The 113014-nt window shown below is 58.4% G+C and carries 90 protein-coding genes (1 of these 90 only partly in view); 78 read left to right on the top strand and 12 right to left on the bottom strand.

Going from position 1 to position 113014, the window contains the following annotated elements:
• Positions 1 to 644: 644 nt before the first annotated feature.
• Together ACFFT4_RS10895 and ACFFT4_RS10890 are read left to right on the top strand one after the other, a co-directional pair.
• The gene (locus ACFFT4_RS10895) at positions 645 to 2441 is read left to right on the top strand and encodes a sensor histidine kinase (protein ID WP_378047535.1); all 1797 of its coding nucleotides are present in this window, start codon (positions 645 to 647) and stop codon (positions 2439 to 2441) included.
• A gap of 2 nt (positions 2442 to 2443) precedes the next feature.
• On the top strand, positions 2444 to 4051 hold the full coding sequence (locus ACFFT4_RS10890) for a response regulator transcription factor (protein WP_378047533.1): 1608 nt from the start codon (positions 2444 to 2446) through the stop codon (positions 4049 to 4051).
• Here the strand turns inward: ACFFT4_RS10890 and ACFFT4_RS10885 are convergent.
• A complete protein-coding gene (locus ACFFT4_RS10885) occupies positions 4033 to 5538 on the bottom strand; it encodes a sulfatase family protein (protein ID WP_378047531.1) in 1506 nt (501 codons plus the stop codon). The genes ACFFT4_RS10890 and ACFFT4_RS10885 overlap by 19 nt on opposite strands.
• 366 nt (positions 5539 to 5904) lie before the next feature.
• Between ACFFT4_RS10885 and ACFFT4_RS10880 the strand changes: the two genes are divergently transcribed.
• Positions 5905 to 8016 (top strand): alpha-galactosidase, encoded by a 2112-nt coding sequence (locus ACFFT4_RS10880; RefSeq protein ID WP_378047529.1) that lies wholly within the window; start codon positions 5905 to 5907, stop codon positions 8014 to 8016.
• Between the two features lie 24 nt (positions 8017 to 8040).
• Here ACFFT4_RS10880 and ACFFT4_RS10875 read toward each other — a convergent pair whose 3' ends face one another.
• A complete protein-coding gene (locus ACFFT4_RS10875) occupies positions 8041 to 8919 on the bottom strand; it encodes an AraC family transcriptional regulator (RefSeq protein ID WP_378047528.1) in 879 nt (292 codons plus the stop codon).
• A gap of 195 nt (positions 8920 to 9114) precedes the next feature.
• Here ACFFT4_RS10875 and ACFFT4_RS10870 point away from each other — a divergent pair, with 195 nt between their 5' ends.
• From ACFFT4_RS10870 to ACFFT4_RS10815, 12 genes are all read left to right on the top strand, one after another.
• Positions 9115 to 9936 (top strand): oxidoreductase, encoded by an 822-nt coding sequence (locus ACFFT4_RS10870; RefSeq protein WP_378047526.1) that lies wholly within the window; start codon positions 9115 to 9117, stop codon positions 9934 to 9936.
• Positions 9937 to 10031: 95 nt separating this feature from the next.
• Entirely contained in the window at positions 10032 to 10697 is a 666-nt protein-coding gene (locus tag ACFFT4_RS10865) for a TetR/AcrR family transcriptional regulator (RefSeq protein ID WP_378047525.1), read from the top strand.
• Positions 10698 to 10822: 125 nt separating this feature from the next.
• Positions 10823 to 12616 (top strand): sensor histidine kinase, encoded by a 1794-nt coding sequence (locus ACFFT4_RS10860; protein ID WP_378047523.1) that lies wholly within the window; start codon positions 10823 to 10825, stop codon positions 12614 to 12616.
• Positions 12613 to 14127, top strand: coding sequence for a response regulator (locus tag ACFFT4_RS10855; protein ID WP_378047521.1), 1515 nt, complete (start codon positions 12613 to 12615; stop codon positions 14125 to 14127). The genes ACFFT4_RS10860 and ACFFT4_RS10855 overlap by 4 nt, the downstream gene beginning before the upstream one ends.
• A 120-nt stretch (positions 14128 to 14247) precedes the next feature.
• A complete protein-coding gene (locus ACFFT4_RS10850; protein ID WP_378047519.1) occupies positions 14248 to 15603 on the top strand; it encodes an ABC transporter substrate-binding protein in 1356 nt (451 codons plus the stop codon).
• Between the two features lie 101 nt (positions 15604 to 15704).
• Positions 15705 to 16580, top strand: a complete 876-nt coding sequence (locus tag ACFFT4_RS10845; protein ID WP_378047517.1) for a carbohydrate ABC transporter permease — start codon at positions 15705 to 15707, stop codon at positions 16578 to 16580.
• Positions 16577 to 17401: a carbohydrate ABC transporter permease gene (locus ACFFT4_RS10840; protein ID WP_378047516.1), complete on the top strand. Its 825-nt coding sequence runs from the start codon at positions 16577 to 16579 to the stop codon at positions 17399 to 17401. The genes ACFFT4_RS10845 and ACFFT4_RS10840 overlap by 4 nt, the downstream gene beginning before the upstream one ends.
• Before the next feature lie 44 nt (positions 17402 to 17445).
• A complete protein-coding gene (locus ACFFT4_RS10835) occupies positions 17446 to 18762 on the top strand; it encodes an alpha-L-fucosidase (protein ID WP_378047515.1) in 1317 nt (438 codons plus the stop codon).
• 372 nt (positions 18763 to 19134) lie between these two features.
• Positions 19135 to 19806, top strand: coding sequence for an Lrp/AsnC family transcriptional regulator (locus ACFFT4_RS10830; protein WP_378047513.1), 672 nt, complete (start codon positions 19135 to 19137; stop codon positions 19804 to 19806).
• A 132-nt stretch (positions 19807 to 19938) separates the two neighbouring features.
• Positions 19939 to 20721, top strand: coding sequence for a patatin-like phospholipase family protein (locus tag ACFFT4_RS10825; RefSeq protein WP_378047511.1), 783 nt, complete (start codon positions 19939 to 19941; stop codon positions 20719 to 20721).
• A 117-nt stretch (positions 20722 to 20838) separates the two neighbouring features.
• Positions 20839 to 23112, top strand: a complete 2274-nt coding sequence (locus ACFFT4_RS10820) for an efflux RND transporter permease subunit (protein ID WP_378047510.1) — start codon at positions 20839 to 20841, stop codon at positions 23110 to 23112.
• Positions 23113 to 23358: 246 nt separating this feature from the next.
• Complete coding sequence (locus ACFFT4_RS10815; protein ID WP_378047508.1) at positions 23359 to 24153, top strand: hypothetical protein; 795 nt, start codon at positions 23359 to 23361, stop codon at positions 24151 to 24153.
• A 101-nt stretch (positions 24154 to 24254) separates the two neighbouring features.
• On the opposite strand, the gene ACFFT4_RS10810 is transcribed toward ACFFT4_RS10815, so the two are convergent.
• Both ACFFT4_RS10810 and ACFFT4_RS10805 read right to left on the bottom strand, forming a co-directional pair.
• The gene (locus ACFFT4_RS10810) at positions 24255 to 25649 is read right to left on the bottom strand and encodes an MATE family efflux transporter (RefSeq protein WP_378047506.1); all 1395 of its coding nucleotides are present in this window, start codon (positions 25647 to 25649) and stop codon (positions 24255 to 24257) included.
• Between the two features lie 100 nt (positions 25650 to 25749).
• On the bottom strand, positions 25750 to 26616 hold the full coding sequence (locus tag ACFFT4_RS10805) for a helix-turn-helix transcriptional regulator (RefSeq protein WP_378047504.1): 867 nt from the start codon (positions 26614 to 26616) through the stop codon (positions 25750 to 25752).
• Between the two features lie 159 nt (positions 26617 to 26775).
• On the opposite strand from ACFFT4_RS10805, the gene ACFFT4_RS10800 reads away from it, so the two are divergent.
• Complete coding sequence (locus tag ACFFT4_RS10800) at positions 26776 to 28737, top strand: AraC family transcriptional regulator (RefSeq protein ID WP_378047503.1); 1962 nt, start codon at positions 26776 to 26778, stop codon at positions 28735 to 28737.
• 50 nt (positions 28738 to 28787) lie between these two features.
• Here the strand turns inward: ACFFT4_RS10800 and larC are convergent, their stop codons facing one another.
• From larC to larE, 3 genes are read right to left on the bottom strand one after another with little or no spacing between them, the layout of a single operon-like run.
• A complete protein-coding gene (larC, locus tag ACFFT4_RS10795; RefSeq protein WP_378047501.1) occupies positions 28788 to 29567 on the bottom strand; it encodes a nickel pincer cofactor biosynthesis protein LarC in 780 nt (259 codons plus the stop codon).
• A 3-nt stretch (positions 29568 to 29570) separates the two neighbouring features.
• Positions 29571 to 30269, bottom strand: a complete 699-nt coding sequence (larB, locus tag ACFFT4_RS10790; RefSeq protein WP_378047499.1) for a nickel pincer cofactor biosynthesis protein LarB — start codon at positions 30267 to 30269, stop codon at positions 29571 to 29573.
• Positions 30266 to 31036: an ATP-dependent sacrificial sulfur transferase LarE gene (gene larE / locus ACFFT4_RS10785; RefSeq protein WP_378047547.1), complete on the bottom strand. Its 771-nt coding sequence runs from the start codon at positions 31034 to 31036 to the stop codon at positions 30266 to 30268. Before larE ends, larB begins: the two co-directional genes overlap by 4 nt.
• Before the next feature lie 238 nt (positions 31037 to 31274).
• Here larE and larC2 point away from each other — a divergent pair, with 238 nt between their 5' ends.
• From larC2 to xylF, 30 genes are all read left to right on the top strand, one after another.
• Positions 31275 to 31748 (top strand): nickel pincer cofactor biosynthesis protein LarC2, encoded by a 474-nt coding sequence (larC2, locus tag ACFFT4_RS10780; RefSeq protein ID WP_378047497.1) that lies wholly within the window; start codon positions 31275 to 31277, stop codon positions 31746 to 31748.
• A gap of 40 nt (positions 31749 to 31788) precedes the next feature.
• Entirely contained in the window at positions 31789 to 32799 is a 1011-nt protein-coding gene (locus ACFFT4_RS10775; RefSeq protein WP_378047495.1) for a HoxN/HupN/NixA family nickel/cobalt transporter, read from the top strand.
• Between the two features lie 44 nt (positions 32800 to 32843).
• Positions 32844 to 33851, top strand: coding sequence for an ROK family protein (locus ACFFT4_RS10770; protein WP_378047493.1), 1008 nt, complete (start codon positions 32844 to 32846; stop codon positions 33849 to 33851).
• Positions 33852 to 33956: 105 nt separating this feature from the next.
• The gene (locus tag ACFFT4_RS10765) at positions 33957 to 37082 is read left to right on the top strand and encodes an alpha-mannosidase (RefSeq protein WP_378047546.1); all 3126 of its coding nucleotides are present in this window, start codon (positions 33957 to 33959) and stop codon (positions 37080 to 37082) included.
• An 11-nt stretch (positions 37083 to 37093) separates the two neighbouring features.
• Positions 37094 to 37876 carry an HAD family hydrolase gene (locus ACFFT4_RS10760; RefSeq protein ID WP_378047491.1) on the top strand — a complete coding sequence of 261 codons (783 nt, stop codon included), beginning with the start codon at positions 37094 to 37096 and terminating at the stop codon, positions 37874 to 37876.
• Positions 37877 to 37911: 35 nt separating this feature from the next.
• Positions 37912 to 38883 (top strand): DUF4432 family protein, encoded by a 972-nt coding sequence (locus ACFFT4_RS10755; protein ID WP_378047490.1) that lies wholly within the window; start codon positions 37912 to 37914, stop codon positions 38881 to 38883.
• Positions 38880 to 40844 carry a GSU2086 family protein gene (locus ACFFT4_RS10750; protein ID WP_378047488.1) on the top strand — a complete coding sequence of 655 codons (1965 nt, stop codon included), beginning with the start codon at positions 38880 to 38882 and terminating at the stop codon, positions 40842 to 40844. The genes ACFFT4_RS10755 and ACFFT4_RS10750 overlap by 4 nt, the downstream gene beginning before the upstream one ends.
• Complete coding sequence (locus ACFFT4_RS10745; RefSeq protein ID WP_378047486.1) at positions 40841 to 41479, top strand: D-sedoheptulose-7-phosphate isomerase; 639 nt, start codon at positions 40841 to 40843, stop codon at positions 41477 to 41479. Before ACFFT4_RS10750 ends, ACFFT4_RS10745 begins: the two co-directional genes overlap by 4 nt.
• A gap of 142 nt (positions 41480 to 41621) precedes the next feature.
• Complete coding sequence (locus tag ACFFT4_RS10740) at positions 41622 to 42593, top strand: bifunctional heptose 7-phosphate kinase/heptose 1-phosphate adenyltransferase (RefSeq protein ID WP_378047484.1); 972 nt, start codon at positions 41622 to 41624, stop codon at positions 42591 to 42593.
• A 15-nt stretch (positions 42594 to 42608) separates the two neighbouring features.
• Positions 42609 to 43484 carry a dihydrodipicolinate synthase family protein gene (locus tag ACFFT4_RS10735; protein ID WP_378047482.1) on the top strand — a complete coding sequence of 292 codons (876 nt, stop codon included), beginning with the start codon at positions 42609 to 42611 and terminating at the stop codon, positions 43482 to 43484.
• Positions 43485 to 43758: 274 nt separating this feature from the next.
• Positions 43759 to 45120: a family 4 glycosyl hydrolase gene (locus ACFFT4_RS10730; RefSeq protein ID WP_378047480.1), complete on the top strand. Its 1362-nt coding sequence runs from the start codon at positions 43759 to 43761 to the stop codon at positions 45118 to 45120.
• The gene (locus ACFFT4_RS10725; RefSeq protein ID WP_378047479.1) at positions 45039 to 45881 is read left to right on the top strand and encodes a glucosamine-6-phosphate deaminase; all 843 of its coding nucleotides are present in this window, start codon (positions 45039 to 45041) and stop codon (positions 45879 to 45881) included. The genes ACFFT4_RS10730 and ACFFT4_RS10725 overlap by 82 nt, the downstream gene beginning before the upstream one ends.
• Positions 45882 to 45919: 38 nt before the next feature.
• Positions 45920 to 46879, top strand: coding sequence for an ABC transporter permease (locus ACFFT4_RS10720; protein ID WP_378047477.1), 960 nt, complete (start codon positions 45920 to 45922; stop codon positions 46877 to 46879).
• Between the two features lie 4 nt (positions 46880 to 46883).
• Positions 46884 to 47762, top strand: coding sequence for a carbohydrate ABC transporter permease (locus ACFFT4_RS10715; protein WP_378047475.1), 879 nt, complete (start codon positions 46884 to 46886; stop codon positions 47760 to 47762).
• A complete protein-coding gene (locus ACFFT4_RS10710; protein ID WP_378047473.1) occupies positions 47759 to 49390 on the top strand; it encodes an extracellular solute-binding protein in 1632 nt (543 codons plus the stop codon). The genes ACFFT4_RS10715 and ACFFT4_RS10710 overlap by 4 nt, the downstream gene beginning before the upstream one ends.
• Before the next feature lie 136 nt (positions 49391 to 49526).
• Entirely contained in the window at positions 49527 to 50654 is a 1128-nt protein-coding gene (locus ACFFT4_RS10705) for a GNAT family N-acetyltransferase (protein ID WP_378047471.1), read from the top strand.
• Positions 50647 to 51381 carry a histidine phosphatase family protein gene (locus tag ACFFT4_RS10700; RefSeq protein WP_378047470.1) on the top strand — a complete coding sequence of 245 codons (735 nt, stop codon included), beginning with the start codon at positions 50647 to 50649 and terminating at the stop codon, positions 51379 to 51381. The genes ACFFT4_RS10705 and ACFFT4_RS10700 overlap by 8 nt, the downstream gene beginning before the upstream one ends.
• A gap of 15 nt (positions 51382 to 51396) precedes the next feature.
• Complete coding sequence (locus ACFFT4_RS10695; RefSeq protein ID WP_378047468.1) at positions 51397 to 52413, top strand: Gfo/Idh/MocA family protein; 1017 nt, start codon at positions 51397 to 51399, stop codon at positions 52411 to 52413.
• Between the two features lie 21 nt (positions 52414 to 52434).
• Positions 52435 to 53187, top strand: a complete 753-nt coding sequence (locus ACFFT4_RS10690) for a sugar phosphate isomerase/epimerase family protein (protein ID WP_378047467.1) — start codon at positions 52435 to 52437, stop codon at positions 53185 to 53187.
• 97 nt (positions 53188 to 53284) lie between these two features.
• The gene (locus ACFFT4_RS10685; protein WP_378047544.1) at positions 53285 to 54367 is read left to right on the top strand and encodes a Gfo/Idh/MocA family protein; all 1083 of its coding nucleotides are present in this window, start codon (positions 53285 to 53287) and stop codon (positions 54365 to 54367) included.
• Positions 54364 to 55383 (top strand): Gfo/Idh/MocA family protein, encoded by a 1020-nt coding sequence (locus tag ACFFT4_RS10680; RefSeq protein WP_378047465.1) that lies wholly within the window; start codon positions 54364 to 54366, stop codon positions 55381 to 55383. The genes ACFFT4_RS10685 and ACFFT4_RS10680 overlap by 4 nt, the downstream gene beginning before the upstream one ends.
• A 241-nt stretch (positions 55384 to 55624) precedes the next feature.
• Positions 55625 to 56776: an ROK family protein gene (locus tag ACFFT4_RS10675; RefSeq protein WP_378047464.1), complete on the top strand. Its 1152-nt coding sequence runs from the start codon at positions 55625 to 55627 to the stop codon at positions 56774 to 56776.
• 149 nt (positions 56777 to 56925) lie between these two features.
• Positions 56926 to 60087, top strand: a complete 3162-nt coding sequence (locus tag ACFFT4_RS10670) for a hybrid sensor histidine kinase/response regulator (protein WP_378047463.1) — start codon at positions 56926 to 56928, stop codon at positions 60085 to 60087.
• Between the two features lie 180 nt (positions 60088 to 60267).
• The gene (locus ACFFT4_RS10665; protein WP_378047461.1) at positions 60268 to 62016 is read left to right on the top strand and encodes an ABC transporter ATP-binding protein; all 1749 of its coding nucleotides are present in this window, start codon (positions 60268 to 60270) and stop codon (positions 62014 to 62016) included.
• The gene (locus tag ACFFT4_RS10660) at positions 62006 to 63778 is read left to right on the top strand and encodes an ABC transporter ATP-binding protein (protein WP_378047459.1); all 1773 of its coding nucleotides are present in this window, start codon (positions 62006 to 62008) and stop codon (positions 63776 to 63778) included. The genes ACFFT4_RS10665 and ACFFT4_RS10660 overlap by 11 nt, the downstream gene beginning before the upstream one ends.
• Positions 63779 to 64269: 491 nt before the next feature.
• The gene (locus tag ACFFT4_RS10655; protein WP_378047458.1) at positions 64270 to 64659 is read left to right on the top strand and encodes an iron chaperone; all 390 of its coding nucleotides are present in this window, start codon (positions 64270 to 64272) and stop codon (positions 64657 to 64659) included.
• 251 nt (positions 64660 to 64910) lie between these two features.
• Positions 64911 to 65888 (top strand): sugar ABC transporter substrate-binding protein, encoded by a 978-nt coding sequence (locus ACFFT4_RS10650; protein WP_378047456.1) that lies wholly within the window; start codon positions 64911 to 64913, stop codon positions 65886 to 65888.
• On the top strand, positions 65885 to 67354 hold the full coding sequence (locus tag ACFFT4_RS10645) for a sensor histidine kinase (protein WP_378047454.1): 1470 nt from the start codon (positions 65885 to 65887) through the stop codon (positions 67352 to 67354). The genes ACFFT4_RS10650 and ACFFT4_RS10645 overlap by 4 nt, the downstream gene beginning before the upstream one ends.
• Positions 67329 to 68870, top strand: coding sequence for a response regulator (locus ACFFT4_RS10640; RefSeq protein ID WP_378047453.1), 1542 nt, complete (start codon positions 67329 to 67331; stop codon positions 68868 to 68870). Before ACFFT4_RS10645 ends, ACFFT4_RS10640 begins: the two co-directional genes overlap by 26 nt.
• 209 nt (positions 68871 to 69079) lie before the next feature.
• Positions 69080 to 70177: a D-xylose ABC transporter substrate-binding protein gene (gene xylF, locus ACFFT4_RS10635; RefSeq protein WP_378047543.1), complete on the top strand. Its 1098-nt coding sequence runs from the start codon at positions 69080 to 69082 to the stop codon at positions 70175 to 70177.
• 591 nt (positions 70178 to 70768) lie between these two features.
• On the opposite strand, the gene ACFFT4_RS10630 is transcribed toward xylF, so the two are convergent.
• On the bottom strand, positions 70769 to 70927 hold the full coding sequence (locus ACFFT4_RS10630) for a hypothetical protein (RefSeq protein ID WP_378047451.1): 159 nt from the start codon (positions 70925 to 70927) through the stop codon (positions 70769 to 70771).
• Between the two features lie 189 nt (positions 70928 to 71116).
• On the opposite strand from ACFFT4_RS10630, the gene ACFFT4_RS10625 reads away from it, so the two are divergent.
• The 6 genes from ACFFT4_RS10625 to ACFFT4_RS10600 all read left to right on the top strand — a co-directional run bounded on the left by ACFFT4_RS10625 (position 71117) and on the right by ACFFT4_RS10600 (position 78990).
• On the top strand, positions 71117 to 72226 hold the full coding sequence (locus tag ACFFT4_RS10625; RefSeq protein ID WP_378047449.1) for a sugar ABC transporter substrate-binding protein: 1110 nt from the start codon (positions 71117 to 71119) through the stop codon (positions 72224 to 72226).
• Between the two features lie 88 nt (positions 72227 to 72314).
• Complete coding sequence (locus tag ACFFT4_RS10620; protein WP_378047447.1) at positions 72315 to 73835, top strand: ATP-binding cassette domain-containing protein; 1521 nt, start codon at positions 72315 to 72317, stop codon at positions 73833 to 73835.
• An 18-nt stretch (positions 73836 to 73853) separates the two neighbouring features.
• The gene (locus tag ACFFT4_RS10615) at positions 73854 to 75029 is read left to right on the top strand and encodes a sugar ABC transporter permease (RefSeq protein WP_378047445.1); all 1176 of its coding nucleotides are present in this window, start codon (positions 73854 to 73856) and stop codon (positions 75027 to 75029) included.
• A gap of 348 nt (positions 75030 to 75377) precedes the next feature.
• A complete protein-coding gene (locus ACFFT4_RS10610) occupies positions 75378 to 76988 on the top strand; it encodes a helix-turn-helix domain-containing protein (protein WP_378047444.1) in 1611 nt (536 codons plus the stop codon).
• A 160-nt stretch (positions 76989 to 77148) separates the two neighbouring features.
• Positions 77149 to 78180: an ABC transporter substrate-binding protein gene (locus ACFFT4_RS10605; RefSeq protein WP_378047443.1), complete on the top strand. Its 1032-nt coding sequence runs from the start codon at positions 77149 to 77151 to the stop codon at positions 78178 to 78180.
• Entirely contained in the window at positions 78181 to 78990 is an 810-nt protein-coding gene (locus ACFFT4_RS10600; RefSeq protein ID WP_378047442.1) for a hypothetical protein, read from the top strand. It begins immediately after the preceding gene.
• 70 nt (positions 78991 to 79060) lie between these two features.
• Here the strand turns inward: ACFFT4_RS10600 and ACFFT4_RS10595 are convergent, their stop codons facing one another.
• On the bottom strand, positions 79061 to 79651 hold the full coding sequence (locus ACFFT4_RS10595) for a thioredoxin family protein (RefSeq protein WP_378047441.1): 591 nt from the start codon (positions 79649 to 79651) through the stop codon (positions 79061 to 79063).
• Between the two features lie 248 nt (positions 79652 to 79899).
• Here ACFFT4_RS10595 and ACFFT4_RS10590 point away from each other — a divergent pair, with 248 nt between their 5' ends.
• Positions 79900 to 82353 carry a glycoside hydrolase family 27 protein gene (locus ACFFT4_RS10590; RefSeq protein WP_378047439.1) on the top strand — a complete coding sequence of 818 codons (2454 nt, stop codon included), beginning with the start codon at positions 79900 to 79902 and terminating at the stop codon, positions 82351 to 82353.
• Positions 82354 to 82469: 116 nt separating this feature from the next.
• On the opposite strand, the gene ACFFT4_RS10585 is transcribed toward ACFFT4_RS10590, so the two are convergent.
• Entirely contained in the window at positions 82470 to 82898 is a 429-nt protein-coding gene (locus ACFFT4_RS10585) for a MerR family transcriptional regulator (RefSeq protein WP_378047438.1), read from the bottom strand.
• A gap of 120 nt (positions 82899 to 83018) precedes the next feature.
• Here ACFFT4_RS10585 and ACFFT4_RS10580 point away from each other — a divergent pair, with 120 nt between their 5' ends.
• The 14 genes from ACFFT4_RS10580 (at position 83019) to ACFFT4_RS10515 (ending at position 98689) form a co-directional block, all read left to right on the top strand.
• Complete coding sequence (locus ACFFT4_RS10580; protein WP_378047436.1) at positions 83019 to 83870, top strand: aldo/keto reductase; 852 nt, start codon at positions 83019 to 83021, stop codon at positions 83868 to 83870.
• Between the two features lie 35 nt (positions 83871 to 83905).
• On the top strand, positions 83906 to 84823 hold the full coding sequence (locus ACFFT4_RS10575; protein ID WP_378047434.1) for an aldo/keto reductase: 918 nt from the start codon (positions 83906 to 83908) through the stop codon (positions 84821 to 84823).
• Between the two features lie 91 nt (positions 84824 to 84914).
• Complete coding sequence (locus ACFFT4_RS10570) at positions 84915 to 85910, top strand: aldo/keto reductase (protein ID WP_378047432.1); 996 nt, start codon at positions 84915 to 84917, stop codon at positions 85908 to 85910.
• A 206-nt stretch (positions 85911 to 86116) separates the two neighbouring features.
• Positions 86117 to 87043: an ABC transporter permease gene (locus ACFFT4_RS10565; RefSeq protein WP_378047431.1), complete on the top strand. Its 927-nt coding sequence runs from the start codon at positions 86117 to 86119 to the stop codon at positions 87041 to 87043.
• Between the two features lie 21 nt (positions 87044 to 87064).
• Positions 87065 to 87943 (top strand): carbohydrate ABC transporter permease, encoded by an 879-nt coding sequence (locus ACFFT4_RS10560; protein WP_378047429.1) that lies wholly within the window; start codon positions 87065 to 87067, stop codon positions 87941 to 87943.
• Between the two features lie 80 nt (positions 87944 to 88023).
• The gene (locus ACFFT4_RS10555; RefSeq protein WP_378047427.1) at positions 88024 to 89760 is read left to right on the top strand and encodes a type 2 periplasmic-binding domain-containing protein; all 1737 of its coding nucleotides are present in this window, start codon (positions 88024 to 88026) and stop codon (positions 89758 to 89760) included.
• A 320-nt stretch (positions 89761 to 90080) separates the two neighbouring features.
• Complete coding sequence (locus ACFFT4_RS10550; RefSeq protein WP_378047425.1) at positions 90081 to 91694, top strand: response regulator transcription factor; 1614 nt, start codon at positions 90081 to 90083, stop codon at positions 91692 to 91694.
• Positions 91681 to 93528, top strand: coding sequence for a cache domain-containing sensor histidine kinase (locus ACFFT4_RS10545; RefSeq protein ID WP_378047424.1), 1848 nt, complete (start codon positions 91681 to 91683; stop codon positions 93526 to 93528). The genes ACFFT4_RS10550 and ACFFT4_RS10545 overlap by 14 nt, the downstream gene beginning before the upstream one ends.
• A gap of 57 nt (positions 93529 to 93585) precedes the next feature.
• Positions 93586 to 93957: a GntR family transcriptional regulator gene (locus ACFFT4_RS10540; protein ID WP_378047422.1), complete on the top strand. Its 372-nt coding sequence runs from the start codon at positions 93586 to 93588 to the stop codon at positions 93955 to 93957.
• A 57-nt stretch (positions 93958 to 94014) separates the two neighbouring features.
• Positions 94015 to 94788: a hypothetical protein gene (locus ACFFT4_RS10535; protein ID WP_378047420.1), complete on the top strand. Its 774-nt coding sequence runs from the start codon at positions 94015 to 94017 to the stop codon at positions 94786 to 94788.
• 27 nt (positions 94789 to 94815) lie between these two features.
• On the top strand, positions 94816 to 96123 hold the full coding sequence (locus ACFFT4_RS10530) for a hypothetical protein (protein WP_378047419.1): 1308 nt from the start codon (positions 94816 to 94818) through the stop codon (positions 96121 to 96123).
• Positions 96124 to 96154: 31 nt separating this feature from the next.
• Positions 96155 to 96859, top strand: a complete 705-nt coding sequence (locus ACFFT4_RS10525; protein ID WP_378047417.1) for an ABC transporter ATP-binding protein — start codon at positions 96155 to 96157, stop codon at positions 96857 to 96859.
• Between the two features lie 79 nt (positions 96860 to 96938).
• Positions 96939 to 98045: a glycosyltransferase family 2 protein gene (locus tag ACFFT4_RS10520; RefSeq protein ID WP_378047415.1), complete on the top strand. Its 1107-nt coding sequence runs from the start codon at positions 96939 to 96941 to the stop codon at positions 98043 to 98045.
• Positions 98042 to 98689, top strand: coding sequence for a glycerol-3-phosphate acyltransferase (locus ACFFT4_RS10515; RefSeq protein ID WP_378047413.1), 648 nt, complete (start codon positions 98042 to 98044; stop codon positions 98687 to 98689). The genes ACFFT4_RS10520 and ACFFT4_RS10515 overlap by 4 nt, the downstream gene beginning before the upstream one ends.
• A 70-nt stretch (positions 98690 to 98759) precedes the next feature.
• On the opposite strand, the gene ACFFT4_RS10510 is transcribed toward ACFFT4_RS10515, so the two are convergent.
• Positions 98760 to 99623 carry a helix-turn-helix transcriptional regulator gene (locus ACFFT4_RS10510; protein WP_378047411.1) on the bottom strand — a complete coding sequence of 288 codons (864 nt, stop codon included), beginning with the start codon at positions 99621 to 99623 and terminating at the stop codon, positions 98760 to 98762.
• Between the two features lie 173 nt (positions 99624 to 99796).
• Between ACFFT4_RS10510 and ACFFT4_RS10505 the strand changes: the two genes are divergently transcribed.
• The 3 genes from ACFFT4_RS10505 (at position 99797) to ACFFT4_RS10495 (ending at position 102830) form a co-directional block, all read left to right on the top strand.
• A complete protein-coding gene (locus ACFFT4_RS10505; protein ID WP_378047409.1) occupies positions 99797 to 101686 on the top strand; it encodes a beta-L-arabinofuranosidase domain-containing protein in 1890 nt (629 codons plus the stop codon).
• Between the two features lie 290 nt (positions 101687 to 101976).
• Positions 101977 to 102183 carry a hypothetical protein gene (locus tag ACFFT4_RS10500; RefSeq protein ID WP_378047407.1) on the top strand — a complete coding sequence of 69 codons (207 nt, stop codon included), beginning with the start codon at positions 101977 to 101979 and terminating at the stop codon, positions 102181 to 102183.
• Positions 102138 to 102830 (top strand): phosphotransferase, encoded by a 693-nt coding sequence (locus tag ACFFT4_RS10495; protein ID WP_378047405.1) that lies wholly within the window; start codon positions 102138 to 102140, stop codon positions 102828 to 102830. The genes ACFFT4_RS10500 and ACFFT4_RS10495 overlap by 46 nt, the downstream gene beginning before the upstream one ends.
• A 91-nt stretch (positions 102831 to 102921) precedes the next feature.
• Here the strand turns inward: ACFFT4_RS10495 and ACFFT4_RS10490 are convergent, their stop codons facing one another.
• Positions 102922 to 104454 carry an MDR family MFS transporter gene (locus ACFFT4_RS10490; protein ID WP_378047403.1) on the bottom strand — a complete coding sequence of 511 codons (1533 nt, stop codon included), beginning with the start codon at positions 104452 to 104454 and terminating at the stop codon, positions 102922 to 102924.
• 245 nt (positions 104455 to 104699) lie between these two features.
• Here ACFFT4_RS10490 and ACFFT4_RS10485 point away from each other — a divergent pair, with 245 nt between their 5' ends.
• The 8 genes from ACFFT4_RS10485 to ACFFT4_RS10450 form a co-directional block, all read left to right on the top strand.
• Entirely contained in the window at positions 104700 to 106310 is a 1611-nt protein-coding gene (locus ACFFT4_RS10485) for an ABC transporter substrate-binding protein (RefSeq protein WP_378047402.1), read from the top strand.
• A 297-nt stretch (positions 106311 to 106607) separates the two neighbouring features.
• Positions 106608 to 107558, top strand: coding sequence for an ABC transporter permease (locus ACFFT4_RS10480; protein ID WP_378047400.1), 951 nt, complete (start codon positions 106608 to 106610; stop codon positions 107556 to 107558).
• A 15-nt stretch (positions 107559 to 107573) separates the two neighbouring features.
• On the top strand, positions 107574 to 108467 hold the full coding sequence (locus tag ACFFT4_RS10475) for an ABC transporter permease (RefSeq protein WP_378047398.1): 894 nt from the start codon (positions 107574 to 107576) through the stop codon (positions 108465 to 108467).
• A 25-nt stretch (positions 108468 to 108492) separates the two neighbouring features.
• Positions 108493 to 109521: an ABC transporter ATP-binding protein gene (locus tag ACFFT4_RS10470; RefSeq protein ID WP_378047396.1), complete on the top strand. Its 1029-nt coding sequence runs from the start codon at positions 108493 to 108495 to the stop codon at positions 109519 to 109521.
• Positions 109499 to 110485 carry an ABC transporter ATP-binding protein gene (locus tag ACFFT4_RS10465; RefSeq protein ID WP_378047395.1) on the top strand — a complete coding sequence of 329 codons (987 nt, stop codon included), beginning with the start codon at positions 109499 to 109501 and terminating at the stop codon, positions 110483 to 110485. Before ACFFT4_RS10470 ends, ACFFT4_RS10465 begins: the two co-directional genes overlap by 23 nt.
• A 26-nt stretch (positions 110486 to 110511) precedes the next feature.
• Positions 110512 to 110898: an OsmC family protein gene (locus ACFFT4_RS10460; RefSeq protein WP_378047393.1), complete on the top strand. Its 387-nt coding sequence runs from the start codon at positions 110512 to 110514 to the stop codon at positions 110896 to 110898.
• 312 nt (positions 110899 to 111210) lie between these two features.
• Entirely contained in the window at positions 111211 to 112926 is a 1716-nt protein-coding gene (locus ACFFT4_RS10455) for an ABC transporter ATP-binding protein (RefSeq protein WP_378047392.1), read from the top strand.
• 67 nt (positions 112927 to 112993) lie between these two features.
• Positions 112994 to 113014, top strand: the start of a protein-coding gene (locus ACFFT4_RS10450; RefSeq protein ID WP_378047390.1) for an RsmF rRNA methyltransferase first C-terminal domain-containing protein. 1350 nt of this gene lie beyond the right edge of the window; the window shows 21 of its 1371 coding nt (coding positions 1-21); the start codon lies at positions 112994 to 112996; the stop codon falls past the right edge of the window.

Below are 113014 nucleotides of genomic sequence, written 5' to 3'. Positions count from 1 at the left end.
CGGAGCGCCAATCGAGGGTCGATGCACGATTTTTTAGAACAACGCCCTCCGTCGGAGCGCCAATCGAGGGTCGATGCACGATTTTTTAGAACAACGCCCTCCGTTTGAGCGCCAATCGAGGGTCGATGCACGATTTTTTAGAACAACGCCCTCCGTCGGAGCGCCATTCGAGGTTCGATGCACGATTTTTTAGAACAACGCCCTCCGTCGGAGCGCCAATCGAGGGTAGATGCACGACTTTTTAGAACAACGCCCTCCGTCGGAGCGCCAATCGAGAGCCGATGCACGATTTTTTAGAACAACGCCCTCCGTTTGAGCGCCAATCGACTCACGTTAATCGATTTCTAAGAACAATCTCTCCCGGAAGTCTCATCATAGGGCGTGCGCTCGTGTGCGCGAACGGGTCAGTTTTGGAAAGGTTGTGGGCCATGATTAGTCTGGAGACTGCCTCATACGCTCGTGAAATCACCGATTAATGGGTTGTTGACCTATTCCCATTTCAGAGGCGCATGGCTGCAGTGGGACGAACATACCTCTTGCACCTTGTTCATCGATTATCTTTCAGCGCAAACTTGATTTGCTTGGGGACAGCCCCCTGCCGCCTCTATCGTCGATGATCTTCAGCAGGAAAGGAGCGAGCGGCCTTGCGCGTATCTCTCTCTAGATGGATGATCCGCTTTACCCGCGGCTTAAGCCTGCGCGGCAAAATACTGACCTTGTACGTATTCATCCTCTTGCTGCCGACACTGCTGCTGGGAAGCGGCGTCGTTTATTTGGTCGTGCGGGGTTTTCACCAAAATTATTTGTCCACCGTGGACGAGACGGTTCGTCAGACCGCCCAGGTTGTCGATTTCAGCAAAAGAAGCTACGATCTGCTGGCCGTCCGAACGGCCACCGACGGAGAGCTGGTCGCGCGTCTGGCCCGCCAGTACGACGACATGTCCGAGGTGGTGGATACGGTGAACTACGTAGACCGCACCTTCCTGATCACGAGCAAATATTTGCCCGGCATCGTCGATTTTCGCATCTACCATACGAACGAAACGCTCGTTCAGGACGGCCAATTGTTGTGGAGACCGGAGTCCAGAACGATCGCGGGGCAGGAGGAAAGCGCCTGGTACCGGAACGCCGTCGCGTCGGACGCGCCTCTCAGATGGAGCAGCGTGCCGGGCAACGCCAAGCGAACCGTCATCACGCACAAAATTATCGACCGCTCGGGCGTCCCGCTGGGGCTTGTTTATATTTTATTGAATTACGACGCCGTATTCGGAGAGCTGCTCGACCATCCGTTCAACGATCGCGGGAGCCTGTTTATCGTCGATCACGACCGGCGCATTCTGGCCGCGACCGATCGCTCGCATATCGGCAAGCCGCTTGTCCTAAGCGAATGGTCCGGGCTTCCCGCCGAGGAAATCTCGGCTCCGGACCAGCAACTGGATCTGACGAACAGCAAGGAGCTGCTCATCGTCAAGCCGCTGTCGTCCGGGTGGAACGTCGTATCCTCCACGGCCATGAAGCAGCTTAGCGTTCAGAACCGCACCATACTGCTGCTGATCGTCGGCATCACGATCTTTTTCCTGCTGCTGTCCGTTTCTCTCATGATGGCCGTCGTGCAGAACATCGTCCGCCGCATTCGCAAGCTGGGCAGCCGGATGGTCGATGTGTCCCGCGGCGAGTTCGAAGCGGCGATCCGTTACAACGAGAGCGACGAGCTTGGCGAGCTGGAAAATAGGTTTAATCTGATGTCCGAGCGGCTGGGCAAGCTTGTGGAGGACATTACCCGGGCGGGCTTGCAGGAGAAGGAGCAGGCGTTCCGGGCGCTGCAGGCGCAGATTAATCCGCATTTCATCTACAATTCGTTGGGCCTGCTTCGCTGGAGAGCGCTGGACGCCCAGGACGGGGAGCAGATTCAAATTATCGACGCCTTGAGCACCTTCTACCGATTGACCCTTAACAATCAGATCAGCGTCATCCGCATTCGCGACGAGGTGGAGCATGCGAAGGCGTACCTGGACATCTGCCAGTTCCGGTATCCGGGCAAGGTCGGAATCGATTGGGAGATCGACGAGTCGGCGCTCGACTTGTACACGATCAAGACGGTGCTGCAGCCGATCGTGGAGAACTGCTACCAGCATGGGGCGATCGTCCGCCGGCCGGAAGCGCTCATTCAAATTTCCGTCGCCAGGCGGCAAAACCGCGTCATCCTGTCGGTATACGACAACGGGCAGGGCATTCCCGAGAACACGCTGCGGCAGCTTGCGACAGGGGGCCGGCACGGCAAAGGCAACGGCTTCGGCACCGCCAACATCAAGGAACGGCTGGCTCTTTATTTCGGCGAGGACGCCGAGTACGCGATAGAGAGCGAGCTTGGACAATGGACACGGGTCACGATCGATATGCCGGCCTGCACGGTCGAGCCGACGATCAGGAAGGGGCGATAAAGATGCTGAAGGCGCTTATAGTGGACGACGAAATTTCGCATGTGCAGGGGCTGATCCGCTTTATCGATTGGCAGGAGCTCGGCTTCGGAGCTCCGGCTGCGGCTGAATCGGGGGAGGAGGCGCTGAAGCTGCTGCAGAGCGCGAGCTTCGACGTGCTCATCTCCGACGTCTCGATGCCGGGGATGACCGGGATCGAGCTGGCGGCCGAGGCCAAGCGGCTGCATCCGCATATTCAGATTTTGATGATCAGCGGCTACAACGAATTCGAATTCGTTCAGGACGCGATTCATGTCGGCGCCCAGGCATATGTCCTCAAGCCGCTCAAGACGGAGGAGGTCGCCGCGCGGCTGCGGACGTTCCGAGACGCGCTGCGCATGCGGATGGAAGTGATGGAGCAAACCCGCGAGCTGGAGAAAAAAGTGTCGGAGAGCGTCCGGCTCGTCAAGGAGCGGTTCGTCAACGATCTGGTGGCCGACGCCATTCCCGTAGCCGAGCTTCTGGACTCCTGGCGGGAGCTGCTGCCCGTTCCCGCGCTCGAGCGAGGCTACCGGGTCATCGTGGTCGGCCTGGACCGTTATCTCGCGTCCGGGCTGGACGCCAAGCAGCGGATGCGGCTTGCCGGCGGCTTCAAGAAGACGGTGGAGATCGGCTTCTCCCACGATGAAGGGATATGGCTCGCGCAGACGTCGCCCGACGAGTTCGTGGCGCTGCATTTGAGCCCGTCTCCCGCCGCGCTTGCACTGGCCGAGAAGCAGTTTGCGTTTATTCAGACGATGATGGGCGAGCAGTACGAGGCCACGGTTACGATCGGCTGCAGCGACGAGGGGAAAGCGTGGGAGGAAGCTTCGCTGCTGTACAAGGAAATCCGCTTCGGCATGGCCAAGGCGAGACTGGTGGCGGACGGCCAGATCGTACGCCGCGAAGAGGCGGAGCGGGGCGATTTCGAGGCGTACAGAATGAGGGAGGAATTCGTGCCGGGCCTGCTTCGGCATATGGAGGCGGGGGATTCGGAGCAGGCCGCGCAGGCGATGGACCGCATCAAGGACGCGCTGCTCGCGGCCGAGGCCGCGTCGTTCTCGTATGCGCAGGCGTTCGGCATGAGCGTCCTCAGCGAGCTGATCCGCTCTTCGAAGATGAGGGGCGGGGCGGGCGCCGACGACTCCATCGTTATGTGGCGGCAGATGCTCGATTGCGGCAGCGCGGCGCAGATGGCCGAGCTGCTGGCCGAATTCGTGCGCACGCATATGGCGATCGAGCGCAAGGCGCATCTGAACCAGCAGCACCATCTGATCCGCAACGTGTCCCAATTTATCGAGGAGCGCCTACGGGAGAACTGGACGGTCAAGCAGCTGGCGGAGCAATTCAATTTGAACGCCAGCTACCTGAGCGTGCTGTTCAAGAAGGAGACCGGCCGGACGATATCCGAATTCGTGCAGCTTACGCGGATCAAGCGGGCCAAAGAGCTGCTGCAGGACCCGAACGTCAAAGTGTACGAGGTGGCCGACGAAGTCGGCATCCAGACGACCGCCTATTTTACTTACTTGTTTAAGAAGCTGGTCGGCAGCACGCCGCAGGAATACCGGGATTACGGCTATTCGGCCGATGATTGACGAAGGCGAGGGCGCAAGCCCAGACGTTCGTACTGCTCGGCGGGCGCGTCGCTTGCTTCCATCAGCTCGATCAGATGCCGCTCCATGAGAAGCTCCGCGGCCTCGTCTTCCAGCGGCCTTAGCTGCTGCGGATCGGCATCAATATCGTACAGCAGCGTGCCCATCCTGTGAGCGGGAACGAAGCTGTCGGCTTTGACTTTTAACGTGCGGACGCCTTTCGTGAAGGCGAACGGCTCGGCCAGCGTCAGCCCCTGCAGCTCCTCCACGGAGAACAGCGAAGCCATATGGGTCGGCATCAACGTATAGTTGTACAGCGGCGAATTATCGGGCTTCGCCGGCGCGCGCATATAGACGTAGCGGCCGTCGGTGCAGTTGACGTGCGCCCCGTGGATGCCGAACAGCACGGCTTCGCGGCTGCGGCGGCTTGCGGCCTCGGCTTGCCGCGCCCGCGTCAGCGGGATGCCGTTCATATCCGGGGCGGCCGGCGCGCCGAACGCCTCCAGCAAAGTCGGAGCGAAATCGATCATCTGCGTCAGCTGCCCGCAGCGCTCGCCCCGCGCTCCGGTGCGGGGATCCCAGACGAACAGCGGAGCGCGCGCGATCTCGTTATAGAACGGCATCATGCTTTTGCCCCACCAGTCATGCTCCCCGAGCAGCAGTCCGTGGTCGGTCGTTACGATCAGCATCGTATCCTCCCACAGCCCATACTCGTCCATGGCGTCCAGCACCTTGCCGAGCGAGGCGTCGCACATGCTGAGCAGCGCGGCGTATTCGTAACGGCAGTGCTCCGCTTCTTCCCTCGTCTGCCTGACGCGCTCGTAGTTCGGCCAGTCGAACGGCTTGCCGTCATAGTCGTGCGGATACAAGTCTCTATAGGCCTGCGGCGCGAAGAAGGGCTCGTGCGGATCGAACGACTCGATCTGCAGCAGCCAGTTGTCCTCCCGGCGATTGGAGCGGATGAATTCCAGCCCCCGTTCGAAGGTCCGGGATTGAGGGTGGCTCTCTTCCGTCTTCATATACTGCCGATTGATCCAATCCTGGCGGAACAGCCAGCCGCGGTAGCCTTCGTAGCGGACGGCATGCTCCGGAATTTGCGGATCGGCGACCTCTCCCTTCCACGGATCGCCTTCCTGTCCCCGAACGTTGTCCCAGGTCGTATACTGCCCGTGGTATGTGGCTCCTCCGGCTTCCCAATAATGATAATGATCGCTGACCAGATGCGAGTAGACGCCTTGCTTGCGCAGAAGCGCCGGCAGGGAATCGTCGAACGGCTCGAGAGGACCCCAGCTTCGGTGCAAAAAGTTGTAGCGGCCGGTGAGCAGATCCCGTCTCGCGGGCATGCAGGGCATGCTGCCCACCCAATGGTTGTCGAACGTGACGCTTCTGTCGGCCAGCCGGCTAAAATTGGGCGCGTGGACGTCCCGGCCTCCGTAAGGCGGCAGCATATGGCGGTTCAACGAGTCGAACATGACGATAATCGCTTTCATGACGGCACCTTCCTTGCGGCGTTATCGAGGCGCGGGACGAAGCTTGGCTGTTATCCTCTGCATAGAGGAGCGGGGACGATGTTTGTCGCCATATCCGCTTCATCAAGGAGCGGGACCGACTGTTTGTCTCCGCAGCCTCTTCGCCGACGTGCGGAATTCAAGCTTCGTCCCCGACTATCCGCCTCGTATTCTCTTCATTATAGCCTGGCAAGCCCGGGGAGCCGACCGGACGGCGATTGGTTTTTTTGCGTTTTGATTGCCTTCGGGCGCGGAATCATCATATCGTCCATGATTATCATGAGATCGTCAATGGCCTCGGACGGCGATATTCCGTACGATAAGCGCATGAGAAAACGAGGTGAGCATATGAGCATACAATTTCATTCGGATCAACGGTTGTTCTCGATCGCCACGGCGGGCAGCTCTTACGTGTTCGGCCTGAACGACAAAGGCACGCTCCAGCATCTGTACTGGGGAGACCCGGTCGCGGCGGCCGATTGCGCTCCGCTGCTCGGTTCCGGTTCCCACAGCTCGTTCGACGCCGCGCTGGACCGCGAGGTCGAGGAATACGCCGGCTGGGGCGGGCTGTCGTATATGGAGCCTTCGCTGAAAGTACGGTGGCACGACGGCGTGCGCGACTTGCGCCTGATCTACGACGGCTGCCGCATCGATGAGGCGGACGGCAAAGAAACGCTGACGATCGTGCTGAAGGACGAGTCGTATCCGCTGGAAGCGCGTCTGACTTACTCCGTCCGGCCCGGCCTCGACCTGATCGAGCGCGCGGTCGTTCTCGTCAATACAGGCGACCGCGACATCGTGCTGGAGAGCGCGCAGTCGGCCGCCTGGTCGCTGCCGGAGCTTCCCGCTTACCGGCTGACGCATGTGACGGGCAAATGGTCCGGAGAGTTTCAGCTGCGGAACACGATCCTCTCGGAAGGCAAGAAGGTGCTCGAATCGCGGCGCGGCTTCACCGACGGCCACGCCAATCCGTGGTTCGCGATCGACGACGGCCGCGCGACCGAGGCGGCAGGCCGAGTCTGGTTCGGCGCGCTCGGCTGGAGCGGCAACTGGAAGATCGCCGCGGAGAAGACGGCGTTTAACCGCGTGCGGGTGACGGGCGGCATCAACGACTTCGACAGCGAGTGGACGCTGGCCGCCGGCGAGAGCTTCGAGACGCCGACGTTTGTCGGCGGATATTCCTCCGCGGGCTTCGGCTCGATGAGCCGTCAGCTGCACCGGTATCAGTACGATTATGTATCGCCTGCCGGGGAATGGCGCAAGGTGCTGTACAATTCGTGGGAGGCGACCTACTTCGACGTCAACGTCAAGGACCAGACGGCTTTGGCCGAGCGCGCGGCGAAGCTTGGCGTGGAGCTGTTCGTCATCGACGACGGCTGGTTCGGCCAGCGCAATCACGACCGCGCGGGTCTGGGCGACTGGCACGTCAATCCGGACAAGTTCCCGAGCGGACTCGGCGAGCTGATCGGCAAGGTGCGCGAGCTGGGCATGGATTTCGGCATCTGGGTCGAGCCGGAGGCCGTCAACCCGGACAGCGACTTGTACCGCAGCCACCCGGACTGGGTGTACCACTTCCCGACGCGTTCGCGGACCGAGCTGCGCAACCAACTGGTGCTCAACATTTCCAAGCCCGAGGTCAAGCGTTACATCGTCGATTTTATGTCCAAGCTGCTCGGCGAGAATGACATTTCCTTCGTAAAATGGGATATGAACCGGACGATTACCGAGCCGGGCATGCAGGACCATCCGCTGAACCGGCAGAAGGAGCTGTGGATTCGCCACGTGCGCAGCCTGTACGAAATCTGGGCGGAGCTGCGCGCGAAGTTCCCGAACGTCGCGTTCGAGACGTGCGCGGGCGGCGGCTCGCGTATCGACCTCGGCATGCTGCGCTACGCCGACCAGGCGTGGCCGAGCGACAACACCGACGCCTTCGATCGGCTCAGCATTCAGGAGGGCTTCTCCTACGTCTATGCGCCGAAGCTGATGACCTGCTGGGTGACCGAGGCGGTAAGCGGGATGAACAAGCGGGTGACGTCGCTGCCGTACCGGTTCCACAGCGCGATGACGGGCACGCTCGGCATCGGCGCGAACCTGAACGAATGGAGCGAGGAGCAGCTTGCGGAAGCGGCCGGTCTGGTGGCGCAGTACAAGGAGGTTCGCCCGCTCGTGCAGGGCGGCCGGCAGTACCGTCTGGACGCGCTGAAGCATAAGGGCGTGGAGGCTGTGCAGTACGTCGGCGGAGACGGCGAGGACAGCGTGCTGTTCGCCTTCCTGCATTCGCAGAAGCTCGGCGACCGGCTGCCGCGCCTGTGCTTGCAAGGGCTGAAGCCCGACGCCGACTACGAGATCGAAGGCGTCGACGGCGTGCGTAGCGGCCGGGCGCTGATGCGAATCGGCATGGAGCTGCCGCTGCGCGGCGACTTCGACAGCCTGATGTATCCTATCCGGGAGCGGCGGTAACGTCCGTTCCGGCAGAAGGGGAAGTCAATCCTGATGCGCGCTTCGGTACGCGGAAGGGGACTTCCCCATTATTTTTTTAAATAGCCGGGAGAAATAGTAAGGGTCCTGGAAGCCGGCCCGCAGGCTGACCGCCTTCACGCTCTGATCGGTGAGGGCGAGGTACTGGCTGGCCGACTGGATTTTCAACCGCAAATAATAGTCGATCGGCGAATAGCCGGTTCTTTTTTTGAACAATTGGGTGAAATGGGGGATCGACAGCGCCGCCTGCGCCGCAAGCTCGGCCAGCGAGACGTTGTCCTCCAGACGCTCCGTCATATACCGCAGCGCCTGCTCGATGTTGGGCTGCCTGCGCGGATTCGGCGTCTCCTGCCTTCCGGCGTAAGCCAGACGGATAATGGCGGCCAGATGGCCGGCAAGCTGCGAGGCGTAAATGACGTGCTCCAGCGAGTGGCCCTGGCGCAGAAACTCGTAGCATTCGTCGAACAAGCCGATAAACGCGGCCGAGCGCTCCACCGGAATCGGGAAGGGCTCGGCGCTGCGCTCCGGGCCGAAGAAGGAGGAGGCGTGCTCCCCTTTCATATGAAACCAGTAGATCGTCCAGGGAGACTCCTCCGAGGAGCCGTACTCGTGAGGGGCGCCGGCGGGAATGACCGTAAGCTCTCCCTTGCGAACCTCGTGCCGCCGCTCGCCGTCCAGCCCGACCCATCCGGAGCCTTCCGTGCAATACATGATCACGTAGGCCTCGATGCCCTCCGTCCGTCTCCAGTAATGGTTGCGCGCTTTCGGGAAGCAGCCGATGTCCGTAATATGCAGCGGCCGGACGAGCGGATGGGCGGCGTATTCGTCCATCATATGAACGGGAAGCGCAAGCAGTCTCTCCTGATCCCCGGATCGTCTATCCATCGTTTCGTCCTTCCTCCCATCCCTTTTTCGGACCTGATTGCCGATCGTTCTTATCCTCATATCGTCCATCATTGCATGCGGATTGTCAATGGCGAGCATTGCCGGAATTTTGCTTCTTTACAACTGACTCCGAATCAATTATTATTGACTCAAGGTCATTGACTATAAATCAATTATTAATGGGGAGGAAGAAAAATGAATCAGAAGGTTATTTTAATTACGGGAGCGTCTTCCGGCATCGGCAAGGAAACGGCCAGGAAGCTGTTGGCCGAAGGGCATACGGTCTATGCGGCGGCAAGACGGGTCGAGCAGATGCGGGATTTGCAGGAGGCGGGCGCGATTGTCGTGCCGCTGGACATGGCCAAGGAAGAGACGATTCGGGCGTGCGTCGATCGGGTGATCGGGGAACGGGGACGGATCGACGCGCTGTTCAACAACGCCGGCTTCGGCCTCTACGGCAGCGTGGAGGAAGTGAGCATCGACGACGCGCGCTACCAGTTCGAGGTTAATCTGTTCGGCCTGGCCCGCCTGACGCAGTTGGTCGTGCCTCATATGCGGGCGCGGCGCAGCGGAATCATCATCAATACGTCCTCTGTCGGGGGAAAAATCTACACGCCGCTCGGCGCCTGGTATCATGCGACCAAGCATGCGCTGGAGGGATGGTCCGACTGTCTGCGGATCGAGCTGAAGCCGTTCGGGATCGATGTCGTGGTCGTCGAGCCGGGCATTATCGTAACCTCGTTCGGCAGCGTGATGAGCGCTCCGCTATTGAAGCAGTCGGGCAGCGGTCCGTATAAGGAGCTGGCGCGATCGGTCGCGCAGACGACCGAGAACGCCTATCGCGCGGGAGGCGGCTCGTCCCCCGCCGTGGTGGCGAACGCCGTATCCCGGGCCATTGCCGCCAGAAAGCCCAAAATCAGATATGCCGTAGGCAAAATGGCCAAGCCGCTGATTTGGCTCAGAAAATGCGTCGGCGACCGGACCTTCGATCGCCTGGTCATGAGTCAGGTCAAATAGCGTCCGTGAATCGGGGGATTCGCCTTGACAAGCCGTCCGGCGCGACTTAGGATTGACCTTAAGTCAATTAGCGAAGGCGACGGCGAGGTGCACGGATGAAAAGAGCGATGACCGAGACCGCCAAAGCGGAGAAAGCGAAGCAGATTTTGCAGATCGCGACCGAGATGTATCGAGGCAGCACCTTCGAGGCGCTTAAAATGAGCAGCGTGGCGAAGGCGGCGAACGTGTCGAACGGCACGCTGTTTTTTTACTATAAGACCAAAGAAATTTTGTTTATGGAAATGCTGTTTCTGGAATACGAGAAGCGTTTCGACCATTTGCTCGACCTGCTGCGCCCATGCGGAAAAATGACATACGAGCAGTTTAAGGCTTTTTTTCTGGGCGAGATGGACGGGCTTCTCGACGCGGATTCGCTGCTCATCCGCCTCAGCGTCATCAAGAGCACCGTGCTGGAGAAAAATATCGATCAGGAGACGGCCGTCAAAGGAAGCCTGTACCTGCACGATTCGTTCCGGCGGATCGCCGAGGCGATGATGGAGAAGGCCGATTTTCTCAGCGCCGAAGCTTTCTACGAGCTGATGCTGGCACAGAACGCCATTATTGTCGGTTACGTCAATATGGCGGTGCTCCCGCAGGCCATCGAAGAGGCGATCGACGAACACGGACTGCACGGCTTCCGTCTCGATTTTCGCCACAGCGCCCTGACCGCCATGGCATATTATTTGGACGGCTGGTTCGCCAAGCGTGGCTCTTCGACGTGAGGACGATTGCGGTTATATGTGGCTCGGCTTCTGCCCGTATTCGGCAGAAGCCTTTTTTGTCGTATCTCCGTTTTGACGCGAGAGCCGCTTTTGTGTAACATTTCAGAACGGAAGAGGTGCGGCGGATGAGAAACCTTAGTTTTCAGAAAAAGCTGTTTATTCAATACTCCCTGGTGGTCGTGCTGATCATCGTCCTGTCCGTGGCGGCGTTCCACAGGTATATCGTCCGGACAACCGAGGAGGAGGCGATGAAAAACCTCAAGCAGCTGACCGTGCAGACGAGGGGACAGGTGGATACGTTCCTGCAGGCGATGGATCACACGGCGCTCCAGGTCATGAGCACGCCGCGCATCGTCGAGGTGATGGCCCAGGCCCGCCGGAACGACGATCCCGGCAATTACTTCAGCGAGAATTCCCGCGTGGCGTTCGAGATGGGACGGGATTTGACGGCGATTCTGGGTCCCAAGGTGTCGGCCTCGAGAGTCAGCGTATACAATCTCCAGGGGGATTATGTCAGCATGGGCACTTTGGGCGAAACGCCGCAGCGCGTCGAGGGTTTTCTTCGCGGAGGCGACATCGTCGCCCTGTACGAGCGGGTTGCCGCGAGGAAGGGCAAGGAGCTGATTCTGCCTCCCCATGCGGATTTCTGGTCGGACGAGACCGACCGGCAGGTGATCTCGGTTTTCCGGATGATCAAGGACATCGGGACGGGAGAAGCCTACGGGATCGTGGAGGTGCAGCAAACTTACGACCTGCTGGAGGCGCTGCTGGATTACCCGAATTTGTCCAACGTTCACGCCTATCTGTTTTCGGAGACCGGACAGCCTTTCGTATCGACGGCGAGCGGAAAGGAAAAATTAAACGAAGCGGGCAAGTATTATCGGCCGTCCGAGACGGGAGAGCTGCAAAGCCATATGGTAGGCGGACACGGCCGCCAGGAGGTTGCGATTGTGGCCCGATCCGCTTATTCCGGCTACACGCTCGCCCTCGTTCAGGCGAGAGACGATCTGTTCATCACCAAAAACGCGACCGTCAAAATTTTGTTTTTCAGCTCGCTAAGCCTGGTGCTGCTGACCGTTCTGATCCTTTATCTGCTGTCCCGTTCCTTGACCAAGCCGCTTAAGCAGCTGCGGGTTTCGCTGAACCGGGTTAGCCTGAACCGGCTGTCGATCGAGCTGGATCAGTCGAAGCAGGTCAACGAGTTTATGCTGCTCAACCGCGCGTTCGAAGCGATGTTCCGCAGGCTGAACGAATCCGTGTCGCATGAAATCAAAGCGCATCTGCTGGCGATGCAGTCGCAGATGAATCCGCATTTTCTCTACAACATGCTCGCGGTGATCAGCGCGTCGGCCGTCGAGTCGGGCAACGACGCGATCGCGGCGATGTGCCACAAGCTGTCCAGAATGCTGCGCTACGTGTCGACCTGGGACGAGCAGGAGGTGACGCTGGAGGACGAGCTTGCCCATACCCGCAATTATTTGGAGCTGATGAAGGATCGCTACGAGAAGAAATTCGAATACGAGCTGCGGACGAACGGGGCGGAGCTGTCCGGCGTGAAGGTTCCGAAGCTGATCGTGCAGCCGATCGTGGAAAATTGTTTTCAGCATGCGTTCGCGCGGGCGGAAGCGCCCTGGCATATCGGAATCGAGGTTGCGGCGAACGACGAAGGCTGGTCGATCTCCGTCTCGGATCGGGGGACGGGATTCGAGGAGGGCGCGCTGGCCGAGCTGGAGAAGAAAATCGCCGACGCTCTTCTCAAGTCCGATGCTCTGGACATGAGCGGATGGCGCATCGGCGGACTCGGCTTGGCGAATACGATCGTCCGCTTAAAGCTGCGCTACCGGGGCGGCTTCCATTACCGGATTGAGAAGAACGAGCCTTCGGGAACCCGCGTGACGATAGGAGGGACCAATCAATGACCTTAAACATTCTGATCGTGGAAGACGAGCCGCCGATCGCCAGAAGCTTAAAAGCGCTGATCGAGCAGCTGCCGGGCATGCGCGTCGCGGCTTGCGCCGAGCATGGCGCCGAAGCGCTGGACCGGCTGGAGCGGGAAGAGATCGACGTCGTGTTCACCGATGTCAGCATGCCCGTGATGGGAGGCATCGAGCTGATGTCCGCCATTTACGAGCGCTATCCCGATATCGTGACCGTTGTCGTCAGCGGCTATCAGGATTTCGAATACGTCAGAAGCGCGCTGCAGTACCACGCCTTCGATTACATGCTGAAGCCCGTGTTTAAGCCGGACCTCCACCGTTTGCTGGAGAAGATCGCCGAACTGAGCGCAAGGAGGAAGAGCGAGGCCCAGACGCGGCAGCTTGCGGCGCTGCTGAACCGGACGACTCCCGGAGACGAGCTTGTCCGCGACGCCTTGCCGGACCTGCCTTGGTACGCCCTGGCCGTCGTCTGCGCCGGGACGATGCCCCAATCTTACTCCGACGGCGCGATTCCCGGAAAGAGCTACTGGGAGCAGGTCGATTGGGGCGAGCTGTCGTCCTCCGTCGGCGGCAATTGCCGTTTCTGGATGATGGACGGCAGAACGGCGGCGGAAAAAATCGTGATCGCGGCGTTCGCGGAGCCGCGGGATATTGCGGAATTCGAGCGGATTTACGCCAAGCTGCCCGAAAATCTCTTCGTCACGATGCTGGTCGGCCCGGAGACGAGGAAGCGGGAGGAGTTGGCCGATTTTCACGATGCGCTCCGGCAGCTGCTCTACCGCACCGTGTCCGTCGGGCAGTCCCGGATGATTTTCGTCGAACGTTCGAAGCTGGAGGCGCGGGCATCGCGCGAACGCGGACTGGAGCTCGAGTCGGCCGAGGCGGAAGCGCTGGCGCTTCACCTGCGCCGGGACGAGACGGAAGCGGCAGCCGGCGCGATAGCCGGTCTGTTCGAGCGATGCGCCGAGAGAGAGGTGTCCCAGGCGGAGCTGGAATCCGTCCTGCAGCAGCTGCTTCATCGCATCGTCAAGTTCTCCTCGGGGCAGGAGGTTCACTCGACTCTTCCGGAGATCGAGCTCGGAGAGGCGATTGCCAAGGCCGTTTCCTACCCGTCGCTGACGAAGGACGTCCTTCGCGTATACGCGGCGGCGGCCGTTCGCGACCAGGCGCAGGATACGCCGCCGATCGTGCTGGACGTCGAGCGGTTTCTTCGCGAGCATTACGCCGAATCGATTACCGGCGAGGAGCTGTCCAGACGCTTCGGCTTCGTTCCGTCTTACATAACGAAGCTTTTTCGCGCTCACAGGGGCGTGTCTCCTTTGCAGTATTTGACCCGCGTCCGGCTCGACAAGGCCAAGGAGATTATTCGCGGCGAACCCCGGCTGATGCTGAAGGAAATCGCCCAAATGGTAGGCTACAGCGATCCGCTGTACTTCAGCCGGGTGTTCCGCAAGGAAGTCGGAGTGTGGCCCAGCGAATACAAGCAGGGCTGAAAGCGTTTGCCTTTGTCCATCTGTCGTTTCGTTTCCTCCATTTATGTCGGGCGGCGTTCCAACTATACTGAGGTCAAGCGGTGGAGGCCTGCATTGCAAACATAAAAAGGGGAGTAGAATATGGCTAGTCGTAAAAAAGGCTTCAGATGGATGATATCGGTTGCAGCGGTTTCCGCGCTGCTGGTTGTCAGCGCTTGCGGAAGCGGCGGGGGGAATAACGCGGCCTCCGGCAGCGGCGGCGGCGCGCAGCCCGGCGAGACGGCGGCAGCGGCGGACAAGAAGCCGTTTACGATCACGTATCTGACTACGCAATCCCGGATGAAAACCGGCATGAAGGATTTGGCGGACGCGATCAAGAAGGACGAGAACATTACCGTCAATTTCGAGGTCGTTCCCGACAATCAGTTTCAGACGCTGCTGCTGACGAAGATCGCTTCGGGCGAAGTGCCGGACGTCATCGACATTAACGCTCCCGAGAGCTACCCGGTGTACAACGCGGCGGAAAATTTCGAGGACTTGAGCGGCGAGCCTTGGGTGGCCAGACTGAATAACGCGGACATGTACAAATATACGGACGGGAAGTATTACGCGTTCCCTACCTCCGCGCCGGGGCTGGTTGCCGGAGCCTATTACAACAAGCAGGTGTTCGAATCTCTCGGGGTTTCCCTTCCTTCGACCTACGAGGAATTCCTGGCTCTGCTGGACACGATCAAGGAAGCGGGCATTACGCCGATCTATATGAGCAACAAGGACACGTGGACGACGCAAATCCCGATGCTGATTCTTTTCGGCGCGGCGTTGGGAGACAAGGCGAACCAAACCTACCAGGATCTCATCGAGAACAAAACCAAGTTTGCCGACATTCCCGAATTCAAGCAAGCGCTCGGCGATTTTCAAAATTACGTGAACAGCGGCTACGTCAACAAGGATCACGTCACCGCCACGTACGACATGTCGCAGCAGGCGCTTGTCGAGGGCAAGGCGGGCATGGTCATCAGCGGCAATTTCCTGATTACGGATATCAACAACAAGTGGCCGGAAGCCGAAATCGGATTTTTCCCGGTACCGTACAATGATACCGACAAGGTCATCTCGGCCAGCATCTTCACCGGAATCGCCGTCATGAAGAACGGCAGCCAGGTCGAGAACACGAAGAAATGGCTGGATCTGTGGACGCAGCCGAAATACCAGGATATGTTCTTCAAGCTGTACCCGGGTCTGCCGGCGGCAAGCGACATCGACGGCGGGCAGCTGATTCCTGCCGTGCAGGAAGCTTACGATCAATATTTGAAGACCGGCAAGGTGATCTATCAATTGAACGACTCGTTCGCCTCCGCCGGAGGATTCCTCGACAGCAAGCTGTGGCCGATCTACGTGGAGGTCGCGATGGGCAAATCCGTCGATACGGCGATCCAGGACATCGACAAGGAATTCCAGCAGTTCGGCAAGCTGAAGAAGCTTCCGGGATTCGAATAAGCAATCCGGGGGTTGTCCCATAAGTATTTCTGCGATCCTTTATACTTCCTAACTTATGGGACAGCCCCTCCGCTTGAGCTGGACAGAAGGGAGCCGGAATTATGCGCAACAAAACATCAAGCCTGTACAGCTACACGCTGACTTACCCGGCGCTGCTGCTGTACACTCTCTTTTTTGTCGTTCCGGTCGCGGCCGGCATCGTCATGGCGTTTACGGATTGGCAGTCGACCCGAATACTGGAGCCGGCCTTTAACGGGCTGGACAACTTCCGCGCCCTTTTTAACGACGAACGATTTATGAAATCCTTGACGAATACGCTGTGGTTCGCTTCCATCACGATGATTTTGAAGGTCGTCTTCGGCCTGCCGCTGGCGGTCGCGCTGGACAAGCCGCTCAAGACGAGAGGTTATCTGCGAACGATCTTTTTCTTTCCCGGCATTCTGAGCGCGGTCGTCATCGGAATTATGTTTACGTCGCTGTTCCAGATGGATGGGGTCGTCGACCGCTTCCTGAACTTTTTCGGCATTCCGACGGGGGTCAACTGGCTGGGGCAGGGCAATACGGCGATGGCCGTCGTCATGCTGACCGACGTATGGCAGTGGACCGGATTGACGATGATTATTTTCCTGGCCGGCCTGCAGGGCATTCCGGGCGATTACTACGAGGCTTCGACGATCGACGGCGCTTCCGCTTATCGTCAATTCCGGCACATTACGCTGCCGCTGCTGGCGCCTTCCTTTACGATCATCTTCACGTTAAGCCTGATCGGCGGCCTTAAAGTGTTCGCGAACGTCTACGTGCTGACGAACGGAGGTCCCGGTTTCTCCACGCAGGTGCTCGCCACATACATTTACCAGGCCTTCGGCTCGGGGCTGCTCGGCCTGTCCAGCGCGATGGGGCTGGTGCTTACCGTGCTGGTCACCGTTCTGACCCTGCTGCTTAACGGTTATCTTCGCCGAAAGGAGCTGGAGCTATGAGCGTCATTGCCAAGCGTTACAAATCGTGGCTTCTCGAAGCGGCGCTGCTGCTGTTCAGCCTGGCCGTTATCGTTCCGCTGCTGATCATGTTTTTCGGTTCGTTCAAATCGTCGGCCGAGGCGTCGCGCTTCAACATCGAGCCGCCGTCGGAATGGCATTGGGACAACTACAGCTTCGTGTTCGAGACCGGCGGACTGCTGCGCTCGTTCTGGAACAGCAGCGTCATTACGGCGTTCTCCCTGCTGCTGACGGTCATCGTCGCCAGCGCCGCCGCGTTCGTCATCTCGCGCCGGAAGTCCAAGGCAACGGAAAGCATGTATATTTATTTCCTGATCGGGATGATCGCGCCGATGCAGATCATCACCACCTACGCCGTGCTGAAAATACTCGGATTGACCGGCAGCTTCACGGGCGTCATTCTGATTAACGCCGCGATCAACATTCCGCTGAGCATCGTCATGTTCGCCGGTTTCGTGAAGGGCATTCCGCGCGAGATCGACGAGGCTGCGGCGATCGACGGCTGCGGCTCGTACCGGTTGTTCGGAATTATCATTATGCCGCTGCTGAAGCCGGTGATCGCGTCCAATATCATCTTCCTGTCCCTGGGCATCTGGAACGATATTATGCTGCCGATCTATTTCCTGAGCGGAGACAAGTGGACGCTGCCGCTGTCGGTATATCAATTTTTCGGGCAATATTTCAGCAGTTGGAACTACGTGTTCGCGGACATCGTGCTTTCCGCCATTCCGGTCGTCATTTTATTTTTGACCGCGCAGCGGTACATCGTGGCCGGAATGGTGTCGGGAGCGCTGAAAGGATAAGCCGTCCCGTTGACGGGATGTTAACTCAAGGAGGTACGGGCAGGATGTCGCAATCCCTGATCGAGCAAAGAACGGAAAGAACGAAATGGTTTCTGAACGACCGCTTCGGCATGTTCATCCACTGGGGGCTGTACGCGATTCCGGCGCGCGGCGAGTGGATCAGGAACGACGAGCAGATCAGCGTGGAGGATTATCAGGTTTATTACGACGAATTCAATCCCGACAACTACGATCCGCGAGCCTGGGCGAAAGCGGCCAAGGCGGCGGGCATGAAATACGCGGTGCTGACCGCCAAGCATCACGACGGCTTCTGTCTGTTCGACAGCCAGCTGACCGATTACAAAGCGACCAACACGAAGGCGGGGCGCGACCTCGTGCGCGAGTTTCTGGAGGCGTTCCGCGCGGAAGGGCTGAAGGTCGGCCTGTACTATTCCATCATCGACTGGCATCACCCGAGCTATCCCGCGTACGGCGACCAGTACCATCCGATGCGGTTCAACGAAGCGTACAAGCGCGATCCGAACCTGTTCGGCGAATATTTGGACTACATGCACGGGCAGGTGCGCGAGCTGCTGACGAACTACGGCAAACTGGACATCATGTGGTTCGACTTCTCCTACGGCGACATGATCGGGGAAAAATGGCGCTCGCACGAGCTGATGGAGACGATCCGTTCCCTGCAGCCGCACATTGTGATCGACAACCGTTTGGAGGCGAGCGGGGAAGGCGGCGGCAGCATTTTTACGAAAAATCCGAGCTTCTATGCGGGCGACTTTGCGTCTCCGGAGCAGATTATCCCGCCCAAGGGAGTGACGGACGAGGACGGCGCGTCGATTCCGTGGGAGGCGTGCATTACGCTGAACAACAACTGGGGGTACGGCGCGGCGGATTTCCGGTATAAGACGGCGAAAACGATTATCCGCAAGCTGGTCGAATGCGTCAGCAAAAACGGCAACCTGCTGCTGAACATCGGCCCGGACGCACGCGGCGAAATTCCCGCGGAATCGCTGCGGATTCTCGAAGAGGTCGGTCAGTGGATGCGCCGCAACGGGGACAGCATTTACGGCTGCGGCCAAGCGATCTGGCCCAAGCCGGAATGGGGCCGCTACACGCAGAAGGGCAACAAGCTGTACGCCCATCTGTTCGAGGAGAGCGTCGGCCCGATCGGCCTGCCGGGACTGGCCGGGAAGGTGGCCAAAGCCAGACTGCTCGCCGACGGTTCGGAAGTGTTCGTATCCCGTCCTTGGAACACGGTGCTGTACCCGGAGGACGCGTTCATCAACTTCGCCCGTCCGGAAGTATTGACCTATCCGCTGCCGGACGAGCGGAATACGGTCGTCGAGCTGACGCTGATTGACTGATCCCACTCCCGACAGCGGCAGAAAAGCGTTGAGAGGCTGTTCCGTAAATTAAGGACACTTGGATATCGAGAAAGAAAAGGGGTATGTATCTCCCGGAGAGCGAAGCGCCTGCCTCATACGGTCCTGAAATCACCCTGTCACGGGTTTAACCTTTCAGATTTCAGGACCGTATCAGCAGCGTAGGGAGATACATACCCCGTTCGTGTTCATCGAGGATTCCAAGGTTCCTTTTACGGAACAGTCTCTTGCTTTTCTCCGCTGTCGGGTGATATTATGGATACACAAAAAGCCCAAAAACGAAAGCCAAGGCGCAGTGAACAACTGCCGCGGTCGATGCGCGCCTTGCAGGTGAAGAAGGTGAACGGCGTGGCGATGTCCAAACGGAGATTTCAGTTTCTCGACCAGTTGGTGGAGATGTATCAGAAAACCCGGCTGCCCATTCATTACGAAGCGCTGGCCAAGGCTGTCGGCGTCAGCAAGTGGACGGCGTACGACATGCTCAAGGAGATCGAGAGGTCCGGCTATGTGACGCGCAGCTACGAGACGAACCCGAACGAGACCGGCAGATCGCAGGTCGTGTTCGCTCCGACGGCCAAGGCGGCTGAGCTGTTTCGGCAGCAGCGGCTGAGCGCGCTTCCGGCCGAACGCTGGGACGAAACCGTGCGGGAAATCCGCCGTTTGCTGGACAGCATGGGCCAGATGAGCATCCAGGAGCTGCTGGGCCAAATGCTCGAAGAAATTCCCGGCAAACGTTCGAACCTGGAATTTTGCGGCTACATCGTCGGCATGCTGCTGGCGTATCTGAAGCAGCTCGGGGGCAAGACGGAGTCGGTCATTCGCGCGCTCATTCGCAAAACCTCGGGACATCATGCCGGCCTGCTGATGTTTGTAGGCACGGTGCTGGGGACGGCAATCCAGACCGTCAACGAGGAGCTGGGCAGCGAAATCGCCGAGCTGGTCGGCGAGTACGTGGAATTGCTGGACGGATTGACCGGCGGAGAGCAGACGCTGCTGTCGGAGCTGGTTAGAGAGACGCTGGCGTAAGTCCCGTTTCTTGTTCGCGATACAGATTCATGATCTGTGTCGTCTGCGTAATGCTTTTCGCAGAGGATGGAGAAGGCGTTTTTCGGCGAGTTTTTGGGTCTTTTGTGGGAAGTCGGAACGGAGGAGAACGGGATGCGAAAAATCGGCTTGGTGCTCGGCGGAGGAGCAGTGCGCGGGCTTGCCCATCTCGGGGTGCTCAAGGGGCTGGAGAAGCACGGAATTCCTGTAGCCGGCATTATCGGGACGAGTATGGGCGGAGCGATCGGCGGTCTGTACGCAGCCGGCATTTCCGCCGGCGATATCGAACGCATGCTGCTTCGTACGCCCAAGTATCGCTTTATCGATCTCGGTCTTAGACAGCGGGGCCTGCTGGCGGGCAACGGCATTCCGCAGGCGGTAAACCGTCTGCTGGAGCAGCACGACAAGGCGAATTTGCCGATCGAGCGGTTTCCGATTCGGTTCAAGGCGATCGCCGTCGATCTGATGGAAGGCAAGCAGGTTATTCTGGATCGGGGCGATCTGGGGACGGCGCTGCGGGCAACGACGGCTTTTCCCGGCGTATTCGCGCCGCTTATGATCGATGGCCGCATGCTGGTGGACGGAGGAGTGCTGAACAACTTGCCGGTGCAGGAAATGCGCAATGAACCCGTGGACTTCGTCATTGCGGTCGATGTTGCCCGCGAGCACGAGAAGCGGCCGCCGCGCAGCATGATCGAGGTCGTGTACCGCTCGTACAGTCTGATGACGGCGGAAAGAAAACACAGCAGCCTGCATCTGGCCGATTTGGTCATCCGTTCCGAGGTGGGGCAGTATGCGGCGTTCGACTTCACCAAAGCGGCGGAATGCATCGAGGCGGGAGAAGCGGCGGTCGAGCAGTCGATCGAACGCATCCGGGCGCGCCTGCTCGAAGAGTAACGGAGAAGGCGGCGGAGGGGGTGAGGCTGACGGGCAGGAGTGCAATTTGTTTTTTAATTAGTTTTTGGGTCTTTTGTGTATTTTGCCGATAAAATTATAAATTGGAGTGGTAGACCGATGTTGAAGCAAAGCGCAATAAAATTCGCAGCTTGGATTGCCCGTTTCGCCCCCTGGATTATCGTCGCGGCGTTAATCGCGACTTGTGCGGCAGGCTATGGATTAAGCCGGATGGAAATTCGCACGAGCGTCGATATGCTGCTGTCGGACGACGACCCGGTCGCCGTCCACAATGCGAGGTTTCAAGAGAAATTCGGCGGCGAAAGCCTTATTTTATTGATCAAGGGGCGGCAGGACCAATTGTTCGATTCCCAGTCGTTGCGGGTGCTGAACGATTTGCAGCATAAGCTGAGCGAATCGGACAAAGTATACTCGGTAACCAGCCCGCTGTCTCTGGCCGAAATATTCGCCGGGCAGGCGAGCCGGCTATCCGGGACCGCGCAGCAGCTGCCCGAAGCGCTCGGGGAACCGAGCGCGGTCAACGACAAGTTTGTCCGGCACGCGCTGTTGGACGGACAAGGTCGTCCTCAGCCGCCCGTCGCCCCGCTGCTTCCCGATAACGGCAATGACATGTTGTTCCAGATTCAACTGAACAGCGGACTGACGATGCAGGAGATGGCCGCTGCGACGGACGCTATCGAGCGGATAATCGCGGACCATGCAATTGCGGGCACGGAGACGTTATTTTCCGGCATCCCGGCCATTTCGAAAACACTGGAGGACTACATCTCCGAAGATATTGCGACGATGCTGCTTGCGGTGATCGTACTGATGATCGTCGTGCTGGCGCTCGTCTTCCCGGTGCGTTCGCGCTTGATTTCGCTCCCGGTCGTTCTGGTCGGCATGATCTGGACCTTCGGGTTAATGGGTTACATGGGCATGCCGCTGAGCATTGCCACCATGGCGCTGCTGCCGATTCTGATCGGATTGGGAACGGACTTTGCGCTGCAGTTCCATAACCGTTACGAGGAGGAAGCGGCCAGGACGCAAAACAGGATCACGGCGGTGACGAATACGCTCGGCCGAATGGCTCCAGCAGTCGGCATAGCGGTTGCGATCATGGCGATCGGATTTCTGACGCTGCTGCTATCCGATATGCCGATGATCAAGGATTTCGGACTGATGCTGGCGATTGGCGTGGCCATTATGTATGCGCTGGGCATCGCGCTGCTGCTTCCGGCGCTGGCCTTCCGGGACCGCAACGGCATACGCTCGCGGCAAAGCGCTTCCGGCGGAGCCGCGGAACGCGGATTGGGCGCGCTGGCCCGGGCGATCGTCCGCCGGCCGCTGTGGTTTCTCCTTCCGCCGATTGCCGTTGCGGCCATCGGCTTCGGATTGGATCACAAGTTAAACGTGGAAAGCAATATCGAGAAGCTGATGCCGCAAAACGCTCCGGCGCTGCTGGCGATGAATGAGATCAGGGAGGTGCTGGGCAGCACGTTGACGCTGGATTGGATGGTGGAGAGCGACGATGTCCGTCGTCCGGAAGTGCTGCAGTGGATGGAACACTTCCAGCAAAACGCCGTTGCCGCTCATCCCGGCGGCATCGAAGAAGCGTCCGGCATCGCGAACGTCATGGCCTCCGTACAAGACGGCATTCTGGGGGCGGACCGCGACACGATCGCCGCCGTATACGAGCAAATTCCCGACGCGATGACATCGCCGTTCGTCTCCGCAGACCATACGATGGCCCGCATTACGTTTACTTTGGCGAATATGGACACCCGGCAGCAGGAGAAGCTGCTGGCCGAGATGGAACGCGGGGTGGACGCTCCTGAAGGCGTCGAGGTTCATCCTGTCGGCATTCAAGTGCTGCAAATCAAAAGCTTGAACGGCTTGACAGACAGCAGGCACGCATCGCTGCTGAGCGGTTTGCTCGCTATTCTGATCGGGTTGTTCGTCGCTTACCGCAATTTGAAGCGGGCGTTCTTCCCGCTGCTGCCGATCGTATTGGTCAACGGTTGGTCGGTCGGGGTGCTGTACGCGCTGGGCATCGACATCAATCCGCTGACGGCGGTACTGGGCGCGCTCGTGCTCGGTATCGGAACCGAGTTTACGATTTTGTTGATGGAGCGTTATTTGGAGGAAAAAGCGAACGGACTGGATACGGAGCAGGCCGTGACGACGGCAATGACAAAAGTCGGCCGCGCGATTACGGCTTCCGGTCTTACGGTCGTGGGCGGCTTCAGCGCCCTGATCTTTACGAATTTCGAAGTCGTGCGCGTATTCGGCATCTCCACCGTCCTGGATACGCTGCTGTGCCTGATCAGCACGCTTACGGTGCTGCCCGCGATTATCGTTATGCTGGACAGGGACGTGCGCCGCGCCGGCTAGACGAGCTTAGGGGGGACAACTTGCCGCTCGCAAAGCCGCCGGCCGATGAAGGCGGCAAGTGCCCTCGGAGGGAGCCCGTACCGGTCGTCTCCCTCGATGTGCTGCACGAGCCGGACGTAGGGGGACGAGCTCCCGGAAGCCTATTTCTCGCGTTATCGGTCACCGGTCTGTCGAAAAGAGGGGAATTCTGGAAGTTGGCGAATATGTTCGAAATAGCGACTTTCAGGAAAAGAGGAGAGAATTGTCATGTGGGCGGAATTGGCTTCGTTTCTTCAAGCAAATGCAACCGAAACCCTTGTTATTTCGATCATCGGTACTTTATTGGTCTGGATGTACAAGCAGTTCAAAGGAATGATCGACCGGGAACAACAGGACAAACTGAAGACGATCCAGTCGAAGCAGGCATGGTTTACGAAGCTTGAACTGAGCCTGGCGAGCGTTCTCCATCTGCGCGACGAGGAGAGCAAGCGGCGTTTGTTGACGCTGCTGGGGGAGTGCGGTCCGTATTTGACCCGGATGCAGCGCACCGTGGTTCGGGATTACTGCAAGAGCTTTGATCCCGGGGTGCTCTACACTTTGCAGGAATTAACCATTCACGAAGTGGACCAGTTGGAACGGCAGCTGGAAAAGCTCGGCGAGGGGAAAGAGGCCGGAGAATGGCTCTATTATATTCAGAGGCTGTATGCCCCGGTGTGGCCGATTATCCTGTTTGCTTGCGTGGCATTTTACATAGTATTTGTTTTTGCTCTCATAGGGCAGGGGCCCACTTTGTGGATAAAGGTCAATGTTTTGTTGTCAGGGATCACTTTTTTTATTTCCGTCGTCCTCGTTCTCAACGCAATAACTTCCCTGGTGAAGGGAGAAATGGGCAAGCAAGGGGCCAAACGTTGGGCTGCCTTCGTCGTGATGATGTGTTCTCCGTCGCTTATCTTTGTAATTGGGCGCTGGGAAATGTCCTTGATCTCCATCGCTCTGCAAGCCGCGGCGATTGTATTTCTCTCGTTCAACAAGCGTCCTCCGGAAATTATTCGATTGGCGTAACGTTAGACGACAAACGTAAAGCCGCACTGGACCGCCGGCGAAGGAGCGCCAGAGTCCGGTGCGGCTTAAGAATACCGTCAATCTGCAGATGGAAGCCGGGCTTAAACCAGCTTATGCCGATACCACTTGTCGCCTTTGAACCTTAAGCCGAAGATCAGGCCGCGCACGCCCCATTCAGCGACCATGGCGACCCAGATGCCCATGAGCCCCATTTTGAAGGTAATGCCCAGAATGTATCCGAGAATGATTCGGAACAGCCACATGGTGGTCAGCGCCGCGAGCGACGTGAATTTCGAATCTCCCGCGGCGCGCAGAGCGGCAGGCAGCACGAAGCTCATCGCCCAGAGCAGCGGCTGCGTGAGGGTGATCAGCAGCACCAGATGGAAGATCGTCGGCACGATCTCGTCCGGCGCGGCGTACAGCTTCATCAGCAGCGGGAACAGGGGCAGGATAATGCCGGTGAGCAGCAGGAAGAGCAGCACGGAGAAGCCCAGGAACGACTTGATGAATTTCCTGGCGTCCTGCGTGTCTCTGCTGCCGATGCATTGGCCGACGACCGTCACGATCGCCACGCTGAGCGTGCTGCCGCCGATCTGAAGGAGCATGGAGATTGAGCCCGCGATGGCGTTGGCGGTCAGCGCCAGCGTGCCGAGCTGGACGATGAACGTCTGCGTCAGCAGCTTCCCGCCGTTGAAGAACATCTGCTCGGCGGCGAACGGAAGCCCGATGAACAGTATTTTTTTCAAATTGCTCGTATCCAGCTTGAACAGCCGCTGCATTGCGAAATGCAGAGTGTGGTTATACTTGAGCAGGTAGACGAACGAAGCGGCCGCGCCGATGACCCGGGCCGCGATCAGGGAGATCGAGAGGCCGACGACGCCCATGTCGAAGCCTTTGATCAGCAGGAAGTTCAGAAGAAAATAAGCGAGGTTCATGATCACCGAAATGACCAGACTCGCTTTCGTCTCCCCGACTCCTCTCAATACGCCCCCGACGGCCTGCTGCACGGCCAGAAACGGGAAGGAAATACAGCTGCCGATCAAGAAAATCGCGGCTTTGTCGAGCACGTCCTTCTCCGCGCCGCCGAACAACATACCCAGCGTCTGCGCATGAAAAATAATGATCAGAAGACTGATCAGCAGGGCGATGGCGACGACCGCCGAGATCGCCTGGGCGGCGGCCCGGCACACCATGATACGGTTTCCGCTGCCCTTGTACTGCGCGACGATAACCGTTCCGCCGGTCGCGATCGCGATAAAGATGCTGATCATAAACATGTTGAGCGTATCCACCGTGCTGACGGCGCTGATCGCGGCGACGCCCGATGAGCTGATCATCGCCGTATTCAAGATGGCCATCAGAACGATAAACGAAGTATCGACGAAGATCGGCAGCGTAATGCCGAACACCTGCTTGTAATCCATCGAGTTGCCGGTAAAATATTTATTCAGCCATAAATCCGCTCGCCGTCTCAGGCCCGAGATTAAGGGCGTCAATTTGACATCACTGCTTTTCTTGTTATGACTTATGAGGAATACCTGTATTCTACTCCATTGTTCGGATTCTGTAAAAAGCCGCAGGAAAGAGACCCGACCGCTAATCGCTTCGATACACCGACCGGTACTGCCGCGGAGACATGCCGGTCATTTTTTTGAAAACCTTGCCGAAATGGGAAAAGTTGTCGAAGCCCGTCCGCTCCGAAACCGCGGTCACGCCCAGATTCGTGTCCCGCAGCAGCAATCGGGCCTCCTTGATCCGGGTCAGATTAACGTACTCGGTAAATTTGAAGCCCGTCTCCTCCTTGAACATCCGGCTTAAATGGCTGCTGCTGATATAGAAGCGCTTCGACAGGCCGTCCAGGTCCAGAGGCTCCGCATAGCTGGAGTTGATATGGCGGACGATCTCCGTTATTTTCCGCTGTACGGGAGTAGGCTCGCAGGGCGGCGGCGAATCTTGCTTGCGCGCATGCCGCGCGGCGAACAGCAGCAGCTCCGCCGCCATATGGCGGATATGCATGCCGTAGCCGGGCGGAGTGTCCGCCAGCTCGCCGAGCAGGGAGTGCAGAAGCGTCTCGACGTGGGCTTTTTCCTGGAGATTCAGGCTGCGCACGGCGTACTCCAGATTAAAGGGCGTCTGCAGCAGGCGGGCTTCTTCGGCGTCCAGCGCTTCGAAAAATGTCTGTTCGTAATAAATAACGATTCGCTCATGGTTGGGAACCCCGACGTCCGACGTTTTATGGACCTCGTTCGCTCCAATCGGCACGAGATCGCCCGGGCGCACCGTATACGAGCGATCCCTAATGAAGTAATTGCGTTCCCCCGAGAACAGGTAATAAATTTCGCAGGCGCTGTGGTAGTGATTGCCGTCCATGGAATAATGTCCGATTCTGCGGTCGAACTCGACCCGGATCGGCGTCCCCGGAGGTTCGTATTTGAGCGAAGGGGGAAGCTGCGAAAGATTCATCGGTCCTGATCACCTCTGGTCTCATTATAGCAAAATTTGCGGGGAAGCATCGCGAGGGAAGGCGTCGCTGCGCTAAAACCGCTCCCGAACCGACGGAGAGGGAAGCGATCAAGGGTTCGCCTTGTCACCTGCGGGCGGGAGCGTTAATCTGATCTTATTATGAACATACACGAACAAATCCAACTCTGGAATCAGGTGCTCGTTCGGGTGCTTGACGTGCGGCTGAAGCGCATCGGGCGAGGGGACGAGCTTAACGGCTATGCGCTGCCGTCCAGCGCGTTCCTGCTTGCGGCGCACGGGCAAGGGGAGCTGCGGATGGACGACGAGGTATGGCTGTCCGAGCGTTACCGGCTGCTGCACGCGGGCAAGGGGCGGCGGATAACGGTCAGAGCCGACGGCCCCCTCGACGTCTATTTGATTTTATACAAAACGGCTTTGCCCGCCTCCGCGCTGCGGGAATTTCATATGATGCTGCAAACGTCCGATCCGTTCGAGCAGAGCTGGGCGATCGTACCGGCGGAGCCGCTGGAGCTGCTGGAGCTGATCGACTCGATGCTCGGCGCATGGGCTCGGGGAGACGACGGGCTGAGGCGTCTGCAGGTCCGGGGAGATTTTATCCGCTTCGTTCATGCCGTCCTGAGCCAGCGGGAGCGGGCCGACGGCGCCGACTCTCCTTCCCTGGCCGAGCAGGTGGTTCGCCATTTGGCCCGGCACTATCGGCGAACGATTTCGCTCGACCGGCTCGCGCGGCAGTTGAACTACAGTCCCCAGTACGTGTCGCGAAAATTCAAGGAACAGACGGGACGCAGTCCGATGGATTATGTGATCGGACTGCGCATGGACCGGGCGCGCGAGCTGCTGCAGACGTCCGAAGCGTCTCTGCAGGAGATCTCCGCCCATGTCGGCTATGCCGACCTGATGTACTTTAATCGCCTGTTCAAGAAGACCGTCGGCCTGACTCCGGGGCAGTATCGCAAGCAATTTGCGCGGACGATCGTTTCGAAAAATACAATGAATTGGACAAATCCGTCCGTTGTTCTGCCGCTTCCTGCAAGGTATGATGTGAATGGTAATGATATTCATTCTCAATACTTACAGGATGGGGCGTATCGCATGACGAATCACACCAGGAAATTATCTGCCGTTGTACTGCTTGGTTTGACGATGATTTTATCCGCTTGCGGAGCGGGCGCGAACGGAACGGCCGGCTCCGAGGCAGCGGGCGGGGAGAAGCCGGCCGGAAGCGCGGCGAATGCGGCGAGCCCGGAGGCCTCGGCTTCGGGGAGCGCCGAGACGGAGCCGGCGACTCGAACCGTATCGACCGCGTTCGGCGAGGTGGAGGTGCCGAGGCATCCGCAGCGCGTGGCGGCGATCTCCTATCTGGGCACGGTGCTGGCGCTGGGGACGCAGCCGGTCGCCGGGGAGACGTTCCTGATGTCCAGCCCTTATCTGAAGGGGATGCTGGACGACATAGAGGATGTGGGAGATTCGCTGGAGAAGCTGCTCGCCACGGAGCCCGATCTTATTATCACGCACAACCCGAACCAGGAAGCGATCGATCAGTACAAGCGGATCGCTCCGACGGTATCCGTTCCGTACAACGCCTTCGCATCCATTCAGGAGGAGATGCGCTACTTCGGAGAGATTCTGGATCGGCAGCAGGAAGCCGAGCAGTGGATCGAGGAGTTCGAGAAACGGATCAAGGAGCTGCGCGATCAGGTTCAGACCGCGCTAAAGCCGGGACAAACGGTATCGATCATGCAGGAATACGACGGAACGGTGTTCCTGTTCGGGTCGAAATCCGGGCGCGGCGGCCGGATCATGTACGAGATGTTCGAGACGAAGCCGCCGGCGGCGATTCCCGCTCACATGCTGGAGGAATCCTACTACGAATTCTCGCTGGAGAATCTGTCCGAATATATGGGGGACTACCTGGTCCTGACGACGGAAAGGTCGCTGGAGCAGCTCCAGGCCGACCCGATCTGGGGCAAGCTGCCGCCGATTCGCGACAATCGCGTCCTCCTGTGGACGGAGAACGAATCCTGGTACCGCGACCCGATCGCCGTATACGGACAAATCGAGAAGCTGGCGAACTGGCTCGTCGAGACGGCCGGGAAGTAATTTTACCGACAGGCTGCATAGAGGCGAACGCCGTTCTCGCGCTATGAAACTTATTGATGATGATGGTGATGGTGATGTTGGCGGTCGTGCGGAAGAGCTTCCGTCATGCGACCGATGACAACGCGCAGGACATTGGGGCGTTCGGGCAGATCGCGGGTTCCGGCTCCGTAACCGACCGCCTCCATGTTCATGGCGGGAAGCGCGACGTCGAAGCTTTTCGCCAGACCGCTGACGATGCCGGCGCCTGTAGGCGTCGTCAACTCCTTGCCGATGGGCACGTAGGCCGTTGGCAAGCCCTTCATCATTTCCAGTGTCGCGGGGGCCGGAACGGGATAGACGCCATGCGCGCAGACGACCGTTCCGTAACCGAGCGGCACGGGGGAGCAGACGATCTCGTCGACTTCAAGCGATTCGAGGGCGAGCGCGACGCCGACGGTATCGACGATCGAATCGACGGCGCCGACCTCATGGAAGTGAACGCGTTCCAGAGGGATGCCGTGAATTTTCGCTTCCGCTTGTCCGATCTTCTCGAAAATGGCCAGACTTCGCTGCGCGGCCCGTTCGGGCAATCCGGCATCCTGGATCATTCGCACGATATCGCTGTAATGACGGTGGTGGGGATGCGCATGCTCTGCATCGGGGACGACATCGACCTTAAGCGCCGTTATGCCTTTTTTGTTGACGTTCTTCCATTCTATCGCATACGGTTCGACCGGCAGTTTGGCAAGCTCATGCTCGATATAAGCTCTGTCCGCTCCGGCGTCGGCCAAGGCGGCCAGCGTCATATCCCCGCTGATGCCGCAGATGCAGTCCAAGTAAACGATTTTCATCCGTTATCTCTCCGATCGAATCGATTTGTGTATGTTGGACGCCGCATAGGCGGCACCGAATCCGTTGTCGATATTAACGACGGTTACGCCCGGAGCGCAGGAGTTTAACATCGCGCCCAAGGCGATCAGGCCGTTCAGCCCGGTTCCGTAACCGACGCTGGTCGGAACGGCGATCAGCGGCTTGGCGATCAACCCTCCCAGCACGCTGGGCAAAGCACCCTCCATTCCGGCAATGGCGATGACGACGTCCGCGCCCCGAATGACGTCCAATCGGGCGAACAGCCGATGGATTCCGGCGACGCCCACGTCGTGAATGCGTTCGACACGGCTGCCCATCATCTCGAGAGTCAGCGCGGCTTCTTGCGCGATCCGCATATCGGACGTGCCTGCGCACACGACGGCGACGTAGCCTTCCCTGACGACGGGCGGCAGCGCTTGACCGAAGCCGGTCAGCGCTTGGGCGTCCGGATGATAGCTCAATTCCGGCGCTTGCGCGACGACGGCCGCCGCCTTGTCGGCATCGACTCGGGTGACGAGCAGCTTATCCGAACGCTCCTTCATCCGCTGCGCGATGAGGACGAGCTGTTCCGCCGATTTTCCTTCCCCGTAGATGACCTCCGGAAATCCGATTCGTTGCTCCCGCGCCGTATCCAATACGGCAAAGCCGGTATCGAGCTGCCCATCGTGCGGTGCGGCGGTCATTGGAGCGCACCTTCTCGCGAGAGAGCCTCGTTCATGCTGCCGGTACGGTAGCCCTTCAAGTCAAGCGTTACGTAACGAAAGCCCAACTGCTGCAATTTCTCGCTGATCGCTTCGTGGTGCATGACCGCTTTGCCCATATCCTGCGGAAGCAGTTCAAGGCGCGCGATCTCCTCGTGATGCCGGACCCGAACCTGATAGAATCCGAGATCGAGCAGAAATTGCTCCGCCTGGTCGAGCTGGTCGATCTTCCGGCGCTCGATCGGCGTACCATAGGGAATGCGCGAAGACAGGCAGGCGAACGACGGCTTATTCCAGGTCGTCAAGCCGAGCGCTTTGGACAACGTCCGGATGTCGTCCTTGGTCATCCCGGCTTCGAGAAGCGGACTGCGCACGCCCTCTTCGGTCTTGGCGGCAAGTCCCGGACGATAATCGCCCAGATCGTCCACGTTCGTGCCGTCCAGAACGTAAGGGAGCTTTTGCTCTTGCGCGATTCTTTTCAGATGGGCGTAGAGGCCTTTTTTGCAATGGTAGCAACGATCGGGATTGTTGGCGACGAAGCTCTGATTGTCGAGCTCGGAAATTTCCGTCAGCAGATGCTCGACGCCGATCTCGGCCGCGAGCTTGACGGCCGCGTCGAACTCGCGCGTAGGGAACGTTTCCGAAGCGGCGGTCACGGCCGTGGCGCCGCTTCCCAACTCTTGCTTGGCACGCTTGAGCAGGAAGGTGCTGTCCACGCCGCCGGAAAAAGCGACGAGGACTCCCCCCATCGAGCGGAGCAATTCTCCCAGCAGTCTGTCTTTGGCATCAAGGGATAGAAGGGCGGGATCGTTCAAGATGAAACCTCCTTTGGATGACCGTCGATCGCCGTTATTCCGGATTTAGTCAATCATTAAGAAAATGTTTGACCTCGATTCCCCGGCGACCTATAATGTGATTGAATTATAAATGAGATTGCGGGATAAGTAAATATCTTAATCATTAAGAAACTGAAAGGGGCTGGGCGGAATGAGCTTTTCGGAGCATAAGCGCGAGCATAAGGAAAGCGATATGGTGCTGCTGCAGACGAATATCGACGACATGAATCCGGAGTTCTGTCCCTATGTCGGAGAGAGGCTGCTGGAGGCAGGCGCGCACGACGTGTTCTGGATTCCCATTTTAATGAAAAAAGGGCGTCCCGGCTTTCTGCTGAACGTATTGACCAACACGAAACGGCTGACGGAAATCGAGAGAATCGTCTTCGAAGAAACGACGACGCTGGGCGTACGCTACATTCGGACGGAATGCAAACGGCTGGAGCGGCATTGGGAGGAGGTGACGACGCCATGGGGACCGATTCGGGTTAAGGTAGGCGTGCATGACGGCAAAGTGGTGCAGTTCGCGCCGGAGTTCGCGGATTGCGAGGCGGCGGCGAAAGCCCACAGGGTCCCGATCAAAGAGGTGTACGAATTGGCGAGGGTCGGGTATATGTCCATCTCGTAAGCAAGCGCAAAACTTATTGCCGGAAGAGGAGTGGTAGCGGATGAATAAAGAGAATCGGATTCAAGGCTGGGGAAGATACGGCATCCCCGTCGCTTTGCTGCACGTTCTGGGTATCGGATTAATGCTCGTCATAGCGCGCGATCATCCCGCGATCTGGGGAGTCGGCTTGCTCGCTTATACGCTGGGGCTCAGGCATGCCTTCGACGCGGATCACATCGCCGCTATCGACAATACGGTAAGAAAGCTCGTCCAACAAAACCGCAATCCGCTCGGCGTCGGACTTTACTTCTCGCTCGGACATTCCACCGTTGTTTTTCTCATGGCGGTCGCAACGGCGTTCTCGGTGAAATGGGCGCAAAGCAGGCTGCCGCAATTCGAGGAAATCGGCGGCGTCATCGGCGCGTCCGTCTCGGGGGTGTTTCTGCTCACGGTAGGCGTCATTAATTTTGTTATTCTCGTGAATCTGGTCAAAGCTTATCGGCAATTCCGAACCGGAGCGACCGATCAGAGCGAGCTGGACAAGCTGCTGGAATCGAGAGGACTGTTATCGCGCCTTACGCGCCCGCTCTTCAGATTTGTCGGCAGGAGCTGGCACATTTACCCGCTCGGTTTTCTGTTCGGATTGGGCTTCGATACAGCCAGCGAAATTACGCTTCTGGCGATCTCGGCCGGCGCGGCCCAGAATTCGGTTCCGCTTGTCGGAATTCTCTCGTTTCCTCTTTTGTTCGCCGCCGGGATGACCTTGATGGATACGGCGAACGGCATCCTGATGACGAAGGCGTACAGCTGGTCTTCGGCGATGCCGATGCGGAAGATGATCTACAATCTGTCCGTAACCGCGATTGCGGTCATTGCCGCCGTACTGATCGGCGCAGTGACGCTGGCGCAGCTCGTCGCCGAGAAGCAAAGCTGGGGCAGCCGGTTCGGGTCCTGGGTGCGGAGCCTGGATTTCGGCGCGACCGGGTACGGGCTGGTCGTTCTCTTCCTTGCCGCATGGCTGGTCTCTTATCTGGTGTGGCGGAGGAAAAGAGCGGACGCCGCGGTGACGTAAAGCGAACGCTGCGGCCGAATGGCGGCAGGCAAGGAGGGAGACGAATGAAACTGCTCGCGGGAGTGGATATTGGAGGCACGAAATGCGCGGTAAGCTTGGGGAACGCGGTCGACGGAGGCGTGGAATTGCGGGCAAAACGGAAGTTTCCGACGCCCTCTGCGCCGGAGGAAACGATACGCTGCCTGAGCGGCGCGCTTGATGAACTGCTGGCGGAGCAGTCCTCTGCGGCTTCGTTGGCGGGCATCGGCATCAGCTGCGGCGGCCCGCTCGACAGCCGGAGGGGAGTTGTGCTGTCCCCGCCCAATCTGCCGGGCTGGCAGGAAGTCGATGTCGTAACGCCCTTCCGCAAGCGCTACGGCGTTCCCGCCGCGCTGCAGAACGATGCCAACGCCTGCGCGCTTGCCGAATGGCAATGGGGGGCAGGGCAAGGCCTGGACAATATGATTTTCCTGACCTTCGGGACCGGAATGGGAGCAGGTCTGATTTTCGACGGAAGGCTGTACTCGGGCGCCAACGACATGGCCGGCGAAATCGGTCACGTGCGAGTGGCAGAGCAAGGGCCGGGCGGCTACGGCAAGACGGGTTCGTTCGAGGGGTTCTGCAGCGGGGGCGGAATGGCCCATCTTGCGCAATTGGAAGCGTTAAAGCGACTGCAAAGAGGAGAGCGGCCGCCGCTTTGTTCAAGCTTGGACCGATTGGCCTCGCTTGACGCCCGCACGGTGGGCGAAGCCGCCCGACACGGCGACGAGCTGGCGCTGGCCGTTATGCGGCAGACGGGAGAGATGCTGGGCGCGGGACTGGCCCTGCTCGTCGACCTGCTCAACCCGCAGCTTATCGTAATCGGCAGCATCTACGGCAGGCAGCAGACGCTGCTCGAACCTTACGCGCTGGCCAAGCTGAAGGCGGAGGCGCATCCGCGCTCCTGGGCCGCGTGCCGAATCGTTCCCGCTTTCTTCGGCGAGCAGATCGGGGATTACGCCAGTCTATCGGTAGCGCAATATACTTCGGCGGGGAAGCCGCTGACGGCTTCCTTCGCATGTCCGATTCGATAAAATAACGTTTACATTGCCGGAACGCTTTGCTATAATCAATTTATCTTAATCATTAAGTTATATCGAGAGCCGACGGGAGGAATACACTTGAGCAGCTTAAATCCGATGATGCTGACAGTGAAGAAGCTGGAACGGCGGATTGCGGAATTGGACGATTACAGGTATAAACATCGCTTGCCGATCCCCCGGTTCGATTTCTGGATCGATCGGGAAGCCGTCGTGGGCGACATGCCGCCGGAGAGCGTCGAATGGGACTCCATCGCCCTGGGAGACCGTTGGAAGGGCCGGGATGTCACCGCGTGGATGAGGGCGGAGGTCGCTATCCCCGAGGAATGGCGCGGCTTGAAGGTGCTCGGCCTGTTCGACTTCGGGAAGACGGGCAGCGGGCACAATTCCGGGTTCGAGTCGCTGCTTTTTCTCGACAAGAAGCCGTATCAGGGGGTAGGCAGCAACCATAAGGAAGTATTCCTGCCGGAGGAGCGGGTCGGACAGAGGCTGGAGCTGCTGTTCAAAGTATGGTCGGGCCTGAACGGCAATACCGGCATCCGCAGCGATCTGGAGCACGAGATCAAGCACGCTTCGCTGGCGGTGCTCGACGCCGATGCGGACGATTTGTATTACACGGCGCTGGCGGTCTGGCATACGCTCCAGGTCGTGGACGGCAACGGATACGAATACGGCCGGCTGCTGCAGGCGCTCGATCGGGCGTTCCTGCTCGTCGACTGGCGCCGCCCGGGCAGCGAGGATTTCTACGCCAGCGTAGGCGAGGCCAACCGCAGGCTGCACGAAGACCTGGCCGATATTCCGAAGACGAACGAAGTCACCGTCAGGTGCATCGGACACACGCATATCGACGTCGCCTGGCTCTGGAGACTGAAGCATACGAGGGAGAAGTCGGCGCGTTCCTTTTCTAGCGTTCTTCGTTTCATGGAACAATTTCCGGAATATATCTTTTTGCAGACGCAGCCGCAGCTCTACGATTATTTGGAGCAAGACTATCCGGACATCTATCGGCAGATCGAAGAGCGCGTCCGGGAGGGCCGCTGGGAAGCCGGCGGGGCGATGTGGCTGGAATCGGATTGCAACATTCCTTCGGGAGAGTCGTTGGTTCGGCAGCTCGTCTACGGTCAGCGCTATTACGAGCGGAAATTCGGCGCCCGCTGCGAATATTTGTGGCTTCCCGACGTATTCGGCTACAGCTGGGCCCTGCCGCAAATTCTCAAGAAAGCCGGCTTGCGCTACTTCATGACCACGAAGATCAGTTGGAACGTCTACAACCGTTTTCCTCACGATACGTTCCGCTGGTCGGGAATCGACGGCACGGAGATTCTGACGCATTACATTACGACGCCGGACCCGTTCCGCAGCCCGGACAGCGTATTGAAGTTCTATACGTACAACGGGCATGTGCTGCCGCAGACGGCCGCGGGAATCTGGAGGGATTACCGCGACAAGGAAATCAACGACGAGCTGCTGCTCTCGTACGGCTACGGAGACGGCGGAGGCGGTCCGACGCGGACGATGCTGGAGATGAGAAGACGTCTGGAGCATATGCCGGGGCTGCCCAAGGTCGTTACCGGGAGAGCGGACGAATTTTTCAACCGCTTGGAGGAGAAGGTCGAAGCCACCGATCGTTACGTGCATCGTTGGGATGGCGAGCTGTATCTGGAGCTGCACCGGGGGACCTATACCTCTCAGGCTTACAACAAAAAAATGAATCGCTATATGGAAAATCTGCTGCGCAATGCGGAAATGGCGTCGACGTTCTACGGGACGATAGCGGGATTTGCCCATTATCCGCAAGCCTCGTTGTACGACAGCTGGAAAATCGTGCTGCGCAATCAATTCCACGATATTCTGCCGGGCTCGTCGATCGCCGAGGTGTACGAGGATTGCCGCGTCGAGTACGCGGAAGCGGAGCGGCTTGCCGCGGGACCGTTGGCGGACGGTCTGGAGGGCTTGGCCCGTTCGGTGGATACGGAGGGGCAAGAGGGCTATCTGTTCTTCAATTCCCTTCCTTGGGCCAGGGAAGAAGTCGTTGAGATCGGCGGGAAAGATTCCGGCTCGCTCATCGAAGTCCGAGTGCCGGCGCTGGGATACGCTTTCCTCTCTTCGGCGGAGCTTCGGGAGGGAAGCGCCGGGGAACGTGCGAAAGCGCCGATCGCGGCCACGGAATCGGGGGCATCCACGCCGTTCTACGAGCTGGAATGGAATGCCGCCGGACAGTTGACGCGGATTTACGACAAGATCAACGACCGCGAGGTTCTCGCCGCCGGAGAAGTCGGCAACCGGCTGGACGTGCACGAAGATAAGCCGGCGGATCACGATGCGTGGGATATCGATATTTTCTACTACGAGAAGTCCCGGCAGATCGATGGCCTGAAATCGGTCGAGGTGGCGGAATGCGGAGAACTGCGCGCCGTCATTCGGTTCGTGTGGACGTACGGCCAATCGGAAATCCGTCAGAATCTGATCCTCTACGCGAACGATTCGCGCATCGACTTCGTGACGGAGGTATCCTGGCATGAGCCGCAGCAATTGCTCAAGGTCGCTTTTCCGGTCAACATTCGCTCGACCTCGGCCACCTACGAGATTCAGTACGGGAACGTGCAGCGTCCGACGCATTGGAATACGAGCTGGGATTATGCCCGCTTCGAGACTTGCGCGCAGCGCTGGATCGATCTGTCGGAGCGGGACTACGGCGTGAGCCTGCTGAACGATTGCAAGTACGGTCACGACGTGGTTGAACGCACGATGCGCCTGACGCTCATCAAATCGGCGATCAGCCCCGACGCGGCGGCCGATATCGGAGAGCATGCGTTTACGTACTCGCTGCTTCCGCATGCCGGCGACTGGTTTGCGGCCGGTACCCAGACGCAGGCGCAGCGGCTCAATACGCCGATCGTTCCCGTGCGGGTCGCGGCGGGCGGCGGAGCGTCTCCGGCACTTCCGCGCGAGCTCAGCTTCTTCGGCTGCGACAGCGGACACGTGGCGGTCGATGCGATCAAGCGGGCGGAGGATTCGGACGACTGGATCGTGCGGTGCTACGAGTACGGCGGCAAAAGAGGACGGGCGGAATTCAGCAGCGCGTTCGCGATGGAGAGCGTCGAGGAAGTCGATCTGATGGAGCGGGAAGCTCAGGCGATGGACGGGCAAAGCGACCGTTTTACCGCTTATTTCAAGCCGTACGAGCTGAAAACCTTCCGTATCCGCATGAAAATAACGAATTGAGGAGGAGGACGATGGCCGCGTTGACGACGGTGCTGTTCGATTTCGACGGAACGTTATCCACTCTCCGGGCGGGTTGGGAAGAGGTAATGGCGCCGTATATGAAGGAAGTCATCAAGGGAAACGCCGAACTGACGCAAGAGGAGGAGAGCGCTCTGGATCAAGAGATCGGCGATTATATCGACGAATCGACAGGCATCCAGACGGTCTATCAAATGCGCTGGCTGGCGGAGGAAGTGCGCCGTAAAGGCTGGAATCCCCAAGTTCTCGACGAATGGGAGTACAAGGCGGAGTATAACCGGCGGCTGCTGCTGCGGGTGAAGCGGAAGGTCGAGCTATTGGAGCAAGGCCGGCTGCAAGCGGAGGATTTCCTGATGAAGGGCTCGGTCGAGTTTCTTAATCTGCTGCGGGATCGCGGAATCGAGATGTACGTGGCGAGCGGCACCGATCATCCCGACGTCGTAAGGGAAGCGGAGGTGCTGGGCGTCGCCGGCTATTTCAAGCGGATCGTCGGAGCGCCGGTCGGCAAGGCGGAATGCTCGAAGGAGAAGGTCATCTTCGATCTGATGGAAAACCAGGGCTTGTCCGGGCGGCAGCTGGCCGTCGTCGGCGACGGCAAAGTGGAGATCGGCCTGGCCAAGCGGCGAGGCTCGCTCGCCCTCGGATTGGCGAGCGACGAGCGCAACCGGGAAGGCATCGATGCGCGGAAGCGGGCCCGGCTGGAGAAAGCAGGCGCCGATTGGATTGCGGGCGATTTTCGGAAGCCGGAGCAATGGTTAAGCGCAATGGGTTTGTAGAGGAATAACCGCTGAACGGAAAGGGGGCGAATCGCATGAGCCGAAACAGCGGGTGTCGAATCGTCGATGAGCTCGTCTATCGGCAATATCGCGCGGTGCTGCTGGAGAACGAGAAAATTCAGATTTTGCTTCTGCTCGATCGCGGAGGCGAGCCGGCCCGCTGGCTGCACAAGCCGTCCGATACGGATTTCATCTGGCACACGCGCATGGGGCTGCAGCCTCCCAGCGCCTTGTATCCGGATTATCAAATGTCTTATCCCGGCGGTTGGCAGGAGATGATGCCGGAAGTGAGCCATACTCATACGTATCGCGGCTCCGTTGTCCATCGCGGGGAGACGGCGATTAATCCTTGGAAGCTGTACATCGTCCGCGACGATCCGGAAGAGGTTCATATCCGCCTGACCTGCCGCCTGCGCTCGCTGCCGCTGTTTATCGAGAAGGATATGATTCTCAAGAGCGGAGCGGCGAAGGTTCGCATCGCCCAGACGGTGAAGAACGAAGCGCCCGTAAGCATGGAGACGAACTGGGGGCATCATCTGGCGTACGGCGCGCCGTTCCTGAGCGAGGGTGCGCGCGTCCGTTTCTCGCCCGGAGCCGTCGTTCAGCATCCGGTCTCGGGCAAGCGATGGGAGTGGCCGCTGGCGGAGCAGGACGGAGCCGCCGTAGATTTGTCCCGCTTGCCGGAGGCCGGCACGCGGCGAGATCTGTTGGCCGTTCGGACGACGGACGGAAGGTATCGGATCGACAGTCCGGAACGGAACCTGGGTCTGGAAGTGAGCTGGGATCATCAAGTATGGCCTTACGTCTGGTATTGGCAAAATTACGCCGCGGACGAGGATGCTCCGTTCTTCGCTTGCGAATACAACATGGGGCTGGAAATGTTCAACGTGCCGCCGAAGCTGACGCTGGCGGAAGCGGCGGCAAGCGGCCGGGCGATTCGGCTGGAGCCGTTCGGCAGCCTGAGCTCTTGGCTGGAATTCGAAGTCAAGGAGGGGGTCTCGCAATGATCCGCCCGACTCGTCTTTCTTTTGAACGAATCAAGACGAACTCCGTGCATACGCGCACGAATTTGGTCACGATCAAGAACATGGCTCGTCCGTACGACGACCAACCGGAGCCCTGGCCGAAGACGTCCTCGTCCGAGCGGGCTTTCGCCGCCTTGGTCGAGCGAATCGTGCGGACGCGCGCCGCCGGGAAACCCGTCGTGTGGTCGATGGGAGCCCACGTCATCAAGAACGGCATGTCGCGATATATTATCGAGATGGTCAGACACGGCATTCTCACGCACGTATCCGGCAACGGCGCGACGAGCATTCACGATTTCGAATTGGCTTTCCTCGGCGAGACGTCGGAGAACGTGGCCGCGGCGATCGAAGACGGTTCCTTCGGCATGTGGGAGGAAACGGGAAAGTACATGAACGAGGCGATCAAGCAGGGGATGGCCGCCGGCCAGGGATACGGGGAGAGCCTGTATCGTTACCTGGAGCGAAATCCGGAACGGTTTCCCCATTATGAGGATTGCGTCTTCGTCCAATGCCAGCTCGCCGGGGTGCCTTACACCTGCCATATTTCCATCGGCACGGACATTATCCATCAGCATCCGCTCGTCGACTTCGAGGCGCTCGGCGCGACGAGCGGCCGGGATTTCGATACGATCTGCCAATCGATTGCCGGTCTGGAGCAAGGCGGTGTCTTCCTGAACTTCGGCTCGGCGATATCCGGTCCGGAAATTTTCCTGAAAGCGCTCAGCCTGTGCCGCAACGCGGGGCTGCCGATGAAGGACATCGTCGCCGCGAATTTCGATATCGTGCCGGCGCGGGACGATTCGATCCCCTCCGAGCGGGAGCCGGAATACTATTATCGGCCGCGTCGCAATATGGTCGAGAGATTGCAGGGAATCGGCGGCGAGGGTCATCTCTTCCACGGTCTGCATCAGGTGACGATTCCGCAGCTGTTTCATCGGGTATTGCGGCGCAAGGAAGAGCTTGGTCTTGCGTTCGCCCCCTTATCGTACGAGAAGAAGCTGGATAGGAAGAAACGGGTGCTGTATCCGGTGACGGAACGGCAGGACCGGTTCCATGTCGGGCAATCGCCTGAGCCGGACCGGACGGAGCCGCGCGTCTGGAAGGAGGCGGACAGCCCGTCCTTCGCCGAATTGATCGCCGGTCTGAAGTCTGCGAGGCGGGACGGGAACGCCATTCTGGTGAACCTGGGAGGGAACGTCGTCGGCAGCGGCGCGAACCGGTATCTGATCGATCTGATCCATCAAGGCTTCATTAGCCACTTGGCGTTAAACGGAGCGGGAGCCTTCCAGGATTTCGAGCTGGCCGCCTTCGGGCATACGGAGGAAGCGGATGCCGATTCGTTGGCGCAAGGGAAACTGGGCATGTGGCAGGAGCCCGGAAATCGTCTGCATGCCGCGTTGGAGGACGGATACGGGAACGGACTGGGATACGGCGAAAGCCTGATGAAGGCAATGGAGCGGAATCCGGAGCATTTTCCGTACCGGGACGACAGCCTGCTCTACGCTTGCTTGCGGACGGAGATTCCTTGCACGGTGCATATTACGGTCGGCACGGACGCCGTGCAGCAGCATCCCGCGGTGAATTTCGCCGCGCAGGGCGGCGCCAGCGGCCGGGACTTCCATATTTACGCGCATACCGTATCCAGGCTGAACGGCGGAGCCTTCCTGAATTTCGGTTCCACCGTTACCGGTCCGGAGGTATTCCTCAAGGCGCTGTCGATTTCCCGGAACCTCGGTCACCCGGTCCGTCGGATCGTTACCGCCAACTTCGATATCGTTCGGTTGGGGGATTATCATAGCAAGGTCGGTTACGAGGATTGGGATTACTATTATCGGCCGCGCAAAAACATTATTCACCGGCCGACCAGTCTGGGCGGCAAAGGCTATCATTTCGAAGGGCTGCATCAGGAGACGATTCCCGCCCTATGGAGGAAACTCATATGAATCAGGATTCCGTCATTCGCCATCTTATTGATCGTTATCCGGAGCTTGACGCGTGCTTGCCGGACATACAGCGGATGCTGGAAACGGTCTCCTCTTGCTATCGGGGGGGAGGCAAGCTTCTCCTATGCGGCAACGGAGGAAGCGCGGCGGATAGCGATCACATCGTAGGCGAGCTTATGAAGGGGTTTATGTCCAAACGGCCTTTATCGTCCGAGGAACGCGGAGAATTCGCCGCGATGTTCCCGGAGGACGGTCCTTATCTTGCCGGTCATCTGCAGGGAGCGCTCCCCGCGATCTCGCTGACAAGCGCCGTCGCATTGACGAGCGCTTATGCGAATGACGTCGCGGCGGATATGGTCTATGCGCAGCAAGTGTTCGGGTATGGGCGTCCGGGAGACGCGTTAATCGGAATCAGCACGTCCGGCAATTCCCCGAACGTTATTCGCGCGCTGCAAACCGCGAAAGTCAGAGGGCTTGCGACGATTGGTCTGACGGGTCGCGACGGGGGAAGAATGGCGGAAATCTGCGATGTGACGGTAAGGGTTCCCCGGGACAGCACTCCGGATATTCAGGAACGCCACTTGCCGATCTACCATGCCGTATGCATGTGGCTGGAGAAGGAATTTTTCGGCTGAGACATTATTTTAATGAAAAAATAAATAGAAGGAGACGATTATGATCGGTACTCATGCCCCCTATAGTCTATCATCTTTAGCCCAACAATCCGGGTCGCTAACGCGCGATCAAATCGTAAGCATTGGACAGCGGATTTCCGCTTTGAAGGTCGGTATCATCGGAGACGCGTGCCTGGATATCTACTGGCATGCCGACATGCGAATAAGCGAGCTTTCCCGGGAGACGCCCCACCATAACCTGCCGATCATTCGCGAGGAACCTTCACCCGGAGCGGCCGGCAACGTGGCCGTCAATTTCGGCCGGTTGAATTGCGCGGAAGTCTCGATCTGCACCGTATTCGGCAACGATTGGCGCGGTGCGCTGCTGAAGGAAAAGTTCAGTGAGCACGGCATCGATTATTCGCGTTCCCTGACGGAGGAGCACCGCTATACCCCGACGTATTGCAAATCGATCCGTCACGGCCTGCAGGGAGTGCGCCAGGAGGATAAACGCATCGATTTCGTCAATCGGACGGAGCTGACGACAGCCGCGACGGCGCGGTTGGTGCAGGAACTGGATCGGATGGCCGCCCGCGTGGACGTCATCAGCGTCATCGATCAAGTCGATAACGGCGTCATTACCGCCGAGATTGTCGAACGCTTGCAATATTGGTCCGCTCAAGGCAAATTGATCGTCGTCGACAGCCGAAACAGAATCGGCTCGTTCCGCGGGATGATCGTAAAGCCTAACGAACTGGAGGCCGTACGGAGCCTAAGTGGAAATTCTATCCTCTATCTGCAAGAAAACGAACACGATATGATAAGAGCGGGACTGCAGTTGTCCGCGCATGTGGGCAAGCCCTGCTGCATGACGCTGGGGGACAAAGGCGCGGTATGGTTCGAAAATCAATCGTGCACGTTTATTCCGACGACAGCCGTCGCTCCGCCGATCGATATTACCGGCGCCGGGGATACGTTTAATGCGGCGTTGATCTCGGCTTTGGGAATAGGCTGCAGAGGGGAAGAGGCCGTCGAGTTCGCACATCTGGCCGCGGCCGTGTCGATTCGCCGGCTGGACGGAGCGGGCTCCGCCACGCCGGAGGAAATTTTGAGCCGTTACGATGAACTAAATTAAAGGGAGGCCGGTCGGATGACGAGAGACGAAAGCTTTCGCGGCGTGTTCGCCTTGCTGTTAACGCCGTTTCTGGCCAATCGGGAGATCGATTGGCCGATGTACGACCGTTATGTGGATTGGCAGCTCGCCCGGCAGCCGCACGGCTTGTTCGCCGTCTGCGGCAGCAGCGAGATGGGGAAGCTGACGATGGAGGAACGGCTTAAGTTGGCAGCACGGGCCGTAAGCAGAGCCGGGAACGTCCCGGTGCTCGCTACGGCGAACGTAGAAGGCGACCCGTCGGAGCACGAGCAAGAATTGCTGCGCATGGCGCAGACGGGCGTGTCCGGCGTCGTTCTCATTCCGCCGAACGGGCTGGGACGGGATCAGGAGCGGCTGGGGGACTATTTCGCCCGTATGGCCGAATTGTCTCCGGTTCCGGTTTTCTTATACGAGTGCCCGATGGTCAAGCCGCACCTGATCGATTCCCGCGTCTACGGCGAGCTCGCCGTCAAGCACGGGATACGCGGCATTAAAGATACGACCTGCACGCTGGAAGGCATAGAAGCCAAAATCAAGGCCGCTCCGGGCAGCATCGTCTACCAGGCGAATACGCCGCTTATGCTGGAAGCGATTCATCGGGGGGCCGGCGGCATTATGGCGATTACAACCACGGCCGCGGCAGACCTGGCTCTGGAATTGTGGAGACTTGGTACCGCGCGAGACCCGGCGGCATCTGCCGTGCTCGAGAGACTGATCGCGTTGGATGCGATTCTGGGCAGCGGCTTTCCCGCAACGGGCAAGCAGCTTGCAGCGATGCAGGGAATTCCGCTGAATCCGTATACGCGTTCGGACAAGGAAGCGACTCCGGAAACGAGGCAAGCGTTGGAAGCCTGGATGGCGTCCGGGGGATGAAGAGTGCGGGCGCCCATTCGGAAAAATCATCTGTAAGCGCTTCAAAAAAACCTTTACAATTCAATCAATTTACTTTATCATTAAGTTAAACAGATAAGAGCCTAATCTGAAGCGATGCAGCATAGGAAGAAGGTGCACAAACAAAGGGATAATCTTTTGTCGGGATGTTGGTTTTCGTAGGATTTGAGTTCTGAACGAACGCTTATATCTTATTCATTAAAATAATTTAGGGGAATCGCGAACTTTTGCAGAAATTAAGAAGGGGTGCTTAGCTGTGTATAACATTTGCATAATCGGCTCAAGTCTGGGTTGGACTCCAAAGTTGTCTGTCGATTTAATGACCGTATTCGAAGAACCGCTTGATATTCGTCTGGTGGATCTGGATCCTTCCGTGGCGAGGCTGTGCCAGGAATGGGGAGAAACGGCGACCAAGCACTACGGGCGTCAAGATAAGTTCACGGCATACTCCGATAGGAGGAAGGCTCTGGAAGGAGCCGACGCCGTCATCATTACCATATCCACGGGCGGCCTGAAGACGATGGAATACGACATCGCAATTCCGGAGAAATATGGGATTTATTCGACTGTCGGAGATACGGCAGGGCCGTCCGGATGGTCCAGATCGATGAGGAATATTCCGGTATTCGAGGAATTCGCTCGCGATTTTGAAGAAATATGCCCGCAGGCGTTCATTGTGAATTACACAAACCCAATGTCCTCCTTGACGGCGACGCTTAGCTCGTTGTGCGGCAATCCGGTGGTCGGTCTGTGCCATTCTTATTTCGACTTCAAGGATGTGATTCAACGGATATTCAAGCTGGAGGACTGGAGCCCGATCTCGCTGCAGATTGCCGGCATGAATCATTTTACCTGGATGACGGATTTCAAGGTAGGCCGCCAAGACGGTTACACGATGCTCAGGGAGCTGGTGGGGACGGGCTCGCTGCGCGATGTGCTGCCGGCGTTGGATGACAAGGGTCAGCCGTCCAGATATGATCTGTGCGCGGAGCTCTATGATACCTATGGTTACATGCCTTATCCCGGAGATCGGCATAGCATCGAATTCCTCTCCTACACGCTGTCGGGAGATGTGCAAAGAGAAACGGTTACCGATCCGAGAGGCTACGACTATGAGATCATCAGCGGCTACAACGTGAATAGAACGCCCGTATCCGAAAGAAAGCTGGGCGCGCCGAGAGCCACGAAAAGACTGACGGAGCTGGTGAGCAAATACCCGGAGAATTGGCCGGCAGAGCTGAAGAAAAGCGAAGAAACGGGCTCCAATATGGTACATGCTTTTTTGCATAACCAAGCGATGACCGATGTGGTTAACACCTTGAATGTCGGTCAAATTCCCGGATTGCCGTTGGGGGCCTGCGTCGAAACATACGGCATGATCGACGGTTCGGGCATACGGCCCGTCGTGGTGGACAAAGTGCCGGAACGATTGCTGGAGCTTATGCGTCCGCAAGCGATGAATCAAAAGTGGCTCACCGAAGGGGCTGTCCGGCGGGATAAGAAGCTGCTGCTCCAAGCCTTGCTTAATGATCCCCAATGCCGCCATCTTACGACTCGCCGGATTCAGGAGCTGGCCGAAGAGCTGTTCGCGGCAAACCGGCCGTACATTTCATTATAAAAAGAAGAAGAGAGGGAACGGATATGATAAGCATTGCGATATCGCGGACTGCGGAGGAGATGGGCCTTGCCGCGGCCCGGCAAGCGGCGGAAGTCATGAACCGAAGCATAGCGGATCAGGGACATGCAAGAATCATTTTGTCGACAGGCAAGTCGCAATTTGAATTTCTGAAAGCGTTCGTGAAGATGGAGATCGATTGGAGCAAGGTGGAGGTGTTCCACCTGGACGAATACATCAATATGTCCGAGGACCACCCGGCCAGCTTCAAGAAATATTTGAAAGAACGATTTCTGCGCTATGTCTCGGTGAAGCAAATGCATTTTGTCGAAGGCAATGGCGATATCGGGAAGACGCTGGAGCAATTGACGATTGAAATCCGCAAGAGTCCTATCGATTTGGCTTTAATAGGGATTGGCGAAAATGCGCATATTGCTTTTAATGATCCGCCGGCCGATTTTACAACGGAAGAGGCCTTTAAAGTCGTGCATTTGGATGAGGTATGCAGGGAGCAGCAATTCAAGGAAGGCTGGTTTCCGAATAGGGAGGACGTTCCGAAGACGGCGATTTCAATGACTGTTCCGCAGATTATGCGAAGCAAAGCGATTATCTCTTGCGTGCCTTATCTGTCCAAGGCGAATGCGGTGAAGCGTACTATGGAATCTGTTGTCTCTCCCCATGTTCCTTCAACAATACTGAAAACGCACGATCGCTTCTTCATGTATCTCGATGAAGAGTCCGCCTCGCAAATCGTAAGTTTATAAGAATTAATTGCGCGGGATGCAAGCAGGAGGTGATGTTTTTGGAAAGCATAGAGAAACCGTTGTCCGGGAGAAGCCGCCCGCGGGGAGTCGGGTCCTCCAGGCTTCTGGGGCGTCTTGTGAAAAATCGTTGGCTGTATTTCATGCTGCTTCCCGGCGTCGTTTACTTTATCGTGTTCAAATATTTGCCGATGTGGGGAATATTGATTTCCTTTCAAGACTATCAGCCGTATCTGGGGATGCACGGGAGCAAATGGGTAGGCTTTAAACATTTTTATCATTTCTTTAACGAGCCAACTTTCGGCCTGTTGTTCAGGAACACGCTAATTTTGGCGGTGTATAACCTGGTGTTCTTCTTCCCGCTGCCGATCATCATTGCGCTAATGCTGAATGAACTGAGGAAAAAAGCATTTTCGCGCCTCATTCAGACGTTTATTTATGTCCCTCATTTTGTCTCATGGGTGGTTGTCATAGGCCTGACTTATATTTTTTTTACGACGGAAGGCGGAATTGTGAATAACGCCCTAAGCTCGCTGACCGGACATCAATATCCTTTTCTGATGAGTGAAAATTGGTTCCGTACGATGATCGTCTCGCAGGGCATCTGGAAAGAAACCGGCTGGGGAACGATCATCTTTCTTGCGGCGCTGTCCGGAGTCGATCTTCAATTATATGAAGCTTCGCGCATAGACGGAGCCAATCGCTGGCGTCAAATGTGGCACATTACACTCCCGGCTATTCGCAGCACGATTATCATTCTGTTTATTTTGCGGCTGGGCAGCTTCCTTGATACCGGATTCGAACAGATATTCCTCATGCTTAACGCAATGAATCGGGATGTTGGCGAAATATTCGATACTTATGTTTATACGGTAGGCATCACTCAAGGGCAATTTAGTTATAGCACGGCAGTCGGCTTGTTCAAATCGTTAGTAGGTCTTGTTTTGGTTATTACTACCAACTACTTTGCCAAAAAAATGGGGGAAGAAGGAGTGTATTAATACCATGCAGCGGGACCATACGTTCGGAGGCTGGCTGTTCGACAAAGTCAATATCATTCTGCTGATCGGGTTTGCGGCTGTCTGCATCTTGCCGTTCATCTATATTATTGCCGGTTCCTTCAGCACTGCGGAAGATCTTGGATCGAGAGGGTTCATCCTGTTCCCCAAGCATTTCTCGCTGGATGCCTATCAATATTTATTTTCGACTCCAACGTTGAGCCGCAGCCTCGCTGTTAGTGTCTTTATTACTGTCGCAGGCACTTTGATTAATCTGGTGTTCACATCGTTAATGGCCTATCCGCTGGCTAGAAAAGATTTGGACGGCCGCCGTCCCATCATGCTAATGGTCATCTTCTCCATGCTTTTCAGCGGCGGCATGATTCCCACCTTTCTGGTAGTGAAGGAACTCGGAATTATGGACACGTATTGGGCCGTGCTGATCCCGGGAGCCATTAGCGCCTTTAACTTGATTATCTTGAAAAACTTCTTTCAGCAAATGCCGGAAGGGATCGAGGAGTCGGCCAAGATCGACGGGTGCAACGAGCTGTCCCTCTTGATTCGCATCGTGCTGCCGTTGTCGGCTCCAGCCATGGCCACGTTCGCGCTTTTTTACTCCGTTGGCCATTGGAACATGTATTTCGACGCCATCCTGTATTTGAACGATCCGGAGAAATGGCCGGTTCAAGTGCTTCTGCGGCAGATTGTCATTTTATCCCAAGGGGGCGTCGGCGACTCGCAAAAGATGGTCGATCACTTTGTACCGCCGTCCGAAACCATCAAGATGGCAACGATCGTACTGTCCACCGTCCCCATATTGTGCTTGTACCCCTTTTTGCAAAAGCATTTTGCCAAAGGCATTTTATTGGGGTCTGTAAAGGGTTGAATTGCATCTTCCGAACAGGAAGATCATATTCACATAAAAACTTAGGAGGAGTCACAATGAAAGCGAAGAAGGGCAGTTTCTGGCGAACATCGTTCGTATTGTCTTGCGCTGTGGTTTTGTCGGCGGCTTTGCTCAACGGCTGCAGCAGCAAGAACAATGAGGGAAGCAACACCGACGAAGGCAGCGGCGCTGTACAGACATCGCAGCAGCCTTCCGCAAGTCAAGCGGGGACAGAGAAGCCGATTACGATTACGATTACGATGATGACTCAGTACTTCGGTTCGGAGCCGCCGACCAAAGATAATGAGGCCATGAAACTGATCGAGGAGCATATCGGAGTCGATCTCGATGTGAACTGGCAGCCATCGGGCGGTTATACAGATAAATACACCGCGATGATGGCTGCGGGCGACCTGCCTCAAATTGTTATGATCGATAACGCGCGGAATCCGGCCATGATCAATGCGGTGCGCTCGGGCGCCTTCTGGGAAATCGGGTCTTATCTGAAGGATTATCCGAATCTCGGCAAGTTAAGCGAGATTGCCTTGAAGAACAGTTCTATCGACGGCAAGGTGTACGGGATTCCCCGGGCGCGCCAAATGGCGCGGGAAGGAATACTCATTCGTAAGGATTGGCTGGACAATCTGGGTCTGGCAGAGCCCAAAACGTTCGATGAACTCATGAATGTGGTGAAAGAGTTCACGATAAGCGATCCCGACAAGAACGGCCAAAACGATACGATCGGTATTCCGTCGGCAGGCAGCGCGCAAGGGCTGGATATGTTCGCGATCTACGAAGGCGCGCCGAATCAGTGGAGAGTGGAAGAGGACGGTCAGTTTGTACCCTCCTTCATGACCGAGGAATACCAGAAGGTGCTGGCACAGTATCGCGAGATGTACCAGAACAAGTATATTAATCAAGATTTTCCGGTCGCCAAAAGTACGATCGACCCGATAAATCAAGGAAAAGCCGGACTTTATCTGGATACTATGGATGATCTGCAAGCCTTGTTTACCGATCTGTTCGTACGCGATCCGAAGGCGGAGCTGATTCCGATCAGCCGTATTCAAGGCTCTGACGGCGCTTACCATGTTCCTCTTGGCAGCGGGCTGGCCGGGATGTTCATGTTTCCGAAGTCGAGTGTCAAGTCTGAAGCCGAGTTAATAACGATCCTGGAGCACTTCGATAAGCTGGGCGATAAAGAGCTGCAGGATTTGCGCACGTGGGGCATTGAAGGCAAACACTACAAAATGGTAGATGGCGTGCCTGAGCACATCAATCCGAAGCAATTCGCCGATGAAGTCTACACGAACTTTTTCCAATTGAAGTTCGATAACAGTGAACTCGCGATGGCCGGCAATCAAGATCCGGGCATGAAGGCGATTGAACAAATGTGGGTAGATAACATCGAGATCGGGGTTTCCAATCCTGCAGAGCCGCTTATCTCGGCCACGAATACGGAAAAAGGCGGAACCTTGAAGCAAATTATGAAAGACGCGAACACCAAGTATATTATGGGAACCATCGATAAAGCCGGTTACGATAAGGCGATCCAGAATTGGCGCGATAGCGGCGGAGATCAGATCATCAAGGAATACACCGACGAGTACAGAAAGCTGAACCCGTAAGGAATGACTTTGCGCTTTACCGCGGGGCAATGGCTGCGTCATTCGCATGATGAATGCCGCAGCCGTTTTCTTTCGCGCGGCCTGGAGTCGTCCGCGTTGAACCGTATGCAAATTAGCGAAAAAGGAATGGATTAAAGTGAAGATAGAGCTTAGTCTGCTTCGGGAAGAACACAGGGGGGCCGCTGTCCGATTGGCTGACGATGTATTCCGCACCGACGGGCAGACGTCGATGGGAATCGCTTATCCGGAAGTGTTCTCCCCCGCGCTGGGTCAGTCCTACGCTCTGTTCGAGGAGGGGAAATTGGTTTCCTTCATGGGCTTGGTACCGGAAGTCATCCGCATCGGGAACGCGCGGCTCCAAGCGTATTCCATAGGAGCGGTCTGCACGCACCCCTCTGCAAGGGGGAAGGGCTACGCAAGCGAGCTGCTGACCCGTGCGAAAGCTCATGCGGACGAAGCCGGAGCGTCTTTGCTGCTCGTTTCCGGAGATCGGGGATTGTATACCGGCGCGAATTGTCACCGTTTTGGCTGGACGAAACACATGGCGATAGAAGAGGAGCACATTCAGCTGCTCCAGAGCTCGTCTTCCTGGCAATGCCGGGATATGCTGCCGACCGACGGGTTCAGAATCAAGCGGTTGTCCGATGCAAGACCTATTCGTTACGAACAAAGCCTGGGAGATTTGGCTGTTCATATCTATGCCGCCGGCGAGGCCAGCAACTCGAAATCCATTCATAAAGTGCTGATAGCGGAGAGATCCGGCGAGGCGGCGGCGTTCGTCGTTGTTGCCGTTTCCGCGGACGGGACGCCGGGCGATCGCGCGAAAGCGGTCGAATGGGCGGGGGATTCGACGGCCGTGGCAGCGCTGTTCGCGGAAGCCGTGAGACGCTATCGGCCCGGCAAGCTGGATATCTTCGTCCCGTGGCATGAGACGGAACTTATATCGACCCTTGGCGATATCCCGGGCACGGCCAAGAAGAACGCGGGCACCGTGCATATCGTCAGTCCCGAGAGGCTGCTTCGACAGCTCCAACCGTACCTGCATTCCGTTGGAGCCGCAGAGGGAGTAAGCGTCAAGGAGCTGCCCGATAACCGCTGCTCTCTGACGATTGGCGGAGGCGTGAAGGCTGATCTTCAGGCCGGGGAAACGGTTTCTTTCCTGTTCGACCCCGACGGTCCTCCCGCGGCTCGGGTATTGCGCGAGAAGCTCGAAGGGGTTTTCCCGATCCCGTTTCCTTATACGGGGGGGCTGAATTTTGTCTGACGAGCGGAAATTATCTTTATATTTTATTCGTCACTGTCTGCCTGCGGATCAGGAGGCCGGTTATTCGGGAGAACCCAATCCCCCGCTGGGAATCGTCGGGCAAGAACAAGCGAAACACGTGGCCGAGCAAATCGCTTCGTGGGGAGTTGACGAACTGGTGTCCAGTTCGATGAGACGAGCGCTCCAGACAGCCGAGCCGATCTACGCCAGGCTGGGAATAGACTGGCACGTATGGCCGGCGCTCTCCGAGACGAGCCGCAGAAGCTGGCCGGCGCTGCGCTTGGCCGGCACTTGCAGTGCGTTTGACTATTCCGCAATATCGGAGCGCGAGAGGGCGGGGTATCCGAGCATCGCGGATACGCATCCGCACGCCCGGTTAAGCCAGCCATTCGAGCCGGTTGATCGCTGGGTGTATCACGACGAGACGCGAGAGCAATCGTATGATCGCGGGCGCAAGATTCTCAAGGCTTTGATAGGGAGGCAGCCTGCCGGCAAACATCGGAAAGTCGCCATCGTCGGTCATGCCGCATTCGGCTCGGTGCTGCTCTCGCTGCTCAGCGGGGCTCCGCCTTGCGATCACAATCGCTTCCATTTTGCCCATGGCGCGATTGCGCGCGCGGATATAGCAAGAGACTCGGAAGCGGGCTGCCGGGAGGCCGCTATCTGTTTCTCCAATTATGTGCAGCATCTGCCGACCGAATGGATTACAGAAGGATACAATTATTGAACAGGAGATGTTTCTATGAACGAAGATCGGCCGAAAATACGCAGTGCCATTGTCGGTTACGGCGGGGAATTCAATATGGGGAAACATCATGCGGGGGAGATGGAGGCGGTAGGGATCGAATTGGCGGCGGTTTGCGATATCGACCCCAAGAGGGCGGCGGAAGCCGCACGCGATTTTCCTCATATCCGCACGTTCACGAATGTAGAGGAGCTTCTGAGCCAACCGGATATCGATCTGGTGACCTTGATTACACCGCACAACACGCATGCGGATTTGGCGATGCGGACTTTGGAGCACGGGAAGCACTGCATCCTGGAAAAGCCCATGTGCATTCATGCGGAGGATGCGGATAAGCTGGCGCGGAAAGCGCGGGAAAGCGGCCTTATGCTGTCGGTGTATCATAACCGGAGATGGAATGATTGGTATTTGACCGTGCAGGATTTAATTCGGAGGGAGCTGCTCGGCGACATCTTTTTTGCCGAATTTTATTTCGGCGGCTATGAGCGGCCGAGAACCTGGTGGCGGTCCGATAAGGCCGTTTCCGGGGGAGCCTTCTATGATTGGGGGGCCCATTATATGGATTGGGTGCTCGGGCTTATTCCTTCCGCGGTTAAATCCGCTAGAGGCTACAGCCAGAAGCTGTTGTGGCAGGACGTGTCGAACGAGGATCATCTGGACGGCATCATCCAGTTCGAGAACGGTGCCGTCGTTCATGCGCAAACCTCGGCGATCTCCCGAGCGGGCACGGTTCAAAAAAGGATATTGGGGACCAAAGGCGCGGTAACCATCCAAAATAAAGAAAAGTTTCTTACCCTATATACAGAGGTGGGAGGCGTCCCTGTAGAGACCAAAGTGCCGTTTCTGCCCGGGAAGCCTCTGGCGTACTATGCGAACATTGCCGATCATTTGGCGAATAAAGCGGATCTGATCGTGACACCGGAGCAGGCAAGACGAGTCATATCGGTACTTGAATCCGTTACGAAATCGGCCGAGCTGGGGCGAGAGATTCCTGTTCCATACGAGAATATTTAATTGGATAAGGGGTGCAGACGGATGAAACCGGCCATTGCTGTGCAGTTGTTTACCTTGCGGGATCTATTGGCTGCGGATTTCTGGGGAGTGTTAACAAAAGTAAAAGAGATGGGCTACGCGGGAGTGGAGTGGGCCGGCCTGAACGGGCATTCGGCAGCGGAGGCGGGAGCTTTCGCCGAGAACCTCGGACTGGCTTCGGCGGCTATGCACGTTGGGATGGCTCGGCTGCAGGACGATCTGCCCGCATTGCTTGAAGAGGCCAGACAACTGCGAACTCATCATTTGGTATGCTCCTCGTTGCCTAAGACGATGAGGGATGAAGCGGGCTATAAGACTTTCCGTCGGCAGATCAATGAAATTGCCGAAAAAGTCAAATCGGAAGGGTTCACAATAGGCTACCATAATCATGATTTCGAGCTTGGAACGAGTGTGGACGGGAGCCCGGCGCTCGCTTATCTGCTCCGACCGGAAGCGGGGAATTCCTTGCTCGCTGAAGTGGATCTGTATTGGGTCAGGAAGGGCGGCTGCGACCCGTTGTCCTTTATTCAACCGTATGCCAACCGAATGCCGACCATTCATCTCAAGGATATGAGCGCCGACGAATCGCAAAGCTTTGCCGAGGTGGGCAGCGGAGTGATTGACTTTGCGCCAATATTGAAGTGGTGCGAGCGCAGCGGAGTGAAGTGGTACGTGGTGGAACAGGATATTTGTCGGACCGACCCGATGGAATGTATTCGGACAAGCTTGAAGAATTTGCACAAACTTATAGGCTAACCGTACAAACTTACAGATTAGCCGTCGGAAACTCCCATATAAAGAGGTGTTGCAAGTGACAGGCAAAGTGAGGATTGGCTTGATCGGATTGGGCGGTATGGGGCGGGCACATATGAAGTATCTGGCGAACGGCGAGGTAGAAGGGGCGGAACTCGCCGCCGTATGCGAGAGCTTCCCGCCGAATCTGGAGCGGGCGCGGAAGAGCTTGCCCGATCGCGTAGCCTGCTTTAGCGAGCCGGAGGCGATGTTCAAGTCGGGCACGATCGATGCGATTCTGATCGCCACCCCTCATTACTTTCATCCGGAACTGGCGATAGCCGGGTTCGAGCATGGCTTGCACGTGCTCACGGAAAAGCCGGCAGGGGTCTATACCAAGCAAGTTCGTCTGATGAATGAAGCAGCGGCCAAGAGCGGCAAGGTATTCGGGATTATGTACAACTTGCGTTTGCTCGGGCTGTATAAGAAACTGAAGGATCTGGTCGACACGGGAGAGCTCGGAGAGATCCGTCGCACGAGCTGGATCATCACCGACTGGTATCGCAAGCAAAGCTACTATGATTCCGGAGCCTGGCGAGGCACTTGGGCGGGAGAGGGCGGCGGCGTCTTGCTGAATCAGGATCCGCATCAGCTCGACCTGTGGCAGTGGACGATCGGGATGATGCCGAAGCGGGTGCGCGCTTTTTGCGCTTTTGGCAAGCACCGCAACATTGAAGTGGAGGATGCGGTTACGGCGTACGTAGAATATGAGAATGGCGCTACGGGCGTGTTTGTGACGACTACAGGAGAAGCCCCGGGAACGAATCGCTACGAGGTTGCAGGGGATCGGGGCAAAGTTGTGATAGAGGATGGCAAGCTGGTCTTCTGGCGACTAAGAATACCGGAGCCGCAGTTCAATAGAGAGAATCGCCCGGGGGATCCCGAAGCCTGGAAGATTGAAATCCCGGTCAAAGAGGGCTCTTCCGATCATATGCCCATTACGCAGAACTGGGTGGATGCGATTCTCCATGGCATCCCGCTGATCGCTCCGGGCGAGGAAGGGATCAAAGGTTTAACCTTATCCAATGCGATGTATTTGTCCACCTGGCTGAACGATTGGGTTGAACTGCCCATTGACGAAGATCTGTATTACGAAAAATTGCAGGAAATGATCGACAAGTCGAAGCGGGGAGAAAGCCATTGAAAAAATGGAATTTCGGCATGATTGGCTGCGGAGGAATTGCCAGGTTTCATGCGGCTGCGCTGCAGGAGATGGATAACGCTCGACTGGTTTGCGCAGCGAGCAGAACCGCGGAGAAAGCGGCCGCAATGGCAAGCGAGTTCGGCTGCGAATGGACGCGGGATTATCGCGCTTTGCTGGAACGAACGGACATCGATATCGTGAATGTAACGACCTCGAGCGGAAGTCATGCGTTCATCGGACGCGAAGTGCTTGAGGCCGGCAAGCATTTGGTCATGGAGAAGCCGATAACGATGACAGAGGGAGAAGCGCAGCAGCTCATCGATCTGGCTCGTTCACGCGGGCTGGTCGTATCGGTTATTTCGCAGATGCGATTCGAGCCGTACTTTCAGAGTGTCAAGCGACTGTTGGACGAGGGGAAGTTGGGGAGGCTGCTGCTCATCGAAGCGGGAACGCCCTATAGCCGTTCTCAGGAGTATTACGACTCGGCCGATTGGCGGGGAACGATTGCGGAGGACGGCGGAGCGTTGATGAATCAAGGCATTCATCAAATCGACCTGCTGCTGTGGCTGGGCGGTCCGGCCAAGTCCGTATTCGGCAAAATCGCTACGATGACACACAGGATGGAAGCGGAAGACATGGGGGTTGCCGTTGTCGAATTTATCAATGGAGCCATAGGCACGATACTGTCAACGACGAGCGTCAAGCCCGGTTTTCCTCCATATATTCATCTTTATACGGACAAAGGAACCGTTAAGCTTGTCGGTCAATCCGCAGAGTATTGGTCGGTGGAAGGAGTCGAAGAGCCGACATCGCCGAACGCGCAGCATAGCGACGGCTCATCGGATCCGCTTGCCATCTCGCATATCTATCACCGCAAGCAATTGGAGCAATTGCTGCAGTCTATGGATAACGGGCTGGCGCCCCTTGTCGGCGGGGCCGACGGGAAGCGGGCTGTGGAGCTGATCCGGGCGATATACGCTTCCTCGGAATCCGGTTCGAAAGTCTGCTTATTGTGAATTCTCTCCGATATAAGGGGCCGTCCCATAAGCAGAGCAGCTTCGTTGGCTGATGGGACGGTCCCTTATGCGAGAGGCTCGCAATCCCGCGGGCAGCACAGCCGAATACTGTACAATCGGTGCAAATTATCTTATTGTTAGAGATAATATAAGATTTGAAAATTATGGATAGGTGATCCTAGTGAGTAAAAACTCAAATGCGGGTTATTTGAGACAAATTAAACAGAATAACATGTCGCAAGTGTTAAAAGATATATGGAGAATAGAGCCCGTATCCCGCATCGAATTGGTGGACGAGACCAAGCTGACCTCGGGGACGATTACGAACCTGACCTTGGACCTGTTGAAGGCCGGTTTATTGAAGGAAACGGAATTGACGACGGGCAGCGTGGGGCGAAGAAGAGTGATGCTGCGGCTGAACGAGATGAGCTTCAAAATCATCGGGATCGACATCGGACGCAGCTCCTATGAAGTGGTAACGACGAATTTGATCGGGCAGATTCTGGATTCGCAAGAAGTTTTAATCGACAGGGATACCGATCCTCTTCAAGTGCTGGAAGGCGTCGCCGCCATCGTGCGCAAGAGCATGTCGCAAATCTCCGAGCAGAACGACAAGCTTCTGGGGATCGGGCTGAGTATTCCGGGCCCGATGAACCTCAAGGAAGGCGTGCTGCTCGTTCCTCCCAATTTTCCGCATTGGGAGCATTTCGAGATTCGGAAGGAACTGGAGAGCAGGCTGGGAAGAAGGATCGTCATGAACGACGATGCCCGCACTTCGGCGTTGGCCGAGCGATGGTTCGGCCACAGCCGCAAGCTGAAGGAAGACAGCTTCGTCTACATTACGATGGGACACGGCATCGGCGGCGGCGTCGTGTCCAATGGCGAGATCATATTGGGCAACAATGGGCTTTATGGCCAAGTCGGCCATATTACCGTCGTTCCGGGCGGAGAATTATGCGAATGCGGGAATCGGGGCTGCTGGGAGACGGTAGGTTCCATTCCCGGTATTTTAAGGCGTTGGAATCCGGAGAACAAGAACAGTACGATCGAGGATTTCTTCAAGGCCGTGCAGGCTAAGGATCCGAGCGCGGAACGCTGCCTGGAGTGGACGCTGCAGATGATGGAATCCACGCTGACCACGCTATTCAACGTCTACGATCCGGCTTTGATCATTATCGGGGGCAAATTGTACCCGTATCTCGAAAGCTATGTGCCGCGCATTCGTCACCATGTGCAGGCCAGCGTCTATCCGTCCGCGCGCAGTCACGTGATCATCGAGTCGGCTTCCTTCGGCACCTCGCAAAGCGCGGTGGGGGCCGCTTCCTTAGTATTCGGCGAGCTGGTGGAACGGCCGCTCGACGTCTTGGACGAAGTGAATATGGCTAACGAATAGCTCGGATTTTCCGCCGGTTTCTTTGGCCTGCCGTCGATTTCGCTTTCACGGACCAGCGGCCGGACGATGTTCGCCCCGCAATTTTAGAAATATTTCAGACGGGCCCCTTATAGTAAGAAAGATAGAGAGCATGAGGGAGCTCGTTCATCTTGGCAACGATAATAAGACGATTGTCGCAGCGCAATATCGCGATAACGGTCATACTGTTCGCGCTCGCGCTTACGGGCGCGCGCATGGCGTGGATATCGCATTTCCATCAGACGGATCAACCGCGGGTCGAAGACGGGCTGCTCGATTTGCGCGGCTGGAAGTGGGACCAAAGAACGATTGCTCTCGACGGAGAGTGGGAGTTCTATCCCGGGCAATGGCTGGGGGGCGGAGAGATTCCGCAGGCGAACGGCGTGCGAATACCGGTACCCGGAGGCTGGAACGCTTATCTTCGCGGAGACGGGGAGCAGGGCGGCGAGCCGTCGTTCGGCTACGGCTCTTACCGGCTTGTCATTCGAGTCGACCCGGGAACGGAAGCGAACTTCGCCGTTCGCGTTCCGAGCGTGCGCAGCTCCTCGGCCCTGTATGCCAACGGCCGGCTGCTCGCGGGCTCCGGGTTCCCGTCGGATGACGAAGCGTCGTACGAGGCGAGGAACCTGCCTTACGGCGCCTCGTTTGCCGCGGATCGTTCCGGGTACGTCGAATTGATCGTCAGGGCGGCGAATTACAAAGACATTCGCGATGGCGGGATTATTCGTTCGATCAAGTTCGGGACGGAAGCGGCGATCGCGCGCGAGACGCAGCTGTCCGTGTCGATGCAGGAGCTGACCATCTTCGTGTTCCTGCTTCATGGCGGATACGCCCTTGTGCTGTACGTGATCGGCAACCGGGAGAGAAGGCTGCTCTATTTTTCCTTGCTCGTTTTCAGCGCGATGGTCATGGATTCGTTCGGCAGCAACGAGAAGGTGCTGCACCAGTATTTGCCGGTCGATTACGACTGGGGCTTTAAGCTTGTTCATCTGGCCATGGCCGGCACCGCCTATTCCTTGCTGATGTGCGTGTCGCACCAATGGCCGGCGTTCTGGCGCAAGGCCGCACCGTGGTTTTCCCGGCTCTGCGGGGCCGCCGCCGCAATGGCGCTCGTCTTGCCCGCGCGTTACATTTTGACGATACAAATTTTGTATGCGGCAGTCGCCGCGCTCTCCGTACTGCTCACGATTTTCTCCATGATTCGCGCGTCCGTCAAGGATGTGAAGGGGAACGTTCCGCTGCTGTTTGCCCTGGTCGCGTTCACGAGCAACTTGGCTTGGTGGGGCATCCAGATGATCATGGGCATCAGCGTCATGTATTATCCGTTCGATCTGGTCATCTCCACCTCCTGTTACGCTTCTCTGTGGTTCACCCGTTATTTTCAAGCCCATGCGGAGACGAAAAGCCTTGCCGCCAAGCTGCAAAGAGCGGACAAACAGAAGGACCGCTTCCTCGCCAATACGTCCCACGAGCTGCGCAATCCGCTGCACGGCATATTAAACATTACGCAAGGCGTGCTGGAGAGGGAGAAACACGCGCTGCAGGACAGGAGCGTCAAGGATCTGGAAGTCGTGCTGTCGGTGGGGCGCAGAATGTCGCTCCTGCTGAACGACCTGCTGTACGCGATGAGTCTGAAGGAGAACGCGCCGCGCCTGCAGTACGGCAGCTTCTCCATCCACGCCGTCGCGACGGGCGTCATCGACATGCTGCTATCGATGCGGGAGGGCGTATCGGCCAAGCTCGTGAACGATATCCCGGAGAATTTCCCCCGCGTGTACGCCGACGAGAACCGGGTCGTGCAGATCCTCTTTAACCTGCTTCACAACGCCGTCAAGTTTACGGGCGACGGAGAGGTGGCCGTTCGCGCGCGGGTCGAGGAGGGGAAAGTGTTCGTGACGGTCTCGGACACGGGGATCGGCATGGACGAGGAAACGTTGAATCGCATTTTCGAGCCGTACGAGCAGGAGAGCGTGGATCAGACGATGATCGAGGGCGGCTTCGGTCTGGGGCTCGGCATATGCAAGCAGCTGCTGGAGATGCACGGCGAGTCGCTGCAGGCCAGCTCGGTTCCGGGGCAGGGCTCGGAGTTCGTGTTCACCTTGCGCCTGGCTGCCGGCTCGATCGACGCGCAGGAGCAGGCCGGAATCGTCGGCGACGCGGAGGTCGCCTTGGCGGAGGCCGTGTCGTCGCTGGAATGCGCGGACGGGGACGAAGCGGCAGGGATGCAGGAGGGCCGGCCGTCCGCGGATCGCCCGCGAATTTTGCTGATCGACGACGATCCCGTCAACCTGAAGGTGCTGGAATCGATTCTCACGCACGAGAGCTACGACATGACGTTGGTCACAAGCGGCAGCCAGGCGCTTGACATTCTGGACAAGAAGGAATGGGATCTGATCGTCTCGGACGTCATGCTTCCCCGGATGTCCGGCTACGAGCTGACGCGCGCGATCCGCGCCCGGTATTCGATCTCGGAGCTGCCGATTCTGCTGCTGACCGCAAGAAGCCAGCCGGAGGATATTTCCCACGGATTTCAGGCGGGCGCCAACGAATACGTGACCAAGCCGGTGGAAGCGCTGGAGCTGCGCTTCCGGGTGAAGGCGCTGACCGACGTGAAGAAATCCGTCCGCGAGCGGCTGCGGATGGAATCGGCCTGGCTGCACGCCCAGATCCAGCCTCATTTTCTCTACAACACCTTGACGGCGATCCGGGCGCTGAGCGAGATCGACCTGGACCGGATGCGCAGCATGCTGGAGGCTTTCGGCAATCATCTGCGCGATAAGTTCAAGCTGCAAAATATCGACGTTCCCGTACCGATCGAGGAGGAGCTCAGCCTCGTCCGTTCCTACCTGCATATCGAACAGGAGCGCTACGAGCAGCGATTGCTCGTAACCTGGGAAATAGACGAATGCAAGCAGCTGCGAATTCCGCTGCTGACGATCCAGCCGCTCGTCGAGAACGCGATTCGCCACGGCGTCATGAAACGCTCCGACGGGGGACGGATCGCGATTCGGGTGTCCGACTTCGGCACCTTCGCGGAGATCGCCGTGGAGGACGACGGAGTTGGAATGGACGAGAATCCGCTTGAGCGCAAGGGCGAGGATTCGGACATGGGGACGGGCGTCGGCTTGATCAACACGGACCGCCGGCTGAAGCGAATGTACGGCAAGGGGCTGCGGATCCGAAGCCAGCCGGGGCGGGGCACCTCGATTTCTTTTATCGTCGATCAGCACGTTCCGTCATCCGGGAGAGCCGGAAGCAGGAGAGCCGGCGCCGGCCGGCATGCCCCGCAATGACAAGCCGGATGTGCCGCCGCGGCGACGATTCGCGAGAGCGGCGCTGTGGCGCGGCTCTTTACAGGAGATGCCCGTTTTTCTTCGGATAACGCCCGATTGGTCCTTCGTCCTTTCCTTGTTGCCCCTTGGGAAAACGTCTACAATGACGATGAGGGAAATACGTCCGGGAAGTGATGCCGTTTGAAAGCGCAACGCGTGCTTGTCGATTATTTGAAAGGAAAATGGCCTTATTACCTGCTTGCGATTCTGTTTATGGCCGCAGGCAACATCATCCAGTCCTTCTACCCGCGCATTATCGGCAGCTTTGCCGATCAATTGAAGGAGGAGCAGCTGACCTATTCGCTGATCGTCGATTACAGCCTGCTGCTGCTGGGAGTGGGCATCGCCTTCGGCGTTCTGGCCGGGATGGGACAATATATCGTCATGAGACTCGGACGCCTGTTCGAGTTTTTTACGCGCGGACGATTGTTCGACCATTTCATGACGCTGGGCGAGCATTTCTATTCCAAGAACGGCGTCGGCAAGCTGCTCAGCTACGTTATGAACGACGTAACCGCGGTGCGCGAGGCGATCGCCAGAGGCATCAACCAGTCGACCAACTCCGGCATTCTGATCTTGTCGGCGGCGGCGATGATGCTGGCCAGCGATATTCCGCTCCGATTGATCGCGATAAGCGTGCTGCCGCTGCTGGCCATTCCCTGGATCGTCAGCCGCTTCGGTCCGGTCATCCGCTCCAGGTCGTTGTCCGTGCAAGAGGCGCTGGGGAAAATGACGGAGTCCGCGGAAGAGCAGTTCGGGGGCATACGGGTGACGAAAAAGTTCGCGGCGGAGCCGATCATGGGCGCGCGCTTCGGCGCCGCGGTCGACCGGATTCACGAGAAGCAGCTTAAGCTCGTGCGCGTCTCCTCGCTGTTCCAGGCGCTTATCCCGTTTCTGGGAACGCTGTCCTTGATCATCGCGATCGTCTACGGCGGCTACTTGACGATTCATCAGCACATCTCGCTCGGCAATTTCGTCGCGCTTACGCTGTACATTCGAATGATGGTCAATCCCCTGCAGCAGATCGGCGGGGTCATCAACACGATGCAGCGGTCGCGGGCCTCCCTCGACCGGATCAACGAGCTGCTGGCCAAGGAGGGAGAAATCCAGGAGGCGGAACAGGCTTTGGCGCACGACCTGAAGCGCGCCGGAATCCGGATCCGCCATTTGACGTTCTCGTATCCCGACGCCGATATGGAGGCGCTGCACGATATTAGCCTGGATATCGCGCCCGGCTCGACCGTCGGCATTCTGGGGAAAACCGGCAGCGGCAAGACGACGCTCATGAAGCTGCTGCTGCGAATGTACGATCCGCCCGAGGGCGCGATTCGCATCGGCGGCGTCGATATCCGGCAGCTGACGCTGGAAAGCCTGCGCGACCAGATCGCTTACGTGCCGCAGGAAGGTTTTCTGTTCAGCACCACGATCAGGGACAACATCGCCTTCTATCGAAGAGACTCCGCGATGACGCGGATCGAGGAGGCCGCCAAGCAGGCGCAAATCTACGGCAACATCGTCGAGTTTCCGGAGCGCTTCGAGACGAAGCTGGGAGAGCGCGGCGTGACGCTGTCCGGAGGTCAGCGCCAGCGGACGAGTCTGGCCCGCGGGCTGATCAAGCGCGCGCCGATCATGATTCTGGACGACAGCGTCAGCGCGGTGGACGCGGTGACGGAGCAGAAGATCATCGACACGATCTCCAAGGAGCGCCAAGGCTTGACGACGATCGTGATCGCGCACCGAATCAGCGCGCTGAAGCATGCGGACGAGATCGTCGTGCTGGACGAAGGCAGAATCGTGCAGCGGGGCACTCATGCCGAGCTGATTGGCCAGCGAGGCATGTACGCCACTCTGCACGCCATTCAGGAGGAGGGAAACCGAGATGCCGAATAATTCCCCAGCCGGCAAGAAGACGGCGCTTCGTTCCCTTCTGGCTTACGGCAAGCCGCACCGCCGGCAATTTACGCTCGTGTTCTTCCTTACGCTGTTCGCGGTGGCGGCCGACTTGCTCCAGCCGTATCTGGTAAAGGTCGCGATCGACGACAACATCATGGTCGGTAAAAACGATTTCCGGATGCTGCTGATCATCTGCGGCCTGTATTTGCTGCTCTCGCTGTCGGGCTTCGTGTTCAGCTATCTGATGAACAATGTGCTGCAGTACGCTTCCCAGAGCATTATCGCCCGCATTCGCAAAGACCTGTTCCGGCACATCTCCCGGCTGTCGATGTCGTATTTCGACCGGACGTCGAGCGGGAGCCTGATTACGCACGTGTCCAGCGATACGGAATCGTTGAACCAGTTTTTCTCGCAGGTGCTGCTAAGCTTGATGCGCGACGGATTAACGCTGATCTTCATCGTCGTCGTCATGTTCCAGCTCGATGTCGAGCTGACGCTGTACTGCCTCATTCTGGTTCCGGTCATTTTTCTGATCGCCATCGCTTTTCGCCGGCATATGCGCAAGACATACCAGAGGTCCAGAACGGCGCTGTCCCGGCTCATCTCCTTTGCCGCGGAGAACTTGGCGGGGATGAGCCTGATTCAGGCGTTCCACCAGGAGAAAGAGCAGAAGAGCCGGTTCGCGGACCGCAACCGGTCGTATTTCGGCGCCAATCTCAGCGAAGTGAGCACCAACGTGTTGTTTAACCGTTCGTTCGATATTCTCGGCGGGCTCGCCGTCGCTTTCGTGACCTGGGTCGGAGGCAACGCGGTGTTTCACGGGAACGTCGAGTTCGGGGTCATGTACGCTTTCATCACTTACATTCGTCTGTTTTTCCAGCCGATCAGCACGATTACGCAGCAGTGGAACACCCTGCAGTCGGCCATGGTTTCGGCGAACCGGATTTGGAGCGTTTTCGCGGTCCAGCCGGAGGTGAAGGACGCCGTCGTTCCCGTGAACGTGGATCCGAAGACGGTGCGGGGACGAATCGATTTTCAGCGGGTTCATTTCTACTACGAGGACGGCCGGCCGGTCATTCACGACTTGAGCCTGCGCATCGAACCCGGGGAGATGATCGGCGTCGTCGGCGTCACCGGAGCCGGGAAGAGCACCTTGATCGGGCTGCTGTGCCGCTTCTACGACGTCCGCCAAGGAAGCGTCAAGATCGACGGAACGGACGTGCGCGACATTCCCCAGGCGCAGCTGCACAGGCTGATCGGGCTGGTGCAGCAGGAGCCGTACCTGTACTCGGGAAGCATCGTCGATAACGTGCGGATGTTCGACGAATCGATCTCCAGGGAAGAGGTCGAGCGCGCCTGCCGGTTCGTCGGAGCGGACGAATTGATCGGCCGCATGAGGAACGGCTACGACACCCGGCTGTCCGAGCGGGGGAGCGGCTTGTCCGCCGGGGAGCGCCAGCTGATCTCCTTCGCGCGAATTATCGTCTTCCAGCCGAAAATTCTCATCCTGGACGAAGCGACGGCCAATCTCGACTCCTATACCGAGCAGCTCGTCCAGAACGCCCTGCGCGTCGTCTCGGAGCATCGCACGACGATCGTTATCGCGCACAGGCTGTCGACGATTCTTCACGCCGACCGGATCATCGTCATGCGCGGCGGAAGGATCGTCGAGGAGGGCACGCACGCCCGGCTGCTGGAGCTGCGGGGCTATTACGAGGAACTGGTCCGCCACTCGCGGGGCAAGGCGGGAGTCGGGTAAGGCCCGCTCCGGACCAGGGGGACGCCTGGATACGTGGGAATAGAAGAAGTAGAAGAAGAAGAAGAAGCTCCGCCGACGGCGGGCTTCTTTTTTTTCGACGGCTGACCGCTTCGCAAATCATGCGCGCATTCGAGTGGCAGGCCGCCTTTAACGTTCCGGCGGACCGCTAATCGCACGAATCCGATCGGCGGATCGCCTTTAACGTTCCGGCGGACCGTTAATCGCACGAATCCGATCGACTGGCCGCCTTTAACGTTCCGGCGGACCGTTAATCGCACGAATCCGATCGACTGGCGGCCTTTAACGTTCCGGCGGGCCGTTAATCGCACGAATCCGATCGGCGGATCGCCTTTAACGTTCCAGAGGACCGTTAATCAAGCCAACCTGCCGAGGGTTCGCGAGCAAATCGTTGACGAAAGGCTCGCCGGAGAAGTAGGATACGATCAGGAAGCAAGAGCGTCAAGCCCGACATTTTGAGAGGAGATAACGCCATGGACGGAAGCAAAGCCGGTTTCGCATCGATCGACGAGTACATAGCCGACTTCCCGCCGGAGATTCGGGACAAGCTAAGCCAGATTCGGGAGGTCATTCGCGAGGCCGCCCCCGAAGCAACCGAGAAAATCAGCTACCAGATGCCGACCTTCGACCTGCACGGCAATCTGGTGCATTTCGCCGCGTTCAAAAACCATATCGGATTTTACCCGGCCCCGCGCGGAATCGAGGCGTTCAAGGAAGAGCTTGCAGCCTATAAAGGAGCCAAAGGCTCGGTGCAGTTTCCGCTCGACCGGCCGCTTCCGCTCGATCTGATCGGCCGCATCGCGAGGTTCAGGGCGGAGGAAAACAAGGAACGGGCCGCGGCCAATTCGAAGAAAAAAAGCTAGAGAGACGAATCCGTCTCTCCAGGGCGTGTATGCCAACCCGCTCAGGGGCATCTTTCACCGCCTTTTCGCCCCCTGGGCGAAAACTTCGTCACTTTTGCTTGACGTACCTCCGGTATGCCTTTACAAAAGTTCCTTGCATGGAACGAAAATTCGGCAAAATCGGCTGTTCTCGGCGTAGGCATACACGCCCTAGCTTTAAGAAAAATATGGTAGAATGGAAGTATTCCACTCGGGAAACGGAGATCGTTCACTTGCGCAAAACGATTATCTTCCTGCTCGGGATCGCAGGCATCGCGCTCTTCTATTTTACATTCGTGTCGGCGGCTCGGGTGTTTCGTTCGGATTGGCAGCTGCCGCAGCCTACGAGGGAGAAGCCGGCTCATTACCGGCTTATTCTGATTACTCAGGAGCTGGAGACGCCGTTCTGGGTCAGGGTCGGAGACGGAGCGCTCGAAGAGGCCGGGGAGCTCGGGGCGAGCATCGAGATCTGGGGAAGCTACAGCAAAAACCAGGAGGATTTCCTGAAAAAGATCGAGATCGCCATCGATTCCAAAGTAGACGGCATTATCGTTCAGGGGCTGGATACGGAAGAGTTCAGACAGCTGACGAAAGTGAAAGCCGCCTTCTACGGCATTCCGATCGTTACCGTAGCCTACGACGTGCCGATGGCGGACAGTCTGAGACGGACCTATGTCGGCTCGAATCAGCATTTGGCCGGGCAGCTGATCGCCAGACAATTGATCTCCGACATGGGGACGGCGGGGAAAGTCGTTCTTCTGGGCGACAGCCGCCGGGAATTCTACCAGCAGCAGAGGCTAAGCGGCATACTTGACGCGCTGCGGGATTATCCGGATGTCCGGACGGAATACGCGGAGACGTCGGAGGCGCGGGATCAGGTTATCGCGGCCACGAAGGACGTGATGAACCGGATGCCGGACGTGCAGGCGTTCGTCGCCGTTAACGCCAACACCGCGGCCGCGATGATCCAAGAGATCGGCAGACGTTCCCGCGTCGAACCCTATCATATTTATTCGTTCGACGACAGTCAGGAAGCGATGTCGCTGCTTCGGCAGGGCAAGCTCGACGGCATGATCGAGCAATCCCCCGAAGCGATGGGAAGGATCAGCGTAAGCCGGATGATTGAATGGCTGGGCGGCAAGACGGTTCCCCTCGATACGGAAGGCTATTTCACCGAAATCCGCATGCTGAGAGCGGTCGACGCGCGATGAGCGGCATTCAGAGGAAAATATGGACGCTGGCGGCGGTCGTTCTCTCCATCATGGCGGCAATCTGGATTGCCCTCACCTATTACAACCAGAAAACCCAAGACCGATACAACGATATTTTGCAGCGGTATTTGCGCATGAACGAGGTCACGACGGCAAGCCAGATGACGGTCACGTCGTTGAACAACTATTTGCTCGCCCCCTCGCAAGCGAATCTGACGCAGCTCGAGCAGAGCAAAGAGAAGCTTCGCAAAGCGAGAATCGACGTCATGGATTTGCGCAACGCGGGCAACGAATTCGCCCTGACCAATTACATGAACCTGATCAACAGCCTCGTCGAGACGACGGACCGCTCCTTGATGTTCCGCTCGGAGAAGGAGACGGAGGACTCCGCGACGGCGTTTGCCGAAGCGACCCGGATTTCCAAGTACATCTCCGAGATGACGCTCACGCTGCTCGACGCGGAGCTGAAGACGTACGACGGGTTTTATCGCGGCATTATCGAGCAGTCGTCGGAGCTGAAGAAGCTGGGAATCTGGCTGCTGCTGCTCATTACGTTTCTGCTATTGCTGTTTACCTACGCGTTCTCGGTCAGCATTACGAGGCCGGTGCAGAAGCTGACGCAAGCGGCCAAGGAGCTGTCCCGTGGCCGGTTCGATCTGCGGATCGAGGTGGAGTCCAACGACGAGATTTCCTTCCTCGCCAAGATGTTCGACCGCATGCGCATCAACATCAACAATCTGATCTCGGAAATTCAGCAGAAAGCCCAGCTGGAGAACGAGCTGCAGCAGAGCAAGCTGCTGCTCCAGGAAAGCCAGCTCCGCAGCCTGCAGAGCCAGATCAACCCGCATTTTCTGTTTAATACGCTGAACACGCTGTCGAAGAAAGCGTATTTGGAGGGCTCCGAGGAGACAAGCGACCTGCTGGCCAGCGTCGCGTCGCTGCTGCGCTACAATCTGAAGCGGCTCGACCGGTCGGTTACGCTGTACGACGAAGTCCGGGTGCTCGGCCAGTATATCGAAATCCAGAAGGCGCGGTTCACGGAGCGTCTGCAGTTCCACACCGACATCGACGAGACGTGCCTGTACGTGCAGCTTCCCGGACTCACGCTGCAGCCGATCGTTGAGAACGCTGTCATCTACGCGATCGAGCCGGAGGAAGAGGGCGGCGCGATCTGGTTCCGGATCTTCGACGGAGCGGAGCGGGTTACGGTAGAGATCGAGGACGACGGGCCGGGAATGACGGAGCAGCGCATCCGGCAGATTCTCGAGGAGCGTCCCGTCGATTCGGAAGGCGGCCATACGACCGGGATCGGCCTGGGCAACGTCGTCAGAAGGCTCAGGCTGTTTTACGGACGGGAGGATGTCATCGGCATCGAGAGCGGCCCGAAGCGCGGGACGAAGGTGACGATCGGCATACCGAAAACAAGGGAGAGCGGGAAGCATGATCAAGCTTCTGATCGTGGATGACGAACAGATAGAGAGAGAAGGGCTGCGGGTCATTCTGGGAAGAAGCTTTCCCGGGCTGGACATCGCCGAGGCGAAGAACGGGAGAGAGGCCGTGGGAATGGCCGGGGAGCTGCAGCCGGACGTGATTCTGATGGATATCAAAATGCCGGGGATGAACGGGCTGGAAGCGGTCGAACGGATTCGCGCGGACGATCCCGACATCAAATTCGTGATGGTCACGGCGTACGATACGTTCGAATATGCGCGATCCGCGATCAAGCTGGGCGTCAAGGATTACCTGCTTAAGCCGAGCAAGGCCGCGGAGATCGTCGCCACGGTCGGCAAGGTGCTGAAGGAGGTCGAGGAGGAGCGGCTGTCGCGGGAGGCGGACCGGCGGCAGCGGGACGCGCTGCGCAAGACGCTGCCGCTCGTCGAGACCGACGTCGTTACGCAGCTCTTGTTCGATCACGTGCACGAGGTCCATCTGGACGAGCTGGTCGGGCTGCTGGGTGCGGGAACGACAAGCGAGGCGTTCGCGATGATCGTCCAGCTGCCGGAGGGTTCGGAGAGCCTGTATTCCGTCGTCAAGGAGAAGATCAGGCAGGCGGGCAGCGGCTGGATGGGGGCGATGTACGGCCGGCAAATTCCGGTTATCACGTTCCGCGAGCCGGTCCGGTCCTTCCGTTCCCAGGCGGTCGGCATGGCCCGGGAGCTGCTGTCCGCGGCGAGAGCGGGAGCCGAAGCGGGCTGGTTCGTCGGCATCGGCGGCGTCTGCGAGTCTCTGGAGCAGATCCGCCAATCGTACCAGGAAGCGCTGATCGCTTCCATGGACCCGACGCTTCCGGTCAAATACCGCTTCTACGAGGACGTGCCCTCGCCGGGCGCCGCCCGCGACAAGCCGTTCGACAAGCAGCGGGAGCGGCTGATTTTCGACCGTATCCGTCTCGGCCAGTGGGAGCCGCTCGGGGCGGACGTGACGGAGTTCCTTCGGGGCTGCGAGAACGAGGGCGTCGATTTGCTCATGGCGCAGCAGCGCGTGCTGGAGCTGCTGTGGATCGCCGCGCGGGTCATGCTCGAGCTGGGCGTCGAGACGGATACGCCGGTCTATTCCTTCCAGGCCCGGGATTACCGGGAGCTGCGCTTCGAATCGGGGCGGCTGCTGGAGGGGATGAGGCGGGCCTATGCGGAACACCGCGAGCGGCTGGAGCCGGATGCGATCCAGCAGATCAAAAGGTACATCGTCGAGCATTCGCACGAGGACATTACGCTGGATGCCATCGGCAGACGGGCGGGCCTAAGCCCGTTCTACATCAGCAAAATATTCAAGGAGCAGCTGGGCGTCAACTATATCGATTTTCTGACCGAATGCCGCATCGACAAGGCGAAGAAGCTGATGGCCGATCCGGACAAGAGCCTGAAGGAAATCACGTTCGAGGTCGGCTACCACGATCCGAATTACTTCAGCAAGGTGTTCAAAAAAATGTGCGACATGTCGCCTACGGAATACCGCAGGACGCTGGCGGCGCGAAAGGGATAACGACCGGAAGCGCAGGCGGGAGGAAGGGGGCGCGCGGTACGAAGCGGACGGCGACAAGAGCTGTTGATCGGAAAAAGACGGACGGCCGGGGAAAAGGCAGGCGGGAAGCTCTTACGATCGGGCAGCGAATGAAAGGAAGATAGTCGAAGAGGCTTGCCGTAAGGCCGGCGGTGAAAAAGGGAGAGGATGTCGTGAGGCGGATTTACGGAATGGGGTTGGCGGTCGTGCTGGCACTGGCTTGCGTGGCTTCTGCCTGCGTGGGCGCCGGGAACGGAGGGACGGGCGAGGCATCGCCGCCTTCGTCGTCCGCGCTGCCGTCCGGCTTGGCCTCGGGAGGTGGTCTTGCCCTCGAGGACTTGGAGAACAACCGGACAATCAAAGTCGGCTTTTCCATGGATACGCTGCTGGAGGAGCGCTGGCTTCGAGACTTGAACCTGTTCAAACAGGCGGTGGAGGCGCTGGGCGCGGAGGTCAGCGTGATGGCCGCCAACGGCGACGACGCGAAGCAGATCGAGCAGGCCGAGACGCTGATCGGGCAAGGCGTCGACATTCTGGTCGTCGTCCCTCACGACGCCGAAGCGATGGCGGCCATCGTTGGCAAAGCCCATTCTTCCGGCATCAAGGTCATGTCTTACGACCGCCTGATCAAGAACGCGGACGTCGACCTGTACGTCTCCTTCGACAACGAAGAGGTCGGAGAGCTGCAGGCCCGGGCGATCACGAAGCTTGTTCCGAAAGGCAAATACGTCTATATCGGAGGAGCCGATACCGACAACAACGCCCATCTTTTCAAGAAAGGCGTGTTTAACGTGCTGCAGCGGCGGATCGACAGCGGCGACATTACCGTCGTCTACGATCAATGGACGAAGGATTGGACGCCGGTGAACGCTCTGGCCAATATGAGGGAGGCGCTGAGCGCCAACGGCAACAAGATCGACGCGGTTATCGCCGCCAACGACGCCACGGCCGGCAGCGTCATCCAGGCTCTCGCGGAGCAGGGATTGGCCGGACAAATTCCGGTCGCCGGCCAGGACGCCGAGCTCGCGGGCGTGCAGAGAATCGTCGACGGCACGCAGACGATGACCGTCTACAAGCCGATCCGCTCGCTCGCGGACAAGGCGGCCGAGCTGGCGGTCGGACTCGCCAGAGGCGAGAGGGCGGGCGCTTCCCGGAAGGTCAATAACGGGAAGACCGAGGTGCCTTCCGTGCTGCTTCCGCCGATCGCCGTCGACCGGACCAACGTCGAAGAGACGATTATCGCCGACGGCTTCCATACCCGGGAGGACGTGTTCCGGACGGGCGAGTAAGAACCGTGGGGCGACAGACGTGCTGCCGGGCGCTTTTGACGGCCTGTCGGGATTGGATCCGATGTTCTACAGAATCGGTTATCGCCCCACACAAATCGCCATATTCGGGTCCGATGTTCTACAGAATCGGTTATCGCCCCACACAAACCGCCACTTTCGGGTCCGATGTTCTACAGAATCGGTTATCGCCCCACACAAACCGCCACTTTCGGGTCCGATGTTCTAAAGAATCGGCTATCGCCCCACACAAATCGCTATTTCGGTGCCCGATGTTCTACAGAATCGGTTATCGCCCCACACAAACCGCCACTTTCGGGTCCGATGTTCTACAGAATCGGTTATCTCCCCACACAAACCGCCACTTTCGGGTCCGATGTTCTACAGAATCGGTTATCTCCCCACACAAATCGTTATTTCGGTGCCCGATACTCTAAAGAATCAGTTATCGTCCCACGCCAATCGTCATTTCGGTGTCCGATGTTTAAAGAATCGGTTATCAGTCCTCCTCGCTCCCACATGTGCCTGCAGCTGCTTTCCGACAAGACCAATCGTCCTTGCCATCGCCGGTTTCGCTTCTATCTGCGAGGAGATTCACGAAGAACTCTGCCGCCGATCCCGGAACCCCTTCTCCTTTTCCGCCCTCTGAACCTCTTCTCCTCCCCTCCAGCCTGTCCTTCCGAAACACTCCTCCTTTTCATCCTCCTCCAGCCTGTCCTTCCGAAAACACTCCTCCTTTTCATCCTCCTCCACCTTGTCCTCCCGGAAACACTCTTCCTTTTCCCCTCCGCCACCTTGTCCCCCGGCAGCTATTCCCGTCGAAGCTTAAAAAAGTATAGGCGGTTGCAAAAGAGTGCTAGCGTATAGCGCTTTCATCGTGCTTCTCCGATGGTATAGTGACGATGTTGGTCATTAATTCCATATTTTGAGAGGGGTTCACAAATGATGAAAAGCTTGAAATCCATTGCGTTGGCGCTCACGGTTATTATGCTCTCGATGCTGGTCGCGGCCTGCAACGCCAACGGCAGCGGGAGCGGCAAAATCAGCGTAGGCATCGTTCTGCCGACCAAGGATGAGGAGAGATGGGTGCAGGACGAGCAGCGCTTCAAGGACGCGATCAAAGATACGAAGTACAAGACGGAGATTTTGTTCAGCCAAGGCTCTCCCGCCAAGGAAAAAGAAAACGTGGAGACGCTGATCAACAAAGGCATCAAAGTGCTGATCATCTGTCCGCCCGACGGGGATGCGGCGGCCGCGGCCGTCGAAGCGGCCAAGAAGGAAGACATTACGGTCATCTCCTACGACCGTCTCATTACGAACACGGAAGCGGTCGACTACTACGTTACGTTTGACAGCGTCGCCGTAGGAGAGGCCCAGGCCCAATATCTCGTCGACCATGCGAAAGGCCCCGGCCAGCCGTTGTACCTGTATGCGGGCGCCGCTACCGACAACAACGCATTCCTGTTCTTCGAGGGCGCCTGGAACGTGCTGCAGCCGAAGATTGCCGACGGCACGTTCAAGATCGCGAATTCGAGCGAAGCCGAAGCGTTGAAGGATACGGCGAAGCTGTCGCGCGACCAAATGAGCAAAATCGTCGGCCAAGTCACGACGAGTTGGGAGCCCAACGAGGCCAAAAATAAAGCCCAGACGCATCTGACCGCCGCCGGAGCGGATATGAAAGGCGACGTCGTCATCCTGGCGCCGAACGACGGAACGTCCCGCGCCATCGCCGACGTGTTCGCGACCGATTCCGCAGTGACGAGCTACGTCATTTCCGGGCAGGACGCCGACAAGGCTTCCATTCAGTACATTATCGACGGCGACCAGTCGATGACCGTATTCAAGGACGTGCGTACGCTCGTCAACGACGCCATGGGCATGGCGGTCTCGATTCTCGACGGCAAGGAGCCGGAGACAACAGGCTCCTACCCGAACGGCATGATCGATGTGCCGGCGAAACAGACCGACGTCATCGTCGTCGAGCAATCCAACGTGAAAGAGAAGCTGATCGATTCGGGCTACTATGAAGCGAGCGAGTTCACGGGACTGTAAACCTGTCGCATAAGCCGGGCGGAATGACGACGGATTCTCCGTTGCATTCCGCCTTTACAGGAGTTGCACGGTTAAGGAGAGCATGACGATGAGCGACTACATTTTGGAGATGAACGGAATTTCCAAGGAGTTTACGGGCGTGAAGGCGCTCGCCGACGTCAATTTCAAGGTGGAGCGCGGCGAGATTCACTGTCTGATCGGGGAGAACGGCGCGGGGAAGTCCACGCTGATGAAGGTGTTGAGCGGCGTCTATCCGCACGGTACGTACAAGGGCGACATCGTGTTCGAAGGGAACGTGCAGCAGTTTCACAAAATCAGCGACAGCGTCAAAGCCGGCATCGCCATCATTTATCAGGAGCTGGCGCTGTTTCCCGATCTGACCGTGTACGAGAACATCTATGCGGGCAACGAGGTGAGCCGCGGCGGCATCGTCGACTGGAACCGCACGATCGTGCAGGCGAAGCAGATGCTGCGGAAGGTGAAGCTGAATCTGAATCCGGAGACGCCGATCAAGGATCTGGGCGTCGGCAAGCAGCAGCTGGTGGAGATCGCCAAGGCGCTCAGCAAAAATGTGAAGCTGTTGATTCTGGACGAACCGACGGCGGCGCTGAACGAGAACGACAGCGAGAATTTGCTGGAGCTGCTGCGAGAGCTGAAGGACCAGGGCATTACGTGCATTATGATTTCGCACAAGCTGAAGGAAGTCATCTCCATCGCGGACAAAGCGACCGTGCTTCGCGACGGCAAGACGATCTGCACGCTTGACGCCTCGAAGGGCGAGCTCGTGGAGAACGTCATTATCAAGAGCATGGTCGGACGCGAGATCGACGATATTTATCCGAAGCGGTTAAGGCGCAAGTTCGGAGATCGCATTCTCGAGGTTCGCGACTGGTCGGCCTACGATCCGCAATTGGGAAGGCAGGTCGTGAAGAAAGTCGACTTGCACGTCAAACAAGGGGAAATCGTCGGCATCGCCGGTTTGATGGGATCGGGAAGAACCGAGCTCGCGCGAAGCCTGTTCGGCAATCCGAAAGCTTATCGCTTAAGCGGCGAAATGCTGCTCCGAGGCGTTCCGGTCGAGCTGCGGCACACGAGCGACGCGATTCGCGCGGGGATCGCGTACGTGACCGAAGACCGGAAGGGGGACGGATTGTTTCTCATCCAGGATATCAAGAGCAACCTGTCGGCCGCGAACCTGCGGGATATCGCTTCGCGCGGCGTCATTAACGACAACGAGGAGATTCGCGTCGCGAACCGGTACAAGGATTCGTTAAACGTCAAAGCTCCGTCCATAGAGCAGATCGTCGGCAACCTGAGCGGGGGGAACCAGCAGAAGGTAAGCCTGGGCAAGTGGCTGTTCGTCGGGCCCAAGCTGATGATTCTGGACGAGCCCACGCGCGGGATCGACGTCGGAGCCAAGTTCGAAATCTACACGATCATGAACAAGCTGATCGAGGAGGGCATGAGCATCATCATGATCTCGTCCGAGCTTGGCGAGGTGCTGGGCATGAGCGACCGCGTCTACGTGATGGCCGAAGGGCGAATAGCGGGAGAGCTGCCGATCGAAGAGGCGGATCAGGAGAAAATCATGCAGCTCGCGACGCAATAGGCAATGGGAGGACCACCTATGAATTTGTTCAAGGAAACGAAAACGCTCGTCAAGGTGAACATCCGCGAGTACGGGATGTACATCGCCCTGTTCGTGATCATGCTCGTATTTACGGTCATGACGGACGGTCTGTTCATTTCCTCGCGCAACATCAGCAATTTGCTGGACGCGACGGGTTATATCGCCGTGCTGGCCGTCGGGATGACGCTGGTTATCGTCATTCGCCATATCGACTTGTCCGTCGGTTTCGCGGCCGGTTTCATGGGCGCGATCGCGGCTCTTTTGATTACGCAGGCAGGCATTCCGGTCGTATTGACGATTCCGATCATTCTCGTGCTCGGCATCGTCGTCGGACTGTTCAACGGCGTGCTTGTCGCCTCGATCGGCATCCCGTCGTTCGTCGCATCCCTGGCGGGCATGCTGATTTTTCGGGGCGCGCTGCTGCGGGTAACGGAGAAGACGGGCACGATCAACATTAAGAACGAGCAGTTCAACGCGATCGGCAACGGTTATATCCCGGAGCTGGCCAACGTCGGAGGCCTGAATCTGCTTTCGCTCCTGCTGGGCGCATTGTTCATTGTGCTCTATATCGCAGCCGAAATCTCGAAACGCAGAAACAAGCTTAAGTACGAGCTCGAGGTCGTATCCGGGCAAATGTTCGCGCTGAAGCTTGCGTTCGTCTCGGCCATTATCGCTTATGTGACGTGGATTATCGCCGGCTACAACGGTTTTTCCTGGACGGTCATCATCATGCTGATCGTAGTCGTCATCTACCATTTCCTGACGACCAAAACCGTGCTGGGCAGAAACATTTACGCGGTCGGCAGCAATCCCGAAGCGGCCCATCTAAGCGGAATCAACGTCAAAAAAATCACCTATATCGTATTTTGCTCGATGGGACTGCTCTCGGCGCTTTCCGGCATTCTGTATACATCCCGGCTGCAATCGGCGACGACGACCGCCGGCACGCTGTTCGAGCTGGACGCGATCGCGGCCGCCTACGTCGGCGGCGTATCCGCGGCGGGCGGAGTCGGCAAGGTGACGGGATCGATTATCGGCGCGATCGTCATGGCGTCGTTGTCCAGCGGCATGAATCTGCTCGGCGTCGGCATCTCCTATCAGTACATGATTCGCGGAGGCGTTCTGGCCGCCGCCGTTATTTTCGACGTAATGACGCGGAAGCAGAGAAGCTGATCTCCCACAGCGGGAGGGGGACTTCGCGGTTTCTCAGACACAAGTCCCGCTCTTCCGGCACGGCCGGGAATCCCGGTCATCCGGTGCGAAGCGGCAACAAACAGACCCGATACGGAAACTGGCGGCAGGGAGATCCCTTGCGCGCCTTTTTCTTCGTTTGGACGGGTTTTCGGTTAAGCCAGCCGTTAAGTCCCGGCCGGAAAGACGGAAAACATGATACACTAGGAAGCACAGAAGGAAGCGACGGTAGAAAAAAGAAAAGCCAATTACAGACCGTCGCCGCCGGTACGGATGCAGCTTCGACGGCCGGCGCTGCGGAGCGGACTTCGGGCAGGAGGGGGAGCGGGAATGGATCAGCAAAAGCATCGGACCGACTTTGCCGGAGAGACGGTCTACCAGCTGCGAAGCTGGACGGAAATCGACTGCGCGGGCGAAGCCGGCTGGGAGCTCGAGTGCAAACCGGGCGAACGGGCGCTGCTCGTCGTCAAGGAAGGAGGGGGGCGGCTGCGGATCGACGGCGACGATTGCCAGCTGGGCCGCAGCGGCATCGGGCCGATCGCCTGCCGCCGATTGGCGCTGAAGCCGGACAACGGGGGCAGGCTGCGGGGCTTCTGTTTGACGTTGGCCGAGCTCGACGTCCGGGGCGCGGTCCATACGCTCGTCGAAGAGGTTCCGCGTCGTCCCGGACCGTGGTCTGGCACGCTGTACGAGCGTATGCGGCCGCTGCTGGACGAACTGGCCGCCGTCTGCCGCGGTCCGCTTCCGTTCCGCGGCGGCGCCGCCGCGTTAAGAAGAGGACGGCTGCTGTATGCGCTGCTGGAGGAATTGGCCGCGGCTTCCTCGCAGCGGGAAGAAGCCGGGTCAAGCGATCCGATCGGGGACACGATCGCTTATATGGAACGGAACTATCGGGAGGATATTCCCCGGGAACGCCTTGCCCGGCTGGCCGGGCTGAGCCCGTGGCATTATTCGGCGAGGTTCAAGCAGTCGACCGGCCTGTCGCCGATTGCGTATCTCAACGGGATTCGCATCCGTAAAGCCCGGGAACTGCTGCTGCGGCCACACGCCGGCCTGAAGGAGATCGCGCTGGAGACCGGATACCGGGACGAATTTTATTTCAGCCGCAAGTTCAAGACGACGGTCGGCGTATCGCCGACGGTTTACGTGCGGAAGACGCCGGAGCGGCTCGCCAACCTGTGCTTTCCGTACGACGGCAGCATGATGGCGCTGCAGCTGACGCCCTGCGTCTCGATTGTCGACGAGGGAGCGCCGCACCGCCGCGACTATTTCAGCCGGATTCCGTACCCGCTGACCGGACAGCTGCTGTCCGAGAGGAACATGGGGCAGCTGGAGCGGGCGCGTCCGTATTTGATCATCTGCGGCGACGATCAGGAATACAACCGCGAGCGGCTTGCCCGGATCGCGCCGACGCTGGTTCTGTCGTGGACCGGCATGGGCTGGCGCGAGCATCTTCAGCAGATCGGCGAAGCGACCGGACGGGAGAAGGAGGCCGAGCGGTGGCTGGACGCCTACGACGAGAACGCGGCGGAGGCGAGACTGAACGTCCGACGAACGGCCGGCAACGCCTCCTGCCTTGCCGTAGCGCTGTGCGAGGACAAGCTGATCGCTTATCGGAGCCGCAATATGGGGGAGCTGCTGTACCGGGATTTGCAGATGGCGCAGCCGTTCGAGGCGGGCAGTCCGACGTTCATTAAACGGCGGATCGACCTGGAGCAGCTGCTGGCTTGGAACGCGGACGTGCTGCTGCTTCACGTCTACGGAGATTCCAGGTCGGAGAGCTGGGTCGCGCGGCTGGAGCGGGACGAGCGCTGGCAGGCGCTGAAGGCGGTGCGCGAGCGCCGTGTGTTCCGCATTGACGGGGCGATATGGCGGGAGTATTCGGCCTATTCCCAGCAATATATGCTGCAGCAGGCGCAGCGCATGCTGGCGCGCATCTGAACGCCCCGCAGCTTGCCCGGTCTCCGTCCGCTTCCAGATTTGCCTGGAATGCGGCCGCACAAAATGACGGTTCCGTCCCACAGATATCCATGGTCGCGGGAAGCGGACGTTTGCTATAATCCTGATGAGAATGAGAATTGTTATCATCAGGAGGTCGCACATGAAATCATCGTTTTACAAGCACGGTTATGCCGCATTGTCGCTCGTTCTGCTCGCTCTGATCGTTGTCGCATGCGGAGGCGGCGAGGGAGATACGGCGCAGCCGTCCTCGGCCGCACGGCCGGAATCCGCATCCGCTTCTCCGTCCGCTTCGCCCTCGCAGAGCGCCGGAACGCCGGAGACGGAGTGCCGGGAAATCAGCCATCCGCAAGGGACGGCCTGCGTGCCGCTCCATCCGGAGAAGACGCTTGTACTGTTCTCGGAATACGCCGACTATATGCTGGCGATCGGCGAGACGCCGTACGCCGTATTGGTTACGCCGCAGTACAATAACGAGCTGCTGCCGTATTTGCGGGACAGGCTGCCGGACGTCAAGCTGCTGGAGGGCGGGACGGAAGGGCTTAGCCTGGAGGCCATATTGGCGCTGCAGCCCGATCTGATTTTGGCGGACGGGGGGACCGCGGAGAAGGAATACGGATCGCTGTCGAAAATCGCTCCGACCGTCGTGCTCGGCGACGCGCCGGAAAATCCCCTCGAGCGGTGGAAGACCGACTTGCAGAAGGTGGCGGAGACGTTCGGCAAGCCGGAGGCGGCGACGCAGGCTTTGGAGGAGCTGCGGCAGAGCGTTGCCGAAGCCAAGGAGCAAATCGCGCAGCTGTCCGACAAGCGTATCGCCTTCATCCGCGTTCGCGAGAAGGAGCTGCAGCTGTACGGCACGGAAGGCCACCCGCTGAATACGCTGCTTTACGGCGAGCTGGGCTTGCAGCCGTCCTCGTTGACGCAGCCGGGACGCGTCGACTTGTCCCAGGAGCTGATTCCGGAGCTGGACGCCGATTACTTGTTTCTGCAGACCGACGGCAAGGAAGGGGACGACTACCTGGCCGAGCTGTCCGGCGGCAAGCTGTGGCAGAGCGTTCCGGCGGTTCGGGAGAACCGGACGTTCAAGACGGATTATTGGCTGTATTTGAGCTGGGGCGTGCTGGGCCAGAAGGAGATCGTCCGCGAGCTGCTGCAGGATCTGGAGGTTTCGTAGATGACGGCAGGGGACGGGCAAGCGGAGCCGATGTGGCTGACTTACCTGAGGGAACGGTATGCCGTCGCCGTCGAGCAGGCGGAGCGTTACCCGTATACCGCCGCCGGGCTGCTTCGGGCCGATTCGGCGGACGCCGTCTTGAAGCTTCATGCCGCCCAGCTCGGTCAGCCGGCGGATCGGGTCGTCGGCATGCTGTTCGCCAAGCGTTACTCGGTGCTGATCATGGGCGTGCTGTCCGCGCTGTCGCTGTTCGACCGGATGCCGGAGCTTCGGCCGGACAAGGTGCGTTTTCGCGTCACGCACGAAGCCGAGATGGAGTACATGCTGGAAGAGGCGGACTTGGCCGCCGAAGATTTGCCGGCCGCGGGAGAGGAACGGGCGAGACGCGCCCAGCGGCACAGGGAGCGGCTGCTTGCGGAGCATATCGGCCCCGTCTTCGCGGCGGTGGCCGGCAGGACCGGAATTCGTCCCGGCCCGATGTGGTCGCTGCTGTCGACCAACATTCGGAATATGTACGAAAGGCTACTGCACGATGCTTCGCTGCCGCTGTCGCGGGAGCGAAAGGGAATCGTCGAAGCGGATCGCGCGGCGCTGCTGGATCGCAGCCTGCGCGTCGTGCCCGGCTTCGATCGCAACCCGCTGGCCGTCAGGCAGCGGACGTTCAGCCATCCGGCTTACGAAGGTCCGCCGATATTCGTGCGCAGCGCCTGCTGCCTCGCGTATCATTTGACGGAGAACGGCCAATCCCACGGCTATTGCGCCACCTGTCCGAAGGCGACGCCGGAGGAGCGGCTTGCCAAGCTCGTCTGACCCGTCCGATCGCGGAACGAATAGGGGCTGTTCCCTGAACGTACTCAGGGAACAGCCCCGTTTGTCCTTACTAAGACTGCGGAACCAGATCGCAGGCTTCCGCAGGCATCCAGTGCTCGTCCTGGCCTTCCCACTTCACGTTGCAGCCGAGCGGATTCGTCAGCGGAACGGAGACGGCTTGACCCGCGGTATGCTGAGCCAGAGCGTTATCGAGATCGTTGACGGTCATTTTGTCGATTTCGCGAGGATTGTCGACGCCTCTGCCCGAATAGACCAGCTTCCGGTCCCGGTCGAACACATAGAAATGAGGCGTGCGCAGCGCGCCGTAAGCCCTGGCGACGCTTTGGCTTTTATCGCGCACATAAACCCAAGGGAACTTCTTCTCGTTCATCCGTTCGACCATATGCTCGAAGGAATCGTCAGGCTTCGTCAATTCGCTGTTGGAATTGATGCCGACGAACGCGACGCCCCGGTCGCGATACTTGAGCGCCGTTTCCCGCGTCACTTCCTCGGAGCCGACGACGAAGGGACAATGATTGCAAGTGAAAAACACGACAAGCGTCGAAGCGTCGGAGAAATCCCGCAGCGAATACGTCTTTCCGTCCGTTGCCGGCAGCGAGAAGTCCGGCGCTTGCTCTCCCAATTGCAAAGTAAAGGCCATACGTTTCCCTCCCCAATGGATGTGTACACCTGGATTGTACAGAAAATTCCTTTGCCGCGCAACCGCCTAAAGACACATAAATCGCCCGCACAAGTCGGATATTGTCTTTCTGAAATAGATAGTATTATTTTACATAAAGTCATAATTATGTCCATTCTTTATGCTTTGCCGTCTTTCCTATAATGGACGTAGGCGCTGCGCGGACAAGCGATGCAGCGTACTTCCTACCGGCAAAGGAGAGGAATCGTGTGGTTGAAAAGCAGTCCGTAAGCAGTCGGAGCGCAGTCGTCGCAGGAACGCTATTGATGGTCCTGATCGCCGCGCTCTTTTTCGGCAAGGAGGCGCGGGCCGCCGATAACGGGCTGGCGGAGAAGCCGCTGATGGGATGGAGCAGCTACAGTCTGCAGGTGTACAACGAGGACGGGATCAATTGGGTGACCGCGGCGCGGGTAAAGGCGCAGTCGGATGCGATGGCGGCTTATTTGCAGGACTACGGGTACGAATACATCAATATCGACGCGGGATGGGACGGCGGCATCGACGGCTACGGACGGCCCGTTCCCAAAAGCGCGCTCTATCCCGACGGCATCCAGGACGTGATCGATTACGTGCATGACAACGGGCAGAAAATCGGCCTGTACACGATTCCCGGACTGCCGAAGGCGGCTTACGACAACGACACGCCGATTCTCGGCACGTCCTGCACGGCCCGGGACATCGTCGTTCTGCCGCTCCGGTCGGCCGATTACTGGGATATCAATTACAAGATCGATTTTGCCAACCCGTGCGCGCAGAGCTATATCGATTCGATCGCCGATCTGTTCGGAGATTGGGGGATCGATTTCCTGAAATTCGACAGCGTTACGCCGGGATCGGGACATTACGACACGTCGATCGACGCCCGGGGCGACGTCGCGGCATGGGCGCAGGCGCTGGCGCCGCACAACATCTGGTTTACGCTGTCCTGGGCGGTCGACTACAACTATGCCGCTTATTGGCGGGAGCATGCCAACGCCTGGCGCGTGCAATGGGACGTGGAATGCTACTGCGGGCCTTACACGCAGCTGACCAAGTGGGAAAATATCGCCCGCCTGTTTCCCGACGCCGACAAATGGTGGCGAGAGGCGCGGCCGGGCGGCTGGAACGACTTCGATTCGCTTAACGTCGGAAACGGTTCGATGGACGGACTAACCCCTGACGAGCGAAGGACGGCGATGGGCCTGTGGGCGATGTCGTCGGCGCAGCTCTATATCGGCAACGACATGACCAATCTGGACGGCTTTGGCCTCGAGCTGCTGACCAACGAAGAGGTGATCGCGGTCAATCAGGCGGGCCGTCCCGCGCATCCGGTGTCGACGGCGACGGACCGGCAGGTCTGGTACGCCAACAACGGCGACGGCAGCTATACGGTCGGCCTGTTCAACCTGGGCGGCTCCAGCGCGACTGTAACCGTCGACTGGAGCGACATCGGCCTCTCCGGCGGGGCGACCGTCCGCGATCTGTGGAGCCGTACCGATCTAGGCACGTTTAATACCGGATTCAGCTCGATTAATCTGCCTTCGCACGGGTCCCGGCTGCTGCGCGTCGTCTCCCTGGGCGGCTATAACAGCGTCAATGACGACGATACCGGCATCGCCTATACCGGCGACTGGCGGCGCAATACGAACCGGGGATTCGGCGATTATAAGGACGACGTTCATTTTACCCAGAACAACGGGGATTACGTCGAGTTCTCGTTTACGGGGACGGGCGTGAACCTGATTACCGAGCGGAGCACCGGACAGGGCGAGATGGACATCTACGTCGACGGCGCGTACAAGACGACGGTGAACGCCTACGCGTCATCGATGCAGGCCCAGCAGCAGCTGTACGGCATTACCGGACTGCCGCACGGTCCGCATACGATCAAGGCGGTCAAGAAAAACGGCACGTACATGATTATCGATCGGTTCAATTACAGCGTCGCTTCCCCTGTCCGCGTCAACAATACGCATCCCGACATCGCGTACGGCGGGACGTGGTCGCTCAATTCCGGCCGGGGCTTCGGCGACTACATGGACGACGTGCATTTTACCGAGACGAATGACGACTATTTTACGTACGCGTTTAACGGAACCGGCATCGAGTTGATTACGGAGAAGAGCACCGGCCAGGGGCAGATGGACATCTATATCGACAACGTGCTTCAGACGACGGTCGACGCCTATCATTCCAGCATGCTGGCGCAGCAGACGCTGTACCGGATCGACGGGCTTGCGGCCGGCGCGCATACGCTGAAGGCGGTCAAGAAAAGCGGCGCGTACATGATCCTAGACAGGCTGAACGTGCTGAATAATCAGCTGGTGTACAACAATACGGACCCGGGGATCGTCTATTCGGGAGGCTGGTCGCTTAATTCGAACCGCGGGTACGGCGACTACAATGACGACGTGCATTTCTCGGAGGCGAACGATACGCAGTTCGAGTTCACGTTCGTCGGAACGGGAATCGACGTCGTCATGGAGAGAAGCACGGGGCAGGGCAACGTCGATTTCTATATCGACAACGTCTTCCGCCAAACCGTCGATACGTACAACGGGACGATGCAGACTCAGGTTCCGGCGTTCAGCGTCTCGGGGCTGTCGTCCGGCGCGCATACGGTCAAAGGCGTGAAGAAATCCGGCACTTACATGATTCTTGACGCGCTTAGGGTGACGCCCTGACGGTTTTATCGAGCTGCAAAAAGAGAGGCATGGAGCGCCTTGACGGGAGCTTCATGCCTCTCTCTTGTGCCGGCCGATGCAAGCAAAAAAAGGGCCGCAAGGGGGGCGCCGCGGGACTAACGGGCGGGAGGGACGGCTGCGGACGCTTCGTCGCAAACGTTGTGCCGATCCTGCTCTTTAACGTACTCTTCGTGCTGCGCCGTGAAATGCGAGATTTTATGGGACACCTTCTCCAGATGCTTGCCCATTTCCCGAATTTGCGCTTCGACGTTTTTCTTGTGCTCGACCAGCATGTCGCAGCGCTCCTTGAGCGTTTCTTTGCCTTGCGCGCTCAGGTCGACGAAGCTTTTGATCTGCTTGATGGACATGCCGGTGTTTTTAAGACAGCGGATCAGGCCGAGCCATTCCAGATCGTCCTCGGAGTAGTGGCGGATGCCGCCCTTTTTCCTGCTGACCGGGGACAGCAAGCCTTCCTTCTCGTAATAACGCAGCACGTGCGCGTCCAGCTTCGTTTTTTCCGCCACCTGCTTGATCGTGTACCCCATGCTCGTTCCCTCCCGAAAATTTTCACTCTTCCTATTGACTTAAAGTTAACGTTAAGGTTTATCATACGCAATATATCCAATGTTGTAGAAGCTGTCAATTTTTACTCGGGAGGTAGAAGGATGAAAGCTTTAACGGATAGCTACGAGCTGGCGGGCGGCGTCCAGATTCCCTGCATCGGCTTCGGCACATGGCAGGTGCAGAACGGGGATATCGCGACTTCGTCGGTGAAGGCGGCCTTGGAGGCCGGATATCGCCATATCGACACCGCCGCGGGATACGGCAACGAGGAAAGCGTCGGCATCGCCGTCAAGGAAAGCGGCGTCGCGCGCAGCGATATTTTCGTCACCAGCAAGCTGCAAAACGATATGCACGGGTACGACAATACCTTAAAAGCCTTCGAACAGACGATGAAAAACCTGGATATGGACTATTTGGACCTGTATCTGATCCACTGGCCCAACCCGGCCAAGTTCCGGGACCGGTGGCAGGAGACGAACGCGGGTTCCTGGAAAGCCTTCGAAGAGCTGCACAAGGCCGGGCGCATCCGTGCGATCGGGGTCAGCAATTTCCATCCCCATCATCTCGAAGCGCTGCTGGAGACGGCGACCGTCACGCCGATGGTCAACCAGATTCGCCTGTGTCCCGGAGACACGCAGGACGAAGTCGTGGATTACTGCCGCGAACGCTCCATTCTGCTGGAGGCATACAGCCCGCTCGGCGTGGGCAAAATCTTCGAGGTGCCCGAAATGAAGGCGCTTGCCGAGAAGTACGGCAAGTCCATCGCGCAGATTTGCGTACGCTGGAGCCTGCAGCGCGGATATTTGCCCTTGCCCAAGTCGGTGACGCCCGAGCGCATTCGCGAGAACGCCGACGTCTTCGATTTCGAGCTTGCTCCGCAGGACGTGCAGCTTATTGCCGACTTGAAGGGCTGCTGCGGCTATGCCGCCAACCCCGATACGATCACCTGGTAAAAAAGAAAGCGAAGAACCAAGGAGGAATACGCAAGATGAAAACGATACAACTGGGAACAACGGATTTGCAGGTGCCGGCCGTCGCCGTCGGCTGCATGCGCATCAACGGATTGGACAAGCCGGAGGCGGAACGCTTCGTCCGCACTTCGCTGGAGCTGGGAGCCAACTTCTTCGATCACGCGGACATTTACGGGGGCGGCAAGTGCGAGGAAATCTTCGCGGACGCGGTCCAGATGAATCCGTCCGTGCGCGAGCAGATGTTCCTGCAGTCCAAATGCGGCATTCGCAAAGGCTCTTTCGACTTCTCCAAGGAGCATATCCTGTCTTCGGTGGACGGCATTCTGAAGCGTCTGAGAACCGATTACCTGGACGTGCTGCTGCTGCACCGGCCCGACGCGCTGGTGGAGCCGGAGGAGGTCGCCGAGGCGTTCGACCAGCTTCATAGCAGCGGCAAGGTGCGCCACTTTGGCGTATCCAACCAAAATCCGATGCAGATCCAGCTGCTGAAGAAGTTCGTCAAGCAGCCGCTTGTGGCCAACCAATTGCAGCTGAGCATCACGAACGCCAACATGATCTCGCAAGGGTTCCATGTCAACATGCTGGACGATCCCGCGGTGAATCGCGACGGCAGCATATTGGATTTCTGCCGCTTGAACGACATTACGATCCAGCCGTGGTCTCCCTTCCAATACGGATTTTTCGAAGGCGTGTTCCTCGACAACGAGAAGTTCCCGAAGCTGAACGCCAAAATCGACGAAATCGCCGCCAAATACGAGACGAGCAATACGACGATCGCGATGGCGTGGCTGCTCCGTCACCCGGCCAACATGCAGCCGGTAACCGGAACGATGAACGTGGAGCGTCTGAAGGATTGCGTCAAAGCCGTCGACATTCGCCTCACGCGCGCGGAATGGTATGAAATCTATCTGTCCGCCGGGAACATCTTGCCGTAAGTCCGAACCCGCGGAAAAAAACGGGCTTGGATTCGATTCAGTCAATGCGTGTTAACGAAACTTTAATCGATATTGAAGGAGGAGTTATCGCATGAAGTATACGAATTTGGGCAGAACCGGAATGAAGGTCAGCCGTCTGTGTCTGGGCACGATGAATTTCGGTCCGCGCACCGACGAGAAGGAATCGTTCGCCATTATGGACCGGGCGCTGGAGGCCGGCGTCAACTTCTTCGACACCGCCAACGTATACGGCCGCGGCGGCGACGCCGGCCACAGCGGCTGGACCGAGGAAATTATGGGCCGTTGGTTCGCGCAAGGCGGCGGACGCCGCGAGAAGGTCGTGCTGGCGACCAAGGTTTACGGCGATATGAGCGACGAGACGGACGGACCGAACGGTCCGCGCGGCCTCTCCTCGTACAAAATCCGCAGACATATCGAAGGCTCGCTGAGACGTCTGCAGACCGATCGCATCGAGCTGTACCAGATGCACCACATCGAGCGCAACGCTCCGTGGGAGGAAATCTGGGGTGCGTTCGAGGCGCTGGTCAATCAGGGCAAGGCGTATTACATCGGCTCCAGCAACTTCGGCGCGCGGCATCTCGCCTACGCGCAGGCGGCGGCCGAGAAGCGCAACTTCCTGGGCCTCGTGTCCGAGCAGCACAAGTACCATCTGCTGTGCCGGCTGCCGGAGCTCGAGGTGCTGCCGGCGGCGCAGGAGATGGGCCTGGGCGTCATCCCTTGGAGCCCGCTCGGCGGCGGCATGCTCAGCGGCAACGTGCTTAAGCCGGCCGCGGGCGGCGAAAGATCCGGACAAGCGGCGGCGAATTTGACCGCGGCCCAGCGCGCGCAGCTGGAGGCTTATGCCAAGCTGTGCGCCGAGCTCGGCGAGAGCGAGTCGAACGTCGCGCTGGCCTGGCTGCTGGCCAATCCGGCAGTGACGGCTCCAATTATCGGACCTCGGACGCTGGCTCAGTTCGAGGATACGCTGAGAGCCGTCGAGATCGACCTGTCGGACGAGGTGCTGGCCAAGCTCGACGAGATTTTCCCCGGACCGGGCGGCCAGGCTCCCGAAGCTTACGCCTGGTAAGAAGCCGGCTTTGCGGTCAAGGGAATTGGAGAAAACCATGAAAAATCGTTGAATTGTCCAAACTTCGGGCGTCCCGCTGCGGCGGGACGCTTTTTGTCGTTCCCGAAAGACGATAAATATGTCCAAAAAGTCAGAACAAGTTGCATTCAGAACGGTTTTAAGCGGAGCTATACTGAAGAGGTATCGCGCAGAAAGGAGTTTCCCGCATGGCTTCGCGCAACTTGATCTCTTCCCCCGGCCGCCGCAAAATCGGCCGCGACGGATGGCTGCTTTTTCTTCTCTCGCTTCCGTTCGTCGTCTGCATGCTCGCGTTCAATTATTTTCCCGTGTACGGCTGGGTGTACGCCTTTTTCGAGTACAAGCCCGGCATCCCGCTGGCAGCGGCCCCGTTCGCGGGCCTGGCGCATTTCCGGGAGCTGTTCGACTCGCCGGACCTGCTTAACGCGCTGATCAACACGCTTGCGATGAACTTCCTCAACATTGCGCTGTCTCCGCTTGCCGTCGTATTTGCGATCATGCTGAACGAGGTGCGCGCGGCCCGCTTCAAGAAGTTCGTGCAGACGTTCTCGACGCTGCCGAATTTTATCAGCTGGGTGCTTGTCTTCTCCCTGGCCTTCGCCTTTTTCTCCAACGAGGGCATGATCAATACGCTGTTAAGGGCGCTCGGCGCGAATGCGACCGTCGAACCGCTCGGCAACGCAAGCATCGTATGGTATTTTCAAGCGGGCATCACGCTCTGGAAAGGGCTCGGCTGGAGCGCGATCATTTATATCGCCGCGATCGCCGGGATCGACGGAGAGCTGTACGACGCGGCCAAGGTGGACGGAGCGGGCCGGTTCCGGGCAATCCGGCACATTACCGTTCCCGGTCTTATGCCGACGTTCCTCGTCCTGCTGCTGCTGAACATCAGCAATATGCTGTCCAGCTCCTTCGATCAATACTTCGTTTTTTACAATCCGTTGGTCGCGGACAAGATCGAGGTTCTCGATTATTACGTGTACCGGGCGGGCATCAAGGTGGGCGATTATCCTTTCGCCACCGCGGTCGGCATGTTCAAGACGCTCGTCAGCGTCGTTCTCCTGTTCTCGGTGAACGCCGTCGCCAAAAAAGTCAGAGGGCAAACGATGATCTAACGAGAAAGGAGGGCAACGACTTTGCAGCGTTACGGAAATCGGCTGTTCGACGGGCTCAACTACTTGCTGCTGTCCCTGTTCGTTCTGCTGTGCATTTATCCGTTTTATTACGTGTTTATTTATTCGATCAGCGATCCGATGAAGGTCGTTCAGGGCGTATATTTTCTGCCGGCGGGCTTTGAGCTGGAAACCTATCGCAGCATTCTGTCGCTGCCTTATATCGCCAATTCGTTTTTCGTTTCCGCCGCCCGCACGGTCGTCGGGACCGCGCTTACGATCTGCTGCTGCAGCTTCTTCGCCTATTTGCTGACCAAGGAGCGGATGCTGCTGCGCAAGACGGTGTACCGTCTGCTCGTCGTCACGCTCTATATCAACGCGGGGCTGATTCCCTGGTACATTACGATGAAGATGCTGAATCTGGACAACAGCTTTTGGCTTTACGTGCTGCCTACCGCGGTTTCCGGTTTTTTCGTCATCCTGATCAAAACCTACATCGAGCAGCTGCCGGCGGCATTGGAGGAATCGGCGATGATCGACGGGGCGGGGTATTTCACGCTGTTCGCCCGGATCGTCTTTCCGCTCAGCAAGCCAATCGTCGCCACGATCGCCGTCTTCGCTTCCGTGGGGCAGTGGAATACGTGGATCGACAATTATTTTCTGGTGCACGATCCGGGCCTGAAGACGCTGCAGCTGACTTTGTACGAATTCCTTAATTCGGCCAACGCCTTTACGGGCATGGACGCCGCCAGCATTACCCGCAACGCGAGAAGTATGGTTTTGACGCCGGAGAGCATCAAGATGAGCACCACGATGATCGTTACGTTTCCGATTCTTGTCGTCTATCCGGTCATGCAGAGATACTTCGTCAAGGGAATCATGCTCGGAGCGATCAAGGGCTGATTCCGGCCGGGAGCGACGATATACCGTCCGCGTTCGCGGCTGTATATAGATAGACATTACTCGAGGAGGGTTTCGATTTCATGAAAAAAACCTATTTGGCCGTTCTGGCTGCCATCGTCCTGCTGACGACCGCGATAACGGCATGCTCCGGCGGCGGGAACGAGCCTGCCGGGTCGCCGAGCTCTTCCGCGGCGGCAACCTCGTCGGAGGGCGGGGCGGCGAAGCCGATCAAGCTGACGATCAGCACGGACCAGGCGTTCGGAGGAACGCCCGGCGCCCAGAGCAACCCGGTCGCCGACGCCATTCGCGACAAGACCGGCGTCACGATGGATATTATCAGCAGCGATCCCGACAAAATCAAGGTCATGCTGGCGGGCGGCGACCTGCCGGATATTATGATTTTGCCGCCGGAGCAGGGCCGAATCGCGTTCGACGGCAAGCTCGCGATGCCGCTTAACGACCTGCTCGCCAAGGCGCCCAATATTTCCAAGCACAAGACCGCGTTGGAGGTCATCAACGCGCGTCTGGACAACCAGGACGGCAATTATTATTTTCTTCCGATCGAGATTACCCCGGACGCGAAGCCGTACAAAAACTATTCGCCGTGGATCGGCTGGTACACCCGCTGGGACTACTACAAGGAGGAAGGCTATCCGGAGCTCCAATCGTACGACGACATGATTCCGATGCTCGCCTCCCAGCTGAAGAAGCACCCGACGACCGAGGAGGGCAAGAAGGTGTACGGCTTGTCCGGATGGACGGATTGGGGGCTATGGTCGTATCACGTTCCGTTTATTTACGCCGAAGGCTGGACGGAAAGCACGAAAAACACGGCGACCAATCCCGACGGCGAGTACGTGCATCGTTATGCCGCCGACGGTCCGCTCTGGCGCGGGGTCCAGTTTTACAATAAAGCGTTTCGGGCCGGCATCCTGGACACGGAGGCGTTCACGCAGAAGTACAGCGACTATCAGGCCAAGCTGAAGGCGGGCCAGCTGCTGACGATTCATATGGGTTGGGAGCTGGACGGGGCCAACGCCTATTTCAAAGCCAAAGGCCAGGAGGACAAAGGCTTCGTCGCCCAGGTCGTCGAGGGAGCCGTGTCCCAGGCTTACAGCCTGCAATCGATCGTCGGATTAAACGATCCCTGGATCATCATTACGAAGGACTGCAAGGAACCCGAACGGGCGATCGAATTTCTGGACTATCTCTATTCCGAAGAGGGAGCGCGGCTGATGCTGAACGGGCTTCAGGACGAGCATTGGGCTATCGAGAACGGCAAGGCCGAGCTGCTGGACGACACGATCAAGGCGATCAACGAAGACAAGGATTTTGCTTCCCGGACGGGCATCGGCCTCTACGGCAAGCTGAGAGGGCTCGGAGGAAGTCTGGTCGACGCCAACGGCTCCTATCTCGATCTTCGCTTGACGGACAAGTATTTCGAGACGAAGCTGAATCCGCTCGACAAGGAATACAGCGAATATTACGGCGGCTCTTATCCGGGCGACGCCTGGACCAAGCTGGTCGAGCAAGGAACAGTCAGAGGTCTCAGCAAGATGGATATTCCCGCGTTGTCGGCGCTGCAGTCCCAGGGCGACGATGAATTGGCCAAGGTGGAAAGCAACATCGAGCAAATTCTGATTCGGGAAATTCCGAAAGCGGTAATGACCGAATCCGACGAGGCGTTCCAGAAGGAGAAAGACCGGATTATGGAGCTGATCGATAAAGCCGGCTTCGCCGAAGTGGACGCGTTCTGGAGGAAGTCGTTCGAAGACGGTCTGGCCAAATACGAGCAGTTGATTTCGGGAACGAACTGATTCGCCGCCCCGATGCGGGCTGTCCCATAAGCAAAAAGGGCGTACCGAACGATGAACGATGGAATGATGTAAGTCGCATCTATCTCCTTCCGCTGCTATTCGATCCTGAAATTTCGAATGGGTAAACCCGTAAATGGGTCATTTCAGGAACGTATGAGGCAGTCTCCAGGAGATGGATGCTTCTTCTTTATCCTCGATCCTCTTGTACGCCCTGACTTAGGGGACAACTCCATCGGTATATGCGGCAGGCGGCGTTCCCGCATTCGGGCGGCCATGATATCATGTAGGAAAAGGGGATTTTCTTCCGCGCGGGGTGGCACATGTACAAGGTAATGATTGTGGAGGACGAAGTGATCGTTCGCATCGGTCTGAAAAATTCCATGGACTGGAGCAAATACGGGATGGAGGTCGTCGCGGACGTCTCCAACGGGGCGGAGGCTTTGGCCGTCTACGAGCGGGACAGGCCGGATCTGATCGTCACCGATCTCAAGATGCCAATCATGGACGGCATGGAGCTGATCTCCGCCATCCGGAAGCAGGACCAGGATACCCGCATTCTCATCCTGAGCTGTCTGGAGGAGTTCGAATACGCGCGCAAGGCGGCCAATCTCAAAGTGTCCGGCTATATTTTGAAGCTGACGATGACGATCGGCGAAATGGAGGAGGTGCTCGCCTCCGTGCGCGAGGAGCTCAGGCAGCGAGGGCAGGTCTCCCCCGCGGCGCTGAATCGGAGGATGAATCTGGAGACGTTAAAGGAGAAGCTGATCAAGGATTATTTGTTTTACGGCGTCTACTCGGATTCCGAGCTCGATCAGCTGCTTAAGCATATGAATGCCTGGATCAAGCCGGACCGGATCATGATGGCGATCGTCGAGACCGGCCAGCACTTCCGGCTGCTCGAACGCTTTAACGACGAGCGGGGAGAGCTGATCCATTTTACCGTGCTGAACGTTCTGAACGAGATTCTGGCCAAGCATCGTCTGGGCGAGGCTTTTCACGATCGCGACAACCGCTACATGCTGCTTCTCTCCTTCGAGGACCCGCTGTCGGAGGAGGAGCTGCGCTTGAAGCTGAACGAGCTGCTGGACAACATCCGGAAAGCGATGAACACTTATTTTAACGTTCCCGTCTTCGGATACGTCAGTTCCCTGGGTCAGGGCTTCGCGTCGTGGAAGAAGATGTATCAGCAATGCAGCGAAGGCATGTCGGCCCGCTATTTCTCGGCTTCGTCGTTCGTATTCGCCTCCGACCGGGTCTACGCCCGCGAGGACGCCGGGTGGAAGGAAGCGGTAAAGGCCGCCTGCGCCAGGTGGGAAAGGCTCGGAGGAACCTGCCGCCGGGATCTGCAGAGAGAGGTCGAGCTTCGAATGGAGCGCCAGCCTCCGTATTCGGAGGCGGAGTGGAAGCGGCTGCTGGCCGGTCTCGCCGATTGGACCTGCCGTTATCTGGGGCTGCCGGAGGAACAAGATTCGCCGTCGAGCGGGGACAAGATTATGGGAAGTCCGACGATTCACGATTCCGTGCAAGTATGGGAGACCCATCTGGAGGAAACGGCCAAGCTGAGGGAAGCGGTCCGGTCCGTCAGCAAGGAAGTGGCCGACGCCGTTCAATACGTGCATCGCCGTTACGACCAGAACTTGTCGCTGCGGGATATTTCCGACTATGTCCGGCTTAGTCCCAACTATTTGAGCCTGCTGTTCAAGAAGGAGATGGGCATGAACCTGATCGAATACTTGACGGAATACCGCATCGACAAGGCCAAGGAGCTGCTGCGCAGCACCTCGCTTAAAACGTACGAGATCGCGGATAACGTCGGTGTGAAGGACAGCGCTTATTTCAGCAGGATTTTCAAAAAGACGACCGGCATGTCGCCGTTGGAGTTTCGGAAGAAAAAGGTGCTGGGCGGGAGAACGGACACGTATGAGGATGCTTAAAATTTTGACCGACCGCAATTTCAACCTGAAGCTGAAAACGCAGCTGATCGCCTCTTTTCTGGCGATGACGATTTTGATTGTAAGCGCTCTCTCCTTTGCGGTCTATCACAGCGTTCTGTCGATCTTGAAGGAGAAGTCCGAACAATCGGTAACCGGCCAGTTTCGCCAGTCGGAGTACAACATTTTAAGCTTCCGGGACCAGTTGGAGAAAATGATGGGATTGTTGGCCATCAACAACGACATCCAGAGCTTTGTCAGCCAGCCGGACTATCCGGACGAGGCTTCCCGGCTGAACGCCGCGCGGCAAATTATCAAAACGCTTGACGTCATCCTGAGCACCTATCCGTACGTCTATTCGATCTCGCTCTACAACCGCAACGGAGAAGCGGTGTCGGTCACGGTAAACAGCAGCTGGTACAGCAAGGACGCCAGCCGCTCAAGCCCGTTCTACGCCTCTGCTTTGTACGAGCGGATCAGCCGGAAGTCCAACGGTTTTCTATGGGACGGCCAAGCGGATTCCTCCTTGTTCGGGTTGGCGGAACGGGTCTATCCGAGCGACCGGCCGATTCCGTACATGACCGCGGTTCGCAATGTCAACGCCCTGGGCAGGGTCAATCTGTCGGCCGTGCTCGCCGTTAACGTCCGTCAGGAGGAGTTCGTCTCCATCTATAACAGCAGCGAAGGCCGGGAGGGGGCGGGCAGTCCGTATCTGATCGACGGAGACGGAATCCGCATTTCGGACGTCGATTCCCGGCTGATCGGGGAAGGCTCCCCGTTCCTGGACCGGCTGGACCAAGCCGGCTCCAACGGCAGCTTCATGCTGCCGATCGGCGGCCGCACCCAGCAGGTGACCTATTATCGGGTAGGGCAGACCGACTGGACGCTGATCAACGAAACTCCGGAAGCGGAATTCGTGCTGAATACGCTGAATCTGCGCAAATTGATCGGAATCGCGGTCGCGTTCAGCATTTTGTTCGCCTTGCTGCTGTCCGTTTACTGGATTTATCGCATTACGAGACCGTTTAACCATCTGGTGCACGCCATGCGCGAGATGGAGCACGGAAATTTGGGCATCGTGCTGGACGAGACGCCGAGCACGGAGCTGGGCATCATCGGCAGAAGATTCAACAAGATGTCGATGAGCATCGGAGAGCTTATCGAGCAGAACAGGACGATCGAGGAGGAGAAGCGGGCGCTGGAGCTGGAGGCCCTGCAATCCCAAATCAATCCCCACTTCCTGTACAACGCGCTGAACACGATCAAATGGGTGGCGATGGTGCGCAAGGAATTGAGCATCGTCGACAGCATCACAACGCTTGGCAACATGCTGCGCGCGATCTACAAGGACCGCTCGCCGTTCATTACGCTTCAGGACGAGGTAGAGTATGTCCACAACTATTTGAAAATCATGAACGCCCGGTACGGAGAAGGCGTGCGCGTATCTCTGACCGTTCCGGACGAGCTGAAAGCGTGCAAAATCATTCGTTTTATGCTCCAGCCGATCGTGGAAAACGCGTTCGTTCACGGCATGACGTCCAAAAACTACCAAGGCGCGATTCGCATCGCCGCCGCGAGGGCCGGAGAGGACATGATCATCGCCGTATCGGACAACGGAACGGGAATGACGGAGGAGCGGCTGCACGCGATTCGCGAATCGCTGGTGACCGGGGAGGCGGCGCTGCATCCTTCGCACGGCCGAAGCGCCGGCATCGGACTGGCGAATGTCAATCGCAGAATCCGCATGCATTACGGGCGAGCTTACGGTCTATCGATTCACAGCGGCGCGGATGAGGGGACACGCGTGGAAATCCGCGTTCCGGCCTCTGCCCGTTGACAGCTTCATTGTACCAGTGGCATAATACAAGTGATTCCAAGGCAGGTGATACCGGGCATGCTGAATTTCTACGAGCTGAAGCTTAATAACAAGGATCCCGTCTACCTGCAGGCGGCGCTGTTCGTGAAACGGCAAATTTTGCTGCGCAAGGCGGTATCCGGCGACAAGCTGCCCTCCAGAAGAGAGGTCGCGGCTCAGCTCAGCATTAACCCGAATACGGTGCAGAAGGCGTTTAAGCTGATGGAGGACGAAGGCTTCGTGCGCACGAGCAGCACGCTGGGCAGCGTCGTCTATGTCGACGACGCCGTATTCCGCCGGATCGAGGAGGAGCTGACCCGCGAGCTGGTGCGCGAGTTCGTCGAGTCGGCCAAGGAAATTCATTTGCCGTTCAAGATGGTGGTCGAGCTGATCAGCGAACAGTGGGAATAAAAATTTTTTTGCGTTTGTTGTACTATTCCTATAATACAAGTAAGGGGCTGCAAAGCGATGAAAGGCTTCTATCGTCTGCTCAATCTCGAATTTGCCAAATGGTTGATTTTCATCGCGTCCGTGTGCGCCGCGTCGATCGTCGCGCCGTTAATTTTGCTGCACCGGCAATTGCGATCGTACAGCGAATTTACGGTGAACGAGCGCTTCGAGGAGGCGTACGCTTCGTCCGGAAGCGTCCTTCTGTTTCTGATCCTGCTCGCGCTTGTGTGCGCCTTCTTCCTGATTACGGTGTACGCGGACTATTGGGGCGGCAAAAGCGTCTATACGTACTTGACGCTGCCGGTCCGTCGAGAGGCGCTGTACTTCGGCAAGGCGGCCGCGTTCGCGGCTTGCCTGCTGCTGTTGCTGGCGTCGCAGCTGATCGGCATCCGGCTCGGGTACGCGCTCTACGCGTCCAAGGTTGCGAGCTACGCCGATGGAGAGTTCGCGATGCGCAACGGTTATTTTCTGGCGATGATCCGTTCGGACTTTTTCCGCTTGCTGCTGCCGATGAGCTTCAGCCGGATGCTGTCCACGCTGGCGATGGGCGTTACGGTCGCGACCGGGTTCTACTACGGCGCGCTGTGCGAGCGAAGCCGCAAATATTTCGGATTTGCCGCTATCGCCGCCGCAGGATGGATTCTGATCGACGCGATCGGCTACCGGATGCACGAGACGGCCCGGTACGCCGAGCCGACGGGGTTGTATGTCAGCAGCGCCTTGCTGCTGGCGTTGAGCGGATTTTTCGTCTGGCATAGTCTGAGCCTGGTGCGCAGAGGGGCGATCGCGTAACGCGCGAACGGAAGGAGGAGACCGGGAATGGAGAAAATCAAGCGTCACGCCGCGCTTCCTGCGCTGGCCGCGGCGATTGCGATTATCGTCGCGTTGACGGCGGCAGCGTATCGGTCGAAGGATAACGGGACGTTCGAGATTCGCGATCTGGCCGGCAGCCGCGAGGCGATTCGCGACATTGCGATAAGCGGCGAGCTGGGAGACGGGGTTCACCGGACGCGCTTCCGGATAGAGGAAGGGCGGATGCGCGCCGATACGGAGCTGTTCGAGCAGCCGAAGCAGGCCGACTTCTATCGCTACGCGCCGGGCAGCCCCGCGCGTCTGGGAGAGCTGGAATACAGCGTGCAGAATACGAGTTCGCTGCATACGATCATGTCGAGAAAAATGACGGATCGAGGCTACGCGATTCCGGTCGGCTCGGCCGAGGTCGTTCCGCCGCCGATGCGCCGCGACTCCGAGGACCCGAACGACGGCGTCCGTCTTGCCAATCCGCCCGAATACGGACTGGCCGGCATCGGGGACAACGTGTATTACACCGTTCCCGTATCCTCGCAGTTCGTCGGGACCAGCGCGATTTACGAGCTTGAATTTTATCCGTGGGGCTTCCGGTCGGGCATGAATCCGCAAGATTACGCGTCCCGTCGGCTTGTCGACTTCTCGCTTGAAGCGAATCGCTCCGGCGAGGGGACGGGGATCGAGATTCTCGGCCTGGAGGCGGTCGGCGACCGGCTGGTCCTGATCTCCGCGGAGAACGAAACGCTGCATATCCGAAGTTACGACGGCCGTACCGGGGAGGCGCTCGGAGAGGCGGCCGTTCCGGAGTTTCGCTTGCCCGCGCGCGAGTACGTTTCCGGCCCGGCGACGACCGCCTCGTATTACGAAGGCTATGAGGCCTACCCGGATCACGAGCGATTAACGCTGACGTTAAACTTCCGCAGAGGCTCCTCGACCCAGAACCGGACCGACATGACGGCGCTCAGCTTCGAGTTCGCCGACGGAGTCGAGCTTGCGAACCGGACGGAGCTTGCTTTTTCCGACGGGGAAGAGGATACGTACAACGGGATTTCCCGTCTGGGCTACCGCAACGGCAAGCTGTACGCGATCCGGTCGTTTCGCGAACCCGAGACGGAGCGGAGCAGAGCGATGTACGATATCGTGCGTCCGAAGCACCTGTATATGTACGTCTACGAGAATTCGAAGCCGATTTACAAGGGCGAGATCGTTACCGATCTGAACGACGACAATATCCGCGCCTACAACCAATCTCCGATGCAGGGGGGCTTCGGCTACTCGCAGATGGAATACCGCTATTTTACGAATATCGTCTTCGAATAACGCTTTGGAGAAGCCGAGGGAGGAATGAGCCGTGATCGAGTTGAAATACGTAGATAAGCGTTATCCGACAAGCAACGCCTTGCTGTACGTCAACGGGCTGAAGATTCCCAAAGGCGAGATCGTCGGCATTCTGGGCGAGAACGGGAGCGGGAAAACGACGCTGCTCAAGGCGATCATGGGCATCGGCGAGCTGCAAAACGGCGAGATCACGATCGAGGGGGAGCCCGTCGTCCGGCAATACGCGCGAATGGCGTTTATTACCGAGGAGGGCAGCTTCCTGCCGAACAAGACTCCGCTGGAATACGCGGCGTTCCTGTCCGGGTTTTTCCCCCGGTTCGATCAAGCGTATTTCCAGCAGCTGCTGGAACGGTTCGAGCTGCCCGCCCGCCGCAAAATCAGAACGTTCTCCAAGGGTCAGAAAATGAAGCTGGAGATGAGCGCGGGCTTGGCCAAGCGCCCGGATTATTTGCTGCTGGACGAACCGTTCGTGGGCAAGGACGTTTTCTCGCGGCGGGATTCCCTCAAGCTGATGATGTCCGGACTGAGGGGGGACGAGACCGTGCTGATCACGACCCATCTGATCGACGAGATCGAGAACGTGATCGATCGCGCCATCGTCCTTCACAAAGGGCTGATCCGCGCCGACTTCCTCATCGACGATCTGCGGGAGGAAGGCAAAAGCTTGACGGACGCGATGCAGGAGGTGCGGGATACGAGCCCGTATTATCGCGACTAAGAAGGAACGTCATCGGCGGCTCGAAGTCTACGCTTATCCTTTCTTCACATATAAATGAAGAAACGAGGGAGGCGGAAGTATGGCCATGTGGGGCTGGGTCTGGATCGCGGTGTTCGTGCCGCTCGGCGGCTTGTCCGGCTTTTTGCTGTTTCGGCGGGCCGGGCTGCCCGTCTCGGGAGAGCCTGCCGCCGGGCGGCTTTCCGTGATCATTCCGGCCAGGAACGAGGAGCGGAACCTGCCGCACCTGCTCGGTTCGCTGATGGAGCAAACCGTGCGGCCGCACGAAATCATCGTCGTGGACGATCTCTCGGAGGATCGCACGCGCGAGATCGCCGAGAGCTACGGGGTTACGGTCATTGCCGGCACGCCTTTGCCCGAAGGATGGACCGGCAAGAACTGGGCGGTATGGACGGGGTACTCGCATTCCTCGGGAGACGTGCTCGCCTTCATGGACGCCGACGTTCGGCTCGCGCCGAACGCGCTGGCCTCTCTGCTGCGCGCCAGGGAAAGCTGCGGAGGCGTCGTGTCCGTCGTGCCCTATCATCTCACGGAGAAGCTTCATGAAAGATTGGCACTGATTTTTAATTTGTTGGGCGTGTTTGCCTTTACTTCTCCGTTCGAGAGAAACAATCCGGGGAAAGGGCTGTACGGCTCTTGCATTGTCGCGTCCCGGGCGGATTACGAGAAAATCGATGGCCACGAGAGCGTCCGGGGAGAGGTGCTGGACGATCTGCTGCTCGGCTCGAAGTTCCGGGAGGCCGGCATTCCGACCGCCAACTACATCGGATACCGCCTCGTTTCTTTCCGGATGTATCCGCAGGGCATTCGCAGCGAGATCGAAGGCTTCAGCAAAGGCGCCGTTCTGAGCACGTCTACGCTGGATCGTCGGACGATCGTCTGCACGGCGGCCTGGATCGTGGGCCTGCTTGCGACGGAGCTCGTGTTCCCCATGGCTGCTACGCCGTGGGCGCTGCCGCTGGCGGTCGGCTATGCGCTGTACACGGCGCAGATCGTCTATTTCATGAGATACGCGGGTTATTTCGGCATCGTAATTCCGCTGCTGCATCCGCTGGCTTCGTTGTTTTTCCTTGCCGTGATGCTGTATTCGCTGTACCAGGTCGCGGTGCTGGGGCGCGTCAGGTGGAAAGGAAGAGACGTCCGCGCGGGAGGCGGGAAGAGTCTATGATGCTGGTTCTGTGGACGATCGCGGCGTTCCTGTCCGGTTCGCTTATGTTCTCTTACTGGCTGGGGCGGGCGGCGAACCGGGAGCTGCGCGGCGTCGGCGACGGGAATCCGGGCGCGCTGAACCTGTGGAAGGCGGCGGGCTTCCGGCTCGGTCTCGCGGGTGTCGTCCTGGATTTCCTGAAGGGCTACTTGCCGCTGCTGGGGCTGGTCGCCGCGGGTTACGCCCAGGGGGGCCGCCTTATTCCGCTGGCGATCGCTCCGATTGCCGGTCACGCGTTCTCCCCGTTTCTCGGAGGGCGCGGCGGCAAGGCGATCGCGGTAACGTTCGGAGTCTGGAGCGCGATAACGGGCTTCGAAGCCGCGCTCGCTTACGCGGTTTTGCTGGCCGTATTGAAAGGCACCGCCCGCCTGCTCCGGGGCGATCGCCCCAAGAGACCGGAGTCGGACGCCGCGCAGGTCGTCGTCGGAACGCTGCTGCTCCCGGTCTACCTGCTGGCGTCGCAGCAGGAGGCCGCGCTTCTCTACGTATGGCTCGGCAGCTTCGCGATCATCGTATACAAGCACCGGAAGGAGCTGGCCTCTCTGGCGTTGCGTCTCGGCAAGCGAAATGCCGGCAAGCGCGATAACAGCAAGAGCGTGTCTTAGAAGGGGCGGCTATTCGCCCGTCACCGGCTCCGGCGGATCGTATAAGACCGTCTCGCGTGCCTTTAAGAGGTCAGAGCTGCCGGAATCGCATTCGGAATGCTTTGGGCGTCGTGCCGGCGAGGCGGCCGAAGCAGCGGACGAAATGCGGAAAAGAACCGAAGCCGACGTTCTCGGCGACGCGTCCGACCGCGTCGTTCGTATCGATCAGCAGCCGCTTGGCTTGCTCCACCCGGTAACGGGTCAAGTAATCGAGCGGCGTGCAGCCGTAGACCCGTTTCATGCAGAGCGAAATATAGTTGGCGTGGAAGTGCAGCTCCTCCGACATTTTTTTATAGGTAAACGTCTCCCGGTAGCTGCGGCGCAGAAATGCGGCCGCCTCTTCGGCGATCGCCAAATACGAGCCGCCGGCCGGAAGCTTGGAATCCTCCTGCACCTGCAAGAGCAGCTCTTGAAAAAGCAGCTGCTGCCTCCAATAAGAGAGCGCGGACATTTCGGCTTGCAGCGCCAGCATCCCGCGCAGATGGGCGTGCGCGGATTCGGGCGCGAGCAGATTTCCCGTCTGCGGCAGATAGAAGGAGAAGGGATGCACGACCGGATAATCGCCCTCCGCGCGGGACAAGATCGCCTTCCGATCTCCCTCGTCGTCCGTCTCGCTCCAACCGCCGAACGTCTGGAAATGAATCCAGTAGAAATGGGTCTCCGCTTCGCACGGCTCCGTCGTCCGGTGAGCGCGGTCCGGCCGCAGCAGGCCGAAGCCTCCCGCGGGAATGACCACGGGCAGCGATTCCTCCGCCAGATACAGGCAGCCCCGGGTAACGAACAGCAGATCGAACACGCCGATGCCCGAGCGATCGACATGGCTCCGGCCCGCCGAATACGTGTCTTCGCCGCAGGCGATGAAATGCGGCAGAGGCGGAGAAACAAATTTCAGCATGCGGACCCCATCCCTTTCTTCCCTGCGCGTTTATTTGTTCATTATAACGGAAGCTGCGGGGCTCATGTTGCGATCGGACAAAAACTGTGTGCTTTACGCTATCGGCGAGACGGATTTGCGGTGCTATATTCGGAGGGAGAGCACTTATCTTCCGAACAAGCGAGGGATTCATAATGAGCAAAAAGCGTACGGCGTTCGAAGCGCTCCCGCTCGGGGCGATCAAGCCGGAGCAGTGGCTTCGGGATCAATTGCGGATTCAGGCCGACGGGCTGACGGGACATTTGGAGGAGCACTGGCCGGACGTCGGTCCGGACAACGGCTGGATCGGCGGCAAGGGCGAGAGCTGGGAGCGCGGGCCGTACTACTTGGACGGGCTGCTTCCGCTGGCTTATCTGCTGGAGGACGACGGTCTGATCGCCAAGGCGAAGCGCTGGATCGAATGGTCGCTGGCCAGCCAACGCGAGGACGGCTCGTTCGGACCGGACGCCATCGAGACGGTAAACGGCGACGTCGACAAGCAGCAGGATTGGTGGCACTACATGATCATGCTCAAGGTGATGACGCAGTACGAGGAAGCGACGGGGGACGAGCGGGTCGTTCCGTTCCTGACCTCGTATTTCCGGTACGTGCGAAGCCGGATCGAGGGACAGCCGCTGCGCGGCTGGGCGGAGGCGCGCGGAATGGAGCTGCTGCTGTCGATTCAGTGGCTGTACCGGAAAACCGGGAACGAGGACTTAAAGGAGCTGGCCGGCATCGTTGCCGCGCAGACGACGGGCTGGACGGACGTATTCCACGACTTTCCTTTCTGGAGGAAGGTCGAGCGATGGGATTGGAAGACGCATGTCGTCAACGTGGCGATGGGCATTAAAGCGCCGGGCGCGCTGTACGAGCTGACCGGAGATTCCCGGGAACGGGAGGCGGTTCATCGCGGCATCGACAGCCTGATGACTTACCACGGCCAAGCCCACGGCATGTTCTCGGGGGACGAGTGGCTGTCCGGGACGCATCCGAGCCAGGGCGTCGAGCTGTGCGCCGTCGTGGAGTATATGTTCTCGATGGAACAGCTTACGCGGGTGTTCGGTGAAGGGCGTTTCGGCGACATTCTGGAAAAGGTGGCGTTTAACGCTTTGCCGGCGGCGATCTCCAAGGACTGGACGTCGCACCAGTACGACCAGCAGGTGAACCAGATCGTCTGCAACGTGGCTCCCCGCGATTGGAGCAACGGCGACGATGCGAATCTGTTCGGCCTGGAGCCCCATTTCGGCTGCTGTACGGCGAATATGCACCAAGGCTGGCCGAAGCTGGTCTCGCATCTGTGGATGCAAGACGGCGAAGGCGGTCTCGCGGCGGTATCGTATGCGCCCTGCACGGTAACGGCCCCGGTCGGAGAAGGCGGACAGGCACTCGCGAAGCTGCGGGTAAGCGGCAATTATCCGTTCCGCGAGACGGTGGACATCGAGCTCACGCTCGACCGTCCGGCCGAATTCGCGATTGCGCTGCGCGTTCCCGAATGGTGCGAAGGGCCCGTCGTCAAGCTGAACGGGGAAGAAGCCGAGCTGTCGATCGAGAGAGGCTACGCCAACCTTCGCCGCGAATGGTCGGACGGGGATCGGCTGACGCTGCTTCTGCCGATGAAGACCAAGACCGTTACCCGCAATCTGCTCGCTGTCAGCGTAGAGCGCGGACCGCTCGTATACGCCCTGCCGATCCGGGAGAACTGGCAGCTGCTGCAGCGCAGAGAGAAGTTCCACGATTGGGAGGTGTATCCCGGCTCTCCTTGGAAATACGGATTGCCGGCCGACAACGAATATGAAGCGGTATTGTCGGACGTCGCTTATCAGCCCTTCGACGCGAGCAATTCTCCCGTCCGGCTGAAGACGAAGGGACGGCTGGTGCGCGATTGGCGGATGGAAGGCAACAACGCCGGCACTCCGCCGATGCATCCGAACACCGAGGGCCAGCCGACTGCGGACCTCGAGCTCGTTCCGTACGGCGGCGCGAAGCTGCGCATCGGGGAGTTCCCGACGATCGACCATCCGCTTGAAGCGAGAAAACATATGTAGAAGCAATCCCTCCTCTTGGACGCGCCCGTCATGCGTACAAGAGGTTTTTTTTGGCGGATGACCATTGACTGCCAACGATTCGCCGGGACCTCTCCTCATTCCGCCCAGAAACGTTGTCGAATTTCGGAGCTTTGCGAGATGAGGCGGTCAAGTTACAATGAGGGAAGAGAGTGCCTCCAGAGGAAAAGCAACGCAATCGACTATATTGTCCGCGATGATTCGGAGGATTTACCGGCATTGGAAGAATGCAATCGGAATCGATCGATCTCGCAAGAGGAAGGGGAAGCGTATTGAACAATCCACTGGAGAGCATCCGCTGGACGGAAGGGACCGCGGCTTTGGAGAAGCTGCTCGAAGAGGCGGGCGCCGCGGCCGTACGCGGCATGAATCAAGGCTTCGAGGCCGAAGTAACGAGAATCGATGCGGATCGGGGCAGCTTTGTGCTGAAAATATGGAGCAAAGACTCCAGGCCGGACGTCGGCTGCTGCGGGTTTTAAGCGAGCGGGGAATCGCGGTGCCGGAGGCGCTTGGCTGGGGGCTCGACCCGAACGGAGATCAAGCGCTGCTGACCGCCTACGGCGGAGAATCCGTCGCGAAAGCGAACGCCGGGACAATGAGCGCGCTGGCGGGCATTCTGTCGGCGATTCACCGGATTCCCGTCGGGTCGCTCAAGGGCGTAAAGCTGCCGAAGCACGACCTGGCCGCCTATTTTTTTCCCGGAGTCGAAGCTTATCCCGATCTTGAACAAGCCTTGCGCCGCTTGACGGCCCGCATTCCAGAGACGAGCGACCGGATCATTCACGGAGATTATCATCTGCAAAATATCGTCGAGCGCGACGGCGAATACGCGATCCTCGACTGGACGAACGGCCAAGCCGGAGATTTCAGATACGACTTCGCCTGGGCTTGCGTCCTCATTCGCATTTACGCATCGGAACGTCTGGCCTCGGCTTTCCGCGCCGCTTATCTCCGGGCAAATCCGATTCCCCCGGAGGAGCTCCGCCTGTTCGAGGGAATCGCTTGTCTGAGATGGATGCTGCTGCATAGACGCGGAGGCGTGCCGCAAGGACCCCGAACGGTAAAGAAAGTACGGGAAATCGTCGCGTCGCTCGAAGGCATCGTTCCGGTGGAGCTGCTCGGCTAGGGCGATCATTCCATCGTTGATTCGCCGGCAGCCCGACCTTCCTCTATACGGGAGAAGCAGTATACATTTGCACGATCTCCGGCGCGTTCTTTTAATGCGCTGCCGCGTAATCGTCGAGCGCCGCCGCCGGGTCGAGCTTTTCCTTCTTCATGGACAGGGCGGCGACCAGGGCGAGCGCGGCGGGAACGATTCCCCAGGCGAACGTCGCGCCGATCGACGTGGCCAGTCCGGACCGGACGACGTCGAGAACGCCCGCGTCGAAAGCCTGCCTGAGCTCGGGATTAAGCAGCACGTACGGATCGCCGTAGTCGAGACTCGCGGGCATGGACAAGGCTCCGCCGCCCGCGAATGCCGATGTCAGCTTGCCCGTAAGCAAGTGGCTCTGAATAATGCCGAAGATCGTAATTCCGAGCGTCATGCCGAGCGAACGGTTGAAGTTAAGCGTAGAATTGGCCGCTCCGCGCTGCGCGGCCGGAAAAGATTGAATGGCCGACGTGCTGAGAACGGAGAAGGTGGCGCCTACGCCAAGGCCGATCAGAATCATATAGACGGTCACGAGAATGCGCGGCGATTCCGCCGTAATTCCCGTCAGCAGAACGAGTCCGGCAATGAGCAGGATGAGGGGAGGGACCAGAATCGCCCGGAACGACAGCTTCGTCATCAGGAAACCTCCCAGCGTAGCCGTCACTACCGATCCCATCATCATCGGCAGCAGAACGAGTCCGGCATTGGACGCGCTGCCTCCAAGGACGCCTTGGATGAAGATCGGAATGAACACCGACGCGGACATAAAAGCGGCGCCGCTGAACATGGCGATCGCGTTGCTCGTCGTATAGAGCCGATTTTGGAACATTCGGTAAGAGATGATCGGTTCGGCCGCTCTTTTTTCCACGACGATCAGCAACAGAACCAATACGAGGAAGCCTGCGAACAGCCCGAGGATTTGCGGCGAGCCCCAAGCGTACTCCTTGCCGCCGAGCTCCAGAGCCATCATCAGGCAGACGATCGCCCCGACGAGCAGCGTCGCGCCCAAGTAATCGATGCTTTGTCTGGAATGCGCCGCCGACTTCTTGTAAAATACGGCAACCATCGCGAACGCGATCAAGCCGATCGGCAGATTGATGTAGAAGATCCATTTCCAATGCAGATGGTCCGTGATATAACCGCCGATCATCGGCGCGGCTATGCTCGAGAGGCCGAACAAGCCGCCGAACATTCCCGTCATTTTCCCTCTGTTCTCGGGAGCCACGACGTCGAACATGATCGTGAATGCGATCGATACCATGGCGCCTGCGCCGACCCCCTGCACCGCTCTGAAGATGCTGAGCGTCGCGATGGATTCGGCCGTGCCGCACAGGGCCGACCCGATCATGAACACGACGATGCCGAAGATGAAAAACCGCTTGCGTCCGTACATGTCGGACAGCTTGCCGAAAATCGGCATTCCCGCCATTTCCGTGACCATATAAGCGGAGGTTACCCAGACGAATTTGTCCAGCCCGCCCATCTCCCCGACGATCGTGCCCATCGCCGTGGCCACGATCGTGTTGTCCATCGACGCCATGAGGATCGATAGCAGGAGTCCCGTCATAATGAATCCGACTTTGGTTTGCTTTTGACTCATTGGTGTTTCCATTCCCTTCGCGGTTAAGTGAACCGGCGAACCCGCCGACTGCAATCATCATAACCGCCCCTTGTTGACAGCTGTGTGTCAGGATTAAAATGGAATGTTGTTTTCGGGCCGCGTTTCGTATCCTTCCGTTGACAACCCCAAGAAAATGATTTACTATTCCATTATATCAACTCGGAATAGTATGTTTTTGGAACATTCCGAAAATTCAGCATGACAACCAGGGGGAGAAAGCTAGAATGAAATTCAACAAGATCAGCTTGCTGGCATTGGTCCTATTGTTAACAACGGTGCTGGCCGCCTGCAGCAAAGACAATTCGAACAGCGGGGGCCAGAATGCTTCCCAGAGCCCGTCCGGCAGCGCCGGCGCGTCTCAGGAGCAGAACGCGAAGGAATATAAGAACGAACTGAATATCGCCCTTACGGCACAGCCTCCGACACTGGATTCCGCGATGACGGTATCGACCGTCGCGCTGGATACGGCAGGCTACATTTTCGAGCAGCTGTACACGCTGAACGCCAACTACGAGCCGATGCCGCAGCTGGCGGAATCGGTGGAGAGAAGCGAGGACGGCTTGACGTATACGTTTAAGCTGCGCCAAGGCGTGAAGTTCCACAACGGCAAAGAGATGACCTCCGAAGACGTCGTCGCCTCGATGAACCGTTGGCTCGTGACGTCGTCCCGCGCCAAAGTGCTGCTCGTGAACGCGAAATTCGAGGCGGTGGACGCGTACACGGTGAAATTGACCGTGGAGCAGCCGACGTCCGACGTATTGATTCTGATCGCCTCCCAGGCGCAGTTCCCTTCCATCATGCCGAAGGAGATCGTGGAGTCCGCTCCGGCGGAGGGCGTCGCCGAATATATCGGCACGGGCCCGTACAAGTTCGCGGAATGGAAGCAGGATCAGTACATTCATTTGGTCAGAAACGAAGATTATCAGAGCGTCGACGCGGAGCCTAGCGGTTACTACGGACGCAAGGACGCGCCTACGGAAAACTTGTATTTCCACTTTGTCACCGACCACGCCACGCGGATCGCGGGCGTCAAGACGGGCAAATACGACGTGGCCGACAGCATTCCGATCGAGAGCTACGACGAGCTGGCCGCGGATAAGAATGTGAACCTGCTGACGTTCCCGGGCGGTACGCTGACCGCGTTCCTGAACACCTCCGAAGGCTTGTTCGCGAATCCGACGATCCGCCAGGCGGTTCTCGCCGCGCTGAACGACGAGGAGATCATGCTGGCGAGCTTCGCCAAGCCGGATCTGTACTCGCTCGACCCCGGCTACCTCAGCACGAGCCAAGTGCAGTGGGCCAACGACGCGGGCAAGGATTACTACAACCAGGCCAACCAGGAGAAGGCCAAGCAGCTGTTGGCGGAAGCCGGCTATAACGGAGAAGAAATTACGCTGCTGACGACGAAGGATTACGCCGAGATGTACACGGGCACGCTGGTTATTCAGGAGCAGCTTCGCCAGATCGGCATGAACGTAAAAGTCGACAATTACGATTTTCCGACGTTCCTCGAGACGAAGAACGACCGCAGCAAATGGGATCTGTTCATCGCCAGCACAGGCTATCAACTGACGCCTCCGCAGCTGCTGGCCGTCAACCCGGACTGGGCCGGTCTGGACAACGACACCGTGAAGCAGGCGCTCGTCGCCATTCGCAGCGCCGCGACTCCGGAAGCGGCCAAGGCGGAATGGGAGAAGCTGCAGCAATTCCTGTACGAATTCGGCTCGTCCACGGTGATCGGCCACTATAACGGCCTCGTGGCGACGTCGAAGGATTTGGAAGGCTTCGAGCTGTTCAAAACTTCGCTTGTGTGGAACGCGAAAATCGCGAAATAATCGTCTTTCCCGTTCGAGGAGGGTGTGACAAGTTACTTTGTAGCTTAGCCGACACCCTCCTTCTCTTGACCATCGGAAAGCATCACGTTCGCTAATTCCATCCGAGCCGTCTCCGACAAAAACGCGTTCTTCGTCCTAAGGACGCCGAAGGCGTTTTTGCTTGATGAATCGGGAATAATCGAATACGCTAGAGGTTATCCGAATCATTTTTCGACAAAAACGCGATTCTCCGTTCGACGAATCCTCGATAGCGTTTTTGCTTGATGATGTCGATATTTCAACGAACGAGGGGATTACATGCTGGCATACGTTGCGAAAAGGCTCCTGTCTCTGATTCCCGTCCTGTTCGTCGTCACGGTCGCAATCTTCCTGATCATCCACCTGACGCCGGGCGACCCCGCGGCCGCGATGCTGGGCATCGAAGCTTCGGAGGCGGACATTCAGGCGCTGAACGAGGAGCTTGGGTTGAATCGCCCCGTGCACGAGCAGTATATTCATTGGGTTTCCGGCGTGCTGAGAGGCGACCTGGGCGACTCGATCTTCATGCGGCAGTCCGTCGGGCAAGCGATTGCCGAACATATATGGCCGACGCTGTCCCTGGCGATTCTCGGACAAGCGATCGCGCTCGTGCTGGCGATCCCGTTCGGGATGATCGCGGCGTACAAGCGAGGAACGGCCGTCGATTACTCGCTGATGGGGATATCGCTGCTCGGACTCGCAGTCCCGAGCTTCCTGCTCGGCCTGTTCCTGATGCTGGGCGTCGGCGTGCGGCTGCAGTGGCTGCCGGTGGCGGGATACGAGCCGCTGAGCGAAGGGCTGTGGGAGCATCTGCAGTATTTGATTCTTCCCGGGCTTTCGCTCGGCGCGATCCAGGCGGCGCTCATCACGAGAATGACCCGCTCGTCCATGCTGGAAATTTTGAACCTGAATTATATCAAGACGGCGCGTTCCAAGGGGCTGCGGGAGCTGACCGTGCTGACGAAGCACGCCTTCCGCAATGCGTTCCTGCCGATTCTGACCGTCATCGGGCAGACGTTCGGCACGCTGGTGACGGGAGCGGTCGTCGTGGAGTCGATCTTTAATATTCCCGGACTGGGCCAGCTCATCCTGAATTCGGTCGTGCGCAGGGATTTCGCCGTCATCCAGGGCGTCGTATTGATCGTCACGCTGATCTACGTGGGCATCAATCTGATCGTCGACCTGCTGTACGGCGCGGTCGATCCCCGCGTTCGTCTGGACCGCAAATAAGGAGGAGAGGGCAGCATGGCCAATGAAAATATCGCCGCGATGAGCAGACGGCTGAAAAAAGAGCAGCGCGCCCTGCGCTTCCGCCGGTTCAGAAGCAGCTACGGCTTGATGATCGGCGCCGTGCTGTTCGCATTGTTCGTCTTGATCGCAGCCGTCGGTCCCTATCTGATGCCGTACGATCCGTACGCGATGAAGGTGACCGAGCGTCTGCTGCCGCCCGGCGGCGCCCACCTGCTCGGAACCGACGAGTTCGGCCGGGATCTGATGACGCGCATCGTCTACGGCGCGAGAGTGTCGATCAGCGTTGGCCTGGTCGTGGCTCTGCTGTCTTCGCTGCTGGGGCTCGTGATCGGCATTTACGCCAGTTATTACAAGACGCTGGATCATATTTTAATGCGCATTTGCGACGGCTTGATCGCCATTCCCGGCGTATTGCTCGCCATCGCCTTGATGGCGGCGCTGGGGGCGTCCGCGGCCAACGTTATTATCGCCTTGACGATCGTGTTCACGCCCAATATCGCCAGGGTCGTCCGCTCGTCGGCGCTTGTCGTCCGCGAGCAGACCTATATCGAAGCGATGCACGCCCAAGGGGCGAGCGATTCCCGCATTCTCTGGAAGCATATCGCTGTCAACACGCTGTCGCCGCTGCTCGTGCAGGCGACGTTCGTCTTCGCGGAGGCGATCATTTCCGAGGCGGCGCTCAGCTTCCTGGGGGCCGGCATTCCGGCTCCGGAGGCAAGCTGGGGCAACATTCTGTACGCCGGCAAGCTGGTTATCTACAAGGCTTGGTGGATGGTCGTGTTCCCCGGCGTGTTTATCATTTTGTCCGTGCTCGGGCTGAATTTGCTGGGAGACGGCCTGCGAGATTTTCTGGACCCGCGCGTGAAGCTCAAGCAGAAGAAATCATGACATCAAACGGGATGGAGGGTGCGACATGAAGCAGACGCCTCTATTGGAAATCAACGACTTAAAAACCCATTTTCATACGGACAGAGGAAAAGTGACGGCTGTCGGCGGCGTCAGCTTCTCCATGGACCGCGGGGAGATTATCGGCATCGTGGGCGAGTCGGGCTGCGGCAAAAGCGTAATGTCCCAGTCCATCCTGAGACTGCTCGAGCATACCGATTCCGTCGAATACGAGGGAGAGGTCCTGTTTGAGGGCGAAAATTTGCTGGCTATGCCGCTGCCCAAGCTGCGGGCCGTTCGGGGCAACGAAATCTCGATGATTTTTCAGGACCCGCTCACCTCGCTGAATCCGGTGTACACGATCGGCAACCAGATCGAGGAGGCGCTTCGCCTCCACCGCAAGCTGTCCAGGAAAGAAGCGCGCAAGAAGGCGATCGAGATTCTCGGCCTGACCGGCATCCCTTCCCCGGAAACGCGAGTGGACGATTATCCGCACCAGCTGTCCGGCGGCATGCAGCAGCGTGCGATGATCGCCATGGCACTGGCTTGCGAGCCGAAGTTGCTCATCGCCGACGAGCCGACGACGGCGCTCGACGTGACGATCCAGGCGCAGATTCTGGAGCTGATCACGGAGCTTAACCGGACGCTTGGCATGGGCGTGCTGTTCATTACGCACGATCTCGGCGTCGTGTCGGAAATCTGCACCGGGGTCAAAGTGATGTACCTGGGACGGATCGTCGAGGAGACGACGACGGAGCGGCTGTTCCGTTCGCCGCTGCATCCGTATACGCAGGGGCTGCTCCAATCGATTCCGAAGCTGGAGGGCGACCGCCGCGAGAAGCTGCACGTTATCGAAGGGACCGTTCCTTCGCTGTCCGACATTCCGCGCGGCTGCGGATTTTCGACGAGATGCCCTTACGCCGACGAGAAGTGCCGCAGCGAGGACCCGGTGATGGCGCAGGCGGACGAGCGCCACCGGGTCAAATGCTGGCATTACGAGAAGATCAACCGGTTGACGGAGAGGAGGAGCGGAGATGGCGAAGCGGTCGGCGGCTGAACCGATTCTGGAAGTAAACGCTCTGGTCAAGAAGTTTCCGGTATACGGCTCGTTCGGCAAGCTGTTCGGGGCCAAGGCATATGTGAACGCGGTGCGGGAAGCATCCTTTCGTCTGTATGAAGGGGAGACGTACGGCCTTGTCGGCGAATCGGGCTCGGGCAAGAGTACGACCGGGCGCGCCGTTCTCGGCTTGACGCCCCCCAGCTCCGGAGAGGTTCTCTACCGCGGGCAAGACCTCGTCAAGCTGTCGAAGCGGGAGCTGCGCAAGTTCCGCAACGAGATCCAGTTCGTGTTCCAGGACCCGCTCTCCTCCCTGAATCCGCGCAAGCGAATCGGCGACATTCTCGAAGAGCCGCTCATCATTCATAAGATCGGCGACCGGCAGAAGCGTCAGGAGCAGGTGTTCCGGATACTCGAGGTCGTCGGCCTGCAGCCGGAGCATTATTTTCGTTATCCGCACGAATTTTCCGGAGGGCAGCGGCAGCGGATCGGTCTGGCCCGGGCTTTGATCGTCAATCCGAAAATTATGATCTGCGACGAGCCGGTGTCCGCGCTGGACGTGTCGATTCAATCGCAAATTTTGAACATGCTGCGCGAGCTGCAGACGGAGCTTGGCTTGACGATGCTGTTCATTACGCACGACATGAGCGTCGTCCGCTACATTTCCGACCGCATCGGCATCATGTACCTGGGGACGATCGTCGAAGAGGCGTTGACGGACGACCTGTTCGAAGCGCCCCGGCATCCTTACACGAAGGCGCTGCTGTCGGCCGTGCCCGATTATACCCGCAGCCGGCTGAAGGAGCGGATCATTCTGAAGGGCGAGATTCCTTCTCCGCTGTCCCCGCCGACCGGCTGCGTCTTCCACACGCGCTGTCCGCTGGCGACGGACAGGTGCCGGGTCGAAGCGCCGGCCGTCAGAGAAGTGCGGGAGGACCACCGGGTCGCCTGCCATTACGCATAATACGACAACCAAGGAGAGATACGGCGATGACAACGGTGAAAATTACGCAAGGCCAAAACGTAATCTACAACGGAGCGGGCTTGCAGGTGATCGGCAGCACCGGGCCGAACCTTAACGGGCTTAACCCGAAGGAGCTGCTGGAAGCGGCGCTCGGTCTGTGCGTGTCGATCTCGATGCAGAAGAAGCTGGCCCGCGACGAAATCGACTACGACGCCTCGGAGATCGAGATCGATGTGATCGTGCGCAAGGGGAAGGGCGTGACGGACCGGTTCACGGATTTCGAGGTGTCGCTGAAGCTGCCCTCCTCGTTGGACGAGGCCTACAAGCGGGAGCTGATCGAGAGCGCCGAAGAGGTGTGCACGATCGGCAACACACTCAGAAACGGGGCTTCGATCAAGACGACGGAAGTGTAAGCCGGCGGAAGCCTACGTCAGCAAGGCCCCGCGTGAGCCGGAAGAGGCTTGCGGGTTAACGGCGCCGAAAGCGCCGCACGTCAGGAATCGGCAGGAGGGCGAACGCGCCCCCTGCTTTTTTATTGCCGACAGCGGCCTGCAAGCTCAGGCAGGCGGCGATTAAGTCCCGATAGACCCAAATGTCCAATTATAAGGCGAATAAAATCCATTGCATTTTTCTCCCATGCCCGCTATCATCATTATGATAATGATTATCAATCGCAAAGAACGTAATCATTAAAATATGGTATTGCCGGGAGGGCGCGAAGCTTTATGCTGCGACGTTTTTTTGCTTATTACAGACCTTATAGAGGTTTGTTCATTCTCGATTTCAGCTGCGCGATATTGGCGGCTTTGCTGGAGCTGACTTTCCCGGTGGCGGTCAACCGGGTGGTCGACGATCTGCTGCCGAGCGGCAACTGGGTCTGGATTCTGTACGCCTGCCTGGGCTTGCTCGGCGTATACTTCGTCAGCTCCGCGCTGCATTACGTCGTCACCTATTGGGGCCACAAGCTGGGCATCAACATCGAGACGGACATGCGCAAAGCGCTGTTCGACCGCGTTCAGAAGCTGTCGTTCCGGTTTTTCGACAACACGAAGACGGGGCATCTCGTCTCGCGGATGACGAACGATCTGATGGACATCGGCGAGATCGCGCACCACGGGCCGGAGGATCTGTTCATCGCGGTGATGACGCTGGCCGGCGCGTTCGGCATCATGCTGAGCATCAACTGGCAGCTCGCGGTGCTTACCTTTATTATCGTGCCGCTGATGATCTACCTGTCGCTGTACTTCAGCCGCAAAATGTCGGTCGCCTTCGACAAGATGTTCGCGAACATCGCCGACTACAACGCGCGCGTGGAAAACAACGTCAGCGGCATCCGCGTCGTTCAGGCGTTCGCCAACGAGAAGCACGAGATGGCCAAGTTCGCCGACAACAATAACCGTTTCCGTCTGGCCAAGCTGGTCGCTTACCGCATTATGGCCTGGAACTCGTCGCTGAGCTTTATTTTGATGAAGGCCGTGTCGTTGTTCGTGCTCGTCTGCGGAACCTGGTACGTCATCCAGGGCCGCATGACCTACGGGGAATTCATCGCCTTCATCATGCTCTCGAACGTCTTCCTCGGGCCGATCCAGCAGATCAACTCGGTTATCGAGACGTATCCGAAAGGGATCGCCGGCTTCAAGCGGTTTCTGGAGCTGCTGGAGACCGAGCCGGACGTGGCCGACGCCCCGGACGCGGTCGAGGTGAAGCAGGCCAGAGGAGACATTGTCTTCCAAGGCGTTACGTTCGGCTACGAGAACAAGGACAAGGTGCTCGTTAACGTAAACCTCTCGATTCGCGCGGGAGAGACGGTTGCGCTCGTAGGGCCGTCAGGGGCGGGCAAGACGACGCTCTGCTCCTTGCTGCCGAGATTTTACGACGTGGACGCGGGGGCGATTCTGGTCGACGGCATCGATATTCGCCGGATGAAGCTGGAATCGCTGCGCTCCCACATCGGGATCGTGCAGCAGGATGTTTTCTTGTTCGACGGTTCGATCCGGGAGAACATCGCCTACGGCAAGCTTCAGGCGACCGAGGAGGAAATCTGGGAGGCGGCGCGGCGCGCGCAGCTGGAAGAGATGATCCGCTCGCAGCCGGACGGGCTCGACACGCTGATCGGCGAACGGGGCGTCAAGCTGTCCGGCGGGCAGAAGCAGCGGCTGTCGATCGCGCGGATGATACTCAAGAATCCGCCGATCCTCATTCTCGACGAAGCGACGTCCGCACTCGACACCGAGACGGAAGCGGCGATTCAGCTGGCGCTGACGGAGCTGTCGCAGGGCCGCACCACGCTCGTCATCGCCCACCGGCTGGCGACGATCCGCAGCGCGGACCGCATTGTCGTCGTCTCCGACCAGGGCATCTCCGAGCAGGGGCGGCACGAGGATCTGGTCGAAGCGGGCGGCACTTACAGCAGATTGCATCGGGCGCAATTCGGAAGCTGATCGGTTGTGGCGATCGGTGGAATTATAGTAAAATTAATTCCACACAAAACCGATCGAGGGTACAGCAATGCCATTGCCGCAATTATTT

The organism is Cohnella cellulosilytica, assembly GCF_042431195.1.
GTDB lineage: Bacteria > Bacillota > Bacilli > Paenibacillales > Paenibacillaceae > Cohnella > Cohnella cellulosilytica.
Note: the sequence above shows the minus strand (reverse complement) of the source record. Positions and strands in the feature narration are given on the sequence as shown.

Bases quoted from the DNA above. Each gene is read 5' to 3' on its own strand.
- ACFFT4_RS10890 (WP_378047533.1), top strand. From the start codon at position 2,444: ATGCTGAAGGCGCTTATAGTGGACGACGAAATTTCGCATGTGCAGGGG.
- ACFFT4_RS10885 (WP_378047531.1), bottom strand. From the start codon at position 5,538: ATGAAAGCGATTATCGTCATGTTCGACTCGTTGAACCGCCATATGCTG.
- ACFFT4_RS10880 (WP_378047529.1), top strand. From the start codon at position 5,905: ATGAGCATACAATTTCATTCGGATCAACGGTTGTTCTCGATCGCCACG.
- ACFFT4_RS10875 (WP_378047528.1), bottom strand. From the start codon at position 8,919: ATGGATAGACGATCCGGGGATCAGGAGAGACTGCTTGCGCTTCCCGTT.
- ACFFT4_RS10870 (WP_378047526.1), top strand. From the start codon at position 9,115: ATGAATCAGAAGGTTATTTTAATTACGGGAGCGTCTTCCGGCATCGGC.
- ACFFT4_RS10865 (WP_378047525.1), top strand. From the start codon at position 10,032: ATGAAAAGAGCGATGACCGAGACCGCCAAAGCGGAGAAAGCGAAGCAG.
- ACFFT4_RS10860 (WP_378047523.1), top strand. From the start codon at position 10,823: ATGAGAAACCTTAGTTTTCAGAAAAAGCTGTTTATTCAATACTCCCTG.
- ACFFT4_RS10855 (WP_378047521.1), top strand. From the start codon at position 12,613: ATGACCTTAAACATTCTGATCGTGGAAGACGAGCCGCCGATCGCCAGA.
- ACFFT4_RS10850 (WP_378047519.1), top strand. From the start codon at position 14,248: ATGGCTAGTCGTAAAAAAGGCTTCAGATGGATGATATCGGTTGCAGCG.
- ACFFT4_RS10845 (WP_378047517.1), top strand. From the start codon at position 15,705: ATGCGCAACAAAACATCAAGCCTGTACAGCTACACGCTGACTTACCCG.
- ACFFT4_RS10840 (WP_378047516.1), top strand. From the start codon at position 16,577: ATGAGCGTCATTGCCAAGCGTTACAAATCGTGGCTTCTCGAAGCGGCG.
- ACFFT4_RS10835 (WP_378047515.1), top strand. From the start codon at position 17,446: ATGTCGCAATCCCTGATCGAGCAAAGAACGGAAAGAACGAAATGGTTT.
- ACFFT4_RS10830 (WP_378047513.1), top strand. From the start codon at position 19,135: ATGTCCAAACGGAGATTTCAGTTTCTCGACCAGTTGGTGGAGATGTAT.
- ACFFT4_RS10825 (WP_378047511.1), top strand. From the start codon at position 19,939: ATGCGAAAAATCGGCTTGGTGCTCGGCGGAGGAGCAGTGCGCGGGCTT.
- ACFFT4_RS10820 (WP_378047510.1), top strand. From the start codon at position 20,839: ATGTTGAAGCAAAGCGCAATAAAATTCGCAGCTTGGATTGCCCGTTTC.
- ACFFT4_RS10815 (WP_378047508.1), top strand. From the start codon at position 23,359: ATGTGGGCGGAATTGGCTTCGTTTCTTCAAGCAAATGCAACCGAAACC.
- ACFFT4_RS10805 (WP_378047504.1), bottom strand. From the start codon at position 26,616: ATGAATCTTTCGCAGCTTCCCCCTTCGCTCAAATACGAACCTCCGGGG.
- ACFFT4_RS10800 (WP_378047503.1), top strand. From the start codon at position 26,776: ATGAACATACACGAACAAATCCAACTCTGGAATCAGGTGCTCGTTCGG.
- larC (WP_378047501.1), bottom strand. From the start codon at position 29,567: ATGAAAATCGTTTACTTGGACTGCATCTGCGGCATCAGCGGGGATATG.
- larB (WP_378047499.1), bottom strand. From the start codon at position 30,269: ATGACCGCCGCACCGCACGATGGGCAGCTCGATACCGGCTTTGCCGTA.
- larE (WP_378047547.1), bottom strand. From the start codon at position 31,036: ATGGGGGGAGTCCTCGTCGCTTTTTCCGGCGGCGTGGACAGCACCTTC.
- larC2 (WP_378047497.1), top strand. From the start codon at position 31,275: ATGAGCTTTTCGGAGCATAAGCGCGAGCATAAGGAAAGCGATATGGTG.
- ACFFT4_RS10775 (WP_378047495.1), top strand. From the start codon at position 31,789: ATGAATAAAGAGAATCGGATTCAAGGCTGGGGAAGATACGGCATCCCC.
- ACFFT4_RS10770 (WP_378047493.1), top strand. From the start codon at position 32,844: ATGAAACTGCTCGCGGGAGTGGATATTGGAGGCACGAAATGCGCGGTA.
- ACFFT4_RS10765 (WP_378047546.1), top strand. From the start codon at position 33,957: ATGATGCTGACAGTGAAGAAGCTGGAACGGCGGATTGCGGAATTGGAC.
- ACFFT4_RS10760 (WP_378047491.1), top strand. From the start codon at position 37,094: ATGGCCGCGTTGACGACGGTGCTGTTCGATTTCGACGGAACGTTATCC.
- ACFFT4_RS10755 (WP_378047490.1), top strand. From the start codon at position 37,912: ATGAGCCGAAACAGCGGGTGTCGAATCGTCGATGAGCTCGTCTATCGG.
- ACFFT4_RS10750 (WP_378047488.1), top strand. From the start codon at position 38,880: ATGATCCGCCCGACTCGTCTTTCTTTTGAACGAATCAAGACGAACTCC.
- ACFFT4_RS10745 (WP_378047486.1), top strand. From the start codon at position 40,841: ATGAATCAGGATTCCGTCATTCGCCATCTTATTGATCGTTATCCGGAG.
- ACFFT4_RS10735 (WP_378047482.1), top strand. From the start codon at position 42,609: ATGACGAGAGACGAAAGCTTTCGCGGCGTGTTCGCCTTGCTGTTAACG.
- ACFFT4_RS10725 (WP_378047479.1), top strand. From the start codon at position 45,039: ATGCCGCCATCTTACGACTCGCCGGATTCAGGAGCTGGCCGAAGAGCT.
- ACFFT4_RS10715 (WP_378047475.1), top strand. From the start codon at position 46,884: ATGCAGCGGGACCATACGTTCGGAGGCTGGCTGTTCGACAAAGTCAAT.
- ACFFT4_RS10695 (WP_378047468.1), top strand. From the start codon at position 51,397: ATGAACGAAGATCGGCCGAAAATACGCAGTGCCATTGTCGGTTACGGC.
- ACFFT4_RS10690 (WP_378047467.1), top strand. From the start codon at position 52,435: ATGAAACCGGCCATTGCTGTGCAGTTGTTTACCTTGCGGGATCTATTG.
- ACFFT4_RS10685 (WP_378047544.1), top strand. From the start codon at position 53,285: ATGGGGCGGGCACATATGAAGTATCTGGCGAACGGCGAGGTAGAAGGG.
- ACFFT4_RS10660 (WP_378047459.1), top strand. From the start codon at position 62,006: ATGCCGAATAATTCCCCAGCCGGCAAGAAGACGGCGCTTCGTTCCCTT.
- ACFFT4_RS10655 (WP_378047458.1), top strand. From the start codon at position 64,270: ATGGACGGAAGCAAAGCCGGTTTCGCATCGATCGACGAGTACATAGCC.
- ACFFT4_RS10645 (WP_378047454.1), top strand. From the start codon at position 65,885: ATGAGCGGCATTCAGAGGAAAATATGGACGCTGGCGGCGGTCGTTCTC.
- ACFFT4_RS10640 (WP_378047453.1), top strand. From the start codon at position 67,329: ATGATCAAGCTTCTGATCGTGGATGACGAACAGATAGAGAGAGAAGGG.
- xylF (WP_378047543.1), top strand. From the start codon at position 69,080: ATGGGGTTGGCGGTCGTGCTGGCACTGGCTTGCGTGGCTTCTGCCTGC.
- ACFFT4_RS10625 (WP_378047449.1), top strand. From the start codon at position 71,117: ATGATGAAAAGCTTGAAATCCATTGCGTTGGCGCTCACGGTTATTATG.
- ACFFT4_RS10620 (WP_378047447.1), top strand. From the start codon at position 72,315: ATGAGCGACTACATTTTGGAGATGAACGGAATTTCCAAGGAGTTTACG.
- ACFFT4_RS10615 (WP_378047445.1), top strand. From the start codon at position 73,854: ATGAATTTGTTCAAGGAAACGAAAACGCTCGTCAAGGTGAACATCCGC.
- ACFFT4_RS10610 (WP_378047444.1), top strand. From the start codon at position 75,378: ATGGATCAGCAAAAGCATCGGACCGACTTTGCCGGAGAGACGGTCTAC.
- ACFFT4_RS10605 (WP_378047443.1), top strand. From the start codon at position 77,149: ATGAAATCATCGTTTTACAAGCACGGTTATGCCGCATTGTCGCTCGTT.
- ACFFT4_RS10600 (WP_378047442.1), top strand. From the start codon at position 78,181: ATGACGGCAGGGGACGGGCAAGCGGAGCCGATGTGGCTGACTTACCTG.
- ACFFT4_RS10595 (WP_378047441.1), bottom strand. From the start codon at position 79,651: ATGGCCTTTACTTTGCAATTGGGAGAGCAAGCGCCGGACTTCTCGCTG.
- ACFFT4_RS10585 (WP_378047438.1), bottom strand. From the start codon at position 82,898: ATGGGGTACACGATCAAGCAGGTGGCGGAAAAAACGAAGCTGGACGCG.
- ACFFT4_RS10580 (WP_378047436.1), top strand. From the start codon at position 83,019: ATGAAAGCTTTAACGGATAGCTACGAGCTGGCGGGCGGCGTCCAGATT.
- ACFFT4_RS10575 (WP_378047434.1), top strand. From the start codon at position 83,906: ATGAAAACGATACAACTGGGAACAACGGATTTGCAGGTGCCGGCCGTC.
- ACFFT4_RS10570 (WP_378047432.1), top strand. From the start codon at position 84,915: ATGAAGTATACGAATTTGGGCAGAACCGGAATGAAGGTCAGCCGTCTG.
- ACFFT4_RS10565 (WP_378047431.1), top strand. From the start codon at position 86,117: ATGGCTTCGCGCAACTTGATCTCTTCCCCCGGCCGCCGCAAAATCGGC.
- ACFFT4_RS10555 (WP_378047427.1), top strand. From the start codon at position 88,024: ATGAAAAAAACCTATTTGGCCGTTCTGGCTGCCATCGTCCTGCTGACG.
- ACFFT4_RS10550 (WP_378047425.1), top strand. From the start codon at position 90,081: ATGTACAAGGTAATGATTGTGGAGGACGAAGTGATCGTTCGCATCGGT.
- ACFFT4_RS10545 (WP_378047424.1), top strand. From the start codon at position 91,681: ATGAGGATGCTTAAAATTTTGACCGACCGCAATTTCAACCTGAAGCTG.
- ACFFT4_RS10540 (WP_378047422.1), top strand. From the start codon at position 93,586: ATGCTGAATTTCTACGAGCTGAAGCTTAATAACAAGGATCCCGTCTAC.
- ACFFT4_RS10535 (WP_378047420.1), top strand. From the start codon at position 94,015: ATGAAAGGCTTCTATCGTCTGCTCAATCTCGAATTTGCCAAATGGTTG.
- ACFFT4_RS10530 (WP_378047419.1), top strand. From the start codon at position 94,816: ATGGAGAAAATCAAGCGTCACGCCGCGCTTCCTGCGCTGGCCGCGGCG.
- ACFFT4_RS10520 (WP_378047415.1), top strand. From the start codon at position 96,939: ATGGCCATGTGGGGCTGGGTCTGGATCGCGGTGTTCGTGCCGCTCGGC.
- ACFFT4_RS10515 (WP_378047413.1), top strand. From the start codon at position 98,042: ATGATGCTGGTTCTGTGGACGATCGCGGCGTTCCTGTCCGGTTCGCTT.
- ACFFT4_RS10510 (WP_378047411.1), bottom strand. From the start codon at position 99,623: ATGCTGAAATTTGTTTCTCCGCCTCTGCCGCATTTCATCGCCTGCGGC.
- ACFFT4_RS10505 (WP_378047409.1), top strand. From the start codon at position 99,797: ATGAGCAAAAAGCGTACGGCGTTCGAAGCGCTCCCGCTCGGGGCGATC.
- ACFFT4_RS10495 (WP_378047405.1), top strand. From the start codon at position 102,138: ATGGAGCAAAGACTCCAGGCCGGACGTCGGCTGCTGCGGGTTTTAAGC.
- ACFFT4_RS10490 (WP_378047403.1), bottom strand. From the start codon at position 104,454: ATGAGTCAAAAGCAAACCAAAGTCGGATTCATTATGACGGGACTCCTG.
- ACFFT4_RS10485 (WP_378047402.1), top strand. From the start codon at position 104,700: ATGAAATTCAACAAGATCAGCTTGCTGGCATTGGTCCTATTGTTAACA.
- ACFFT4_RS10480 (WP_378047400.1), top strand. From the start codon at position 106,608: ATGCTGGCATACGTTGCGAAAAGGCTCCTGTCTCTGATTCCCGTCCTG.
- ACFFT4_RS10475 (WP_378047398.1), top strand. From the start codon at position 107,574: ATGGCCAATGAAAATATCGCCGCGATGAGCAGACGGCTGAAAAAAGAG.
- ACFFT4_RS10470 (WP_378047396.1), top strand. From the start codon at position 108,493: ATGAAGCAGACGCCTCTATTGGAAATCAACGACTTAAAAACCCATTTT.
- ACFFT4_RS10465 (WP_378047395.1), top strand. From the start codon at position 109,499: ATGGCGAAGCGGTCGGCGGCTGAACCGATTCTGGAAGTAAACGCTCTG.
- ACFFT4_RS10460 (WP_378047393.1), top strand. From the start codon at position 110,512: ATGACAACGGTGAAAATTACGCAAGGCCAAAACGTAATCTACAACGGA.
- ACFFT4_RS10455 (WP_378047392.1), top strand. From the start codon at position 111,211: ATGCTGCGACGTTTTTTTGCTTATTACAGACCTTATAGAGGTTTGTTC.